Below are 115,343 nucleotides of genomic sequence, written 5' to 3'. Positions count from 1 at the left end.
GTAGTCCCAGTAAACCAGAGGAACATCCGGCAGAGCGGCGTCCAGAACGGGCTGGGGCAGCTGGTCGGGAACGTCGTAGTAGCCGCCGGTGGGCGAAGCGGCGCGCAGGTACATGTCGCTCCAGATCATCGGCGCGAAATTGTATTTTTGGGCAAGAGCCGCCACCCGGGAGAGGTGCCGGTTCATCAATTCCCAGGCGGGGACGATCCCGTTTTTGAAGCGGAAATTTCCCAGCCCCAAAGACCAGGCCTCGTCCATGCCGATGTGGATGCGCCGGGTGTGGAAACAGGCCCGCACAGCCTGGAACATCTGCTCGATGTAGGCATATACCTTTTCCTCCCCCACCATCAGGCAGTCTTCGGTGTCCCGCAGGTCGGGGTCATTCTGCGGCCAGTGCAGCGCCCGCTCCAGATGCGCCAGGGTCTGGATGCAGGGGATGAGCTCGATGCCCAGGTCCGCCGCATACCGGTCCAGTTCCCGCATCTGCTGCTGGGTGTAGCGGCCCCGCAGATAGCCAAAATAGGGCTGCTGAGGGATTTCGTAGGTGTCCTCGGTGTACAGCATGGCTACCGACATGCCCATCAGGGCCATTTTGCGCAGCATCAGCTTCACCGTGTCGGGGGTCAGCACGGCATTGCGGGAACAGTCCAGCATTGCACCCACCTCGGCAAAGGCCGGCTGCTGCTTCCAGGCGAGGGGCTGGCGGGACGGCTGTTTCAGATAGGACAAAGCGCGGAAAAACTCGGCGGGCACCCGGTATTCCACCTCCAGCGAGTTTTCTTCCAGCCGGAAGGCAAAGCGACCGGCCCGGCGCGCGGTGACCGCAATGCCGCCTTCGCCCACGGCAAAACCTTCGGATTCACACAGATGCCCCAGGCCCGCCAAGAGTTCCTCCGGCAGGCTGGAGGGGGAAAGAACAACCAGTTTCATTTGTAAAACTCCTTTAATTTGTCTTTGAGAACTCCCTGCAGCAGGCCGGCACAAATTTCGGCCACGGTCCAGCCGCTTTCAACGGCCCAGGGCCCCCAGCCCACATCGTTGGGCAGACCGCAGACCTCCATTTGCTCCGCGTCAAAGCCCCGTGCCCAGGCGCCGTCGATCCGGGGGTCCTGGCTGTGGATCTGGGCTGTGGACAAAAATGCGGCGTGCCGGCAGAACAAATCGTAAAAATAGGCATCTTCCGTGACAAAATAGGCCTGCATCAGCCCCAGGGGAACCCAGTTGTTGCTGTATAAAAGGTCACACACCGGGTCGCCGTTGCGGGCCAGCAGGGAACATTCGCCGTTTTCCTGCTTGCTGCATGCGGCGGAGTAGTCGTCGTCCCATTCCAGGTAGGCGCCGGAGGGGTGTCGCATCTTTTCCAAATCCCGGGTCACGGTGTAGAGCATCTGCCGGTATTCCTGTTTGCCGGTGGCATAGTAGAGCCAGGCAAAGGGGAGAAGAAGCCGGCAGAGCTCCTCGGTTTGGCTCTGTTCCCGGATGGTTTTGGGATAGGCCTGCAGCAGCGCCTGCATGCCGGTTTCGCCCACGGCCAGGCAGCGGGCGTCCTTTTCCAGCTTGCCGTACAGCAGTAGACAGGCCAGATAAAAGGCATTATAATGTGCGCAGGGGAAAGCTCCGTTCTGTCGGCTCAGCGCGGCAAAATCTTCCTCGGACATGTTCAGATTGTCGGTGCGGGCCGGCCGCAGGCCATCCGGCCCGGTGGTGTTCATCAAAAATTCCAGCGCCATCCGGCACTGGGGCAGATATTCCCGCCCCAGCCCGTACAGGGCTTTGAACAGGGTCACCAGCATGGCCCGGGCCATATCGTCCTGGTAGCACACCTCCCAGGCGATGTCGGTCCAGCGGAGCATGCCCTGAAAGCGGCCCGAGCGGATCTGCATTTTGTCGTAGACAAAAGCTTCCAGGTTTTGGGCCCGCTCCAGGCTGCGGGCGTCGCCGAATGCCAGAAAGTGCATCAGATAGGCCAGCGCCGCTTCGCCGCAGCAGTCAGTGCGGATGGAGGAGGCGGTTTTCTGGTGGCCGTCGGGGTAAATTTCGGTGCCCAGCCCTTCCAGCACGCCTCGTTTGCCCTCATCCACCAGAATGCCGGAACGGCTGAACCAGTCGATGCCGCTGGCGGCACAGTCGGCGGCGGAACGGGCAAAGCCGGTTTGGTACTGAGGCGGAAACTCCACCTCCTCCAGAACCGGCGCGCCGCACAGCCAGCCGATCAGCGAGCGCACCAGTCGGCTCCAGGCCGGCACCGGAGAGAATCGCGCCCGCAGAAAGTTGCACAGCCGGAAGGAGCAGACGGCGACGGCGGGGGTTTCCAGCCAGATGCCATATTGCTGGCAGTCGGTGCGCTCCTGTTGGCTGAGCGGCTGGCGGGCGTGTTCCGACAGCCCCTTTTTATACATTAAAATAGGTCTGGCCAGATTGTTGCGATAGTAGGGGGTGCAGCGCATATTGCATTGATCATCCAACAAAAGTCCATCTTCCAGGCTGGCGAATTCCGCGTCGGTGCACACCAGCCGGAGAAAGCGGGTGGAATCGGGAGATGCACAGTAGTTCTGGCAGAAACTCAGGGTGTATTCATACAGCACCCGTCTGCCGCTGTGCGAAAAATCCTCCACCACACTGCGGCATTCCGCCGGGAAAACCAGCGGTTCCTCCCGGGTGCCCCCCAGCACGCAGGCGCACTGGAAACCATCGAGGCAGTGGGGGGTGAGAGCGTTCGGGTGCAGGACTTCGACGGTAAGAGCCGGAGATTTCTGCAGCAGAGCGAGCAGGTCGCTGGGGCCGCAGGTGATGACGGCAACGGAAACAGACATAAATTTCCTCTTTCTGGTCCGGGGACCGTTTAGTGTTAGCTATATTATAAAAGCACTATTTTGCAAGTCAATAAAAATCAAAAAATGTGCAAAATGAAAAAAATGTACGCAAAAATATTGCGAAAAGGAGTGCGGAAAAGGCTGCTGCAAAAGTTGCGCCCACGCTAAAAGTATTGTTTATTGCATTTCCGAAAGGGCCGGCGTACACTGAGATTGTTCAATCAAGCACATGAAGCAGGAAAGGCTGGTGGCAAGACCGTGCGAACTCCAAACGCAAAGACGGCACCCAAGAGAATCAATTATAAATTAAAAAGTCAGATACAGCTGTACGCCATTATGTCGCCGGTGCTGATTTTGATTTTCATCTTCTGCTATGTACCCATGTATGGCCTGCTGATCTCCTTCCAGGACTGGACACCCGGCATGCCCTTTATGGATTTCACCGGGCAGACCAAGTGGGTGGGGCTGAAACATTTTTCAACATTTGTACATGACCCGTATTTCTGGCGGCTCATCAAAAACACCCTGGTGCTCAGCGCCATGAACCTGGGCATCGCGTTTTGGATCCCGATCATTTTTTCGCTGCTGATCAATGAAGTGCGGCTGGTCAAGTTCAAAAAGTTTGCCCAGACGGCAAGCTACATGCCTTACTTCATTTCCAGCGTGGTGGTGGCCGGCATGGCGCTTTCCTTTTTGAGCAGCGACGGCATCATCAACAAATTCATCATGATGATGGGCGGCGAACCCTTCCTTTTGAATATGAAGCCGCAGTATTTCCCCATCGTGTACACAGTGATCAACATTTGGCGGAACTTCGGCTGGGGCAGCATCCTCTACCTGTCTTCCATGGCTTCCATCGACCCCACTCTCTACGAGGCGGCCAGTCTGGACGGCGCCAACCGGTGGCATAAAATCTGGCATGTTACCCTGCCAGCCATCAAACCCACCATTGTGGTCATGCTGATCATGGGCGTGGGCGGTATGCTGGGCGCGGATTCGGATATGATCCTGCTGCTGTACAATCCCGCAACCTACGAATACGCCGACGTCATCGGCACCTATCTGTACCGCTATGGCCTGATGGGCGGCAACTTCAGCTACGGCACAGCGGTTGGATTTATGATCTCGCTGATCAACTTCGGCATGGTTTATCTGGCCAACATGGTCTCCCGCAAGGTTGCCGATTATTCGCTGTGGTGATCCGCTGCGGATGGAAAGGAGAAGAAATTATGACTCAGATATTGGCGCGCAAGAAACACGGCATTCCAAATGGATCGCGGCTGGTGGATGTGCTGATCGTGATCGCGGTGGCAGTCATCTGCCTGTTCACCCTGTATCCCATGTACTATGTTTTCATCATGTCCATCAGCAAGCCCCAGGATGTGCTGGCGATGAACGTATCCTTTTGGCCCACGGGATTTGAACTGCAGGCCTATAAAAAAATCTTTACCGATTCCGATATGTGGCGTGCCTACGGAAATTCCATCCTGTATACAGTGTCCACCACGGTGCTGGTGATCATCACGAGCGTGATGGGTGCCTATCCGCTGTCGGTTCCGGAACTGCGGGGCAGAAAATATGTGGTTGCCTTTGTGCTGCTGCCCATGTACTTTGGCGGCGGATTGATCCCCACCTTTCTGCTCATGAGCAAGCTCAATCTCTACAACAATATTTTCGCCATCATTGTGCCGGCGTCTTTCAATATCTGGTACATCATTCTCACCCGCACCTATTTCACGGGGCTGCCCCGGGATATACGGGAATCGGCGTTCATAGACGGCGCCAGCAATTTTACAGTTCTGCGCCGCATCTATCTGCCCCTGGCAAAGCCCATTTTGGCGGTGGTGTCCATCTACTCCATCGTGACCATGTGGAACAACTGGTTTGCGGCGCAGGTCTATCTGCCGGATAAAAACCTGCATCCGCTGCAGCTGTACCTCAAGAGGGTGCTGGTGGCCCAGACTGTAGATCTCACCAAGCTCAACTCGGCGGATATCGAAAATGCCATGAATCAAATGCTCTCCGCAACGCAGATGCAGTATGCGATGATCATTTTCACCACCCTGCCGATCATCTTTACCTATCCCTTCTTCCAGAAATATTTCATCAAAGGTGTTATGCTCGGTTCTCTGAAAGGCTAAATGAGAGAAGAGCAAAAAATAAAATCATGCACAAATAGGAGGAAAACAATGAAAAAAAGAAAAATGCTCTCCCTGTTTTTGGTGGGCTGCTTGGCTGCCGGTACTCTGGCCGGCTGCGGCGGAAAATCCAATTCTGGCGATTCCCAGAGCGGCAGCGACCAGGCTTCCAGTGATTTCAGCAAACTTAAGATCCTGGGCACCGAGGGCTGGGCTCCCTGCAACGACTGGAACGAGGTAGAGGAATACAGCGCCTATCAAATCCTGAAAAGCAAGCTGGACGATGCAAAGCTGGACATCGACTGGGAAGTGGTTGCCCCTGAGCAGTACTCGGTGATCCTGCAGACCCGGTTTGCCTCCGGCAAGGATCTGCCCGACATCGCCAAGGCCCATACCATGGACGACGCCGCCCTGATGGCTCTGGCGGAGCAGGGCCTGATCATCCCCATCAACGAGATCATCGACAAATATTCCCAGGGCCCTGCCAAGGAGGCTTTTGACAAAAAGTTCCCCACCATGCGTCCGCTCACCACTGCCGAGGACGGCAACATTTATTGGTTCTGCAATGTGTCGAGTAAGTACTACGGCGACAATACCGACCCCAACGGCAGCTTCTCCATGCTCTACCGCCGCGACTGGGCCGACAAGCTGGGGATTGCCGAACCCACCAATCTGGAAGAGTTTACCCAGATGCTGCGGGACTTCCGGGAAAAGGACGCCAATGGCAACGGCCAGCAGGATGAGATCATGTTCATCGATCCCTCCTCTTTCCGCACCAGCATCGCCCAGTGGTTTGATCTGCCCACCGATATGATCGCCCTGGATCCGGTGGAAAACAAGATGGTGAGCCCCTGGAACAGCCCCAATGTCAAGCCTTATTTTGAATACCTCAACAGCCTGGTGCAGGAAGGCATTCTGGACCCCTCTGTCGCCGGCAACTGGGAGCTGATGGCCCAGAAACGCGCCGAAAACAAGCTGGGATGCCTGTGGGACTACACCAATGCCATGTGGAACGAGCCCACCGTGGCGGAGATTGCCCCCGATGCGCTGTATGCGCCGCTGATGCCGCTGCCCGCCCTGGACGGCGTGGAGCCCGGCTCGATGTCTGAGCCCAGTTCCATGGTTTGGGAGCGCTATGTGGTCACCAAGGATTGCGAAGACCTGGAGGCCGTTGCCCGCCTGCTGGATATTGTGTATTCCGATGAGTACGCTGTGCTCACCGCCTTTGGCCAGGAAGGCGTCAACTTCACATACGAAGACGGCGTTATGACTCCCATTCCCGGTCTGACTGCGGATATGGCCCACGAGCAGCGCATCTCCGAAGGCGCCATGCTGTGGAACGGCGTTCTGCCCCGCGTGCAGGAAGTGGATATGCGCCAGCAGGTTGCCAATTGCGATGACTACAAGCGGCAGGTCACTTTGGACCTCATCGACTACGATCTGAAATATCCGGATCAGGTGAACAATTTCCTGGCTCTGCCCACCAAGGAAGAATCCGACAAGATCAATGCCCTGCTGCCCAATCTGCAAACCGCTTCCAAGGAGCTGGCCACCAAACTCACCCTGGGCCAGATCTCTGTGGACGACCTGGACAAGGAAGTGGAAAAGCTGGAAGAGCTGGGCCTGAGCGAACTGGTCGATATCTACCAGGCTCGCTATGAGCGCTACCTGGCCAATATGCCTTCCTGATGATAGAGCACGATAGATCAATGTAAATAGTCAAAGCCGTGCCGCAAAACGCGGCACGGCTATTGCACTTGAAGCTGGGCAGGTGTTTGCTGCGGAATGGATTGCAATTTGCCTATTTGTGATGTAATCTAGTAGCAAGCACGCTTGTTGGTAAAATATTGCGGCACAGAGGGAGAAAAACAGGATGCATCGTTTATACTGGCACTCAAAGGACTTTCAGCGCTATTTTTTTACATACATCGCTTTGTTTGTATGTGTTTTTCTTGTGGGGATTTCTATTTTTTCTGCCGCCATGCGGAAAGAACGTAAGGAAGCCAACGAAAAGTCCTTTTTAGCCGAGAGCCAGAAGGTGCGGGACGTCCTGGACGATATTTGGGAAGTGGGCAGCGAAGTGAGCAACGTGCTGCAAAATTCCATTTGGGTGCAGAAGTTCACTTCGGAGAGCAAGATTTTTGAAAATGAGTTCGGCCCGATGGAAAAACAGGATATTTCGGTCAATCTCACCGCTCTGTGCAGCCTCAACAGCGCTCTGCGGGATATCGCAGTGCTCTATCCGCAAAAAGATCTGGTGGTGACGTCCAGCGGGTGGTTTTCCGTTTCGGAGTACGAAAACTATTTGCAGCGAAAATTGCAGCTGCCTGCCAATCTCGTCACCGAGCATCTGCTGAATGTGCCGGGGTGCGAGGGCCCGCTCAAACCCAGCAATTTTGCTTTTCACAATGCGGACTATCTGGTCTATGTGCAGCAGCTGGATATTCTTACTCCGCCCCGGGCAATTGCCATAAGCTGCTATGACAAGGCAGCCATGCAAAAGCTGCTTCAGCAGGTATGCGGCGAACAGGTGACCCAGCTGCTCGTAAAGGACTGGAACGGCCAGCCCATCTGGCAGGTGGATTTTCAGCAGACCTCTGCACCGACCCAAACATGCAGCACCAGCAGCCAGAGCATGCTGGTAACCTATGACCTCACCTACGAGGATGCCCCCATTCCCTTTGCACAGAGCGCCTGGAACTATGTGCTGGTATTAGTGCTTGCCATGCTGGGCATTTTGGCCGCCTATGTGCTGGCCAGCATTCAGTACCGGCCTTTGGGGAACCTGATTCAAAAGATAAACAAAAAGGTCAAGGGCAAAAACGAACAGCAGGATATTGACACCCTGGCCACCTGCGTGGGCAGGCTGTACGACGACCACACCAATATGGAAAACACCATTGCGGCCTATCGGTATGCCCTGCGGGAGCAAACCAATGCGCAGCTGCTGCGCGGCTATTTCAACAGTGATCAGCAATCGGTTCCTTCCTCCTGCAATTACTGGTATGTTGTGGTGGTGTTCCGCCATCAGCCTGGCAATCCCGACAACGAAATCGAGGACACGCGGATTCACCTGGAATTTTTGCTCACCTTGAAAAAATCGCTGCAAACCATCAAATGCGGCCAGAGCCACTGCGAACTGGTGGAAAATATTGATGAGTGCACCGCTGTGATTGCAGAATTTCCCTCTCTGCCGGACGAGGACATCGCAATGGAACTGGCGCAGCCGCTGTACGATGCGCTGATCGAAGAGGATATAGAATGCAGCGTGTTTGTGGCCCGCGCCCGCAGGGGCCTGACGGGAATCAGCGCGGCGTACCAGGAAATCAAAGAGAGCATGCGGGAAAAGAAGGGAATTTGCGGCATCCAGTTTGCCAGCCCCAACATGGAGTATTACTACCCGCTGGATTGGGAAACGCAGCTGGTGCGTGCCATCCGGGAGGGCAGCGAAAAAAGAGCGCAGGCGATCCTGCAGCAGCTGTACGAGGAAAATCAGCGCCTTGGGCTGAGCTATACGCTCATCTGCCGGGTTGCCACCCTTTTGTACGAAACCATGCGGCGGATTATTTTGGAAGAAAAGCTGCCGGTGCAGATGTTTTTGAAAATGGAGGAACCGCGGCATGGCATGACGCTGGAGCAGGCGTTTGACCGCGCAAGAAACACCGTCAACACGCTCTGTGAGCAGATCATGCAGAAAAAGCAGCAGGCGGCCACCAACGTGAACCGCTCGCTGGTGAGCTATGTAAACGAGCATCTGCACGACCCCGATCTGTCGCTGAATTTGCTGAGCGACCATTTTGGCGTGTCCAATGCCAGCGTTTCCCGCATCTTCAAAAATACGGTGGGACAAAATTTCTACAACTATATCACAGAAAAGCGGATGGCAAAAGCCAAGGAACTGCTGGTGCTGAAGGGATACTGTCCCCGGGAAATTGCCACAGAAATAGGGTACGACAACGAGTATTCCTTCAAGCGTGCTTTCCAGCGCACCTACGGCATCACGCCCCGCGACTTTTTGGAAAAGGAAGGGAAAAATGCAAGGTGAATATTGCACATCCGGACAGAATACAGGCGGAATCCGGAATCTGGTATTGATTTATAATGGGTATTACGACCGGCAGCAGGGAGATTGGAGCGCACAAGAGCTGCTGCCCTATCTGCTGTATCAAAAACGAAATGCCGGTTTCGGCGAGCCCTTTTTCGATGGATTTCTCTTTTTGGGGCTTTTGTCCTGCACAGGCAACCAGCTGTTTGAGGCGGTGGACCCCGCCAAGGCGGCCACCTGGGAGGATTTTGAGTGGTATCTGAACAAAACGTTGCGGCCGCAGGGGGACCTGTGTGCGCTGCACGAGGCGGTGCTGCAGGCCAGAAAACTCAGCCGGCGGCCCCAGCTGCAGGCGCGGCTGGGGCTGACCATTCCCTTTCCCTCCCGGCAGACCTTTGGCGGACCGGAAAGCCAGAAAGCGGCCATTGACCGGTATATGGACCGCATGGCGGAGCTGTACCGCCCCTTTGAGCAGCTGGACACGCTGCGGTTGTGCGGCCTGTACTGGCTGCATGAGGATGCTTCCCAGACAGAACTGATTGACTATGCAGGCCGAAAAGCCAGAGAGCGCGGACTTGCCTTTTTGTGGATTCCCTACTACCGGGCTTTGGGGTTTGACCGCTGGCAGGCAATGGGATTTGATGCGGCCATCCTGCAGCCAAACCACTACTTTAATGGAACGCAGCCGGTGCAGATTCAAAATGCAGCGGAACTCGCCGCCCAAAACCACATGGGGCTGGAATTGGAGTTTGACGAGCGCGCTTTTGACGACGAAAATTTTTACCGGCGTTATCTGGATTATCTGAAAGGCGCACAGCGGTTTGGGTTCAGTGGATCCCAGGTGTTCAAGGGATATTACCAGGATGTGAAGGCCATATACAACGCGGCGAACAGGGGCGGCGCCCGCGGCCGTGAGCTCTATGAAAAAACTTTCGAGGTTGCAACAGGGCATAAAGGAGAGTAAAGCATGGCGGACGCAGCTGATTTTGACCGGCAGATGGCGGCGCAGAATGCCCGGGGGGAAGAAATCCTATGGCACGAAGTTCCCAACGAAAACATTCTGGTGGAAGGTTTGGGCTTTTTTGCAGAGGAAAGGCGATGGAACCGCCTCCCCCAATCTCTTTCCGGTATGCTGCAGGCCCAGCGGCCGGCGCTGATCGAATTGTCTTCTCACATGGCGGGTGCCTGCCTGCGCTTTCGGACTGACAGCCGGGCAGTGTGGGTAAAGGCGGCGGTAAACGCAGCTCCCTATATGGCGCATATGACTCCGGCGGCCCAGTGCGGGTGCGACTGCTATTTGAGGGCTTTGCCCGACATGGCCTGGCAGTTTGCAGGGCTGACAAAGTTTTCGCCGCAGGAGGACTCCTTTTGCTGCGAACTGGCGCGGGACCTTCCGCCGCACACCGAGGTGCTGGTGTATCTGCCGCTGTATATTGGCATTCGGTCGATTGCAATCGGCCTGGAAAAAGGGGCGCAGATGCAGCCGGCATTGCCCCGCAAACATCGCAGGACCATCGCCTTTTATGGCACTTCCATCACCCAGGGAGGTTGTGCCTCCCGGCCGGGTATGGCGTATCCGGCCATTTTGTCCCGGGAACTGGACCGGGAAGTGTACAATTTGGGGTTTTCGGGCAATGGCGTGGGAATGTCAGGTCTGGCTTCCTGCTTTTGCAGCCTGCCTCGGCTGGGGGCGCTGGTGGTGGACATCCAGCCCAACGCCGGCCCCCAGGGGCTGCTGGAAACCAACCTGCCAGCCTTTCTGGATGCGGTGCGCGGCTGTGCGCCGCAGCTGCCGGTTTTGGTGCTTTCGGCAAGCTGGCAGACAAAATGCGGCTGGAACAGCACCGAAGCGGAACAGTTTGCGCGGGAAGAGCGTTTTCAGCAGCAGGAGGTGGAACGCCGGAAATCCCGGGGAGATAGCTTTATCTGGTTTGCATCGGCACGGGATATGTTGGAAACGGTTGCAAAGGAAACCACCGTGGACGGCGTCCATTTGACCGATCTGGGCTTTTGGCTGCTGGCTCAAAAACTGCGGCCGCTGCTGTGCCGGATGCTGGAACAAGGACAGACAAACGAATAAAAATCATATAAGAAACACCCCGCAGGGGAAAAGCTGCCCAATGGCTTTTCTGCTGCGGGGTGCTTTTTGTAAAAAGCGGCCAAGCAAAATTTTTGCTGGCTCTGCCGGTGAAAAAAGTGTGGAAAGCAGGGCGGGCAAAGGCCCTGTTTTTCTCGTTTTACCGGCAAAAATATTGCTGCGCATTTGAAAATTTTGTTTATTGCAACGTTGAAATCCGGTTCCTATAATGGGAATCAAATGCATGTGTCCTGTCTGCGCTGCTCCTGGAAAGGAATGCGGCTGGACGATCGGAAAATTTCAAAAAGAAAAAGGAGATGCAACCATGAAAAGCAACAAGCGAATGCAGGCGCTGCTGAGTACGGCGATGTGCGCGGCGATTCTGTTTTCCAATGCCGCCGCCGTATTTGCGGCCGAAGTTCCTCCCTTGCCGCGGAAGGAAGGCGAAAACCCTCTGGCGGAACAGTCGCCGGTCAACTTGCTCCGGCAGCCAGGCGCGGCGTCCTCCTACCAATACGGCGAGGATGCTCTGTATAATATGTCCAATTTTGACCTTTTGGGCAGTGATGTCAGTTCTCTGGACCTCGATTGCCAAAAGCTCACCGACGGCGTCAAGAGCAGCGCCGGTTCCATTGATTTTGACAGCGTAGTCAATTTTTATTCCAATTCCGCTTTCAACAATGCGGAAAATGGGGCAAAGTTCTCCAATCAGAACACGGTGGATTTTGACCTTGGCCAGCCGAAAACCATTGTGGAAGTAAATGCATACAGCTCGGCCGGGCTCACCGGCCGCTACGCCGGTTCGCTGGGCCATATCGGCAAATACAGCGTCTATGTGTCGGCAGACAAAAACCAGTGGACCTGCGTTTTGGATGGGAAAAACTGCGGAGAAGACATTTCGGAGCAGACTGGCGCCTATGTGGCCCGGTATGCGGTTTCCGCGGACAAGGTGCCGGGGCACCCCGATGCCACCGGAATCTACGCGCAGTATGTGCGGATTGTGTTTGAAACAAATGCGCTGTGGGGCAATTATTCCTTCCTCACAACGGAAGAAGTGGAGATTCTGGGGCAGGATGGCAAGGCCCAGGGCGCCTTTGAGCCCGCCGGCGAACAAGAACCTCCCGCCGCTGAGAATCTGGCGCGGACCGCCTCCTACACCTACTCGCCTTCCACCGAAAAATATGTGTTGACGGCGGAGAATGACCCGGCATATTCGTCGGATGCCGACTGCAAAAAGATGAACGACGGCGTTCGGGGAGATGCCACCGGGGCGGATATGACCAATTGGACGGTCTTTGAACCCATTCCCTGGATGAATCCCGACAACGCTTCCAACTACAACAACGATCCCCTGTGCGCCATTTTTGACCTGGGCGCGCAGAAATCCATCACCGGGGTATCCACCGCTTCGCTGGTTACCCAGCAAATCAAGCAGAGTGCCAACCTTCAGATCTATGTTTCCAACGACAAGCTGGACTGGTTTGAGGTTTCCAAAAAGAACGGCTATGACCAGCAGGAGCCTGTGAACGGGGTGGTGGAACTGTCCTGGGATGCGGCTACGGACAAGGTGAAGGATCATGCCGATGCCACCGCGGTATATGCCCGGTATGTGAAGGTCGTCTTTTCTTCGGTTTCTCCCGATGCGCCCAGCCAGCAGGTGGCGTTGGACGAAATTGAAATCCTGGGCAGCAGCGACCGGATGGAGGGCGCCTATGAGCCCAAAGCCGAGGAGATAACCGGCGACACCGATCCTCATTATCCCGACAACCTGGCCTATCGGAAGTCTTATGAGGTGCTCAATGCCAGCGCGGCGGGGGACAGCTCCTACCCTGACCCCAAAAAGACCAAGCTGACCGACGGCGTGGAGGCCACTGCGGATTATCTGGATGCCCCCTGGACCGCCTATTCGGCAGGCGCCTACCGCGAGTTTGTCATTGATTTGGGCGAAATCTGCTCCGTTTCCGAAGTGGAGTTCAACAATCTCAGCAACGACGGCATTGCGGCCAAGATGCCCGGGTCGGTGGATGTTTCTTTTTCCAAGGATAATGCCAGCTGGTCCACTTTGAAAAATGCGTTTCTGATTCCCGAGCGTCCCACCGAGGTTGCCAAGGTGCTTTACAACTGGAAGGCGGCGGACGACCCCTATGTGCCCAAAGCGGACGGACAGGCCACCGCAAAGGTGGAGGCCCGGTATGTGAAACTGCACGTTCCCATGCAGAACTGGTGCTTTATCGACGAGATCCGTGTGCTGGGCGAAAAGGGCGTGACCGACGATGCTGTCAGCCTGCCCATCGACGGCGAAATCGTGAAAACCTATATGCAGAAAGGCCCTCATACCGCCGGCATCGGCAATCTGGTGCTGCTCTATAACGGCTATTATGAAGATGGCTCCGGCAACTGGACGGCGGAAAACTGCATGCCCTATCTGGTCCATGAAGATCTCAAAACCGGAGAACTCGACACAATGTTTGACGGCGTTTTGCTGCTTGCCCTTCGCACGGAAGGCGGCGAACACACCTTCCAGGGCCCCTCTTCTGCAGCCGAAGCTGCGACTGTGGACGATTTTATCTGGTATCTGGAAAAAACTCTGGGCAAAAACGGAGATGTTGCCCAGCTGAACCAGGCTGCCAAGATGGCCGGAGAAAAATTGGGCGATCCCGACTACAAGCTGAAGGTCGTTTTGAACATTCCCGGAACCAGCGAAAAGCAGGTGGATTTTGGCGCACTGCCCGGAACCACCAAGTCGCTGAGCTTCTCGCCCGACATCAACCCCGACGGCTATATGGACGACCAGGTCGCCGCTATCAACTGGTACAACCAGGAATTGCTGCGGATGTGGGATGAAGGCAGCTTTGAATATCTGGAGCTGGCCGGCATCTATCTGGTGGAAGAAGGCATCAGCAAAATGACGCCGGTTTTGCAGTCGGTTGCGGATTTTGCCCATGGCAATGATCTCAAATACTTCTGGATTCCCTATATGAATGCTCCCGGATACAGCCAGTGGAAGCGGTGGGGATTTGACGCAGTGGCCTATCAGCCCAACTATATGTTCTCGTCGGACTCCACCACCGAGCGCCTGCAGAATGCCGCGCAGGCTGCCATTGAATACGGTATGGGCATCGAGCTGGAACTGGCGGGGCTCAACGAAGCCGGTGTCATTTCTCCCGATCGTTTCAACCGGTATATGGATTATCTGGAAGCCGGTGTGGACTATGGCTTTGATGGCGACAAGGCATATAAAGCCTATTATCAGGATACTTGCGCTTTGCTTTATGCCGCAAACAGCAATACCCCCAAAGTGCGCTATATCTACGACGCCACCTATCAGTTCATCAAGGGAACCTATGAAAAGGGGTATCTCCAGTACCTCAGCGAGGAAACCATCACACTGAATGATGTTTCGGATATTGGCACTGCCCTGGAAGCGATTGCAAAGAAGCTGGAAGCAGCATCGGAACAGGAAGAAATCCAGTATTTGGAAGGCCAAAAGGCCAAGCTGGAAAAGCTGCGGGACTATATCATGGCGATTCGGGAGGATATTGCCCAGTTGGTGGCCAGCTTTGAAGGGGTGACAGCCGACAATATCACAGAAGAACAGAAGATAGAGCTGAAAGAGGTGGTTGCCCGGATTCAGAACTATCTCAGCGGCCAGAACCTCACTTCGGCCCAGCGCTCCACCCTCACTAAAAAGCTGCAGCAGCTGTATGCGCTGGATGAGTCTGCGTTCAAGCAGTATACCATCACCATTGCCAAGATGACCAATGGCAAGATTGAAGCAGATCAGCAAAAAGCAATCGAAGGAACTACGGTCACTCTCACCGTCACTCCCGATTCCAATTATAAGCTCAAGGAGGGCAGCCTGCTGGTCAACGGCAAGGCGATTTCCGGTACCAGCTTTGTGATGCCGGCGGAAAATGTGACGATTACAGCGGAATTTGTGTCCACGGTTGTTTCGCCTGTGCCCACGCCCACTCCCACCCCCACCCCGGCTCCCTCTGCGCCAAACACAGCGCCGGTTCCCAACCAGCCGGCCCCCACCCCGGCAAGCACTTCAAAGCCGTCCACCATAACGGCAATACCGCAAACGGGCGATACCTCCAATCCCACGCTGTACGTCGTGCTTCTGGTGGCATCTCTGCTCGGACTTGCAGTTGTATTTGTCTGCAAGAAAAGAAACGATAAGTAATCGGTTATAAAGACAATTACAGATTGTTTTTGGCCCGACAGCCACAAACGATGCAATTAAACAGTTTCTGTAAAAATTTAAGAGAAAAACTGCATCGAATCCACACGGGTTCCGTTGGTTCGCGTTTCAAGATGCAAGTGACTGCCCGTCACCCGTCCGGTGTGACCGACGTAGCCGATGACCTGCCCGGCCTGCACCTGCTGGCCGGTGGTGACGCAGATGGACGAACAGTGAGCGTACAGCGTTTCCAGCCCGCCGCCATGGTTGATTTGGATGTAGTAACCGTAGCTGCCGCCCCAGCTGTCAAGACCGTTGGCAACGGTGACGATACCGTCTGCGGCGGCGAGGATCGGCGTACCCTCAGCACAGGCAATGTCGGTGCCGGTGTGGGAGCTGACTTCGCCGGTGATGGGGTCCACGCGGTGACCGAACTGCGAGGTAATCGTACCCGCAACCGGCAGCGGCCATTGCAGGGTGCCTGTTGGGGCGCGTGTACCATCAGGAGACATGACTTCTCCCCCGCCCTGCTCAAAGCCGCCGAGCAATTCCGCCCATAGTTCCTCGTACTGCGGGTCCTGCAGGAGTTGCAGATAGGTGTTCTGTCGGGTGGTAAAGTGGTAGTCTGTCGCCATCTCGTCGGGTGTTTTGTGGGTCAGTTCGATTACAAGGACGGTTTCGGTGATTTCTGTAGTAGTCGGGTTGCCATCCTCATCGGTAGTGTCTATGGTAGTCGTCTCCGGGTGGGTGGAATAGTCCACTGCGTTCATTGCCCACATAGTTTCCCGCAGCTTGTCCACCTGTTCTTCCGTCAGTGCCGCAACGGGTGCGCCTTGTTCGCTGCCCGCCACATACGAAGAAAAGACCGCCAGGACATCCTGCCAACGGATGAAGTACACATCATCGTTGGCCGTAATGTCTTGGCGGTCGTGCTGTACGGTGTCGGTGATTTCTTCCAGTCGGTCACGGTATTCTGCCGTCAGTGTTTCTACCGCTTCTTGGACAGTGATTGTATCTGCGCTGGGGGCATTTGCGGCAAAAAAGATGCCGTAAGCCGAGCCGGACACAAACGCCACAAGGCTGATGACAATAATAATACTGAGTGCCACGCTAATCCCTGCAGCAATGGCCGCGACAAGACTGTGCAGACCGACAAGAAAATGCCGTATTGCCGAGCGCACCGCCACAGCCGTCTTGCGGGTGCTGCTGGTGGCTTTCTGGATAGCAAGCTGCACTTGACGTGTACGGGTCTGCATTTGTGCTTGGGTTGTTATGCTCCGCACAGTTTCATTTGCGGCGGTTCGCAGTTGGCGCTGGCCTTGGGTCACACCACGAATATCTCGTGGTGCGGTCTTGGCGGTGACGACTTTTTCTTTCGCCCGCTGGCGGGGCAAATCTGCCCCACGGCGCGGGTGCCGCGCTGCATCGGGCAGCGTGCCGCACTCGGCTTGTTTGGGGCTGACACCTCGCTCACTGGCGGTGTGGACGCGGGTGGTTTCGACCTGTTCAGCGGCGTGTCGTTCCCGGTATTTTTCTATCTGCTTGCGGGCAATCTTGCGCACCTGCTGCACGGTGAAATCTGTGTTTTGCTTGATGACCGAATATGATGTATCGGTTACCGCCGAGCTGGTATCTTGCGCAGTTGTATAATCACCGTCTCCCTGCGTAGAAGTGCTTTCCCGCAGCATGGTTCGGCTTTTCTCCTTGCCCTCCGTCCACGCCTTTTTCAGCGCAGCTTTCGGGATTTTCCCGGTTGCATTGCTTCTCGGCATATGCGCGGTTGGCTTTTCTTTAATATCTTTCATGGCATCACCCCACGTCATAAATTATTCAAATTGAATTTCAAAATCGTTCAAAAGGCTTTTAAATTCTGCACACAAGTCGCCGCTATAATAAGTCTCATAATCAAAACAAACGCGGGAAGCATCCCGCACTTACCACTGCGCCTTAGACCATGCCAGAGCAATCGCTCGGTCAAGGCCAGACAACAAATTAGGCTGCAAGGCCATTACATATAAAAACAATGCTGTATCTACCGATTTCGGGTGATACAGCATTTTCTTTGCAATTATGAAAAGATGTTGCTATAATAGAATCATCTCTCTGAAACGCGAGGTTTCTCCCATGAATTTATATATCAGTGCCGCCGAGTATGACTATCACACCCTGCTGAAAGTGGCCGAGATGGCAGGGCTTGCCGGAATCATCGGCTTTCATGAAACTGGGGACGGCTATCTGGTAACTTTCCCGGATGGGGAAAATACCGAAGCTCTCATCAACGATTATAAAGGTAGGCTGCGCGATTTGGAAAACAACATTTGGATGCACTGATGCAGTCATGCAAATCGGAATTGGGAGGTGTCTTTATGTATGAAGTAAGTGAAGCATTTCATAGGCAATACGCAGATATGTATGATAAGTTCGTGAGAATTCACTTCAAAGACAGCTCTGTCCGCACTGGATTATTTAGCGATGAATTTTATGATGACAGTTCCATTCTTGTCAGTTGCGAGGTTATTAAAATTACCGATATTGACCGAATGGAATTACTTGATAAATATATTCCAGCTTGTCGCACAGTAGAGGGCGCTTCGGCGGCCCTTTATTTTTATAAATCATTGTTTCACTCCCTTTGCTGTTCATCCGGCTTGGTCGTCATCAAACCATAGAGCTTAGTATTTTTCGGAAAACTGTTGGTGAAAGGCACGATATTACCCGCGCAGCGAATCAGCCCGCAGCCCACGGGAACATTGGTGACGTAGCCCAACTGGTTGTCCGAGATGTTCAACAGCTTCGCCAGTTCCGCGCGGTCGGTGGCGCTCTGGTTCAGCATCACGAGAAATTCCGAGTTGGCCAGCATCAGGCGGGCGGTGTCGGAGCGCAGCAGTTCGTCCACATTCTGCGTCAGCCCGGTCACAAGTCCGTTGTACTTGCGGATGCGCTTCCACAGCTTGTAGAAGAAATTGGCGCTGTACTCATAGCGGAACAAAATGTAAAACTCATCGCAGAAAATCCACGTTCTGCGGCCTTTCTTCCAGTTCTGGATGACGCGGTTATAAATCGCATCCAGCGTCACCAGCATACCCAGCGGCATAAGCTGCTCACCCAGTTCACGGATATCGTAGGCAATAATCCGTGCCTGCGTGTCCACATTGGTGTGCCGGGCAAAGGTGTTCAGCGTGCCGGTAATGAACAACTCGGACGAAAGCGCCAGCCCCTGCGCTTCGGGTTCCGGCTGCATTTGGAGCAGACGGTAAAAGTCCTGCAGCGTGGGCGGCGTACCTTTATAGCCGTTGCGGATGTAGGGCAGGTACACCTGTTCGGTGCAGCGGCCAAGGATGGATTTTTCTTTCGCCGTCACCATGCCATCACCGATCAGCTGCTCGAACAGCGACAGCACAAACTCCGACTTGCTGACGATGGGGTTGCGCTCATCACCGTAGGCGCGGTCCATATCCAGCGCGTTGATATGCGTGTCGGACGTAGCCGAAATGCGGATGACTTCACCGCCAAGGGCTTCGGTCAGATAGCCGAACTCCGACTCCGGGTCGAGAATGAGAATGTCATCCTCGGTGGAAAGCGCGATCTGCACGATTTCTTCCTTGGCGCTCATGCTCTTGCCGGAACCGGACACGCCCAAACGGAAACTGTTGCCGTTGAGCAGCAAGCGGCGATCCGCCACGATCATGTTCTTGCTGACGGCGTTCTGCCCATAGTACAGACCGTTCGGCTGCATGATTTCCTGTGCGCGGAACGGAATCAGCACGGCGGTGCTTTCGGTGGTAAGGGTTCGCAGGGCTTGGATTTTCCGCAGCCCATAGGGCAGCACCGTGTCCAGCCCGTCCTTCTGCTGCCAGCGCAGTGTGGAAAGCTGACACAGGTGCTTGCGGGCTGTCGAGTAGAGCGTTTCGGTGTCGCTGTCGAGCTGCTCTTTGCTGTCTGCCAGATGCACCAGTGTCACCAGCCCGAACATCATCCGCTGGTCGCGGGTCGTTAGATCGTCCAGCATCTCCTTGGTTTCCTTGCGCTGGAGTTCCATATCATAGGGAATCGTGGCTGTAAAATTGTTGTTGGCATTCTGGCGGCGCTGCCAGTTGGCTACGTTCGTTTCCACGCCCAGCAGCGTGCTTTGCAGCTGGCGGGCGGCCTCGTCCGTGGGTACAGGCAGGATGTCGATGGACAGCATCAAATCGCGGTCAAGGTCGCAGAGTTCCGACACAAAGCTGTCCTTGATGTAGCTCGCATAGTCCTGCAAATACAGCACCCGACCATAACGGGCATCCAGCTTGAAATGGTCGGCGGCAAACTCCATGCTGTCCGGGCAGAACCAATCTTTGAAATGCTGGCCGCGTTTGGCGTGTTCGTGGATGTTGAACTCTGCCGCAGCCTGTTCCCCGGCCTTGAAAAAGTCGCGGAAAATATGCAGGCGCTCATTCAGCGTCAGTTCGGTTGCCACCGAGGAAAGCTGTGCAAGGTGCGTCACCAAATCTGTACCCACACGGGAGAAGTAACTGCGGGCCTCATCCGCATTGCGCTTTACCACGCTGACGGTCAGGTAGCGTTCCCGCACGATGCTGTTGCTGGTGCCGGTGACTTGGGCGGTCAGCATTTTATTAAATTCGTGGCGGTATTCATCCAACCCGTCATCCCTGTCGGGCAACAAGACACTGCGCTCAAATTCTGCTTTGTTGATGCGGCGGTTATAAATCGTGATTTTGGCCGAGGCACCGGAATCGAGGGCATTCAGCAATTCGGAGTAATCGAGGAACATGGCCGTCTTGTCCTCTTTGCTCGCAATGGCATAGTTGATGTCGGTGAACGACCACGTTTTGGAATACTGGTTCCCGACCTGAAAAATCCCATCCGCATAAATGCGGTGGATGGGGATTGCATCCTGTACGCTGCGCGGAATACGGAACTTTTCGTGTTCCATCTTCTGCGCTTTCGACAGGGTCTTAATCAAGCAGTTTCCTCGCTGTCATGGGTGTTTTTCTTCATAGGCAAACCTTTCTTTCGCTTTATGCCCGCACGGATGGCGGGCTGCATGGCTTCGTAGTAGTAACTGTCGGACTTGAACACAAGGCGTTTCGGGCAGAGGATTTCAGACTTGAACCACGCCCACAGCACCTGTTCGGCGGTCATGCCGTGGTAAGTAAAGAATCCACAGGCGGCAAAGGGTGCGGCACCCAGAATGCACATCCAGCCGATTTCTTCTGTGCCGACATACGGCTGCAAGGCAAAGTAAATGCCCACCGCTACGCCGACCGCCAGCACCGAGCAGATGAACTGCCGGGTGTTCAAGCCGAAAAAGATGTTTTCGTGATAGTCGCGGACTTCTTTCGGTATTTTAATTTCCATAGATTGCCCCCTTATAACCCCATAATTTCTTTGACGATGCGGTCACAGCCCTTGATGGCACCGACCAGCACCAGCAGGTTGAACGCCAGTTCCCCAACATAGGTCCAGACAGCCGTGACAACGGATGCGCTGGTATCCACGGCGGGAGGGCTGGACGAAATGGCGGAGAAAATAATGCAGGACAGTGCAATCACCACACCCTGCAAACAAACACCCGCATAACTGCGAATGAAGTTTTTACCCACGCTGCCGGTCGGCTCCCCGGCAAAGGTGGACAGCGGAATCGGTGCAATGGCTGCATACATCCACAGGCTGAACATTCTGCCGTAGACGGTCAGAATCATGGTAAAAGACAGAACTGTTATCAGCAGCCCGCCGATCAATGTGACCGCCCACAGCGGAATGGAATCCCAAAAGCCCACGTTGTTGATGGCGTCGATCAACTCCTGTGGTAGCGTCACGCTGCTCATGCCGGAACTGCCCGATTGGGTAATAATCGTAGACACCATGCCCTGCACGATGGAGAACACCGCCAGCATCAATTCCAGCCCGTAGGTCACCGCGCCCTTTGCCAGTGCAAAACGGATGAACAGCTTGAGCGCGTGTTCCGGCTTTTTGACCTCGACAAAGCTGCCGCAGGTTTTCATAACGCCTACGGCAAAAAACAGCACCAGCAGCCCATAACCGATTGCCTGCAACGCGCCGTGGATGCCTGTCATAACGCCCCAGACCTGCCCGCCTTTAAATGTCTGCGGACTTTCGGTCAGCAGCGACCAGATTTCCGCCAGCTTGTCGTTCCATGTGGAGAGTGCGGCGTTTAAGTTGCTGACGATCCATGACTCACCCACAGGACATCACCGTCCTTCCTCTTGGTATGACCCTCACGCGGTAATGAGGTCGAGGATTTCTTTGGCGAAGGTAATCACCAGCCCACCCGCCAGCGTCAGAAAGCCTTGGCTGCGCTGGCTGGGGTCGTGGCTCTGCAGGGACAGACCGACCTGCACAATGCCCCACCCCAGCAGGATAAGGCCCACCGCGCGGATCAGCGAAAAGATGAATGTGGAGAGATTTTCGACCACTACCAGCGGGTCATCTGCAGCGAACGCGGGCAAAGCAAAAACAATGCCGCACACCATAACGGCGTACAGCATGAACAGGCTGCGAGAAATTTTTACGGATTTTTTGTTGTTATTCAGCTTCATTTGGGCCTCCTGATTCTTTGTATGGTTGGCTTTATTTCTGCCACCTCAGCGGGCAGAAAGTCGTCCATATCCAGCAGTTCGTAATTTTCGGGTGCACCGGGCAGATCGTCCCGCGCATTGTCGGCGGCGGTGTAGTCGTAAGGGGCTGCGCCGCCGTCCTCGGTATAGCGGATGTTCGGGTGCTTCAGCAGATTATATTTCAGGTCAATCACGGGGCGCTCCCCTCGGATGAACAAGATGCACTTGCTGTTGTCGAGCAGACGCACCTCGTCCGGGGTCATAAGGTCGCGCCCGGACTGCTGGTGGTTGATGCTGTAACTGCCGCTGCGCCCTTTGCTTTGGTTGTAACTGGTCGTGGAGATGGTTTCCTTGCCCAGCAGTTCCGAAACGTACTTGTGGGTTTCTTTCTCGGTACCGCCGAGATAGAGGAACTCGTCGCACAAACCGACCAGCGATTCCCAATCGTCCTTGTACATGGCTTTCAGCTGCGCCATGTTTTGCACGATGATGGAGCAGAAAATAGCGCGGGAACGCATAGTGGCCAGCGCCGACAGGAATGTATCTTTCGGCAAGGAAATGTTCGCGTACTCGTCCATCAGACAATGCACAGGCACCGGCAAGCGTCCTTTGTGTACGCGGTCTGCCTGTCGGTACAGTGTCTGGATGAGTTGGGTGTAGATCATGCCGACCAGATAATTCAGCGACTTATCCGAATCCGGAATGCAGCAGAACAGCGCAATTTTGCGCTCGCCCAATTCCTGCAAATGCAGTTCGTCCGTCATCGTCAGCTTGGCGATGGACGGCAGGTTAAACGCGGCAAGGCGCACACCTACACTTACCAAAATCGATTTCGCCGTTTTGCCCGCGGCTTGTTTGAAAATGCGATACTGCTTACATGCGATGCTGTCGGGTTCGCGCATTTCCAAGCGTTCGAACAGGATGTCCAGCGGGGATTGGTAGTTGTCATCGTCCTCGTGGACTTCAGCGGCAGCTATCATCTCCATGACCATCGAGAAGTTTTGTTCTTCGGGCAGGGCCTCGTGCAGCAGGTACAGCATAAGGGCTTGGAGCAGGGCAGTTTCGGACTTTTCCCAGAAGGGGTCGCTGCTTTTTGAATGTGATGGCGTGGTATTTTGAATCAGATTTTCAATCAAAGTCAGCACTTCACGGTCATCATGCACATACACAAACGGGTTGTAACAGAACGATGCAGCAGGGTTTATGAGGTCAAAAACGATGACCTCATAGCCCTTTTTCTTCAACAAATTCCCGGTCTTACGCAAAATTTCAGCCTTAGGATCTGTAATGACCATAGAGCAGGCACATTCCAGTACATTCGGTACGCCGTAGGTTCTGGTCTTGCCTGCACCGGAGCCGCCGACGATGAGGATATTAGTGTTGTGCTTGTGTTTGTAGCCGTCGATTCCAATGTAGAAATGCTGCGCCAGCAGCAGGTTCGGTCCTCGCTTGTCCATGTAGAACTTGTTTAACCGGAACACATCGCCCCAAGCCGCCGAGCCATGCTCCGCACCGGGGCGGGTATTCTTCTGATCGGTCACAGCTACAATAACCGCTACCGCGTAAATCACCGTGAACACCAGCAAAAAGCGCGGGCTGTTGCTGACCCACGCCAACGCAAACGGCTCTGCCAGTGCGCTGTTCAGCGCATCCAGCAGAGCCGTTATTTTCATTCCCGGCTGCCAGCGGCAAGCCACCGCCAGCGCCGCCCACCATACAACAGGCAGCGGCAGCAGCCAGACCCACCAAGGATTCTTTCTTCCCGGCGTGGTGGACTACCTTTCCTCACCGCGATGGTGCAGGCGCGTTCGCTGTTCCGCATCCCACGCCAGCCGCTTCTTCCAAAGTTTGGGCAGAGTGCTGGCAATGTCAGGACTTAGCTTTCCTTGCCGTGGTTGGGGCGTTTCCTCGCGGATACTTTCTCTCAGATAATCCAACTGCCACCTGCATGAAATGTGTTCCAGATAAAACTTATCGTAGCTGTCCAGCCCGCTGATGTCGATGTAGTGCTGCACTTCAAGGCCGAGCAGGTAGCGGTCAAAAGCCTGCTCCTGCTCACGGTTCGGATAAAGCAGCACACGCATGATTTCGGCGTCCAGCGCTCCGGGGGCTTGCAGTAGTGCGGGGTATTTTCGGCGCAGTTCCTTGGCAATGCCCTCCTGCGCAAAATAGGTAGGCAAGGCTCTCCCCACAAAGGCAAGGCTTGTCAGGTACCCGCAATCTTCCCATTCAGTGTCGCCGAACGGAATCTTGAACTCAGCAAGCGCATCAGGGTCTTTCAGCGCCTGCCGAAAGACATACTGTCCTTGCAGAATCAGCCAATTTTTGAAATAGTCGAATCGGTCATCCGAGGTACCGCCGTTGATGATACAGGCCGCGGCAATCAACTGCGGGCTGTTTGCTATCCTGCGGTATTCCTGCCACGCGCAGTCGAAGCCGACTAATTCATCCGGGGACAGCTTTAAAAGCTGCTTGTACAGGGATTCCCGCAGTGGTTCACCTTCCAACGCTGGTGCTATGGCTCTGGCGTTGTCGATGACCTCCCAAAACTTATCTTTCGTCATAGGAATGTTCTCTTGCCAGTTCTGCATCTTCTTCACCAGAGCAGCAGCGGGGTGTGCGCGTGCAGCAACCGGGTCAGTGCATCATCCACCGCATCAGTATAACCGCCCTCTGCCAAGCGCTGGGTGCGCAGTTGGTTGAGGGCTGCTTTTGCCAGCCGATACTCTGCCGCCGACAGTGTCAGTTTGCCGCCTGCGGGCAGATCGTTAACCCGCAGAATGAGCCGTCCGGTTACCTCGGTGCTGCCGCCGTTGGCACGCTGGCCGTAGTAGACATCGCCCAGCGCCCGGAGCAGTATGCTTTTGTTGGCACGGTCAAGTTTAACTTTACGTTCTGTCATTGTTTTTCACCATCCTTTGCTCACAGCATATCATAGAACTGCTGCAATAGCTATCCGTCATTTGAAAACAAACGGAAAACAATCAGCCGCGCTCCTGCTGGCGAGATTGCTTCTTGGCAGACGGCACGGCAACAGCGTATTCTGCGGCGAGCGGTTCGCGGGTCTGTACAGCCAGCGTGCGGCTCAGACTGCGCAGTAGCCCTCCACCAACGGTGTTCACATCCGACAGAAAGCCCCGCTGCTGTTCTTTGCCCAGATTGCCGTACAAGGCAACCACGCGGTCAAAATTGAAAGCGGCGGTGTCCAGCCCATAGCGGTGCGCCACCATGTAGGCGGTGCAATAGCTGTGCGCGGCGTAAGCTTGCCGGTTGTAGGTGTAGTCCTTATGGAAATCCGTCTGTGCGCGCTCCCGGACGATGGCGCACAGCGTCGTGCCTGCATCCATGCCGTTGCGGACATAAATCGTGCGGTTCTTGGGAACATACTGCGCTTGGATGCCGTCCGGCAGACTGTCCGAGATTTGGATCGGCACCGGGCTGCTCTCGATGGCCGCGGCGACCAGTTCATCCACTTGGTAGTTAGCGGGCGGCGGTACCGGTCTGCCGCGCGTCTGTGTAATGTCGAACACCTTGCCGATATTATACCCGGAAGCCTTTCGGCCGTTATTCTCGTACACCTGCCCCACAATGGCCGTGTAACCTTCCTCTCCTGTACGGATATGCCTTCCGGCATCCTTCCATTGCTGGAATGTGCGGGCGTCCGTGATGTCGGCGTTCTGGCCGGAGAGCAAAAGCTGGTTCGGCAGCGAGTTTCTGCTTTGCGACATGAAGTTGAGAAATTCCTTCAAGGCCGGGGCATCTGCCAGTACCTCACCCATGCGGGCATCCACCTGCATCCAAACCGCTTCGCGCTCTGCTTTCTTCATGGCGGCATAGTGCCTGGATCGGCTTTTCGGGCATCTTCAATGAACCACTCTCCCTTCGTGTCAAACAGGGCATTATAGCTGCGATTGGCATACTTGTCGATTTCGCAGTGACCCACACATTCAAAGCCCCCGGCTCGGGTCAGGCCCTCGCGGAAACCGCCGATGCCGGAGAACATATCTACGAACTTGATCAAGGGCACAACTCCCTATGGGGATGTTTGCCGGATCTGCGAAGGTGCTTAATAGGCGCCCCTCATCAAAAACAAAAGCAGCCCGTCATAGGCTGCACCAAACAAGATTTTTTTACCGTTCATAATGTATAAACCTCCTCGTATTATAAAGTAGTAGTTATTAGAGTCCCTCTCCAAGGACAAAATGCTACAATAGACAAGGTGCTGTGGATTGGTTTAAACCTCCTACCGCAAGACGGTTTCCGAAAGGCTCCAACCACGGCTCTTTGTTTTTAGTGTTAATCAGTTAGATACCGCCAGACGGTTTATATAGAACGAGGTTACATAGCAAAGAGGTGTGGCTCTAAGCAGCACTGTAAAATAAAACGTCGGAGGTAAAAAAATGATTTTTGTTGGTATCGATGTTGCAAAGGACAAGCATGATTGCTTTATCCTCAACTCGGAAGGAACGGTCTTGGCAGATGTATTTACCATTGCCAATAACCGCATCGGTTTTGAGACGCTTCTTTCAAGAATGCAGAGCTGTTCCCAAGGTGAAAACAAAATAAAAGTAGGGCTTGAAGCCACAGGACATTACAGCTACAATCTGCTGGGGTTTCTTTTAGACAGCGGCCTGGCAACCTATGTCATTAACCCTCTGCACACGAACCTCTACCGGAAAAGTCTCAGCCTGCGAAGAACCAAAACAGATCGGATAGACGCGCGTACCATTGCAATGATGCTCATGTCTGATGTGGACCTCAAGTCCTACTCAAATACAGCATACCACAATGAAGAGCTAAAGTCACTAACCAGATACAGATTTGATAAGGTAAAAGAGCGCGCCAAACTGAAAAGCTCCGTTGCGCGGTTAGTGAATATTCTGTTTCCGGAGCTCGAAAAGCTGGTCTCAAGCCTGCACATCGCTGTTGTATACGCACTGCTGAGCAACTATCCGGGTGCAAGCTATATCGCAAGCGCCAATACTGAAGAACTCGCTGAGACTCTTTGCACCGCCTCTAAAGGTCGTTATACCAAGTCTAAAACCGCGGAAATCCAAGTAGCCGCAGGGGTCTCCATTGGCTCGAAAATGCCTGCTAAGTCTATGGAGTTGAAACACACGATTGCTCTCATCCGCGAACTGGACAAAGAAATTTCTGAGGTAGAATCCGCAATTGACAAGATTACATCTCAGATGGATTCTCCCATCTTTACAATCCCCGGTATTGGCCGACATATGGGTGCAATGATTCTTGCTGAAGTTGGAGATTTTTCCAACTTTGCAAGCGCAGACAAGCTGCTGGCTTATGCTGGACTCTCTCCATCTACATATCAGTCAGGGCAACTGCAAAACTGTTATGCTCACATGGAAAAGCGTGGCTCCAGATATTTGCGATATGCTCTTTTCAATGCCGCCAAATATGTTTGCCTTTGGTGTCCTACATTCTCGGCCTATCTTGAAAAGAAGCGTTCTGAGGGAAAGCATTACAATGTTGCCATCTCTCATGCTGCTAAAAAGCTGGTAAGGCTTATTTTTGCTATGCAGCGTTCTGGGAAAGCCTTTTTAGCTGATTATTAAGCGTGCGATTTTATACGGAGCGAGTATCCGACAACGGATGCTCTTGTTTGCTATACCAATTTTCACCACCTTAAAATTTCTCTCGAAAATTTTGTTTTGGGGCTTGACTTTTAATAGTTAGTCTTTTTCCTTCTGCTTTTCTACCTATTATTAAAACATTGGAATCACCCCCTACAGTGAATTCAGGAAATCGAGCGCAGAGTCTGGTATAGCATTCACTGGCGGTGGGCTTGGAACAGCGCCGGTTATGTTGACTGCCTGCAACTCCTCCCGCACCACCTTGCGGATGCTTTTCTCCAGCCTATCCGTCTGTTCTGCCGCAAGGATACTCTGCACCAGAAACTCTTTGCGTTTGGCAGGCGGCACCTGCTGCAACAACGCCCACGCGCGGCGGTGTTGCGGTTCGTTAATGTTCGGGCGGAAAACATATTGCGATCGTTTCATACCTCGCTTTTGCGGCGCGACACGGTGGCCAACGCACGCTCGAATCCGACCGCGTTCACCTTGTCGTCCAGCAGGAAAATCGTCTTACAAAGGCCGTCTTTGGGACTTAGGTGGCGGCTCACCACCGATGCGCCGCCGCCCAGCAACACGGCGGGGATGGCGTGCAAATCGAATCCCGCTTCCATCGTGGCAGACAGAAGATGCTCTGTGTACTTGCGACCTTGTTTGTTCACAATGTCGCGCACCGTATCGCTGACCGTGCAGGGCTGACCCGCCAGCATATTTTCGATTTGGGCATCCGTGAGGGACAGCCCGGTTTCGCGCCGCACCTGCTCCCGGATGTCATCTACGCAGCGGATCATGCCGAGCTCCAAGCTGTGCGCAGTGTCAGCCGCAGGGATGGCGTTGTCGATGCGCATAAGGTCCACTGTCCAGCCGCCCAAATCTATGAGGAGCATTGATGGCTCGTCCTGCAACAGCCCGGTTTCGGTCATAAGGGCGGCGTAGCCTTGGGGGAAGATGGCAACTTCTTCGATAGTGATGCTGTACTCCACACCCTCGAACTTGTAGTTCACAGGCTGGTTGCTTCGCAGCAGATAATCTTTGAACTTGGGTTTGTCGCGCCCAAAGCTGGTCAGCGGCAGCCCCGCCGCAATGCGCACCGAGCATTCGGGCGGCAAGCCGCGCTGCCGGATTTCTTTTGCAATCGCTGCCAGCGTCAGCAGGTAGTAGTTGTCGTTTATGGTCTTGTCCCGCTGGATAGGCTGCCGCCCGGAGCCACAAACAAAAAAGCACCCGTCAAACTCTAAGAGTCCTTGGCGGGTGTAGGGTTCGTGTTCTCCGTAGCTGGTAAGTCCAGCCGGAAATGAACAATGCGCTGTTTTGATGGCGTAGTAACCGTGGTCGATGCCGATAATGATGCTCATGGGAAATACCTCCATTTTTTGTATTCTACAATCTATAATAAACGGTTGCCTTTTGGGGCTTCCGGAATTTTTGCATGAAAAAAGCGGTTCATTGGTATTGTACCAACAAACCGCCATTAAGGATTTGGAGAGCTTATTTTGACAGTCCTCTCCCCTTCTGATATAATTTACTCTTGATTGTCGCCTCCAAATTATGAGGGAGGTGAACGCTTGAGTTTTCAGGAAATAATTTTGCTGCTTACTTTTATTGGCAGCTGCATATATGCCACCGTTTCTCTTACACTAAAAGTTCTTGAATTTCTCTCAAAAAATAAAAAGAGCCGCTGACTTAGACAGAAGTCAGCGGCAAATGAAAGCACTCCACAAAGCGGCAATCATTATGAAAACAGCCTTACGTTTCCGTAAGGCTATTTTTGGTGCACCATCGGGGACTCGAACCCAGGACCCACTGATTAAGAGTCAGTTGCTCTACCAACTGAGCTAATGGTGCATATATGAGATTTACGCGATACATCGTGAAATCTCAATTTGGATAGTTCAGTCGAAGTTCATCATTCACAGCTTTAGTGTGAGTCAATTACGCTACCAACTGAGCTAATGGTGCTTATAAGAGAAGCCGGCATCTACCTATTTTCACAGGCCGTTTCCAGCCAACTATCTTCGGCACAAGTGAGCTTAACTTCTGTGTTCGGAATGGGAACAGGTGGAACCTCACCGTCATCGACACCGGCCAACGCGTGACCATTGTCATGCTTCTCTTTTTGTTGAGGATGTACCCTCAAAACTGAATATCGAACCGCTTTTGCAAATAGAGTATCTGATCAAGATGGGGTCAAGCCCTCGACCTATTAGTACACGCTAGCTGAATGAATCACTTCACTTACACTGTGTGCCTATCAACCTTGTAGTCTTCAAGGGGTCTTACCTGATTGACTCAGTGGGATATCTTATCTTAAGGCCGGCTTCACGCTTAGATGCTTTCAGCGTTTATCCGATCCGAACATAGCTGCCCAGCTGTGCCACTGGCGTGACAACTGGTGCACCAGAGGTTCGTCCATCCCGGTCCTCTCGTACTAGGGACAGCGCCTTTCAAATATCCTGCGCCCACGACAGATAGGGACCGAACTGTCTCACGACGTTCTGAACCCAGCTCGCGTACCGCTTTAATTGGCGAACAGCCAAACCCTTGGGACCGAATTCAGCCCCAGGATGCGATGAGCCGACATCGAGGTGCCAAACCTCCCCGTCGATGTGGACTCTTGGGGGAGATCAGCCTGTTATCCCCAGGGTAACTTTTATCCGTTGAGCGATGGCATTTCCACTCACATACCACCGGATCACTAACTCCGACTTTCGTCTCTGCTCGACCCGTCAGTCTCGCAGTCAGGCTCGTTTATGCGTTTGCACTCATTCATCTGGTTTCCGTCCAGATCGAACGAACCTTTGAACGCCTCCGCTACTTTTTAGGAGGCGACCGCCCCAGTCAAACTGCCCACCTGACAATGTCCCCCGCCTCGATTCAGAGGCGCAGGTTAGAATTCCAATGTCGCAAGGATGGTATCCCAACGTCCACTCCACGAACGCCAAAGCATCCGCTTCCCAGTGTCCCATCTATCCTGTGCATGCAACACCGAAACCCAATATCAGGCTACAGTAAAGCTCCATGGGGTCTTTCCGTCTTGTCGCGGGTAACCGGCATCTTCACCGGTACTACAATTTCGCCGGGCGGGCTGTTGAGACAGTGCCCAGATCATTACGCCTTTCATGCGGGTCAGAACTTACCTGACAAGGAATTTCGCTACCTTAGGACCGTTATAGTTACGGCCGCCGTTCACTGGGGCTTCAATTCAATGCTTGCACATCTCCTTTTAACCTTCCAGCACCGGGCAGGCGTCAGCTCGTATACGTCATCTTTCGATTTAGCACAAACCTGTGTTTTTGGTAAACAGTTGCCTGGGCCTATTCTCTGCGGCTCACTCTCGTGAGCACCCCTTATTCCGAAGTTACGGGGTCAACTTGCCGAGTTCCTTAACAACCCTTCTCCCGTTGGCCTTAGAATCTTCTTCCTACCTACCTGTGTCGGTTTGCGGTACGGGCACCTTAGATATACACACAGCTTTTCTCGCCTCTCATCCAGCCGGACTTCGGTACTAAATTTCCCTCGATCACTACCAGAACCAACACCTGGCTCCGACCTTCTGAAAGTGTCCCTGTGCTTAAATCTTTCGGTGGGGACGGAATCTCTACCGTCTGTGCATCGGCTACGCCTTGCGGCCTCACCTTAGCTCCCGCCTAACTTGGAGCGGACGAACCTTCCTCCAAAAACCTGAGGTTTCCGGCCATGTGGATTCTCACCACATTCGCGCTACTCATTCCGGCATTCTCACTTCTGTAAACTCCACAGCCGCTTACGCTACTGTTTCTCCGCTTACACAACGCTCCCCTACCCCGCATCTTACGATGCAGCCTAAGCTTCGGTTTGTATCTTAGCCCCGTTAAATTTTCCGCGCAGAGACGCTCGACCAGTGAGCTATTACGCACTCTTTAAATGAGTGGCTGCTTCTGAGCCAACATCCTGGTTGTCTGCGTATTTCCACATCGTTTTCCACTTAGATACAATTTGGGACCTTAGCTGTAGATCTGGGCTGTTTCCCTTTTGACAATGAGATTTATCTCACACTGTCTGACTCCCATACATCAATACTCCGGCATTCTTAGTTTGATAGGCTTCGCTACCCTCTCGGGCGCTAGGCCATTCAGTGCTTTACCTCCGGGTATCTAATATGAGGCTAGCCCTAAAGCTATTTCGGGGAGAACCAGCTATCTCCGAGTTCGATTGGAATTTCTCCGCTACCCACAATTCATCCGCCGCCTTTTCAACGGAGGTCGGTTCGGCCCTCCATGAAATTTTACTTTCACTTCAGCCTGATCATGGGTAGGTCACCCGGTTTCGGGCCCATTGCATGTTACTGAACGCCCTGTTCAGACTCGCTCTCGCTACGCCTCCAGTCCTTAAGACCTTAAGCTCGCAACATACAATCGCTCGCCGGACCGTTCTACAAAAAGTACCATATCACACGTTGATGTGCTCTATGTGCTTGTAGGCACAAGGTTTCAGGTTCTATTTCACTCCCCTCCCGGGGTCCTTTTCACCTTTCCTTCACAGTACTATACGCTATCGGTCACTGGGTAGTATTTAGGGTTGGAGGGTGGTCCCCCCATCTTCCGACCAGGTTTCACGTGTCTGGCCGTACTCTGGAACTCGCGCAGCTCTCGCCGTTTTCATCTACGTGACTCTCACCCTCTTTGGTTGGCCTTCCCATGCCATTCGATTAACAGCTAAAGTCCTAAATGCGGTCCATACCCCGGAAGGATTTCTCCTTCCGGTTTGCCCTCTTCCGCGTTCGCTCGCCACTACTAACGGAATCTCGTTTGATGTCTCTTCCTCGCCCTACTTAGATGTTTCAGTTCAGGCGGTTCCCTTCCTGTACCTATGGATTCAGTACAGGATAACAGAGTATGAACTCTGTTGAGTTTCCTCATTCAGAAATCTCCGGATCAAAGGATGTTTGCTCCTCCCCGAAGCTTATCGCAGCTTACCACGTCTTTCATCGGCTCCCAGTGCCAAGGCATTCTCCTTGCGCCCTTTGTAGCTTGACCGTTGTTTATCTCTCGATAAACATATCTTATTTCAGATTCTCCATTTGCCAACGAGATTTTACCATTTACTGTCGAACTTGCGTTCTTCAGTTCCGCTTGGTGAAATTATAGATTTTAATTTAAAATCAGGAATTTTACATAGCTAATAAAATCTCATTTCGCAGTTCTATATTCAGTTTTCAAGGTACATCAGCTACTTGCGTAGCTCCATAAGGGATTTGTGGGTTGCCCTCACAGGCAACCTGTGGTGGGCTGAAATGGACTCGAACCATCGACCTCTCGGTTATCAGCCGAGTGCTCTAACCAGCTGAGCTATCAGCCCAAATGGTGGAGATAAAGGGATTCGAACCCTTGACCCCCTGCTTGCAAAGCAGGTGCTCTCCCAACTGAGCTATACCCCCGCGCTATTTGCGTTTCGGGTTTCGCTGTCCCTTATGCTTTGAGGGTTTTGTTTACGGGATGAACCCGCAGGACCCTCAAAATTGAACAATACTAAAACTTGCTTTCCTGTCCAATGTCATTTAGACCAGCTAAATCACATTGTCTGACTCCCTAGAAAGGAGGTGATCCAGCCGCACCTTCCGATACGGCTACCTTGTTACGACTTCACCCCAATCACCAGTTTTACCTTCGGCGGCGTCCTCCTTGCGGTTAGACTACCGACTTCGGGTCCCCCCGGCTCTCATGGTGTGACGGGCGGTGTGTACAAGGCCCGGGAACGTATTCACCGCGGCATGCTGATCCGCGATTACTAGCAATTCCGACTTCATGCAGGCGAGTTGCAGCCTGCAATCTGAACTGAGACGTTGTTTTTGAGTTTTGCTCCACCTCGCGGTCTTGCTTCTCTTTGTTAAACGCCATTGTAGTACGTGTGTAGCCCAGGTCATAAAGGGCATGATGATTTGACGTCATCCCCACCTTCCTCCGTTTTGTCAACGGCAGTCTCGCCAGAGTCCTCTTGCGTAGTAACTGGCAATAAGGGTTGCGCTCGTTGCGGGACTTAACCCAACATCTCACGACACGAGCTGACGACAACCATGCACCACCTGTCTCGATGTCCCGAAGGACTTCATGCATCTCTGCACTATGCATCGGATGTCAAGACCTGGTAAGGTTCTTCGCGTTGCTTCGAATTAAACCACATACTCCACTGCTTGTGCGGGCCCCCGTCAATTCCTTTGAGTTTCAACCTTGCGGTCGTACTCCCCAGGTGGATTACTTATTGTGTTAACTGCGGCACTGAAGGGGTCAATCCTCCAACACCTAGTAATCATCGTTTACGGCATGGACTACCAGGGTATCTAATCCTGTTTGCTACCCATGCTTTCGAGCCTCAGCGTCAGTTGGTGCCCAGTAGGTCGCCTTCGCCACTGGTGTTCCTCCCGATATCTACGCATTCCACCGCTACACCGGGAATTCCACCTACCTCTGCACTACTCAAGGCCAGCAGTTTTGAAAGCAATTTATGGGTTGAGCCCATAGTTTTCACTTCCAACTTGCCGGTCCGCCTGCGCTCCCTTTACACCCAGTAATTCCGGACAACGCTTGCACCCTACGTTTTACCGCGGCTGCTGGCACGTAGTTAGCCGGTGCTTTCTTGTTAGGTACCGTCATTATCGTCCCTAACGACAGGAGTTTACAATCCGAAAACCTTCTTCCTCCACGCGGCGTCGCTGCATCAGGGTTTCCCCCATTGTGCAATATCCCCCACTGCTGCCTCCCGTAGGAGTCTGGGCCGTGTCTCAGTCCCAATGTGGCCGTTCAACCTCTCAGTCCGGCTACCAATCGTCGCCTTGGTGGGCCGTTACCTCACCAACTAGCTAATTGGACGCGAGTCCATCCTGAAGCGAATAAATCCTTTTCCCGCAGATCCATGCGGATCCGTGGGCTTATGCGGTATTAGCAGTCGTTTCCAACTGTTGTCCCCCACTCCAGGGCAGGTTACTCACGCGTTACTCACCCGTTCGCCACTAAGCTTAAAAAGCAAGCTCTTTAAGCTCCGTTCGACTTGCATGTGTTAGGCGCGCCGCCAGCGTTCGTCCTGAGCCAGGATCAAACTCTTTATAAATGGTATTTAATCACTTACAAAGTGTTAAATCGCTGTAATCACTCAGACACAATCGCTTGCGTCCTGTATGAATTACTTGTAAATTTGGAATTGATTAACGTGGGTTTCCAAACCCACGATCAAGGTTCCACAAGTTTCAGTTTTGTTCAATTTTCAAGGTCCTGCTGTGCTGTCGCGTCTCCGTGACAGCTTGTATATTATATATCAGAATCACTTGATTGTCAAGGGGTTTTCTGAAAGTTTTTTTGAAGATGTTTTCTTCAAAAAACATATACAGGCTGTTATGAAGCGCTTTTCGCGGCGTGTCCGCCGCGAGACAGCTTGATTATTATAGCAATGTGTATGACTATTGTCAAGGGTTGTTTTTGATTTTTTCGACAAATTTTGAGGGGGATTTTTGGGCAAGGTGCATGTTGGGGATTTGCTGTGCGATTGATACAAGCTGTAGTATCGGATAGGTTGCGGGCCGGGCATGCCCGGCCCCTACAGGGTGGTGGAGGGTGAGGTTGGTGGTATAGGCAAGGTGGGCGGGAGGGATGAATCCCTCCCCTACGGTTTTAGGTTGAACAGAATGTAATGGCTGGGTTGCGGGCCGGGCATGCCCGGCCCCTACGGGGTGGTGGAGAGTAAGGTTGGCGATGTAGATGAGGTGGACGGGGATATTTTCAACATCGGCGGTGAGCTGTTGTGGAAAGCTCTTGCAATTTGTTCCTTATTATAATAGTATAAAGACAACACACTTGAAATGAGGGCTATCCATGATCCTGGCATTCAATATCGGCAACTCCAACATTACCTTTGGCGGGTACACGCCGGACGGCAAGCTGGTCTTTTCCTCGCGGCTGTTTGCAGACACCGCGCTGAGCAGTGATGAGCTGCTTTATAAAATCGTAAACATGCTTGCGCTCTACGGCACCGAGCCGCACCAGATCACTGCGGTCATCTTTTCCAGCGTGGTGCCGGCGCTGACGCCGCGGCTGCGGGAGGCTCTGCGCAAGATGTGCGAGTGCCAGATCATGGAGGTCGGCCCCGGGCTGAAAAGCGGCGTGCGTATCCGGATGGACAACCCGGCCCAACTGGGCGGCGAGCTTCTCTGCGCCATCGTGGGCGCACTGCAGCACTGTGCGCCGCCCTGCGTGGTGGTCAACTTCGACACAGCAACCACCCTGCTGGCTGTGGATGCCTCGGGCGCTCTGGTCGGCGGCTCGATCCTGCCGGGGCCGCAATGCTCGCTGTCGGCGCTGGTGCGCAACACAGCGCAGCTGCCGCAGGTCGAACTGGAGGCCCGCCCGCGCCGCCTGCTGGGGGCCAATACGGCGGATTGCCTGCACAGCGGTATTGTGTTCGGCACGGCCGCAATGCTTGACGGCATGGTAACCCAGATCCGCGCGGCGCTGAACGCCCCCGATGCCCCCGTAGTTGCGACCGGCACACTGCCGGACAGCGTACGGCTGACCTGCGCAACGGACATCACCTACCGTGAGACGCTGATCCTTGAGGGGCTGTATGTAATATGGAAGAAGAACGCGCGGAAATGATTGTAAAATAAGTGCTAAGGGCAAGTCTCTCCCCTACGGTTTTAAGATGAAAAGCCGGGCATGCCCGGCCCCTGCGAAGCAAGACAATATTTTAGCAAAGCCTCTTTCACGAGAGGCTTTATTTTTTTGCCCTGCTATGTTATAATGTATTATGTATTTTTGTGTACAAAATTATAGAGAAAGGTATCAATTTATCACCCATGCAACATCTTAAAAAAATAGACTGGAAGAAATTTATCCTGCAGGGGGTACTCCCCTGCCTGTTGGCTGTCGCGGTGGGCTTTATCTCCCGCTATCAGCTTGAATTGTCCGACGGCGTGACCGAAAGCTTTTTGCAGCTGCAGTGGCCGCTCTACGCGCCGCTGAACGCCCTGACCGCCTTCTGCCTGACACTGATCCTCTTTGCACTGTGCGGCAGATGGAGCCTCTCCACGGGGCTGTCCGGCGCGATGTTCACGATCATCGCGCTTATCAACTACTACACCCGCGACCTGCACGGCTCGGCGCTGATGCCCCAGGACATTTTGAATCTGGGCACCGCCGCCGAGGTCATGGGCAGCTACACCCTCAAGATCACGCAGGATGTCGTAAAAATCGCCCTGCTCTATCTGCCGATCCTCGGCATCGCCTTTGTGCAGCACCTGCTGGCAAAGGGCGCGCCCAAACGCGCAGGCTGGCCCGCACGCATCGTGCGCATAGCGGGCAGTGCGCTGGGTGTTTTTCTGGTCATGTTCTTCGGCTACTTCGGGCCGGTGAGCATCAAGCCCAAGACGACCTACGGCTGGGCATGGCAGAACACCTACTACACCTACGGCTATCTGGCCGGCACGATCGAGGCCACCAGCCTGATGGCCGACCCCATCATTGAGCCGGAAAACTACAACGATGCGGCCGCCGTAAACTTTGCCCGCAAGGCCGATGACTATACAGCCCCCGCCAGCCCCGAGAGCGCCGAGGACTACCCCGACATTGTGCTGATTTTGTCCGAGAGCTTCTACGACTTTGACCTTGTGACCGACCTGCAGGCCGACACCGACATTATGCCGGTGACCAAAAACCTGACCAACGCAGTCTACGGCCACACCATCAGCCCGCATGTGGGCGGCGGCACCAACTCCACCGAGTATGAGATGCTGACCTCCAACTCGCTGATCCTGATGCCGAGCATCACGCCCTTCAACTGGCTGAACCTGTACAACGCCAACAGCGTTGTCAGCTACCTGAAGGGGCTGGGCTACACCACGATGGCCGCCCACCCCTACACCAACTCCAACTACCGGCGCGATTCCGCATGGCTGGCGCTGGGCTTTGACGAGACCCATTTTGAGAGCGACTTCCCCACCAAGGAGACCTACGGCGACCGCCCCTACCAGACCGACTCCGCCACCTACCGGGATTGGGAGAAGATGTACGAGGCCATGCCCGAGGACAAGCCCCGGTTCAGCTTCTTAGTCTCCATCCAGAGCCACGGCGACTACGATATGAACGATGCTTCGCTGGATATTGTCCACGCGGGCACCGACTACGGCGAGTATGACGAGCTGATGGACGAGTACCTGAGCTGCATTAAGATGACCGACGCCGCCGTGCAGGAACTGTGCGACTATTTCACCGAGCAGTACGAAAAGACCGGCCGCAAGGTCATTGTGGCCATGGCCGGCGACCACGCGCCCAGCTTTGTCAAGCATGTGGCTGACGCGAGCTTTGCTGCCACCGACAACGATTTGCAGCTTTTGCAGCGCAGCACGCCGTTCTTCATCTGGGCCAACTACCCGCTGGAGCACACGGCCGCTGCCACCAGCACGGCCGACCCGCTGAACCGGATGGACATGGTCATGCTGGCCCCCACCCTGCTGCAGCAGGCCGGTCTGCCGCTGAGCGACTATTACAAGTATCTGCTGGAAATGAAGCACAACACCCCCGTTGTGACCGCCGCCAACGATTACATGAAGGTGGACGGCACGACCGCCGAGTACGGCGCTGACCCTGCGCTGGACGAGTGGGCCAAGGGGTATCTGAGTCTGGAATACAACAACATCGGTGCCCACGCCAAGCGGGACCAGAGCATTTTTGACCCCGCCGAGTAAGAGGAGGAATCCCGTATGACTGGTCTGAAACGAACCCTGCGCAGCCGCCGCGGCTTTACGCTGGTGGAGCTGGTCGTCGTGCTGGTGATTGCAGGCATAACAGCGAGCTTTGCCGTGCCTGCGCTGACCGGGTACATCGACAACGCCAAGGAGAAGCAGGCCGTCAGCGAGACGCAGGCGTGTGTGGAGACAGTGACCCGCATTGCCGCGCAGAAGTACGCCGAATGGCAGAAAAACACGACCTATCAGCTTGCAGGTGGTAATGAATTAACCAGCAGTGCTGAATTTCAGCCGTTAGTCGGTTGCACCGGCACCACAAGCAACACCCCGCCCGCCGTGACCGGCGGCGATGTTGCACTGACCGAGGGCAGCGGGCAGTATCTGCTGCATGTCACAAATTGGGCTTTCGGTGGCTTCCCCGCAACGGGCAGCACTGCCGATATCTCTGCTGCGGCCTCCGTGACAGGCACGATAAATACTCTGACATGCAGCAGCAGCGGGCAGGTTGTGTATTTGGTGTACACCAGCAAGGATGGCATCACCGTTGTTTATACCAACAACGGCCGTTCCTCCACCGTAAGCACAAAGGCCGATGCCGTTGTTGTGCCGACACCGGGGCCGGACAGCAGCGGCGGCGGTGGTGAAACCGGCGGCGGTGGTACGACTGGCGGCGGAGAAACCGGTGGCGGTGGTACGACCGGCGGCGGGGAAACCGGCAGCACTGCTACCGCAGGCGAAAAACAATTCATTATCCATATGCAGGATGTCAGCACTGGGAACTCTTTGCCTTTTGCAAACAAAAGATATCACATTAAAAGCGGCGAGAACGGCGAGAACGACTTTTATGTGGAATCTGATAGCAACGGCGATATTCTGTTGGATATTTCTCCTCATGAGTCTTGGCTCAAACGTTCCGAAACTGTTATCGGGGATACGCCGACATTTATCACCGAAGATGAGGTTCCTCCCGGCTATCAAAGCATTCCCAGTGATACAAAAATCAATATCAATGTTTGCCTTAAAGGGAACGACTATTATCTCAATAACATACAGGATGACGGAAATTACAATTCAGGTGTTGTCGATATGCCCAACAGGCGGCTTACCATTATGCGCTTTCCCGTTGCCAAATTGAAGCTGCGCGTCACTGACTCTAATAATAATGCACTGTCCGGTGCTATTTTTGAGATCAAGAATGGCTCAAATACTGTTGCTACACTCACTTGTGATGATAAAGGAGAATGTTCCATTCCTGTCAAACTGCATGAGGGAGATAATATCGGAGATTCTGTTTACCTGACTGCCGAAAGCCAACCTAACCATACTTATGTTATAAAGGAAACCTATCCTCCTGCCGGATATCAGGGAGACATCACCTGTTCTTTTCATTTATATTATAAGGCATATCCCTCCGAGCCATCTCCCCATTGGCAAACTTGGTTCTATATTGATAGTAGTTATAACGGTGATCATAAAGAATGGGGTAGCTATGAGCGGGAAAAAACAGTTGGTGAAAACGATTCTTTTCATGTCATAAACACCAAGCGCCAACTGTGTACTGTCTATATCCGTAAAATTGATGACGCCGGAAATCCTGTATCCGGCGCCAATCTAAAGCTGACAGCTGACAACAATAGAGATGCTATTGTAAACACCAATGTCATGGAAAGCTTTGTACAATCCAAGCAGTTCTCTACCGCTGCTGCCGTATTCGAGGTGCGGCAGGGTCAGAGCTATACGCTTGAAGAAACAAACGCTCCTGCCGGATACACCAAGGCTGATAAACTGCCCTTTTTCGTTGAACCTGGCTGTACCAAAAAGGAAGTCACCATGATTGACCATAACTCAAGTGAGGATAAATCTGATATAAAGCTCGACAAGGTCACTTTTAATCAGGCAAATAACTGGGCACACAAACTCACTACGGATAAGAGTATCAGTTTTAATGGCGGTGAAATTATTTGCTGGAAGGGTATCGCTTACTACAATTATGAAAAGGAAAATCCACTTACCTATAATATTGAAAATAACAAGCGTGATGAATATAGTAAAGCTGATTCTACCGAACTGAATAATGCTCCCAATCCCATGGACTTCTTAAACAAGCATCTCAAAGATAAAAAGTCCGATAAAAAAGCAGCTGACTATATTGTTTCCCTTACGGGTAAGGCTTATTTTTATAATGAGCAAAATGTAACACTCAAAAAAGGTGACATTGTTATTCCTGAAGATTATGGGAACGGGGTTCCTGAAGATAATAAGAACAAAAAAGTATATGTCTATATCGGTGACACGGATTTATCCCTTACCGATAAAACTCTCAGCGATAAAAAAGAAAACTTTACTACGCTAGAGCATAAACCACAGGATAAAGACAACAAAACATATAATTTCACCCTTAATAAATAAGAAAGCCCCCACCCAGCCGCAGAACATCTGCACTTGGGTGGGGGTGATTTTATTTGCGAAGTCTTTTCCCTCAAAAGGAGGTAGCCGCGTGGTTGTGCCCCCCTGACCGCGGCAAACAGGGCGGGGCGAGGCGAGCATCGGTCCCTACTATCGCACCGTAGGGGCGGGGTTCTACTCCGCCCGTGGAACTTAGCGCTGCCGCCAAGCTGCACGGGCGGAGCAGAGCCCCGCCCCTACGCTCTATTATGCTTTCTTCTTTTTCAAAAACTTGCCGATCAGCGTGTCCAGCATGCTCAGGACCTCGCGGATATTCATGACGCAGATCACGGCCGTGATGCCCACAACCGGCAGCGCCCAGTGGGTCAGCTTCATCATGCACCAGATCTCCGCCAGCACCAGCGCCAGATTCAAAATCAGCCACGCCGGGTGGAAGTCGATCTCCAGCAGGCCGCGGGTCGAGTAAGCGCGCAGCAAAAACACCAGCATCAGGCTCAGGAAGCTGGCCAGCGTGACGCCCCACGGGCCCCACAGCCGGATAAAGCAGTAATTCAAAATCAGGTTCAGCACCGCACCGGCCAGCATCGTGACCAGCGACCCTGTGCTGCGCTTATAGACCACATAGATGCTGTTCAAAAACTGGTTCATGCAGGTCAGCATTGAGCAGAGCGTCAGGAACGGCACAAAGGTCCATGCGTCAAAATACTCGGCCTTGAACACCCGCATCAGCAGCTGGCACAGCATAATGATGCCCGCCACGCAGCAGAACAGCACGCTTGCATACACGCGGAAGATCTTGGAGAAAAACGCCTCGCGGTCAGTCTCCTCGGTCACGGCCGAAAGCTGCCACGCCTCATAGAAGATGCTGCCCAAAATCGTGATGATCTGCGGCAGAAAATACCCCGCCGAGAGCAGCCCGACCCAGTGGTTGCCGGTGCGGCCGCCGTAGTCCTCGCACAGGGCCTGCACAAAGAACATATCGCTGGCGTTGATGATCCAAAAGCTGATGGACGCCGGGATCATCGGCAGGCAGTAGCGCAGCATATCCCGCCAAAGCCCGCGGTCAAACCGCTTGGGCTTGCAATACCGCCAACAGCCGCCCGCAAAAAAGACGAACACCATCGAGGTCAGGTCCGCCAGCGCGTTGGCCAGCAAAAAGCCGGTCGCGCCCATCCGCAAAACGCTCAGGAACAGCAGGTAGTACAGTAGCAGGCTGAGCGTTGTCAGCACGCCGTCTATCGCCACCAGCCGGTTCAGCATACGGGAGCGGATGAACTGGGTACAGAGCGTGCGCAGGCAGCTTGCCAGCACGCAGAGGTAGAGGAAAGGCAGATACTCGGCCGCGTTGGGGATCAGGCTGACCAGCGGCATGGCGAGCAGCAGCACCAGAAAGCCCAGCCCAATGGTGGCCGCACCGTTGACAAAGACGCTGGCCTTGTCGTTTTCCTTATCAAGGCCGAACCGGATGATCGCGTAGGCAACGCCCAGACTGACCACCGGTATAAGCAGGTTTGTGGCCTGCTGCAGCAGGCTTGACACACCCATAACATCGGGTGAATCGAGCGCGTAGCTAAGATACGGCCGGATAAAGAAGCTGAGCAGTTTGGAGCTGAAGTTTGAGATGGCAAACAGCAGCGTATTGCTGACCAGCGTTGTGTACTTTTTTTGTGGAGATGGCAAGGTGTGTACCTCCCTTATTTGTAGAGTATGAAGCCTTCCCCTCCGGGGGAAGGTGGCCGAGCGAACGCGAAGGTCGGATGAGGGCAAACCTTCCGCCAGCACCCCGTTCACGGGCAATCGCGGCAAACTCCCCCCTCATCCGTCTGCGGGCGGGGCCGCAGACACCTTCCCCCCAGGGGGAAGGCTTTTTCAGCCGTCACCGCATTTTCAACAGCTTTTCCCGCTGCCTGTAATCCGGCAGGACTTTTTCCACCGCCGCCCAAAAGGCGGGGCTGTGGTTCGGGTGGGCAAAGTGGCAGAATTCATGCACCACGACATATTCCTGTGCAGCCGGCGGCATCACGCAGAGCCGCTGTGCAAACGCCAGCGTGCCGGTGCGCAGGCTGCAGGAGCCCCAGCGGGTGTGCATGTCGCGCACGGCGATTTTGGGCATCTGCCCGCCCGGACATACCGCTGCAAACTGCGGATAGTATGCCCGGCACAACGCCTGCATATGGGCCAGCGCCTCGGCTTTCGGCGGCAAATCCGGCTGTTCGGCCTCCTGCGCGCGCCGTGCGGCGGCGCGCTGCTGGGCGGCGCGCACCCAGTCGGCGCGGGCCGCCACAAAAGCGTCCACATAGGCGGCCGGCACCCGCGCCGATGCACTGGCCGCAACCGAGCCGTCCGCCCGGACGCGCAGATTGATGTTGCGCACCCGCCGCCGCGTCAGCGTGTAGGTGATGCCGCCCGCCGCGCGCTGCTGCACCTGCTGTGTAGCCAAGCCCCCGCCCCCTTACCAGAAATATATATGCCATATTGTACACGCATTTGCGGGAAAGTGCAACACCCCTGACTATGCGCTTTACCGCCAAAGGGTGCCTTATTTTTGTAAAACGCAATTGCCGTAAGCATAGGTTTATGCTATGATAATTATAAAACATTGTGCTATGAGGTGACCGCTATGACTGCCGCGCAACAGCAACAGGCCGCAAAAAAATTTGCCGCCTACTGGAAGGATAAGGGCTATGAAAAAGGCGAAAGTCAATCCTTTTGGCTTTCTCTCTTGCGTGATGTCTACGGCGTGCAACAGCCGGAGCAGTTCATCACTTTTGAGGAACAGGTTCACCTCGACCACGCCAGCTTTATTGACGGCGCGATACCGTCCACCAAAGTGCTGATTGAGCAAAAAGGTCTTGGCAAAGACCTGAACAAGCCCATCAAGCAATCAGACGGCACTATGCTGACGCCGTTCCAACAGGCAAAGCGTTACATCACAGAATTACCGCTTTCCCAGCATCCGCGTTGGGTCGTGACCTGCAACTTTGCGCAGTTCTATGTCTACGATATGGAGCGCCCCGGTGGCGAGCCGGAAATCATCGCGCTGGCAAACCTTGAAAAAGAATACTATCGTCTGCAATTTCTGGTGGACACCGGCAGCGAACACCTTAAGCGTGAGATGGAGGTTTCCATTGCCGCCGGTGAAATTGTAGGGCTTTTGTATGACGCGCTTTACAAGCAGTATGCCAACCCGCAGGCCGAGCAATCGCTGAAAAGTCTGAACAAGCTGTGTGTGCGGCTGGTATTCTGCCTGTACGCCGAGGACGCAGGGATTTTTGGGCGGCACGGTATGTTCCACGACTATCTGGCCGCGTTCGACACGCGCGGTATGCGCAAGGCATTGGTGGAGCTGTTCCGCGTGCTGGACACCAAGCTGCAAGACCGTGACCCCTATCTGCAGGACGATAACCCGGAGCTGGCCGCGTTCCCCTATGTCAACGGCGGCTTGTTCAGTGATGAAAATATAGAGATACCGCCCTTTACCGATGAAATCCGCAATTTGCTGCTGAACAAAGCCAGCGAGGATTTCAACTGGGCGGAAATCAGCCCCACGATTTTCGGCGCTGTGTTTGAAAGCACCCTGAACCCCGAAACGCGCCGCAGCGGCGGTATGCACTATACCAGCATCGAGAATATCCACAAGGTCATTGACCCGCTGTTTCTGGACGCACTGAAGGCGGAGCTAAACGAAATTTGTGAAAACCCCATAGAGCGCACAAAGAACGCCAAACTGCGGGCTTTTCAGCGCAAGCTGGCCGGGTTGAAATTTTTAGACCCCGCGTGCGGCAGCGGCAACTTTTTGACCGAAACATATCTAAGTCTGCGGCGGCTGGAAAACAAAATTCTGCTGGAACTTTCCCACGGACAGGTGACGATGTACACCGCCAGTGAAAGCCCGATACAGGTTTCCATCAGCCAGTTTTACGGCATTGAAATCAACGATTTTGCAGTGACGGTTGCCAAAACCGCACTCTGGATTGCCGAAAGCCAGATGATGAAGGAAACCGAGAAAATCCTGCTTGTGCCGCTGGACTTTCTGCCGCTGAAAACCAACGCTTATATTGTAGAAGGCAACGCCCTGCGCACTGATTGGGAAAGTGTTGTACCCAAAGGCGAGCTGAATTATATAATGGGCAACCCGCCGTTTGTTGGGCATCAGTGGAGAAGCAAGACGCAGGCAGATGATATGAAGGCAGTGTTTTATGACCTGCCTAAGCATGGAAAACTGGATTATGTAACGGCTTGGTATCAAAAAGCGGCCGACATCATGCAAAACTCTGCTATCACAACAGCATTTGTATCTACAAATTCTATTGTTCAGGGCGAATCAGTGGGCATATTGTGGGCGCATTTGTTTAATAAAAAAGGCATCGAAATACAGTTTGCGTATTGCTCTTTTGTATGGGCGAGTGAAGCAAAAAGTAAGGCTGCCGTACATTGTGTGATTATAGGCTTTAGTACGCAGCACCAACAGGCGTTAAAAAAATTGTTTGACAATGCTATCTATCGTGAAGTGCCACACATCAACGGATACTTATTGGATGCGCCAGATGTATTTATTCAATCCAGAGGAAAACAACTGACGGACGGATTGCCTGAAATGAGTAAGGGAAGCCAGCCCACAGATGGGGGACATTTGTTATTGACTGGCGATGAGAGAATGGCCTTGCTCTCAAAACATCCGGAGTGTGCAGACTATATAAAGCGGTTTGTTGGTTCAAGAGATTTGATTAACAATGAATATAGATATTGTCTTTGGTTGAAAGGGGTTTCGCCAAAAGAGTACTGCAACATACCTGAAATTATGCAACGGTTGAAGTGCGTAGCCGAGTGCAGACGAAATAGTCCTACGGCTTCGGTCAGACAAGATGCAGACATTCCGATGCTGTTTACACAGATTCGGCAACCGAGCGGCGACTATTTAGCAGTTCCGGAGGTGTCCTCAGAAAACAGAAGATACATACCGATTGGATTTTTGACTGCTGATATAATAGGAAGCAATAAACTGTATATTATTCCATCTGCAACACTTTATATGTTTGGTGTTATGATGTCGAATGTGCATATGGCTTGGATGCGGGTTGTATGTGGAAGATTGGAAATGAGATATAGTTATTCACCTGCTGTATACAACAACTTTCCATGGCCTACACCAACCGAACAGCAAAAGGCCAAAATTGAGCAGACTGCACAAGCCATTCTGGACGCACGCGCCCTTTACCCGGATTGCAGTCTGGCTGACCTGTACGATGAACTGACCATGCCGCCGGAGCTGCGCAAAGCCCACCAGGACAACGACCGCGCTGTGATGGACGCTTACGGCTTTACCAAAGGCACCGCCGCCCGCACCAGCGAGAGCGCCTGTGTGGCCGAACTGATGAAACTGTATCAGAAGATGGTTTCCGGTCAACAATAAAATTGACCAATTACCATCAAAAAACTCCGGGGGCGTTTGCTCCCGGAGTTTGCTTTTATTGGGGCTGCATCGGCTTGCTGCGATCCATACACAGGATGCGGCTTTCACGCAGCACTTCTTTCTGCAAAGTGTGGTGCGATTGCGGTACACAGCAAGGGGTAAAAGAAAAAGTCCTTAATTTTTTAACGAATCTTCATTAAAAAATCAAGGACTACATTTGGTGACCCTCACGTCCATCTCCCGCGCCCTAAAAACAGTCCGCAGGACTGTTTTTGCCCCGCGGGACGCTGACGCGGGGTTGCGACTTGCGGTTACCGCATCAGGCTGCGCCCCTTGGGCGGGGCTTGCCTTCTGCGACCGCTGCGCCTGCTCCGGCTTCCTGTTTCCGCCGCAGGCGGCGGTCGCCTCCGCAGCAGGCTGTTCGATTCCCGCACGGGTCACCATTTACGCCCGACACCTGTTGAAAAGTAAATATAAAGAAAAAAGCACTACCTCAAATGAAGTAGTGCTTTTTGGTGACCCGTACGGGAATCGAACCCATGTTACAGCCGTGAAAGGGCCGTGTCTTAACCGCTTGACCAACGGGCCTTATAATACAAGATTTCGCTAAAACAGCAAGCAACTTATCGGCTACTATTGCAACCGACCCCCAAGTATTTTAGCGAAATCTTGTATCATGTGGTAGCGGTAACTGGATTTGAACCGGTGACACTTCGGGTATGAACCGAATGCTCTAGCCAACTGAGCTATACCGCCACATTTGTCTGTGCGCTCTCGAGAACGCTATATTATTATAGCCGACAGTGTCCCCTATGTCAAGTAGTTTTCCCCGAAAAATTTCAAAAAATACAAAAAAATCCCGCATTGCGGGTGCAATGCGGGGAAAAGGCTCTAAAGGCTTCCCACGAGGGGCTGCGCCCGCAGGCGCGTGTCGGAGCGCAACCGCCGAAGGCGGCTCTTAGCGCGGAGACTGAAGCTGTCGCCAAAGGCGGCTGATGAGGGGCGGCGCTGTCTCTATAACCCGTCAAAGGGATACTGCAAGAACTTTGCCCCTCATCCGGCCTCGGGCGGGGCCTCGGCCACCTTCCCCCTTTGGGGAAAGGCATTCTGCCAAATTACTTCTTGTTGGGCACCAGCACAGCCTTGCCGCCCATGTAGGGGCGCAGGACCTCGGGGATGGTGACGCTGCCGTCGGCCTGCAGGTGGTTCTCGAGGAAGGCGATCAGCATACGCGGCGGGGCCACGCAGGTGTTGTTGAGGGTGTGGGCCAGCTGGGTCTTGCCGTTCTCATCCTTAAAGCGGATGCGCAGGCGGCGGGCCTGAGCATCGCCGAGGTTGGAGCAGGAGCAAACCTCGAAGTACTTCTGCTGGCGGGGGCTCCATGCCTCAATATCGCAGCTCTTGACCTTCAGATCGGCCAGATCGCCGGAGCAGCACTCCAGCTGGCGGACGGGGATCTCCATGGAGCGGAACAGCTCGACAGAGTTTTTCCACAGCTTATCGTACCAATCCATGCTGTCCTCAGGCTTGCAGACGACGATCATCTCCTGCTTCTCGAACTGGTGGATGCGGTAGATGCCGCGCTCCTCGATGCCGTGGGCGCCCTTCTCCTTACGGAAGCAGGGGCTGTAGCTGGTCAGGGTCAGGGGCAGCTTGGCGCCGTCCAGCGTCTGGTCGATAAAGCGGCCGATCATGGTATGCTCGCTGGTGCCGATCAGGTAGAGATCCTCACCCTCGATTTTGTACATCATAGCGTCCATTTCAGGGAAGGACATAACACCCTTGACCACATCGCCGTGCATCATGAACGGCGGGATGACATAGGTAAAGCCCTTGTCGATCATGAAATCGCGGGCATAGGCCAGCACAGCCTCATGCAGGCGGGCAATGTCGCCCAGCAGGTAGTAGAAGCCGTTGCCGGAGACGCGGCCGGCGGCGTCGAGGTCGATGCCGTCGAAGCTCTCCATAATGTCAACATGGTACGGGATGGGATAGTCAGGCACAACCGGCTCGCCGAAGCGCTGGACCTCGACATTGTGGCTGTCATCAGGGCCGATGGGCACGCTGGGGTCGATCATCTGGGGGATCGTGTACATGATCTCCTGAATCTTGGCCTGCAGCTCGGTCTCCTTGGCTTCCAGCTCCTTCAGGCGGTCGGCCTGCGCGGTGACCTGCTTCTTGATTTCCTCGGCCTCGGCGGCCTTGCTGGGGTCCTTCTTGGCCTGACCCATCAGGGCGCCGATCTGCTTGGACAGCTTATTGCGGTTTGCGCGCAGGTCGCTGGCCTCGCCGATGGCGGCACGGTACTCGGCGTCAAGCTGGATGACCTCGTCTACGAGGGGCAGCTTGGCGTCCTGAAACTTCTTCTTGATGTTTTCCTTGACGGCGTCCGGGTTTTCACGGACAAAGCGAATGTCTAACATAATGGTACTCCTCTATTAAAATTTCAATAATAGATAATCCTAAAGGCTTCCCCCTCGGGGGGAAGCTGCCGCCCGCAGGCGGCTGATGAGGGCGAGGTTCATCTTCATTGCCCGTCAGCGGGTCATTGTTGGAAACTCGCCCCTCATCCGGCCCGCGGCCACCTTCCCCCAAGGGGGAAGGCTTTGGAGCGGTTGCTGTTCTGTAGGGGTCGATGCTTGCATCCGCCCCTACAAATTGCCGGGTTTTCACCCTTCCGGGTCATACATTCCCAGCAGGCTCACAAACTTTTGCAGCATATCATCGCTGTAAAAGTCGATCTTCAGCGAGCCCTTGCCGTCCTTGTAATCGACATGGACCTCGCTGCCGGTGACCTCCTTTAGCGCGGCCTCCACCTCGATGGCGCGCTTGGGGCGGGTGAAGTTATCCTTGACCTTGGGCGGCTTGGCGGGCTTGGCCAGCTTTTTGCAGAGCGCCTCGGTCTGGCGGACATTCAGGTTCTGCGCAATGACCTCGGCGGCGGCTTGCCGCATCAGCTCCTCGCCGGGCAGCCCCAGCAGGACCTTGGCGTGGCCGAAGCTTAGCTTGCCCTCGCTGACCAGACGGCGCACATCCTCGGGCAGGGCCAGCAGGCGCAGGCTGTTCGCCACGGCACTGCGGCTTTTGCCCAGCTTTTTGGCGGCGCTCTCCTGCGTCAGGCCGTATTTATCGATAAGCTGACGGCAGCCCTCGGCGACCTCGATGGGGTCCAGATCCTCGCGCTGCAGGTTCTCGATCAGGGCCAGCGCGGCGGCCTGTTCATCAGTGACATCCTTGATGATGACCGGCACCTCGACAAGGCCGGCCAGACGGGCGGCACGCCAGCGGCGCTCGCCCGCAATGATGATGTACCCGGGGCCGACCTTTTTGGGGCGGACGGCGATGGGCTGCAGCAGGCCGTTTTCCACAATACTGTCGGCAAGCTGATTCAGGGCATCGTCGTCAAACCGTTTGCGGGGCTGCTCCGGGTCAGGCTCGATCTCGCGCAGCAGCAGGGTGGAACCGGACGCTTCGCTTCCGGTATCGTCGGACAGATCGGCAAACAAGCTGTCGAGCCCCTTGCCCAATCCGCCCATCTTCTTCTTGGCCATCGGCGTCCCTCCTTATCGCTCATTGTTTGCTAAAAATTCCCGCGCCAGCTCCATATAAGCCTCGCAGCCCTTGCCGTTCGGCTCATAGAAGTTGATCGGCATGCCGAAGCTGGGTGCCTCGCTCAGCCGCACGGTGCGGGGAATGACAGCCCGGTACACCTTGTCGCCAAAGTACTTTTTCACCTGCGCCACGACCTGCATCGTCAGGTTCAGCCGCCCGGAATACATCGTGAACAGCACGCCCTCGATGTCGAGGTGGCGGTTGTACTTCTGGCGCACGGTTTTAAGGGTGCCCATCAGTTCGCTCAGGCCCTCCAGCGCGAAAAATTCACACTGCATCGGGATCACAACGGTGTCCGCTGCACAGAGCGCATTGACGGTCAGCAGGTCGAGCGACGGTGCGCAGTCGATGAAGATGTAGTCATACAGCGGCACGACCGGCGCCAGCACCGTGCGCAGGCGCATCTCACGCCGGGGCACCGAGACCAGCTCAATGGGTGCGCCCGCCAGCTGCGTGTTGGAGGGCAGCACATCTGCGTTGTACTCGCTCTTGATGATGGCCTCGCGGACATCATCATCGTCGATCAGGCAGGTGTAGGTGTCGGCCTCGACCTTGTTTTTTGCGATGCCGTAGGCGGATGTCGTGTTTCCCTGCGGGTCCAGATCCACGATCAGGACCTTTTTGCCCAGCGCCGCCACACAGGCGCTCAGGTTGACGGCGGTCGTGGTCTTGCCAACGCCGCCCTTCTGGTTTGCTATTGCGATGACTTTTGCCACGCCGTACCTCCCCTGTTTTCTTGCAATTTTCAGCGGCAGAGGCCGCTTATATCTATTATAGCACAAAGATCAGGGTTAAAAAAGGGGTTAAACAGAAAAAAGCCCCGGTAAATGTTCCACGTGGAACATTTACCGGGGTAAAGGCTTCTCCCTTGGGAGAAGCTGTCTGCGAAGCAGACTGATGAGGGGCGGCCTTGGCTCTACTGCCCTCTTTACCGGGCGACACCCTTACGCGCCCCTCATCCGGCCTTTGGCCACCTTCCCCCTAAGGGGGAAGGCTTTTCTTTCTCACAGCTTCACCGCAAACTCGCTGTCCTCCTTCTTGGGGTCGTTGTCCTGCTTGCCTGCCGTCCCGTCACTGCTCACGGGGATGCGCACTATGTACTCAAGGCATCCGTCATGCTTGTCACAGTGCGTGGTGGCAGCTATCCCCTTTTGGGTCATCAGATCGACTGCGTGCTGCAGCGTGTTCACGAAAAATCGCACATCCCGCACCATCGGGATCGTGCGGCGGCAGGGGCTGGGGCTGCCCGGGGCCGCCAGCATCTGGTCCACCAGCCTGTCGGCCTGCCGCACGCTCATCTTGTCGCGGGCCATCTTCTCCAGCGCCGGGGTGCGGCGGCTCTCCGGCAGGCGCAGCGCGGCGCGGGCATGGCGCTCGCTCAAGTGGTTGGCCGTGCAAAGCTGTTGCTGCTCGGCTGTCAGGGTCAAAAGGCGCAGCTTGTTGGCCAGCGCGGGCTGGCTCAGACCCAGACGGCGGGCAGCCTCGGCCTGGGTGCAGCCCCACAGCCGGATGACCTCCTTGATGCCGCGCGCCGTGTCAAACGGATCCAACTGGCTGCGCTGCAGATTTTCGAGAAGTCCCAGCGCGGCGGATTCGCTGTCGTCATAGTCGGCAAGGATAGCGGGGACCTTTTCCAGCTTGGCCAGCCGGCAGGCACGCAGCCGGCGCTCCCCTGCCACAAGCTGATATTTGCGGATGCCGACCCGCCGCACGCTGATGGGCTGCAGCAGCCCGTTCTGCAAGATGCTGACCGCCAGCGCAGCGATTTCCGGCTCATCAAAGGCGGTGCGCGCCTGATAGGGTGACGGCTCAATGCAATCCACAGGCAGCATCAGGATGCGCCCCTGCTTTTGGATATCATTCTTCGGCAATTTCGTTTCCTCCCCTTGGGTTTACTGCGTGCCTGCCGCAAAGGCGGCCCACAAAAATAGCTATGCTTTTTCTACAAAAAGCATAGCATATTTTATACGCCCGGAAAAGAAAAATCGTTCGCCCGGTTATTCTGTTTTTCGCGCTGTTACAGCGGTTTTTTTGCGATTTTTCCGCCGTTTCGGGGGTAAACGGTCGGAGTCTGCGATATTTTTCTGCAGAATACCAGCCCGCGTGCGCTGCCGTCCGGCAGGGTGAACTGGCGCGTTTCCTCGTACTGACCGCCCAGCTTTTTCAGCGCATTGGCGGCGGCCTTCGCCTCGGCGTCTGCCTCTGGGCCCTTCATGGCGATGAAGCTGCCGCCGACCTTTACAAGCGGCAGGCAGTACTCGCTCAGGACCGGCAGCGCCGCCACCGCGCGGGCGGATGCGACATCAAACTGCTCGCGCCAGATTTTGCGGGCAGCCTCCTCGGCGCGCTCCTTGGCAAATTCAACGCCGGTCAGCCCCAGCTCGGCACAGGCGTATTTCAAAAAGTCCACCCGCTTGCCGGTCGGCTCCATCAGGGTCAGCTGCAAATCGGGCTTGTAGATCTTGGCCACGATGCCGGGAAAGCCCGCGCCGGTGCCGACATCCACCAGTTTGCCCTGCACCTCAGGCTGGGCTGCAAACAGCAGACTGTCCGCAAAGTGGCGGTCCTCGATGCCCTCAGGGCTGGTGATGGCGGTAAGGTTGACCTTTTCGTTATAGCTGACGAGCAGCTCGGCGTATTTGTCCAGCAGGTCCAGCTGGGTACCGGTCAATTCAATGTTCCATGTGGAACATTTGGTTGCTAATCTTGCTTTATCTATCATCTGCTTTTTTCCTTATCACTGCTTTGTAGGGGCCGGGCATGCCCGGCCCTCAACCTTGTCGTTTCTACCCTTTTGGGGCAATACATTTTACGCCGCGGGCCGGGCATGCCCGGCCCCTACAGGGTGGTTCACTTATTTTGCTTCAACAGCACAATACTCAGCTGCGCCAAGTCGCTCGGCGATACACCGGGTATCCGCCCGGCCTGGGCCAATGTCCTTGGCCTGATCTTCGCCAGCTTTTCACGGGATTCCAGCGTCATCGTCTCGATCGGCGCATAGTCGAAATCCTCCGGGATAACCACACTCTCATGGCGCTGGATGTCGCGGATGATGCGCTCCTCCCGCGCGATGTACCCGGCGTAGCGGATCTCCGTCTCTATGCGCTGCGCCATGGCGGGGGTCACGCCCTCGCCGCGGCCGATGACCTTTGAGACCAAATCATAATTGATGTAGGGGCGGCGCATCAACTCCATCGCCGTGCCGCCGATCTCGCCCAGCTCGGCGCCCTCGGGGGCAGCGGCGCGCAGGTCGGCCAGCTTAATGCTGGTTGTCTCCAGCCGCTTCAGCTCGGCCTGCTTGACCTCGCGGTCACGGCAGAACACCGCCCACCGCGCATCATCAACCAGCCCGTATTCCCGGCCGATGGGGGTCAGCCGTTCATCGGCGTTGTCCTGCCGCAGGCTCAGGCGGTACTCGCTGCGGCTCGTCATCATGCGGTAGGGGTCCAGCACACCCTTCGTCACAAGGTCATCGACCAGTGTGCCGAGGTAGCTTGTATGCCGCGCCAGCACCAGCTCTTCTTTGCCAAGCGCATGGCGGGCGGCGTTCAAACCGGCCAGCAGGCCCTGCGCAGCGGCCTCCTCGTAGCCGGAGGTGCCGTTGAACTGCCCGGCACCGTAGATGCCGCCCACGACCTTGCTTTCCAGCGTGGGCTTCAGCGTGGTGGGGTCCACGCAGTCGTACTCGATGGCGTAGGCCGGGCGCATGATTTCAAGATGCTCAAAGCCGCGTATCGTGCGGTACATCTCGTTCTGCACAGCCTCCGGCAGGCTGGACGAAAGCCCCTGCAGGTACATTTCCTCGGTGTCCTCGCCGCAGGGCTCGACAAAGACGGGGTGGCGCTCCTTTTCTTTAAAGCGGACGACCTTATCCTCGATGGACGGGCAGTAGCGCGGGCCGACGCCCTGAATATCCCCGCCGTAGAGCGGCGAGCGGTACAGGTTGTCGAGAATGACCTTGTGGGTCTCGGGGTTGGTATAGGCAATATAGCAGTTGACCTTGTTGTGCATCGGCACGCGGGTCATAAAGCTGAACGGCTGCAGCTCGCTGTCCGGGTCGCCGGGCTGGCACTCAAGCTTGTCAAAGTCGATGCTGCGGCGGTGGACGCGGGCCGGTGTGCCGGTCTTGAACCGGCGCAGCGTAAATCCGTGCGTGATCAGGTCGCAGGTCAGCGCCGTAGCGGCATGGGTGCCGTCGGGGCCGCTGTCATAGTGGGCATCGCCCACAAAAATGCGGCCGCCCAAATTGGTGCCGGTCGCAACCACGACCGCCCTGCAGGCATAGTAGGCATGCAGGTTCGTGAACACGCCGCAGACCTTGCCGTCCTGCACGTCCACGCCGACGATCTCGCCCTGATGGATAGCAAGGTTGGGGGTCTTTTCCAGTGCGTGCTTCATCCAGATATGGTAGCGTTTGCGGTCGGTCTGCACCCGCAGGCTGTGTACGGCCGGGCCTTTGCCGCGGTTGAGCATCCGGCTCTGCAGGTAGGTCGCATCGGCGGCAAGGCCCATCAGGCCGCCCAGTGCATCGACCTCGCGCACAAGATGCCCCTTGGCCGTGCCGCCGATGGACGGGTTGCAGGGCATATTGCCGATGAAATCCAGCGACAGCGTGAACACCGCCGTCCTGGCCCCCAGCCGTGCCGCCGCGTGGGCAGCCTCTATTCCCGCATGCCCCGCGCCGATCACGATGACATCGTAGGTTCCGAGTTTATCCATATACTTTCCTTCTTACCCTATCTTTTGCAGAATATCCTCGCAGACTCCTGCGAAATTTGTATCCAGTTCATTGTTGCCATAGCGCAGCACGCGGCAGCCAATGCTTTGCAGATACGCCGTGCGATGTGCGTCATACTCGGCAGCCTGCGGTTCGGTATGCTGTGCGCCATCCAGCTCTATTACCAGTTTACACGATGGAATATAAAAATCAACTATAAAATTGCCAATCATTTTTTGACGGTGGACCGTTTGCGGGAGATTTTTTAGAAAGTCATACCAAAGATGCCGTTCCTGCCGGGTCATTTCTTTGCGGAGGGTTCGGGCATTTTTGCGTAACGGATTTATGGTTTTGATGCCTTTCATAGTTTGCCTCCACTTTCTAAAGGCTTCTCCCCCCGGGAGAAGCTGCCGCCCGCAGGCGGCTGATGAGGGGCGGCTTGACTCTATTGCCACTTTACCGAGTTGCCGCCGGAGACTCGCCCCTCATCCGGCCTGCGGCCACCTTCCCCCGCAGGGGGAAGGCTCTCCCCAAAAGGCTTCTCCCTTCGGGAGAAGCTGCCGCCCGCAGGCGGCTGATGAGGGGCATCTTGACTCTATTGCCACTTTACCGAGTTGCCGCCGGAAACTCGCCCCTCATCCGGCCTGCGGCCACCTTCCCCCGCAGGGGGAAGGCTCCTTGTTATTTACTTACTTGCCCACGCAGAAGGTTTCAAACACTTCATCGATTGTCGCGGCTGTCGCATCCTCGCCGGTTAAATCATACAGGGCTTGTAAGGCGTCCGTCAGGCAGACGGCGGCGGCGTCCAGCCCAAAGCCGTCCTGCCTTGCGCGGATGGCTTCGGCCAGCGCATCACGCGCGCGGGTCGCGGCTGAAAGCTGGCGCGCGCTGCAAAGCTGCGCTGCACCCGGGTCCAGCTGTGCCGTACCCAGCAGGTCGGCCACGGCATTGGTCAGCGCCTGCAGGCCGACGGCTTCCTTCGCGCACATCGGCACGATCTTTTTAAAATACGGCTCCAATGTTCCATGTGGAACATCCTGCTCCCCTGCCAGATCCTGCTTGTTCAGCACGGCGATTGCGGGGCGGCCCTGACACCTGCGGGCCAGTTCCAGATCATCATCAGACAGCGGCTGCGCGGCATCGAACACCGCCAGCACAAGGCCCGCCTCGTCCAGCTTTTTCCAGCTGCGGCGGATGCCCTCGGCCTCGATGGCATCCCCGTCCGCGCCGACCTCGCGCACACCGGCGGTGTCAAACAGATTCAGCCGCACGCTGCCCAGCTGGACGGCCTGCTCGACAATATCGCGGGTCGTACCCGCCACCGGCGTGACGATGGCGCGGTCAAAGCCGGCCAGCAGGTTCAAAAGCGTGCTTTTGCCGACATTGGGGCGGCCCAGCAGCACGCAGTCCACACCATGGCGCAGCACCGCACCGGCACTGTAGCCGTTGATCAGTGCGTCCAGCTCGGTTTTCTGCGCGGTCAGGGTGCGCACAAACGCCTCATCGGACAGTTCCGGCACATCCTCCTCCGGGTAATCGACCCATGCGGTCAGGTGGGCGTTCAGCGTTTGCAGCGCGGTCTGTATCTTGCCGATGCGCTTTGCCAACCGCCCGTCCAGTGCCGATTTTGCCAGCGCGGCTCCCTGTCGGCCGTTCGCCGCAATAACCTCCATTACGGCCTCGGCCTGCGTCAGCGACATCCGGCCGTTTTCCAGTGCGCGGCGGGTAAACTCCCCCGGCCCGGCCGGTAGACAGCCTGCCGTGATCAGTGCCTCCTGCAGGCCGTCTGCCATCGCCGTGCCGCCGTGTACCGACAGCTCGATGACATCCTCGCCGGTGTAGGAGTGCGGCGCCCGGAAAAACAGCGCCACACACTCGTCCATCTCGACCCCGTGCAGCAGGTAGTGGCCCAGCATGGCTGTGTAGCCTTTGGCATCGGCAACGCTTTTGCCCTGCCGCACCGGCGCAAATATTTTACTGACGATGGCGTAGGCGTCCGGGCCGGAAACGCGGACCGTGGCAATGCCGCCCTCGCCCGGTGGGGTTGCCAGCGCGCAGATGGTTGTATGCAGTTCCATGTGGGTGCTCCTTTTTTTATGGGAATACTTTAGAATACCATGAAACAGGGATATTTTCCAGTAGGTGCAGAAAATTCATGGGCGTGATGCCTTCCCTGCAAGCCCACCCGGAAGCGCAAGCTTTCGCAAGGCGGCGGGCCGGGCATGCCCGGCCCCTACCTGTTCACCAAAAAGGAGAGGCCAACGCGCGGCCTCTCCCCTGTTGCTTATTTATTCTTCGTCATTATTCTCGGGGGCTGCGTCCTCGGCGGCCTCGGCGGCCAGCTCCTCGGCTTCGATGGCAGCCAGCTCCTCGGGTGTCGGGTCACTCTCGCCGGTGTTCTCGATCTTTGCGGTCTCGGCATCGTTGTCGCGGTCCACGCGGGCCACAACGGCCACGCGGTCATCGTCCAGCATACGCATAACGCGGACGCCGCTGCCGTAGCGGCTCTGGATATTGATGTCCGACGCATGGATGCGGATCAGGATGCCGTTCTGGCTGATCAGAATCAGGTCGTCGGTGTCATCCACGATCTTGATGCCCGCCACATTGCCGTTGGAATAGTTGCGGATGCCCAACCCGCCGCGCTTCGTGATGCGGTAGTCATCGATGCGGCTGCGGCGGCCCTTGCCCTCCTCGCTGATGGTCAGCACGGTGGCACCCGGGCGGCAGACGCCGGCGCCGACGACATAGTCGCCCTCGCGCAGCTTAATGACGCGGACGCCGTGGCCGGTACGGCCCATCGAGCGGGCGCCGTCCTCGGTAAAGTGGATGGCTGCGCCGTCATGGGTGGCCACGATGATTTCATCATCGCCCTTGGTCAGGTGGCTCCACACAAGGCTGTCGCCCTCGTTGAGCGCGATGGCGATCAGGCCGGCCTTGCGGATGTTGCAGAACTGGGACAGCGGCGTACGCTTGATGAGGCCCTGCTTGGTGATCATCGTTGCGTAGGTGTTGTCCTCATCGACATCAGCCTTCTGCTGCAGCATCAGGGTAACGCTCTCCCCCTCCTGCAGCTGCAGCAGGTTCACGATATGGCTGCCCTTGGCGGTACGGCTGCCCTCCGGCACCTGATAGCCCTTCAGGCGGTAGACACGGCCCTGATTCGTCAGGAAGAGCATGTAGTCATGCGTCGAGCCGACATACATTTCCTCGGTAAAGTCCTCGTCCTTCTGGGTCATGCCCTGCACGCCGCGGCCGCCGCGGTTCTGTGCCTGATAGGTGTCCAGCGTTGTGCGCTTGATGTACCCCTCGTGGGTCAGCGTAAAGACGCAGGTCTCCTCGGGGATCAGATCCTCGATGTCCACCTCGCCGGACACAGCCTCGATGGAGGTGCGGCGCTCATCGCCGTACTTGTCGGCCAGCGTGGTCAGGTCGGTCTTGACGATGCGCTTGACATGCTCGTCATTGGCCAGAATATCCTCAAAGTCCGCAATGGCCGCGCGCAGCTCGCCCAACTCCTGCTCGATCTTGAGGATTTCCAGACCGGCCAAGCGGCCGAGCTGCAGCTTGACGATGGCATCTGCCTGCAGCTCGTCAAAGCCGAAGTTATCCATCACGGCCTGACGCGCCTCGGCAAAGCCGCCCTTGCAGGCGCGGATCGTGGCGATGATCTCGTCCACGATGTCAACGGCCTTGTGCAGGCCCTCCAGAATATGCTCGCGCTCCTTCGCCTTTTTCAGCTCAAAGGCAGTCCGGCGGCGGATGACCTGCATCTGGAACTCGATGTAGCGCTCCATCATGGTTTTGAGGCTCATGATCTTGGGCACACCGTCATCAAGCGCCAGCATGATCACGCCGACCGTGTCCTGCAGCTGGGTGTAGCGGTAAAGCTGGTTCAGCACGACCTGCGGGTTGGCGTCCTTCTTGATTTCAATGACGATCTTCATGCCGGTGCGGCTCGAGGATTCGTCATTCATATCGCTGATGCCCTCGATCCGCTTGTTCTTGACGAGGTCGGCGATCGACTCGATCAGGCGGGTCTTGTTGACCATATAAGGGATTTCGGAGATCAGGATCTCATAGCGGCCGTTCTTTTTCTCGACGATCTCGGCGCGGCCGCGCAGCGTGATCTTGCCGCGGCCGGTGGCGTAGGCAGCGCGGATGCCGCTGCGCCCCATGATGATTCCGCCGGTCGGGAAGTCCGGGCCCTTGACATGCTCCATCAGACCGGCCAGGTCGATGTCGGGGTCCTCCATCAGGGCGATCATTCCGCTGACGATCTCGCGCAGGTTGTGCGGCGGGATGTTGGTCGCCATGCCGACCGCGATGCCCTGACTGCCGTTGACCAGCAGGTTCGGGAAGCGGCTGGGCAGAACATGAGGCTCCTTTTTGGTCTCGTCAAAGTTGGGGTCCCAGTCGATGGTGTCCTTTTCAATATCGGTCAGCATCTCGCAGGCCATCTTGGACATGCGGGCCTCGGTGTAACGGTAGGCAGCCGGGGGATCGCCGTCCACAGAGCCGAAGTTACCCTGACCGTCAACGAGCGGATAGCGCAGGCTGAAATCCTGTGCCAGACGCACCATGGCATCGTAGACCGAAGCGTCACCGTGCGGGTGGTAAGAGCCCAGCACCGCACCGACCGTATCGGCGGATTTGCGGTAGGGATGCTGCGGGTCGTTGCCGCGCTCATGCATCGTATACAAAATGCGGCGATGCACGGGCTTGAGGCCGTCACGCACATCGGGCAGAGCGCGCGCCACGATAACGGACATCGAGTAGTCAAGGAACGCCGTCTCGATCTCCTGCTTTACATCGCGCACAATGACCTTGGTACCGGACCCCGGCACCATGATGATATTTTCTTCCATTGTATCACCTTAACTCAATCTTACTTGAACTTACTAATTTTACTGCACCGTAGGGGCCTGGCATGCCCGGCCCTCAACTTTGCGTTATTGCCCACAAACGGATCGTTGCTTGTACGCTGCGGGCCGGGCATGCCAGGCCCCTACGCTATGCGTGTGGGTTATATTCATCCAAATCCCATTTCAACGGATTTTCCTGAATATATCTTTTAATTTCACAATACGCGTTTTCATCACGAATAATATGATCATAAAATGAACGCTGCCACAATGTCACACCCGGATGTTCCACATGGAACATTTTGGACACATACGACTTGTAGCTTCCCACTACGGCGGACAAATTACATTGTTTCTGCGGAAAAACCAATATCATATGAACATGATTTGGCATTACCACATATTCATCCACACCCACACCGGGAAAATGTCTGGAAATATCCTTTATTCCTTGTGCGGCCATTTGTCCGACGACATTTGGTTTTCCTGCCGCGCCAAACACACATTGTTTATGATGCGCACATACGGTCACAAAATAATAATTTTTTCTTCTATAATCATAATTTTGCAAACGGGGATTTTTGCGCGGGCATAAAATCGTATAATCCATGATTCATACACCATAAACGGGGCGGTGGTTTTTATGCGGCGGGCCGGGCATGCCCGGCCCCTACACGGGCGGCGTATGATGTATCACACATCCAGATTCGCGTACTTTGCGTTTTTCTCGATGAACTGGCGTCTCGGTTCGACCTGCTCGCCCATCAGGATGCTGAACGCTTCGTCGGCGCGCTCGGCGTCCTCGATCTTGATCTGGACAATGACACGGTTGTCGGGGTTCATGGTGGTCTCCCACAGCTGGTCGGGGTTCATCTCGCCCAAGCCTTTGTAGCGGTTGACCTTTGCGCCGGGCATCTCGGCGCTCAGCAGCTTCATTTCCTCATCGTTGTAGGCATACTTGACATTCTGGCCCTTCTGCAGCTTAAACAGCGGCGGCTGGGCAACATAGACATAGCCATGATCGATCAGCGGCCGCATATAGCGGAAGAAGAAGGTCAGCATCAGCGTGCAGATATGCGAGCCGTCAACATCGGCATCGGCCATGATGAAGATCTTGTGGTAGCGCACCTTGGAAATATCGAACTCATCGCCGATGCCGGTGCCCAGCGCGGTCACAACAGGCATCAGCTTATCGTTGCCGTAGATGCGGTCGGCGCGTGCTTTTTCGACATTCAGCATCTTGCCCCACAAAGGCAGAATGGCCTGAATGTTGGAGTCTCGGCCCATTTTGGCCGAGCCGCCTGCAGAATCACCCTCCACGATGAACAGTTCGGTCTTGGAGGGGTCTTTTTCGTGGCAGTCGGCCAGCTTGCCGGGCATACGGTTGGATTCCAGCGCGCTCTTGCGGCGGACCAGCTCGCGGGCCTTTTTGGCGGCAGCGCGGGCGCGGGCCGCCTGCGTAGCCTTTTCAAGGATAGCCTTCGCCACAGCGGGGTTTTCCTCAAAAAATTCGGTCAGGGCCTTGTAGACCACATTGTTGACCAGACCCTTGATGAAGGTATTGCCAAGCTTTGCCTTGGTCTGGCCCTCGAACTGGGCCTCCTGCAGCTTGACGCTGACCACGGCAATAATGCCCTCGCGCGCATCGGAGCCGGAGAGGTTCTCGTCCTTATCCTTCAAAATGCCCTTGGCGCGGCCGTACTCGTTCAGCACACGGGTCAGGGCCAGCTTAAAGCCATCCTCGTGGGTGCCGCCCTCGGGGGTATGGACATTGTTTGCAAAGCTGAGCAGCAGCTCATTGTAGCTGTTGTCGTAATACTGCAGCGCAACCTCGGCCACAGCGCCCTGTCCCTCGCCCTTCATATACATGACCTGCGGGTGCAGGGGCGTCAGGTCGCGGCGCTCGCACAGATAGCTGACAAAGGAGCGGATGCCGCCCTCGTAGCACATCGTCTCGGTGCGGACTTCGCCGTTCTGCTCCTCCTGCGGGCGGTCGGCATCGGCGCGCTCGTCCGTCAGGGTGATGCGGACACCGGCGTTCAGGAACGCCTCCTCCCGCAGACGCTTGAGCAGCGTCTCATAGTGGTAGAGCGTTGTCTCCTGGAACATCTCCGGGTCGGGCTTGAAGGTGACTGTCGTTCCGGTAGAAGCCGCCGCGCCGATCTTTTTCAAATCGCCGTCCGGCTTGCCGCGCTTGAAGCTCTGCTCATACTCTACCCCATCGCGGCGGACACGAACGACCAGCCATTCCGACAGGGCGTTGACGACCGATGCACCGACGCCGTGCAGACCGCCGGCCACCTTGTAGCCGGAATCCTCGCCGCCGAACTTGCCGCCGGCGTGCAGCACGGTGTAGACAACGGTGACAGCCGGGATGCCCAGCTTGGGCTGGATGTCCACGGGGATGCCGCGGCCGTTGTCCGATACCTCAATGATATTGCCGGGCTTGATGGTCACCTCGATATGGGTGCAGTAGCCGGCCAGTGCCTCGTCAATGGCGTTGTCCACGATCTCATAGACGAGGTGATGCAGACCGGAAGGCCCGGTGGAGCCGATATACATGCCGGGGCGTTTGCGCACAGCCTCCAGACCCTCGAGGACCTGAATCTGCGCACCGCCGTAGGCATGGTCGGTAGCCGTTTCGCGGTTGGTTTCGGTGATGATTTCTTCTGCCATGAAATGATAGCCTCCTGTTGTGGGTGGGTATCTCTTATTTTGCAATGTAGGGGCCGGGCATGCCCGGCCCTCCGCCTTGCGTTATTGCCCTTTTATCGGGCGGTACTTTTTATGTTGCGGGCCGGGCATGCCCGGCCCCTACGGTCGTAGTTCTTTAAAATTCCAGCCTCTCCGCCCGCTTTTTCAATGCGGCGGGCGATAATTGGCTGATGTAGACCGTTTCATCTGGGAAATCGGTGACCATAAAGCTTTTGGGCAGGGTGCCGGGGGCGCACAGGTCCACAACGGCACCCTCGGCCTCGGCATGGCGGAAATATTCCTCGGTCCGCCGCGATGCCCCGGCTGTATCCAGATCAAACACCCCGATCACATCGCGTGTGTTCAGTACAAAATCCTGCCCGGCGTGAAAGTACATTTCCTGCACCTCTCTGTAGGGGCCGGGCACGCCCGGCCCTCCACTCTGCGTCATTGCCCGTCAGCGAGCAGCCGCCCTACTGCTGCGGGCCGGACATGTCCGGCCCCTACGGCTCTGCTACGGTTCCGCCCTTGACCATCACAATTTTCCCGTTGGTGCGTGCAAATGCCGCAGTGTCGCAGGTGGTCACGATCGTTTGATGCTCCCCCATGCGGGTCAAAAGATAGGTCTGGCGCTCATCGTCCAGCTCGCTCAATACATCGTCCAGCAAAAGCACCGGATGCTCGCCGAAAAGCTCACCGACCACGGTGGCCTCGGCCAGCTTGAGGGCCAGCACGCAGCTGCGCTGCTGCCCCTGACTGCCAAACACCCGGGCGGGCTGGCCGTCCAGCAGGATTTCCAAGTCCTCCCGGTGCGGTCCTGTCAGGCAGAACCCGGCGCGCAGCTCTGCGGTGCGCATGGCGTGCATCTTTGCGGCCAGCGCCTCGGCGGTGGGGGCATCGGTACACATCTGGTAGCGCACCTCCAGCACCTCGGCGCCGTGGGATATATCGCGGTAATTCTGCGCCGCGATTGGGGCAGCCTGTTCCAGAAACTTGCAGCGGTGCTGCATGATCAGCGCGCCGTACTCCGCCAGCTGCTCCTCGTAGGTTTCCAGCAGTATTGCACCGTTTGGCGTAATATCGTAGCTTTTCAGCAGCGCATTCTTCTGGGCCGTCAGCCGCATGTAGCGCCGCAGCGCCACAAGGTAGGGCCGGTATACCTGACACAGCGCCGAATCCAGAAACCGGCGGCGTCCCTCGGGGCCGCCCTTGACCAGCCCCAGCAGGTCCGGCTCAAACACAACGGCCTGAAAGTTCCCCGCCAGCGCAGCAGCGCGGCCCATGTCCGCGCCGTTCAGCCTGCCGGTGCGGCCGGGCCGCTGGCTCGTCTTGCTGCCCACCGTCAGGCGGATCTCTTTTTCGATGTCCTGTGTCTCAAACGCGCCCTCTATGACCGAAAAGTCACAGCCGCGGCGGATCAGCTCGGCATCCTTGGAGCCACGGAAGCTTTTGCCGCCGGTCAGCAGCCAGATTGCCTCCAGCAGGTTCGTCTTGCCCTGCCCGTTGGGGCCGCACAGCACGGTCAGGTGCGGGTCGGGGTCCAGCACGGCATGGGCAATGTTGCGGTGGTCAGTCAGTGCAAGGTGGGTCAGGCGCATTACGCACCCGCCGCGACCTGCACGGTCTGGCCCTCCAGCTCGACCGTATCACCGGCGCGGCACTTTTTGCCGCGCATCGTGCAGACCTCGCCGTTGACCTTGACGGCCCCGCCCTGGATCAGCTCCTTGGCCTCGCCGCCCGTCTCACACAGCCCCGCGAACTTCAAAAGAGCGTCAAGCTTAATAAAGTCGGTGTTAATACGAATTTTTTCCATAATACATCCCTCTATCGTAACCCCGGCCGTAGGGGTCGGACATGTCCGACCCTCAGCCTTGCTGCAGCAGCCCTTTAGCCGGGCGGCTGATTTTATCTGCAGGGCCGGGCATGCCCGGCCCCTACAGCACAGCATTGCTTCAGCCCTCGTTCTTAAACCGTACCGGCAAAACCAGATAGATAAAGTCCTTGCCGTCCTCGGGCAGCAGCTTGACCGGGCTCAGGGGGCCGTTGATCTCCAGCACCATCCGCTCACACTTGGAATAGCGCAGCGCATCAAGCAGATACCGGTTGTTGAAGCCGATTTCGACCGGGTCGCCGGTCATCTCCACGGGGGAGAACTCGTCCACGACCTTGCCCAGCGGGGTCTGGCAGCGCACAGTCACCCGCTCCTCACCGAAATTGATGCGCAGCGGGTTCTTCAAACGCTCGGTAATAATGAGGGAGGCGCGCTCGATCGTGTCGATGAAGGTCTTGCAATCCACGACAACGCGCGTTTTTTTGTCCTTCGGGATGACGCTCTCATAATTGAGGAAGTCCCCCTCGATCAAACGGCTCATGATCGTGTAGCCGTTGGAGGTGAACACAACATAGCGGCGGTTTGCGTCGATCTTGACATCATCGTCCGCGCCGCCCATGATTTTGAGCAGCTCCTGCAGCGTCTTGGCCGGGATGATAATGCGGATGTCGCGGGTACACTCGACTGCACGCTGGATGATAGCCAGCCGGTAGCCGTCCAGCGCCACGATGGTCAGGCTACCCGGCTCAATGACGAACAGCTCGCCGGTGTGGGCGGGCTTTTTGTCGTCTTGGCTGACCGCGTAGATCGTTTTTTCGATCATCTCGCGCAGCATACCGCATTTCACGGTCATTGTGTTGTCAGCGCCGGTCACCGGCAGGCTGGGATAATCGCTGGCGTTCAGCGCGGGAATCTCAAACTCAGCCACGCCGCCGCTGATCCTGGCCTGCCCCTCATCGGTCAGCTCGATGCAGATGTCACCGGCCGGCATACGGCTGACCATCGAACCGAGCAGCTTTGCATCAAGTACCGTTTCACCCGGTACAAGCACGTTGCATTCAATGGTGGTCGTGATGCCCATTTCCATATCATAGCCGGTCAGCGTCAGGGTAAAGCCCTCGGCTTTCAGGTAGATGCCCTCCAGCACAGGGATGGCGGCGCGGTTGGTGATCGCGCGGGAAACGCCGTCGATGGCATTGGCCAGCAGGGTCTTTTCACATTCAAATTTCATACTCTGTTCTCCCGTCCGCTTGTTCAAAGCGGGGCAAAAAGCGTCTGTTTTTTCTTTATGTTTTCTCTGTTTCGGGTTTTCCACCATCGGGGCTGCTATTTTCCGGGGTAAGCTGCTCTTTCAAAGCGTCCCTGTTCGCAGAAACTATTAACTATGGTAGTAGTCGTAGTAGGGGCTGTTAGTTCTGTGGAAAACTCCGCCGCGCCCGATAGCGATGCGGTAAATCGTCCGCGCAGACTTTTGAACAGTCTGTGGAGATTCTTGTTGAAAACCCGGAAACCGCCGTTTTTCAACACACGCTGTGGAATACCGCCTGTTGAAAACTAAAAACTTTGTGGATAAAAAGGCTTTTCTTTCTTTGAAAAGAAAGAAACAAAGAAACTTTCAAATAATAACCCGTAATGCACGCTATATAGTGCATTATTGTCTCCCGTCCCCGGGAAAAGGCATTAAAAGTTCTTTGCCTACTTTCTTTCAAGAAAGTAGGCTAGGTGCGGACATTCTTCATGATGTCGCTGCACATCTCCTTGAGGTGCTGGTCGCGGTTGATGTTTTCCTCCATCGTTTTGATGGAATAGACAACGGTGGAATGATCGCGCTGGAACTCCTGACCGATGGCCTCCATGCTCATGCCGGTCACCTCGCGGATAATGTACATCGTCATCTGCCGCGCGGCGCTCACATTCGCATTGCGCTTTTTGCCGCGAATGTCCGCCGGCATTACATTGTAGGTGCGGGCGACCTCATTCAGGATCTTTTCGATCGTGACGGGGATCGGCTGGCTGTCGTTCAGCGTATCCTTGATCGCGGTGGTCGTCACACCGATGCAGGGCTCGATGCCCTCCAGCATATAGTAGGCGTTCAGCTTTTTGACGGCGCCCTCCAGCTGGCGGATGTTCTGCTTCAGATGGTTGGCGATGTACTCGGCCACATCGTTGGGCAGGTCAAGATTCAGCAGCTCGGCCTTGCGCTTGACGATGGCCACGCGGGTCTCAAAATCCGGCGGCTGGATGTCAGCGGTCAGGCCCCACTCAAACCGGGTGCGCAGACGCTCCTCCAGCGATTTGATCTCCTTGGCGGGGCGGTCGGAGGCAATTACGATCTGGCGGCCGTCGTTGTGCAGCGTGTTGAAGGTGTGGAAAAACTCCTCCTGCGTGCTCTCCTTGCCGGCCAGAAACTGAATATCATCAATCAGCAGCACATCGGCCTTGCGGTACCGCTGGCGGAACTGCTCCATCGTGGCGGTTTTGATCGCGGTGATCGTCTCGTTGGTGAATTTTTCACAATCCACATAGACAATGTTGAAATCCGGATGGTTTTTCTGGATCTCGATCTTGATGGCGTTCAAAAGGTGGGTCTTGCCTAAGCCCGACGGCCCGTAGATGAACAGCGGGTTGTACGCGCCGGAGGGGTTGGCCGCAACAGCCTGCGCGGCCGCAAACGCAAACTGGTTGGACGGGCCCTTGATGAAGTTTTCAAAGGTGAATTCATACCGGCCGCTGGGCAGGGATTTTTCGTCCATCTGGTTTTCGCTGTCGCCAGGCTTCACGCCGTCCTCCGGCGGGGCGACCACATAGCGGATCTCTACATCAAAGCCCAGAATGGCCTTGAACGCATCCTGCAAAAGTGCCGTGTAGCGGTCCGAAACAATGCCCATCACGAAGTCACTGCGCAGCTCCAGCGTGACGGTCTTGGAATTTTCAAAGCTGACAGCCTTGATGTCCTTGATGTAAAATGCGTAGGTAGCGTCGGAGGTCTTTTCTTTGCAGTAGGCCTTGACCGCTTCCATTACCTCATTGATGGAATCCATGAAACTCGATACTCCCCACTTCCTGTTATAAATCAACGCCTTTTACAAGGGCGCAAAAACACTGCATACAGTATACCACAAAATCATGTTTTAAACAACACCTATATTATAATAAAGTAGGAATTTTTTTACGGCGTGGAAATGTTGAAAATTTTCCCGCAGAAAGGGCATTCTTGAAAGTTTTCCACAAGAACTGCGTTTTTCAACAGTGAATAGTACAAAATGTAGTGGATAACTGTTTGTAGCAAAAGATTGTTTGACGCGCAGACGAAAAATTCTGCAAAAAACCTCTTGACAAAAGGGGTGCTTATCGCGTATAATCTAACTCTGCAAGGCTGCCCCAGTGTATGGGCGAAGCCCTGAGCAAACAGCCCATACCGGGATTTCAACAGGAGGAATGAAAAATGAAGCGTACTTTCCAGCCCAAGAAGCGTCAGCGCAGCCGCGTCCACGGTTTCCTGAACCGCATGGCTACCAAGAACGGCCGCAAGGTCATCGCCCGCCGCCGTGCAAAGGGCCGCAAGAGCCTGACTGTCTGATTTGTTTCAGAGATTATGTGAACAAAAGGGTTGCTGATTGTAAAATCAGCAGCCCTTTTTTCAAATAATGGCTTTACAGAAAACGGGATTCATTATAATATAGGAGAATAGGAAAAAATAAAATGCCTTCCCCCTTGGGGGAAGGTGTCCGCGGCCCCGACCGTGGACGGATGAGGGAGAAGTGAACCGCAGCTGTTCGGTACAGGGCCGGCAGGGGCAGGCGCGCCCCTCATCAGCCGCCTGCGGGCGGCAGCTTCCCCCCTGAGGGGGAAGCCTTTAGGAAGGAGACCTATGCGTTACCGCACTTTAAATAAAAACTGGCAGTTCAACCGGGTATATGGCCGGGGCAAAAGCTATGTACACCCGCATTGCGTGCTGTATGTGGCCAAAAACCGGCTGGGCTATACCCGCATCGGGCTGACCGCCACCAAAAAGGTCGGGCATGCGGTGCAGCGCAACCGCGCCCGCCGTATCATGCGCGCCGCCCTGTCGGAGCATCTGGCCCAGAATATCGGCGGGTATGACATTATTCTGGTGGCGCGCGGCCAGACCCCCCGCCTGAAAAGCACCCAGATGAGCAAAACGCTCGGCCGGCTGTTTGCCAAGGCCGGCCTGCCCGACCTGACCGCCCCGGCTGAGAACGCCGCACAGCAATGATCGCCCGGGCGCTGATCGCGCTGCTGCGGGGGTATAAGCGGTATATCAGCCCGCACCTCGGGCATCACTGCCGCTTTGTGCCCACCTGCAGCGAGTACGCCATGCAGGCCCTTGCCACGCACGGCCTGCTCAAGGGCCTGCTGCTGACGGTCTGGCGGCTTCTCCGCTGCCAGCCGTTTGCCCGGTTCGGCTATGACCCGGTCCCCCCGAAAGGAAGGTGGGTCAGCCCGGAACGCAGGCTGACGCGCAGCCGCTGAAAGGCTTCTCCCTTGGGGGAGAAGCTGTCCGCAAAGCGGACTGATGAGGGGAGAACCTCCCATCGCCGCCCCGCAAAAGGGTGGCCGGGCAAGCCCGCCCCTCATCCGGCCTTCGGCCACCTTCTCCCAAGGGAGAAGGCTTTTCAACATTGCTTCTCATGTCTTTGCACTGCGCAGCAGAGACCTACATAAAAATAATGGTCCCGGGCGCAGACGGGGCAGAAGGAAAGGCTATGAACTTTATGTACTTCCTGGCCATATTGATTGGCCCGCTGGTGAAGATCCTGTACAGCTTCATCGGCAACTACGCGGTAACGATGGTCGTTGCCACCCTACTCCTCAAGCTGCTGCTCTTCCCCCTGAGCATCCATCAGCAGAAATCCTCGGCAAAGATGGCTGTTTTTCAGCCGCTGATGAATGAGATCCAGCAGAAATACAAAAACGACCCCCAGAAGCAGCAGGAGGAGCTGATGAAGCTCCAGCAGGAGCATGGCTTCAACCCCATGGGCGGCTGCCTGCCCATGCTGCTGACGATGCTGGTGCTGTTCGGTTTCCTCGGCGTTGTGTACTACCCCGTGCATTACATCTTTGGTGTGGACAACGCCGCCGTCAAAGCCGCCTGTGAGGCGATCGGCATTGCCACCGCCAACACCTCCACGATGCAGACCGCGCTGATTCAGGCCATCCACAACGGCGCTGTGATCGACCCGTCCATCATCCCCGCCAACATTGTGGCAGAGATCCAGAACTTCAACACCAGCTTCTTCGGCATGGATATGTGTGATGTCCCCGGCTTCCGCTTTGTGCCGATCGCCATCTTCCCGGCCATCGCAGCGGTCACGATGTTCATCAGCTACTTCGTCACCCAGAAGCTCTCCGGCATGGACGCCCAGATGCAGGGCAGCATGAAGGTCATGATGCTCGTCATGAACCTGATGTTCGTTACCTTCTGCTTCAACGCCCCGGTCGGCTTCTCGCTGTACTACGGCGTGTCCAACCTGCTGCAGATCGGCCAGTCCTATGTCACCTACAAGATCTACAGCCCCGAAAAGTTCAAGGCCCAGTATGAGGCCGAGCTGGCCGCCAAGCGCGCCGAGAAGAAGAAAAAGCGCACCGTCACGGTTGAGCAGAACGGCGAAAAGATCCAGAAGGAGGTCACCCTCGGCGAGGCCAACAAGCTGCGTCTGGAGCTGGCCCGCCAGCGCGAGGCCGAGCTTTACAAGGACGAGCGCACCACCCCGCTGAACAAAGACTAAGAAAAGACGCCGCGCAACCGTAGGGGCGAGCATTGCTCGCCCGCGCCGTTGGCGGCTGTGAGGGAGTGTATCCCCTGCCGCCGTAGGGGCGCATTCTATATGCGCCCGCCCCGCTCCCCTTTGTGATGAATGTAACGATAAGAAATAAGAAGGAGGTTCCCTTTTATGCGCAGTATGGAAATGAGCGCCAAGACCGTAGAGGCCGCCGTAGAGGCCGCCTGCGAGGCGCTGGGAGTTGACCGCGATGATATCCATGTCAGCTACGAGGTACTGGAATTCCCTGCCCGCAAGCTGTTTAAGACCATCCCTGCCAAGGTCCTTGTAAAGGTCGAGGAGCCGGAGGCTGCCCCCGTGGAGGAGGTAAAGCCCGCCGAAGCCGCTGAGCCCGCCGAGGTCGTTGAGATCTCTGACGAGACCGCCCCTGCTCTGGAGCAGGAGGTCGTGGACGAGATGGTTGCCGAGGCTGACGATGAGACCGAGATCCCCCTCGACATCGAGGCGGACCCCCGCCTGCAGGCTGCGGTTGACTACCTGAGCCCCATCTTTAACCTGATGGGTGTTGAAAACTTCACCTTCAGCGCCGTCAAGAAGGGCGCTGCCACGATCCTGAAGGTCTCCGGCGAGCATATGGGCGCGCTCATCGGCCGCCGCGGCGAGACGATGGAGTCGCTGTCCTACCTCGCCAGCCTCGTTGTGAACCGCATGGAAGGCCCCTATGTCAAACTGGGGCTGGATGTCGGCGGCTACCGCAACAAGCGCGAGGACGACCTCTCTGCCCTTGCCAGACGCATTGCAGACCGCGTTATCCGCACCGGCTGCTTCTATGAGATGGAGCCGATGAACCCCTACGAGCGCCACATCATCCACACCGCCATCGCCGGTATGGAGGGTGTGCGCAGCGAGAGCAAGGGCGAAGGCCCGGCCCGCCATGTGGTGCTGTACTCCACCGACCCCAACGCCTGCAACCTGCCTGACCGCGACAATGCCCGCAACCTGCGCGGCCCCCGCCATGACGGCCCGCGTGGCCCCCGCCGCGACAACCGCGGCCCGCGCGGCCCCAGAGTCCCGCGTGAGGGCGGCCGTGGGCCCCGCTACGGCGCACCCCGCCGCGACCGCAATGACCGCGGCCCGCGCTACGGCGGCCCCCGCTCCAGCGTGCCCGGCCGTGAGTTTGCCGACCGCCCGCGTGACCCCGATGCAAAGCCGATGGCACCCAAAACCACCGAGCGCATCCACGACGGTGATGATTTCGCCTTTGGCAAGATCGAGTTTTAAACAGAATTGTTGAAAAAGCAGCCCGACTGTAAAGCCGGGCTGCTTTTTTTGGTGGGGGGAAAGCGGCCAGCCAAAGCCCCTCAGGCCAGCTTCGCGGCCAGCTCCCCACTTCGTGGGGCGCCTTTTTGCGCGGGCTTTGCCTGCGTGAAAGCCTCCCCATTTTGGGGAGGTGGCCGAGCCTGCGAGGCCGGAGGGGCTTTACCCGCTCCCCACTGTGAGGCACTTTCCCCACTTTCCACACCGTTTTCCACAAGCGTGTTGAAAACTCTTATTTTTCCACAGACTACAACCGGCTATACAGGGGGGTACAAAAGCCCGGCTGCAAACAATATCTAGGCGTAAATGCAGGGTCACTCCACTACTAATACACATTTTCCACCGGAAAACCGGTTTTCCACCATTTCCCGGGGTTTTCCCTGTGGAAAACTAGTGAAAACTGTTGAAAACTATAAAACAACGATTGTACGCATAAAACGGCTTTCAACAGTGGTGGAAAACTCCCCGCGCCATGGGTTTTGCTGTGGAAAATGTTGAAAACTGCCTTTGGTTGTGGAAATACGCGGTTGAAAAGTCCGAAATGTTGTTAAAAACACAGGTGTAAGCGGAACAAAAACAATTCCGCACAAAAAACAGCGGTCCACCCCTGCCGGGCGGGCCGCTGTTTTTATAGACCGTTTTTTTAATCGTGCCGGATCGCTTCGAGGGCGCTGATTTTGACTGCCTTGTTTGCGGGCAGGATACCGGCCACAAGGCCGACCAGCGTGGCGAACACAAGCGCCGCCAGCATCAGCCACGGCGGAATGATCGAAATTGCGGCGCTGCCGTCGCCGCCCATGTAGTAGCCGCCGCCCATCATGCCGGACAGGTCAAACCCCTGCCCCAGCACCGACAGATGGTTCAGCACAAAGCTGGCAATCAGGCTGATGATCAGCCCGATCAGCCCGCCGATGAAGCCGATGGTCGAGCTTTCGAGCAGGAACATCGTGCGGATGTTGCCCAGCTCGCAGCCCAGCACCTTCATGACGCCGATCTCACGGGTGCGCTCATAGATGGCCATTGTCATGGTGTTGATGATGTTGATGGCCGCCACCAGCAGCGAGACCGCCGCAATGCCGCCAAAGATCATCTGGCTCTTCATGACCTGCTTCTGCATCTCCTCGCGCTGCTGGTTCATCGAGTAGGTGTTGGTGAACCCCAGCTCATGGATGGCGTTTTCCACATCCGTCACATAGGAGAGGTCATCGACCTTGACATAGACCTGCTCGTAGCTTTTCTCCTCAAGCTTGGTTTTGGTCAGGTCGCAGTAGACCTTTTGCAGCATCTGCATATCCTGTATGCGCAGCACAACACCGGACTGGGTCCAGTAGCCCTTGGCGCCGTCAGGCGTCAGCACGCCCACGATCTCCAGCTGCCAGCTGCGGCTTTTTTCGGTCGAGCCTTCGCCGGTCTTGATGGTCAGGGTCATCTTGTCCTTGTCGATGTCCACAAAAGGCGGCAGCTCCTTGCCGGAGGCATCGGTCTGGCCCTCGTAACGGTAGCGCTTGGGGCTGTTGTAGCTCTTGCGGGAGTCCTCAAAGTTGTATCCCGTGGACGCGCCCACCAGCACCTGCAGCTTGGTGGCCTTCTCGCTGGCGGGGGTGTTGGTCGGCCAGCTGCCGCTCTGCAGGGTAAAGCCCATCGGCTCCAGCGCGGTGGGGTCGATGCCGATCAGATTGGAAATGTCCATCGTGTAGCGGTCGTTGCGGCCCGCCGTGATGGTGCCCTCCAGATTGTACCCCTGTGCGTAGGGCGTTGCCGCCGCCACATGGGGAATCTGCTTGATGTTGGCGATTGCGGCATCGTCCAGATACAGCGGCTTGCCGTCGCTGCCCTGCATCATACCGTAGCCGTAGATCTGCACCTGGGTCAGGTCGCCCCAGCTCTGCAGCATTTCCTCATTCGTTTTGGTCTGGGCAATGCCCAGCGAGATCATCAGCACGACCATGCAGGTGCCGATGACAACACCCACCAGCGTAAGTGCCGTGCGGCCCTTGCGGCGCAGCAGGTTGCGCGCCGACAGGCTGATTTCATCAGAGATCTTCATCGCTGTCCTCTGCTTCCAGTGCGGCCAGTGCCTTGGCCTTCTTGCGCTTGCGGACCACAACCACGATAATTACCACAACGACTACCGCGCCGCAGACGCCGATCAGCACCCACGCCCAGACCGGCATACCGGTCTGCTCGGGCTGCATATCGTCCATCGAGGGGTCATAGAAGTCGTCCATGCTCATCTCCTCGGCGCTGACGGAAAAGTCCTTGGAGACGGTCTGCGGGTTGCCGGAGGCATCCTCATAGCTCAGCGTGATGATGCCGCTGACCGCGCCCGCAGCATCGGGGGTGATGTCAAAATCCACGCTGCCCTCGGTGCCGGCGTTCAGGTTGCCGAGGTACTGGTAGCTGCCCGCGCCCAGATTGGTGCCGGTCAGGCGTGCCTCAAGGTTGCTGACGGGGTTTTTGCCCTTGTTGACATAGGTGAGGGAGACGCTGCCGGTATCGCCGACATAGATCGTATCGCTGGACAGCTCCAGCTGGCCGACCTCAAACCGGTTGGGCTGGCTGACGGGGACCGAGATCGTCGTTGTGCCGCTGACCTCCTTGCCGGTGATCGAGCCTGTGCCGGTCATGTTGACGGTGATGTTGGCCACCGTGCCGGTAAACCCGGCCGAGGGCATGACCTCAAAGGTGACATCGCGGGTCTGCTTGGCGGCGATGGTGCCGACATAGTTGGAAAGGCTGCCGCTGTTGAGCAGGATATTCTCCGGCAGGGTCAGCGAGACGATGACATCGTTTAAATTCTCATTGCCGTCCGTGGCGTAAAGGCCGAGCGAGAGGGTGAACGGCGTGCCGGCAATGACGCTGTCCCCATAGCTGGAGGTGCGGACGAGCAGATTCGGCGAGGTGGTCTGGTCCTTGTCCACGCACTGGCCGATCGTCACGCTGAACTGCTGCAGCGGCTTCGAGGTATCCAGATAAGAAAGGTTGATCGGCACGGTATTGCCGCCGCCGTTGTAGATGACATCGCGGAACAAAAGGACGTAGCTGTAGTAGTTGTACTGCGCGTTCTGGGCAATCTCTTCTGCGGTGGCAGAGCCGTTGCGGACATTCTGCAGGCGGGTGGCGTTGGGGTCGTCGTTGCTGTCGAACAGCTGGCCAATCTCGCCGGTGCCGGTGTAGGTGAACACGGCGGAGTTGATGCGCGCGGAGATCTCCTCCGGCTTGACGCAGTACCGGGCCGAGGCGTGGTCAACGACCTTCAGCACAAGGTTGATCCTGTCGCCGACCTCAACGGTCGTGACCTCTCCGCCTGCTGCGTTGGTGACGGTGTAGGCCGACACATAGACGCCGTCCGAGTTGCTCGTGTCGATGGAGGCAGTCGGGGTGGGCGTCGGTTCGGGCGTCGGGTCGGTCACGGCGGCATCGTCCGCCAGCACCGGTGCGCAGAGCGCCGTCGCAAGTAGCAGGGCGGTAAGTAAGGTGAATAGTCGTTTCAAGTGTGGTACCTCCAAATTTTTTAACATAGGCGTCCCCCAAAAGGCTTCCCCTGAGGGGGAAGCTGTCACCGAAGGTGACTGATGAGGGGCAAGCCTGCCGTTATTCCTCTTTTGCGGGGCTGCTGCGGGAACACTGCCCCTCATCCGCCCTGCGGGCACCTTCCCCCTTGGGGGAAGGCTTTTTTGCGGACTGTTCCTTCGCCGCCTCTCCGCCAATATCCAGATTCCCTTCCAGATCGGCAAACAGGGCATCGCGGTTTTTCTTCTTTGTCTCCTCGTCCTGCACGACATTGGAGCAGACCTTGCCGTCCAATATCGTCACGATGCGGTCGGCACATTCGGCCAGCTCCGGCTCATGCGTGACCATGACGAAGGTGACATGGTTGTTTTTGGACAGCTCCAGCATCCGGTACAGCACCTGCTTGCTGGTGCGGGAGTCGAGGTTGCCGGTCGGCTCGTCGGCAAAAATGACCTTGGGGCTGCTGACGAATGCGCGGGCAATGCCGACACGCTGCTGCTGGCCGCCGCTCATCTCGGTCGGCAGGTGGTTGGCGCGGCCCAAAAGGCCCATGGCCTTCAGTTCCCTGCGGGCGCGGGCCAGCCGTGTTTTTTTGTCCACGCCCTTGAACATAAGCGGCAGGGCCACATTTTCGGCCGCCGTCATGGTGGGCAGCAGATTGTAGCTTTGGAAGATGAACCCCAGATGCTGCTGGCGGAACGCGGCCAGCTCGTTCTCGGTCATGGCGCTGATCTCATGCCTGCCGATGAACACCTTGCCCGAGGTCGGCTTTTCCAGCCCGGCCAGCTGGTTCAGCAGGGTGGATTTGCCGCTGCCGGACTGACCGACGATACAGCAGAATTCCCCTTTTTCTATGGACAGATCGACATTGTTCAGCGCGATGACACGCTCCTTGCCGACGGCGTAGACCTTGCGCAGCTTTTCTGTATGGATAATGGGCGCCAATACCATACCCCCTTTTTGATCGTTATATCCTACATTATACCATATGGCGAAGAAAGAAAAAAGATGGGGAAATTGTAAAATTCATGGCGAAAAGCGGAGGGATTCCTGCCCGGCCCGCAAGGGTATGGCAGGTACCCCTTTCCCTTGAACCGCAGGGCGGGGTGCCCTCACCCCGCCGCGGCGGCCAGAGGACTGGCCGCCCTACTTCCCTTTTTTCTCTCTTTCCTATATAATAAACGCAAAAAGGGGGCAAATGTTACTATGGATTACACGATTCACCCCATTGCGTATATACGCAGTGATTTTACGGATAAATTCGGCATCCCGCGGCAGAGCGGCCTTGTGCCGGAGCTGACCGCCCGCATCGTTTTTGCGCCGGAATACCGCGACCCCAACGCCCTTGTGGGCATCGAGGGGTATGACCGGCTCTGGCTCATCTGGCAGTTCTCGACCGTGGCGGCGGAGTACGCCGCCGGCAAAAGCTGGCGGCCCACTGTCCGCCCGCCGCGTCTGGGCGGCAACGAGCGGCGCGGCGTCTTTGCCACCCGCAGCCCTTACCGGCCGAATGCGCTGGGGCTGTCCTGTGTGGAGCTGGCCGGTGTGGAAAACGGGGATCTGATCGTCCGCGGCGCAGACCTTTTGGACGGTACGCCGATCTTTGACATCAAGCCCTACCTGCCCTATGTGGATGCCTACCCCGATGCGCGCGGCGGGTTCACGGATACGACCAGAGCGTACGCCCTGCAGGTGATATGCCCCGATGCGTTATTGTGCAAAGTGCCCGAAGAAAAGCGCCCCGCCTTGTTGGGTGTGCTGAAAAACGACCCGCGCCCCGCCTACCAGCACGACCCCGCGCGGGTGTATGCGCTGGATTTCGGCAGCAATAAAGTGAAATTTACGGTGGACGGGGAGAATTTGACGGTTATTGACATCTTATAGGCAGCGCGGCAAAGCCCCTCAGGCCTTGCTTCGCGCGGCCAGCTCCCCACCTTGTGGGGAGCCTTTTTTCGGACGGCAAAGCCGTCCGCAGAAAGCCTCCTCGCGCAGCGGGGAGGTGGCCGAGTTTACGAGGCCGGAGGGGCTTTGCAGACTAGCCCTGCCGCAAGGCTTATCTTAAAAAATTCCACCATCCGGAACGCTATCCTATAAACCGTACTGCAAAACACACAAAAATCGGCCCGGTTCGTCATTGTGGTCAAAATGCACACAACGAGTTTAAAAATCTGTGCAACTTTCTGAACAAAACCCCTTTACGAAACGGGGTGTTTTTTGGTACAATAAAGCTATGCAAAAGCGTTTATCTGGAACTGTGCCCGGAGCAAAATTGGGGCGCGTGCCAGGCAGCGCGGGATTTGTGCGGCCCTGACAACCGCACAGCTCTATAATGCAAAACTCTAATAAAAACGGAGGAAAGAAAATGCCCAGAGCTAAACAGTCTATGGACGGCAATACCGCTGCGGCGCATGTAGCTTATGCATTCACCGATGTGGCTGCCATCTACCCCATCACCCCCTCCAGCCCCATGGCCGACACCGTTGACCAGTGGAGCGCTGCAGGCCTGAAGAACATCTTCGGCAACCAGGTCAAGGTTGTTGAGATGGAGTCCGAGGCCGGTGCCGCAGGCGCCGTGCACGGTTCTCTCGGTACCGGTGCCATCACCACCACCTTTACCGCTTCTCAGGGTCTTCTTCTGATGATCCCCAACATGTACAAGATCGCAGCTGAGCAGCTGCCCTGCGTCTTTGACGTTTCCGCCCGTACTGTTGCTACCCAGTCCCTGAACATCTTCGGTGACCACAGCGACGTTATGGCCGTCCGTCAGACCGGTTTTGCCATGCTGGCTGAGAGCAACCCGCAGGAGGTCATGGACCTGTCCCCTGTTGCTCACCTGTCTGCTATCGAGGGCCGCGTTCCGTTCGTGAACTTCTTCGACGGCTTCCGTACCTCCCACGAGATCCAGAAGATCGAGAAGTGGGACTACGAGGACCTGAAGGAAATGTGCAACATGGAGGCTGTCGAGGAGTTCCGTGCCAAGGCACTGAACCCCGAGCACCCCAAGATGCGCGGTTCTCACGAGAACGGCGACGTCTTCTTCCAGCATCGTGAGGCCTGCAACCCCGCTTACGAGGCTCTGCCTGCCGTTGTTGAGAAGTACATGGCCAAGATCAACGAGAAGCTGGGCACCAACTACGACCTGTTCAACTACTACGGCGCTGAGGACGCTGACCGCGTCATCATCGCCATGGGCTCCATCTGCGACGTCGCAGAGGAGGTCGTTGACTACCTGACCGCCAAGGGCGAGAAGGTCGGTCTGGTTCTGGTCCGCCTGTATCGTCCTTGGGTTTCCTCCGCTCTGCTGAAGGTCCTGCCCAAGACGGTCAAGAAGATCGCTGTTCTGGACCGCACCAAGGAGCCCGGCTCTCTGGGCGAGCCCCTGTATCTGGATGTCGCCACCACCCTGCGTGAGGCCGGCATGAACGATGTCGTCCTGACCGGCGGCCGCTACGGCCTCGGCTCCAAGGACACCCCGCCGTCCAGCGTCTTTGCGATCTACACCGAGCTGGAGAAGGATGCCCCGAAGCCCCGCTTCACCATCGGCATCACCGACGATGTGACCAACCTCAGCCTGCCTGAGGTTAAGCCCGCTCCCATCACCTCCGCCCCCGGCACCAAGGAGTGCAAGTTCTGGGGTCTGGGCGGTGACGGTACTGTCGGCGCCAACAAGAACTCCACCAAGATCATCGGCGACCATACTGACAAGTACATTCAGGCTTACTTCCAGTATGACTCCAAGAAGACCGGCGGTGTCACCATCAGCCACCTGCGTTTCGGCGACAAGCCCATCCGCAGCCCCTACTACATCAATCAGGCTGACTTCGTGGCCTGCCACAACCCCGCCTACATCCACATGGGCATGAAGATGGTGCAGGACGTTAAGCCCGGCGGCGTCTTTATGATCAACTGCCAGTGGACCGATGCCGAGCTGGACGAGCACCTGAACGCTGCCGACAAGAAGTACATTGCCGACAACAACATTCAGCTCTACACCATCAACGCTATCGATAAGGCTATCGAGATCGGCATGGGCAAGCGCACCAACACGATCCTGCAGTCCGCTTTCTTCAAGCTGGCTGATGTCATGCCCATCGACGATGCTGTCGAGTACATGAAGGCCGCCGCCAAGAAGAGCTACGGCAAGAAGGGCGACGCCGTTGTCCAGATGAACTGGAAGGCTATCGACGCTGGTCTGGACGCTGTCCACAAGGTCGAGGTGCCTGAGAGCTGGCACAACCCCGCTGCTGATCCCGCCCCGAAGGCCCTGAAGGGACCCGAGGCTCTGGTCAAGCAGATCCGCGATGTTATGGAGCCCATCGCTCGTATGGACGGCGACAGCCTGCCTGTCTCCGCCTTCGAGGGCAACGTCAACGGCGAGTGGGAGCAGGGTGCTTCCGCTTACGAGAAGCGCGGCACCGCTGTTATGGTTCCCGAGTGGAACGCCGAGAAGTGCATTCAGTGCAACAACTGTGCATTTGTCTGCTCTCACGCCACCATTCGTCCCTTCTGCCTGACCGCTGCCGAGGCCGAGGCTGCACCTGCCTCCACCAAGCTGGCTGACACCAAGCCCAAGGCAAGCGAGTACAAGTTCACCATGGCCGTGTCTCCTCTGGACTGCATGGGCTGCGGCGAGTGCGTCACCGTCTGCCCGACTGCCGCTATCGAGATGAAGCCGCAGGAGAGCCAGTCCGAGCAGCAGGCTGCTTTCGACTACTGTGTCGAGAACATCCGCAAGAAGGACAATGTCCCCGGCGTTGTTTCCGAGGTTTCCGTCAAGGGCTCCCAGTTCAACCAGCCGCTGCTTGAGTTCTCCGGCTCCTGCGCTGGCTGCGCCGAGACTTCCTATGCCCGCCTGATCACCCAGCTGTTCGGCGAGAAGATGTTCATCTCCAACGCTACCGGCTGCTCCTCCATCTGGGGCGGCACCGCTTCCATCAGCCCCTACACCACCAACAAGGAGTCCGGTCACGGCCCCGCCTGGATCAACTCTCTGTTCGAGGATAACGCTGAGCACGGTCTGGGCATGCAGATCGGTTATGAGACCGTCCGCGCCAACCTGATCACCAAGGTTGAGGCCTTGAAGGGCAAGAATGCTGAGCTGGATGCTGTCATCGACAAGTTCTTGGAGACCAAGAACAACACCAAGGCCAACGACGAGCCCGCAAAGGCCCTGATCGCTGCCCTCGAGGCCTGTGGCTGCGATGAGGCCAAGGAGATCCTGAAGGATAAGCAGTACCTGGCCAAGAAGAGCTTCTGGATCTTCGGCGGCGACGGCTGGGCTTATGACATCGGTTACGGCGGTCTGGATCATGTTCTGGCTTCCGGCCACGATGTCAATGTCATGGTCTTCGACACCGAGATGTACTCCAACACCGGCGGACAGGCTTCCAAGGCCTCCAACATCGGTGAGGTCTGCCAGTTCGCTGCTGCCGGTAAGGAGATCAGCAAGAAGTCTCTGGCTGAGATCTGCATGACCTACGGCTACATCTATGTTGCTCAGATCGCTCTGGGCGCCAACATGGCTCAGGCTGTCAAGGTCATCGCCGAGGCTGAGGCTTATCCCGGCCCGTCTCTGATCATCGGCTACGCTCCCTGCGAGCTGCACGGTGTCAAGGGCGGCATGACCAACTGCCAGAACGAGATGAAGAAGGCTGTTGCTGCCGGTTACTGGAACCTGTTCAGCTTCAACCCCGCTGCCAAGGCAGAGGGCAAGAACCCCTTCACCCTGACCTCCAAGGCCGGCGATATGTCCAAGTATCAGGACTTCCTGGCCAACGAGACTCGTTACAGCCGTCTGGCCCGCGCCTTCCCGGATCGCGCCAAGGCTCTGTTCGAGAAGAACCAGGCTGCCGCCGATGCCCGTTACGAGCATCTGACCAAGCTGGTCGACCTGTACAAGTAATTTGTAAGGTAGCATAAAAATTGCGCCCCACGCTGCAAAGCGTGGGGCGCTTTTTTGTGGGGCGGGGCGCGGGGTGAGGCGGCTGCTGATGGACAGCGCTGCAAAGCCCCTCAGGCCTCGCAGGCTCGGCCAGCTCCCCACTGCGTGGGGCGCCTTTTGCGCGGGCTTTGCCCGCGAGAAAGCCTCCTCACGCAGTGGGGAGGTGACGAGCGAAGCGAAGTCGGAGGGGCTTTTGGCGCCTCGCGCCCGCCGTCCCCCTTACCTCACACCGGCCGCAGCACCAGCTCCAGCCCGTCCTTTCCCCAGCCGAAATCGGCGGCGGCGTAGCCGCGCTCCAGCACGCGGGGCAGGGCGGGGTCAGTCAGGGTGCAGCGGCGCAGCGGGTCGCGCCATTTGGCCAGCCCGCGCGCTGAGAAGATCAGCATCTGTGCGGCGCCTGCCATCGGACGCATGCCGCGCAGTGTCAGCCCGGCCGAGAGATACAGTGCGCAGAGGTCATCACACACATCCGGGCGTTCAATATCCAGCGGCAGCACGGCCCAGACATGATAGCTGGCGTAGCGCTCGGTCGCCCAGCGCAGCGCTAACCGAAGAAAATGGCGCAACTGCGTGTAATCCTCGCTAAGCACGGGCGGCGTCAGCACCGCGCCCTGCCCGTCTGCCCCGTAACCGGCGGCGCGCAGGCTGGTCGGCAGCGGGTCCTCGGCATAGAGCGGCAGCAGCGCGGCGGCGGCCTGCAGCTCGTTTTGGCCGGCGTAGTCACCAACGATCTGCCCCTCCTCCAGCGCGGGGTGCAGGCAGGGCAGCAGCGGCAGTCCGCCCGGGCCGGTCAGGGTGCGCAGCGCGGCGGCGTTGTCGGCCGTCAGCACGCGGGCATCAAAGGTGTGGGTGCGTTCCAGTGTTTGCAGCATAAGTAAAGATCCCTCCGTAAAAAGTCATTACAGGACTTATTGTAAGGAGGGACGGGCATAAAAAATGTCGCATCCCGGGGTGAGATGCGACATTTTTTAAGTATGCTTTGTCTGGCGTTTTTCTTCGATCAGATCCTCAAAGCTGCGCTGTTTTGTGAAAAAACGCCGATAGGGATTGTCGGGCAGCGGCGGCGAGTTCGACTTGGGCGGCTTGGGCGGCTCGATTTTCCGCCGCAGATGCCCCTTCAGCGGCGGCAGCGGGCGGCTCATTCGGCGGCGGTGGAAACGGCACCGGCGGTCAGGGCGTCCCACAGCGCGGCGCAGTGGGCGTAGTTCTCGGCCTGCTTTTCATCCCAGACGCCGCGGCGGCCCACATACAGATGCTCCAGCACGCTCTGGTTCGTGCCGGTCGCATCGTCCATCAGGGTATAGCCGTCATAGCTGCCAAGCTCCAGCCCGGTCAGCACGGGGCAGTCCGTCCAGCGGTAAACCATCTTGCGCCAATCGGGGTCGGCAGTCTCGGGGTCATCGTCCACTGTGCCGTCCAGATATTGCAGCACACCGGTGCTTTTCTCAAAGCCCTCGGGGTCCTCCAGCAGGAAGATGTAGGTCTTGCCGCCGCTGGCCAGTTCAGCGCTCAGCCGGGTGACGCCGGCCATCTGGTAGTAGGCATCGGTGCTTTCGTTCTCGGCGTCAAAATCGACATTGTAGGTCGCAACCTGCACCACGACCTTGCCGTCGCCGTTCTCGTCCTGGCAGAAGGGAGTCAGCGCGTTCTGCAGGGCGTTGACGGTATCGACCGGCAGCTCGTGGGTGCCTACATAGGCAATCTGCACATCGGGCCGGGTCTGAAAGACCGTGTCCTTGATGATCCAACCGCCGAAGAAAACGGCGGCAACACCGATCACAACAGCAACCCAATGGTAGTGCCACCAGTTGGCGGCCTTTTCAGCCTTTGTATATTCGCGCGGGGGCTCCGGCGTCTGGTTGTAGGTTTCGGTGCTGTCCTTCGTGACCCATGCCATAGTGTGGATACACTCCTTTTATAATATCTTTCCTATTATACCACAAATCGACCGGGAAAATTGTAAACTTATTTTGACCACGCCTTGCAAGAGGAAGGGAAAGAGGGTATGATAAAGAGGAAAAAAAGGCTTCCCCCCTTGGGGGAAGCTGTCTGCGAAGCAGACTGATGAGGGGCGGTCCGCCCATTGCTGCCCGTTACCGGGCTGCCCGGCACACCTGCCCCTCATCCGGCGCTGCGGCGCCACCTTCCCCCAGAGAGGGGAAGGCAAAGAAATTATCAACAGGGAGAACCACCATGTCCAACCAACCTGAAACAAACGAAACACCGGCCACCGGCTATACGCCTGCGCCGCGCAAGGTCGGGCTGCCCCGCTTTTTTGAGCTGCTCGGCCGCGACCTCTGGCCGCTGTATAAGTCCAGCATACTCTGCGTGGCGGGCTTTCTGCCCGGCACTGCGCTGGCCATTCTCGGCATGATGGGCGGCTCCGCCCTGCTGACCGTGGTGGGCGGCGTGCTGGGCGGCCTTTTGGGCGGGCCGTTTTTGTCCGGCATGATCGACACGGTGCTGCGCGCACTGCGGGACGAGCCGGGCTACTGGTGGCACACCTACAAGCGCGCATGGAAGCAGAACTGGAAGCAGAGCCTGCTGCCCGGTGCGCTGCTGGGCCTGTTTGTAGGCAGCTGGAGCTGGATGCTCCGCGCACAGGCGCTGGCCGGCAACACCAGCACCGCGCTGTGGGTGGCCTCGCTGGCAGGGATCTTTGTCTGCACCGGCTTTTTCAGCTGGCTGCTGGCGCAGGTGCCGCTGGTGGATCTGCCGCTGCCCCAGCTTGCCAAAAACGCCGGGCTGATGTTCTTCGGCTTCTTCCCGCGCACCTTGGCGGCCGCACTGGTGCTGGCCGTCTACTGGGGGCTGACGCTGCTCTACCTGCCCGCGACCATTCTGGTGATCGTGGTGTTCGGCTTCTGGCTGCCGGTCACGGTGGCCGGTATGATCCTCTACCCCGGCCTTGATAAGGTATTCAAGCTTGAGGAAACGCTCGCGGCCCGCCGCGATGCCGAGATCGAGGAACGGATGGAGCAGAACCGCCCCAACTTCGACCATTAACAGGGGGGACCCGGTATGGATAAAAATACCGTACTGCTGCGGGATACCGAGGCGTTCATGCGCGGCGAGCTGGACAATGTGACCGTTGCGCAGAACAGCATTGTGCTGGATCTGGTGCAGGGCAGCTATGTGCCCTACGGCTGCTACACCAGCGCCCCGCTGCCAATGCCGCTGTTTGACGCGCTGCGCGTCAGCTGGAACGCAGCCAGCCCCGACGGCACGGCGGTCGAGGCACAGTGCCGCGTGCTGGTGGACGGCAACTGGACGCAGTGGGTCGGCTTTGGCAAGTGGAGCCCCTGCCTGCACCGGGAGGGCGTGCCCTATCAGGAGCGCGGCCCCGTGCAGCGCTGGCATGACCATCTGCAGCTGGACAGCAAATGCGCCACGATGGTGCAGCTGCGCATCTACCTGTACACCCGGGACGAGAAGGCCAGCCCCCTCGTTACCCTGCTGGGCGCAAGCACCCATGTGGTGGATGTGATCCCCGCGCGCGGGCGGCCTGTCAATGCGCGGATGCATATGATGCCCTACGCGGTGGCGCACCGCGCCCCGGCGCTGCGCCCGTGGATGGATCTGGCCATTGCGCTGGCAAGCCTGACCAACCGCTGGGGCGCAGACCTGCTGCCCGAGGAGTTCGCTCAGGTGCTGCGGGACTGGCGCACACCCGATGACCACGACCCGCGCAGCCTGAGCTTTGCTGCTGCGGCTGCCGCACGGTGGGGCTTCCCCGCGTGGGTAGCCTACGGGGATCTGGCGCTGCTGCGCGCCGAGGCCCGCGCCGGCTACGGTGCGGTGGTGCGCCTGCAGGCGGCCCCGGCGCAGACCGCCGCCGGTATGCCGGAGACCCGCTATGTGGCGGTGCGCGGTTTTGCCGCCATAGACGGAAACCCGCAGGTGCTGCTCTGTGACCCATGGGCCGGCGAGAACGACTTTGACTGCGAGACGGCGGTGCCGCTGGATGAATTTATGGTGGCGTGGGACAATGTGGCACTGCTGATGCGCCAGCGCACCGACAATACGCCCCCGCTCGGCCGTACCCGGTGCAGCGCATGGCTGCGTCCGGTGGGCACCGATGCCCCCGGTCTTTACCGGCTTTACATCAACGGCGAGGAGCATCCCCTGCCGGAGGATTTCTGTGCGCAGGGCGGGGTGCTGGCCTACAGCCTGCCCGATGCCTGCCCCCACGCGACCACCGCCCACCGCCGCTTTGTCTACACCGAGCCGACCGATGGTGGCATCATGCTGGAGCATGGCGACACCGCCCGCAAATACACGGTCTACGCCATCGAGACCGACGGCAGGATGATCGTCGGCGATGTGACGGTGTGACAGAAACGGACGAGGCGGCATCAAAAAACGCTTGTGGGGGCGAGCATTGCTCGCCCGCGCCCGTTTGTCTGTGAAAAAAAGCCTTCCCGGAAAATGCGCTGCTGCGCCAAGTCGGCGGGCGGCCAATGGCCGCCCCTGCACATCCAAAGGGGGGCAAAAATGTGATTTTTCAATACGCAGAGAGGAGCTTCGGCTCCTCTTTTTTTGTGGTGTATGTACAGTTTCTCTTTTACAGGTGTCTTGACACATGACATGAACGGTGCTATACTGGGCAACGCGATCATCCAATACAGAGGGACAGGAAGTCAGGGAAACTATGATGAGATTTGATGAATACTACGATGTTGTCATTGTCGGCACCGGCGCAGCGGGTTTATACTGCGCGTTGAACTTTCCAAAGCGTTATAAAGTGCTGCTGCTGACCAAGCAGAAGGCGGACGAGTGCGATTCCTTTCTGGCGCAGGGCGGCATCTGTATGCAGCACGGCGAGGCGGACTACCGTTCCTTTTTTGAGGATACGATGCGGGCCGGCCACTATGAGAACGATGCCGCCACGGTGGACCTGATGATCCGGTCCTCCAACTCGATCATCCGCGATCTGGTGCGCCGCGGCGTGCGGTTTTCCCGGGACGAAAACGGTGACCTGCGCTTTACCCGCGAGGGCGCGCACTCCCGCGCGCGAATCCTCTTTCATGAGGATGTCACCGGGCGTGAGATCACCCAGACCCTTCTTGCGGAGGCCCTGCGGTGCGAAAACATCGAGCTGCGCGAGAATACCGTGATGCTCGACTTCTTTGCCGATGCGGCAGCCTGCGGCGGCGTTGTTGCAATGGGCCCGGACGGCGCAGTGCGGGCCATCGGCGCGGGGGCGGTCGTGCTGGCCTGCGGCGGCATCGGCGGGCTGTATAAAAACTCGACCAACTACCCCCACATCACCGGCGATGCCATTGCCATGGCGCTGCGCCATGGCGTGGCCTGCCGCCATCTTGATTATATCCAGATCCACCCCACAACGCTGTTCAGCCGCAAAAAGGGCCGCCGGTTCCTCATCTCGGAGTCGGTGCGCGGCGAGGGCGCGCTGCTGCTGGACAAAAACGGAAACCGCTTTACGAATGAGCTGCAGCCCCGCGATGTCGTCAGCGCGGCCATCCGCGCCCAGATGGAGAAGGACGGCACCGAGCATGTGTGGGAGGATATGCGCCCCATCGGCGAGGCGGTCATCCGCGAGCATTTCCCCAACATTCTTGAGCGGTGTGAGGAGGAGGGCTACGACCCCCTGCATGAGCCGATCCCCGTTGTGCCGGCCCAGCACTATTTTATGGGCGGCATTCAGGCGGACTTAAGCAGCCGCACGGCCCTGCCGCGGCTGTATGCCTGCGGCGAGACCTGCTGCAACGGCGTCCACGGCCGCAACCGGCTGGCCAGCAATTCCCTGCTGGAATCTCTGGTCTTTGCACAGCGCGCCGCAGATGATATACTGTTTGGGGAGCCGCCCGCCTTTACGGGCGATGCGCCCGACCTTGCCCCCTACCGGGAGACCGAGCCGCTGTTTGCGGCCTACCGAACCGAAGTTTTGAATGCGATCGAGAGGAGCAAAAATCATGAATGAGATCATGCGTCTTTTAAATGTGGACCCGCTGCTGCTGCAGGCCCTGCGGGAGGATATGCCCGGCGAGGATGTGTCCACCAACGCCGTTATGCCCTGCGCCTGCCCCGGCACCGTTGACCTGATCGCCAAGCAGGACGGTATTGTTGCCGGTCTGGATGTCTTTGCACGCGTCTTTACCCTGCTGGACCCCGCCACCGAGGTCGAGTTCTTCTGCAAGGACGGCGATGCGGTCAAAAACGGCGAGGAGCTCGGCGTTGTCAACGGCGATATCCGCGTCCTGCTCTCCGGCGAGCGCGTGGCGCTGAACTATCTGCAGCGGATGAGCGGCATTGCCACCTACACCCATGAGGTCGCATCCCTGCTGGAGGGCACCGGCATCACCCTGCTGGACACCCGCAAGACCAGCCCGAACAACCGCGTGTTTGAGAAGTACGCCGTCCGCGTGGGCGGCGGCTGCAACCACCGCACCGGCCTGTCTGACGGCGTGCTGCTCAAGGATAACCACATCGGCGCGGCGGGCGGCGTGGCCAAGGCGGTTGCCATGGCCAGAGCCTACGCGCCCTTTGTGCGCAAGATCGAGATCGAGGTCGAGAACCTTGACCAGACCCGCGAGGCAGTCGAGGCCGGTGCCGACATCATCATGCTGGACAATATGAGCGATGCCGATATGCGCGCCGCCGTGCAGCTGATCGCAGGCCGCGCCCAGACCGAGTGCAGCGGCAATGTCACGAAGGAAAACATCGCCCGCCTCAAGGACATCGGCGTGGACTTTGTCTCAAGCGGTGCGCTGACCCACTCGGCCCCGATCCTTGACCTCTCGATGAAGCATCTGCGCCCGCTGGACAAGGAGGAAGCCTGATGACCACCGCCGAGCGCCGGGAGGCCATTCTGGCCCAGCTGGGCCGCAAGCCCATTGCAGCCCGGACATTGGCTGCCAAGTACGGCGTCAGCCGTCAGGTCATCGTGCAGGATCTGGCGGTGCTGCGGGCCGCGCACCCGAATGTGATCTCGACCGCGCGCGGCTATGTGCGCCAGCAGGCGGAGAGCGCCTGCACCCGCGAGTTCAAGGTGCGCCACACCCCCGCCCAGACCGGGCTGGAGCTGAACCTGATCGTTGACTGCGGCGGCCGGGTGTGCAGCACCAGCATCAGCCACCGCGTCTACGGGCGCATCACGGTCGAGCTGGACATACGCTCCCGTCAGGATGTGCTGGAATTTCTGCAGGCGTTTGAGGACAGCGCCTCGACCGTGCTGTCCACCGCTACGGACGGCTACCACTACCATCTGGTGGAGGCAGCCACCCCCGAGCGGCTTGATCTGATCGAAAAGGAGCTGCAGGAGCACGGCTTTCTGGCACCGCTGCAGCCGTGGGAAAAATAACAGGCCGTATATAAAGATAGAGGTTGAACAGTATGACAACGCATGAGCTGCAGCAGGAGATCCTGCGCCTGAAGAAAGAGAAGAATGTCTGTATCCTGGCCCACGCCTACCAGAGCCAGGCCGTGCTGGAGGTTGCCGACTACACCGGCGATTCCTACGGGCTGAGCGTGCAGGCCGCCAAGACCGATGCGGCGGGCGTCATCATGTGCGGCGTGCGGTTTATGGCCGAGACCTGCAAGATCCTCAGCCCGGAAAAGACCGTCTGGCTGGCAAACCCGATGGCCGGCTGCCCGATGGCCGAGCAGCTGGACCTGCCCGCGCTGCGGGCGCTGAAGGCGCAGTACCCCGGCTACGCCACAGTGGCCTACATCAACACGACCTCGGCGCTGAAAACCGAGTGCGATGTCTGCGTGACCTCCTCCAGCGCCGTCAACATCTGCCGTGCGCTCGATGCCGATAAGATCCTGTTCATTCCGGACCCGAACCTTGGCAGCTATGTGGCTGCGCAGCTGCCCGAAAAGCAGTTTGCGTTCTACCACGGCGGCTGCCCGCGGCATATGGTCGTTTCGGCGGCCGATGTAGCCCGGGCGCGCGCCGCCCACCCGGACGCGGAGCTGCTCGTCCACCCCGAGTGCCGCGCCGAGGTCGTGGCGCAGGCCGACTATGTCGGCTCAACGACCGGCATCATGGCGTATGCGAAAAAATCCGCCGCGCGGGAGTTCATCATCGGCACCGAGAACAGCATCGTGGAGCATCTCTCCTTCGACTGCCCGGACAAGAGCTTCTACCCGTTGGCCGTGCAGCTGACCTGCATGAACATGAAGCTGACCACCCTGCCCGACATCTACCGCTGCCTGCTGGGCACCGGCGGCGAGCAGATCACCCTGCCGGACGACATCATGGCCGGTGCGGGCCGCTGCATCCGCCGCATGGTTGAGCTGGGCGGCTGATACGGCCCACGCTGCGGGCGGGCTTTCAGCAGATTGTTTGGGGCGCTTTCCGCTTTTGCGGGGGCGCCCCTTTTTATTTTTCTTGCAAAATCGCTTTTCAGCGGGTACAATAGTATCCGAGGTGAACTACGATGAAGCTGCTCATTGCATCGGACATCCACGGCGCGGCGGACTGCTGCCGCAGCCTGCTGGACGCATGGGACCGCGAGGGTGCGGACAGGCTGCTTTTGCTGGGCGATATTCTGTACCACGGCCCGCGCAACGACCTGCCGCCGGCGTATGCCCCCAAGCAGGTGCTGGCCCTGCTCAATGCGCGCAGGGACCGTATTTTCTGCGTGCGCGGCAACTGTGATACCGAGGTGGACCAGATGGTGCTGGAATTCCCCATTCTGGCCGACTATGCCGTGCTCACAGCGGGGCAGCGGCTCATCTACGCCACCCACGGCCACCGGTACAACACGGCCCACCTGCCGCCGCTGCAGCCGGGGGATATTCTGCTGCACGGCCACACCCATATCCCCGCGTGGGAGCAGTTCGGCCGTGACAACCTGTACCTCAACCCCGGCTCGGTCTCGATCCCCAAGGAAAACAGCCCCCGCAGCTATATGACGCTGCAGGACGGCGTGCTTGTGTGGAAGGATTTGGACGGGGCAGCGTATCATACCCTGCATTTGTAATAGACGGAATGCTGCACGGGCGGCCTATATGCCGCCCGTGCAGCGGTTTCGCAGCCACAACCTGACAAATAGGAGAAACCCATGAAAATCCCTGCAAAAGGCTTTACCCACGGCGGAAAATTCCATGCCGATGATGTTTTTTCGACTGCGCTGCTGCAGATCCTGCGCCCCGACATCCAGATCACGCGCGGCTTTACCGTGCCCGATGACTTCGATGGCATCGTCTACGATGTCGGCGGCGGTATGTTCGACCACCATTCCGAGCCGCGGGAGACCCGCCCCAACGGCGTGCCCTACGCGGCGTTCGGCCTGCTGTGGCGGGTGCTGGGCGCCCAGCTTGTGGGCGAGCATCAGGCACGCCTGCTGGACGAGAACTTTATCCAGCCCCTTGACCTGAACGACAACACCGGCGAGCAGAACTCGCTGGCCGATGCCATCGGCAGCTTTAACCCGCTGTGGGACTCAAAGGATGACCCCGATGCCTGCTTCTGGCGCGCTGTGCCGGTGGCAAGGCAGATCCTTGAAAACGAGATCGCCGCCGCCAACGCCGTCAACCGTGCCGATGACACGGTCCGTCAGGCCTACGCCAATATGCGGGACGGCATTGTTGTGCTGCCCGCCTATATGCCGTGGAAAAACGGCCTCTACAAGACCGATGCGATCTTTGTGGTCTACCCCAGCCAGCGCGGCGGCTACAGCGCCCAGTGCGTCAATGACCACCGCACCAAGCGCAGCAAGCAGCCCTTCCCGGTCGCGTGGGCCGGCAAGCCGGAGGAGCAGCTGCGCAAGATCAGCGGCCTCGGCCTGCGCTTCTGCCACCCCAGCCGGTTCCTGATTACCGCCGACGATAAGGCCGCCGCCATCGAGGCCTGCCGCCGCACCCTGCGGGCCGCCGGCCGCCCGGTCAGCGAATGACCGGCACGGCAATGTACGGCCCCGCTCCCAGCACCGCCGCCGACCGCGCGCCGACCCCCGCCCCGGCGTGGGTCTACCTGCTGCGCTGCGCGGACGGCAGCCTGTACGGCGGCTGGACGAATGATCTTGCCCGCCGCCTAAAGGCGCACCGCAGCGGCAAGGGCGGCGCACGGTACACAAAAAGCCATGGCCGTGCGTCTGTTCAGCTTGCCTACGCTGAAAAATGCGCCGACAAAAGCGCGGCCTTACAGCGCGAAGCAGCGATCAAAAAGCTGCCGAAGGTTGAAAAGGAGGCGCTGGCCGCAAAGTGGAGCGCCGACAACAAAATTACCCTGCGGATGGCAACGCCCGACGATGCCGCCGCCGTCTGTACGCTGTACAACTGGTATGTCCGCCACGGCGTGCAGACCTTTCAGTACACGCCGTCCACGGTCGAGGACTACCGCGCCAACATCGAGGAGGTGCTGCAGCACGCGCCCTTTCTGCTGGCGGAAAGCGCCGACGGCCGCCTGCGCGGCTTTGCCTGCGCCCACCTGTGGCACACGCGGGAGGCCTATGCATGGGATGTTGAAACGACCGTCTACTGTGCGCCCGACTGCATCGGTCAGGGTGTGGGCGGCCGGCTCTACCGCGCCCTGCTGGCGCTGCTGAAAAAGCAGGGCTACTACACCGCCTTTGCGCTGGTCACGGGCAGCAACCGGCAGAGCAACGACTTTCACCGCGCGCTGGGCTTTCAAAAGATGGCCACCGAGCGGCGCACCGGGTATAAGTTTGGCCAGTGGCTGGACCTTGACTACTGGCGTCTGCCCCTGCAGGATGCTGAGGGCGAACCCCAGCCGGTGAGAAAGCAGCTGACCGCAGAGGAAATTGCGGAAGTGACAGGGTAACGCCAGCTGGGCAAAGCCCCTCCGGTCATCGCTTCGCTCGACCACCTCCCCGCTATGCGAGGAGGCTTTCACGCGGGCAAAGCCCGCGCTAACAGGCTCCCCACAAGGTGGGGAGCTGGCCGAGCCTGCGAGGCCTGAGGGGCTTTGCAGCCTTCCCGCAAGCGCCCGCCCCCTGCAGCAAACCGCACCTGCCTTTTTTGACAAAAGGCAGGTGCGGCTCTTTTTTTATATTATATAGCTGTCAGATTGCGCCGTTCTCGCGCAGCCAGGCCTCCAGCTCGGCGGCGGGGCGGTAGCCGACCGAGCGGCTGACCTCCTGCCCGTTTTTGAAGAGCAGCAGCGCCGGGATGGCGTCGATCTTGCGGGCCATTGCCAGCTGCAGGTTTTCATCGGTGTTGACCTTGCCCACCTTCACGGTGGGGTGGGCGGCGGCCAGCTCCTCCAGCACGGGGCCCATCATCTTGCAGGGGCCGCACCAGTCTGCCCAAAAATCGACCACGACCGGCAGGGCGCTCTGCAGCACCTCGGCATCAAAATTCTGTTCGGTCAGCTTGATAGACATAGTCATTCTCCTTTTGTCCGGTGCAGGGGCGGGCAATGCGCCCCTGCGGTTATTGTACGGCATCCTGCAGCGTTTCCAGCAGCTTCGTCAGCTTTTCCTCGGCCTGCGGGCCGCCGAAGTTGATCATATTGCGCAGGGTCAGCGCGTCAAACATCTGGGCCATGGCCTCGGGCGGCATCAGGCCGTCCCCGCCGCCGTTGGTCATCGCTGCGGTCTCTGCGCGCAGGGCATGCTGCACCACGGGCGCGGTGCGCGGGTCCGCCAGCAGGATACCCAGCGGTGTGGTCTCGTCCACCTGCAGCGGCGGCAGGCGGGTGCCCGCGTAGTGCAGCGGCAGCGTGACGCGGATGTCCCGGCTGGAATGGCCGATCCGGATCTCATACCGGCCGGGCGCAGCGTACCAGTCATGCAGCGCGGCATCGTAATGGCTCAGGTCGCGGGGTGTCAGGGTAAAGGTGACGACCTGCTCCTCGCCGGGCTGCAGCGCGATCTTTTGGAAGCCGCGCAGCACCTGCGGCACCCGCCCGCCGGCAACCGGCGCGCCGGTCGTATCGGCTACATAGAGCTGCACGACCTCGGCACCCTGCATGGCGCCGCTGTTTTTCACGGTGACCTGCACCGTCACAAGGCCCTGATCCGCCAGCGTGTCGGCGCTCAGCACGGCATTGCGGTAGACATAGCCCGTGTAGCTCAGCCCGTGGCCGAAGGGCCAGCGCACCGGCATACGGCGGGCATCGTACCAGCGGTAGCCCACATAGACACCCTCGCGGTAGTCGGCCGTCACGCCGTCACCCGGGAAATCCAGATAGCAGGGCGTGTCCTCCAGCCGCAGGGGCCAGGTCTCGGGCAGGCGGCCGCAGGGGTCGGCATCGCCCCACAGCAGGGCGTCCTCGGCCTCGCCGACACCCTCGCCCGCAAGGTACATGCAGAGAACGGACGATACATCGTCCGCCCACGGACATTCCACCGGCGCACCGGTGTGCAGCACGACCACGGTGTTCTTCTGCACGGCGGCCACCCGGGCAATCAGGTTGTTCTGGCAGTCGGGCAGGCGCATGTGGCGGCGGTCGCCGCCCTCGCTCTCAAAGCTGTCGGGCAGGCCCGCAAAGATGACCGCCACATCGGCAGCCTCGGCGGCGGTGACGGCCCGCAGGAACTCGGCCTCGTCCCGCTGGTCGCGGTCGGCGGGGAAGCCCTCGACATACTGGACCATCCGGTCATGCAGCAGCGCGGCGTCCAGCGCGCTGACGGCGGTCGTGTTCACATGGCTTGAGCCGCCGCCCTGATAGCGCGGCTGGTCAGCATAGGCGCCGATGTAGACGACCTTCTGCCCGCGGTGCAGCGGCAGCGCGCCAAGGTTGCGCAGCAGCACGCCGCTCTGGGCGGCCAGCTCGGCGGCCAGCCGGTGGTGCGCGGCGCGGTCAAACGCGGCGGGCCGCTGCGCCAGATCCGCCGCCAGCAGGACGATGTTCAGGATGCGGGTCACGGCGCGGTCCAGCACGGCCTCGTCCAGTGCGCCGCTGCGCACGGCGTCGATGAGCCTGCGGTCGTTGACCCCCTGCGAGCCGGGCATCTCCAGCTCAAGGCCGGCGGCAATGCCCTTAACACGGTCGTTCACCGCGCCCCAGTCGGACATGACAAAGCCGTCAAAGCCCCACGCCCCGCGCAGAATGTCGGTCAGCAGCGGCTTGTTCTCGCTCGCATAGGTGCCGTTGAGCCGGTTGTAGCTGCACATCACGGTCCATGGGCGGGCCTTTTTCACGGCGGCCTCAAAGGCGGGCAGATAGATCTCCTGCAGGGTGCGCTCGTCCACGCGGCTGTTTACCGACAGGCGGCGGGTCTCCTGATCGTTGGCGGCAAAGTGCTTGATGCTTGTGCCTACGCCCTCGCTCTGCACACCGTTGATGAACCCTGCGGCCAGCTCACCGGCAAGGTAGGGGTCCTCGGAGTAGTATTCAAAATTGCGGCCGCACAGGGGGCTGCGCTTGATGTTGACGGCAGGCCCCAGCAGGATCTGCACGCCGTTTGCGCGGGCCTCCCGCCCGAGGGCGGCACCCATGCGGCGGGTCAGCGCCGGGTCAAAGGATGCGGCTGCCGCACACCCTGCCGGGAAGCAGACCGCCTCGATGCTGTCGTTGGGGTCGGTGCTGCCCTCCCGCTGGGTGCGCAGGCCGTGGGGGCCGTCGCTGACCTTGATGGCCGGGATGCCCAGCCGCGCGACCGCCTTGGTATGCCAGAAATCCGCGCCGGAGCAAAGCCCGGCCTTCTCCTCCAGCGTCAGTGCAGCGACAAGCTCTTGCACAGTAGGGTTCATGTTGGTTCTCCTTTGAAAAATAGCATGTGCTGTTTTCCACATTATAACACGCATGGTGTGGAAAATAAAAGAAAAAAGTGTAAAATTATAGCTGTGGGGACACAACCGGGACACAATCCTGCGGTATACTACCCCCAAAGGAGAGAAAAAGCGATGAATCACATACTGATCGCAGAGGATGAGCATCTGATCGCGCGGCTCGTTGAAATGACGCTGACCCGCGCCGGCTACCGCTGCACCGTGGCCGAGGACGGCCGCACAGCGGCGGATCTGATCGAAAAGACGGATTTTGATATGGCGATACTTGACATTATGCTGCCCGGGCTGGACGGCTATGACCTGCTGGCCAGCCTGAAGCCGCAGGGCGTGCCGGTCATCTTCCTGACGGCCAAGAGCGCTGTGAAGGACAGGGTGCTGGGCCTGCGGCTGGGGGCGGACGATTATATCACCAAGCCCTTTGCCGCCGAGGAGTTGGTGGCACGGATGGAGACCGTGCTGCGCCGCACCGGGCGCGGCGGGCGGGAGCTGCGCGCCTTTGACATACGGCTGGACACCCAGGACCGCACCGCATGGCGTGGTGATGCGCCGCTGGATCTGCGGCGGCGGGAGTTTGACCTGCTGGAGCTGCTGATGCGCAACCGGGGCGCGGCGCTCTACCGCGATGTGATCTTTTCGCGGGTATGGGGCGGGGAGCCGGACAGCGAATGTCTGCGCACCGTGGATACCCACATTGCCCGGCTGCGCAAAAAGCTTGGCTGGACGACCGAGCAGCTCGAGACGATCTACCGAGTCGGCTACCGCCTTAAAAAAGAATAGGGCGGTGCGGGGAAAAAACACATTCTTGGCCGATTGCATGTGTAGGGGCGACCATTGGTCGCCCGCCAACCTGACGCGGCAGCGCGTTTTCCGGGAAGGTTTTTTCACAGGTAAACGGGCACGGGCGAGCAATGCTCGCCCCTACATTCTCTGCGATGGGAGGCTGTGGGTTTTCGACACCCTTAGGCCCTACTATTTATAAAGGAGAGCAATCATGCGTTACGCACAAAAAATGGTCTGCCTGCTGGTGCTGGTGCTGGCGGCGTCCTTCGGCATCGGCGGGTGCGTGCTGCTGTACAGTGATTTCGCCGTGCAGCGCAGCCGCGCCGCCGCCTCCGACGCCGCCGCCCACGCGCAGGCCTGTACCCTGCTGCAGACGGAGATCATCGACCTGCAGCGCCGCGGTGTCTCCATCGGGGACGCCGCCCTCACTGCCCGGGTCGAGGCGCAGCAGCGCCCGGCCGCACTCTGGCGGGGGGACACCCTTGTCTGCGCCACCCTGCCGGGGCTGGCGGACTTCCCGCTGGAGAATGCCGCCGCCGTCACCGTCCGTACCGAGGGCGCAGTCTACACCATCTACGCCAGTGACCTGCAGGGCGGGCTGCGGCTCGTCACTGCCTACGACCGCACCGAGCTGTACCGCGGCCGCCGCGCTGCGCTGACCCGGTTCCTTGCGCTTGAGGTCGTGGTGCTGGGGGCGGCAGCGCTCGTCACGGCGCTGCTGGCCGCGCGGCTGACCCGCCCGCTGGCTGTGCTGACCGAGGCCGGGGCGCAGATCGCCGCCGGTGACTATGCCCGCCGCACCGCGCTGCACACCGGGGACGAGATCGAGACGCCTGAGCCGCAGCTTTGACGCAATGGCGGACGCCGTGCAGGAGAAGATCGCCGATCTGCAGGCCGATGTTCAACGGCGGGAGGATTTTGTCGGGGCGTTCACCCATGAGCTGAAGACCCCGATGACAAGCATCATCGGCTATGCGGATATTCTGGCCACGATGCAGACCGACCCCGCAGAGCAGCGCGAGGCCGCGGCAGCCATCGCCCATGAGGGGCGGCGGCTTGAGGCGCTGAGCCATAAACTGCTGGCGCTGCTTGGCCTGAGCGAGGAGGCGCTGACCCTGACGGCGGTCCCGCTGGACAGCCTGTGGCCCCGGCTGCGGGCGGCCTGCCCGGCAGCGGTGCTGCAGACCCCGCCGCCCCCTGCGCCCATCGTGGCCGGGGATGCCGAGCTGCTGCTGGATCTGCTCTGCAATCTGGTGCAGAACGCCGTGCGGGCCGCCGCGCCCGGCAGCCCCGTTGCGCTGTACTGCAGCCAAAGCGGGGATGCCGTCACCCTGACGGTGGCCGATACCGGCTGCGGCATCCCCCCGGAGGAGCTGCCCCGCATCACAGAGCCGTTTTATATGGTGGATAAATCCCGCGCGCGCCGTCAGGGCGGCAGCGGGCTGGGGTTGGCGCTCTGCCAGCGCATCGCAGCGGCCCACGGCAGTGCGCTGCAGATCGAAAGCGAGCTGGGCAAGGGCACACGGGTCAGCGTGACGCTGCCCGTCTGGAGGGAGGTGCAGTCATGAAGCTGTGGGAGCATCCGCGCCTGACGGGGGCGCTCTGCGCGGCGGCTGTGCTGGCCTGTGCCGCAATGCCCGCCGCCTTTCTGGCAGTGACGGACGCCGCGTATATCGGGCGCGTTGTGCCGGTGGCCGACCCCTACACAGCGCCCACGCCGGCGGCGGACGACTACTATATCCTGCGCCAGCTGGCCGCCCGCCGTCAGGACAGCGCCATGCTGCCGCGGGCTGAGGAGCCGACCGCGCCCGGCACCCCCAAAATGTACATAGGGGCGTCCGCAAGCCTGCAGTCGATGAGCTACGCCGATGCCGCCACCGCCGATGCGGCAGAGCAGGCGCTGCAGCGTCTGGCCGACTGCGGTGTGCTGCCCGGGGACTGGGCCGCGCAGCAGGACACCGCCGCCGAGGAGGACAGCTACACGGATTATGACGGCCGCTGGTATGACCTGAACGCAGCCTTCTGCGCGACCGACAGCCTCGGCTTTGTGACGGTGCGGTGGTATACCCTGCAGGGGGATATGCTGCTGACGCGCAGCAGTGTCACGATGGACAGCCGCACCGGCGCAGTGGTGGAGGTCTGGCTCTCGCTGCCGGCCGGGGACGCCGAGGCGCTGCCCCTGCCTGATGAGAACGCCCTGCGCGCCTTTGCAGCCCAGGCCGGGCTGGAAAGCCTCGGCGATTGGGCCGTACCCGCCGACAGTGCCTACCGCTGCGCCCTCTGCAGTGAAAACGGTCGGGCGCTCATCACGGCCTCCACCCACCCCTACACCTACGGCAGCTACACCGGCGCAGCAGGCGACCGGTGGTATTACAGCCTGAGCCTGCAGAAAATGTAAAGGGCGGCAGTGTCTCCAAACACCCCTCCGCCCACGCCATGCGGTGCGGCTGTCACGCGGGCGAAGCCCGCGCAAAAGCCGCCCCACGCAGTGGGGAGGTGGCCGAGCCTGTGAGGCCGGAGGGGCTTTGCCCGCTTCCCTTTACCATTTAGCTGAAAAATCAAAAAGGAGGCCCACATGAAAAACTGCATCTCCATCATCCTGACCGCTGCAATGACCCTGACTCTCGCGGCCTGCACCGCTGCCCCCGACCCGGCACCCCTCGCCACTCCCACGCCGGAGCCGACGGCAGCGCCCGCAGCCCCCGCAGCGCCCGCAGCCCCCACGCCTGCCCCCGCCGCTGATTTCTATACCCTGAAAAGCTACGACGGCTCCTACGATGACGGCACCGCCTACTATGAGTTCACGCAGCGGCTCGGCTACGCGCTGCTGCTGAAAACCGACTACGCCGCGGCGGTTCAGTCCGTCTGCTGCGCCGTCCCCGGCTGTGCCCACGATACCGACGCCTGCCCGGCTTATTTCCCGGGGCGGGCCGGCCGCTACGAGGTGGTCGCGGCGGGGGACACCGTGTATGTCTGGCACATCTCATTTTTTTATGACGACCAGAGCTGGGATGACTACTGGGCGGAAAAACTGGCAAGCGGCGTCAGGGATAGGGAACCCTTTGATACCCTGACCGATGCGGAATTTGAAGCCGAGTACCGCGGCATCTGGACCGAGCAGAGCACGCCGCCCTGCCTTTACGCCGTTGACCCCGCCGCAGGCAAGACCCGCACCGACCTGCCGCTGACCTACCGTGACTACACGGTGGATGTCTGCGATGGCAGCACGCTCTACGGTGAGCGGGTGACAACACCGTACAGAACGCAGGTGTCTCCCGGAAGAATCGGGCCAACGCCCGCCTGCCGCATCGACCTTGCCACCGGGCAGGCGGAGACCTTTGTGCTGGAGCCCACCGAGCATTACCTTGCGGGCTTTGACGGCGCACTGCTGACCTGCCGCTATGTGACCGATGCGCCGCTGCCCACCGATGCGGAGCAGTATGCCGCCGCCATCCAGAGCGCCACGGTGGAGATCGACCGCCTTGACCCCCGCACGAGTGCGCGCACCAACCTGACCGAGCGCCCCTACAGCAATGCCGACTATGAGAATAACGGCTGCTTTATTGGTGTGTACAACGGCAAGGCCTACTTTGAGGAGCGCGAGATCATACCGGGAAGCGGCTTCCGCCGCACGGTCCTGACAACGGTGGACGCCGCAGGCCGCGCCGAAACCGTCTGGGACCCGTGGCCGCAGGCGGAATGGGTGCTGGGCGATGACGGCGGCCGGTATATCTGGTTGTACAGAGATAACTACAACACAAGCGACGCCGCCCGCGCCCTGCTGGACACCGAAACCGGGCAGATCACACCGGTGACGCAGGCACTGCAGACCGGCAGCGGTGCCGTCAGCCTGCGCGGCAAAGCGCACGATGGCCGTTGGCTGGTCGTCATCGGCGCAGACAGCGTCGGAAGGACCACGGACTACGGCCTGATCGACGCCGATCAGTTCGCCGCCGGAAGCACGGACTGGCAGCCGGTGACAATGTGGCAGGGGTAAAACGGCAGCCTGCCGCCGCAGAACCGGCTGCGAAAGCACAAATTTGTCCTTGTATCAAATACAGTGGCGCGCCCGCTGCAAACAAGATTTTGAAAAGTAAACAAAAAACTCTTGAAAAATTTCTTTTGTGGTGGTAACATGAAGGCGGTGTTTGAATTTATATAAAGGAGTGTTCTACTTATGGCAATTCAGAATGCTTACCTGCAGGGTGTATATGAGGGCCTTGCAAAGCGCAACCCCGAGCAGAAGGAGTTTTTGCAGGCGGTCGAGGAAGTCCTCGAGAGCCTCGAGCCTGTTGTTGAGGCTCACCCCGAATATGAGAAGGCCGGTCTGATCGAGCGCCTTGTCGAGCCCGAGCGCATCATCATGTTCCGTGTGCCTTGGGTGGACGATGCCGGTAAGGTGCAGGTCAACCGCGGCTACCGCGTCCAGTTCAACTCCGCCATCGGCCCCTACAAAGGCGGTCTGCGTTTCCACCCCTCTGTCAACCTGTCTATCCTGAAGTTCCTCGGCTTTGAGCAGTGCTTCAAGAACAGCCTGACCGGCCTGCCCATGGGTGGCGGCAAGGGCGGCGCTGACTTTGACCCCCACGGCAAGTCTGACGCCGAGGTCATGCGCTTCTGCCAGAGCTTTATGACCGAGCTGTACCGCCACATCGGCCCCGACACCGACGTGCCCGCCGGTGATATTGGCGTTGGCGGCCGTGAGGTCGGCTATCTGTTCGGCCAGTACAAGCGCTTGCAGAATGAGTACACCGGCGTCCTGACCGGCAAGGGCATCCCCTTCGGCGGCTCCCTCGCCCGTACCGAGGCCACCGGCTACGGCCTGTGCTACTTTGCCAAGGAAATGCTGGCTGACGCCGGCAAGAGCTTCGAGGGCCAGCGCGTGGTCATCTCCGGCTCCGGCAATGTGGCCACCTACGCCAACCAGAAGGCCACCCAGCTGGGCGGCAAGGTCATCGCCATGTCCGACTCCAACGGCTACATCGTGGACGAGAACGGTATTGACTATAAGGTCATCAAGGAGATCAAAGAGGTCAAGCGCGCCCGCATCAAGACCTATCTGGAGTATGTCCCCACCGCCAAGTATGTCGAGGGCAGTCAGGGCATCTGGACCGTCCCCTGCGACATCGCCCTGCCCTGTGCCACCCAGAACGAGCTGCGTCTGGACGGTGCCGAGGCGCTGGTCGCCAACGGCTGCTACTGCGTAGCCGAGGGTGCCAACATGCCTTCCACCCCCGAGGCCATCGCCTACCTGCAGAGCCACGGCGTTCTGTTTGCCCCCGCCAAGGCATCCAACGCCGGCGGTGTTGCCACCTCCGGCTTGGAGATGAGCCAGAACAGCCTGCGCCTGTCCTGGACCTTCGAGGAGGTCGATGAGCGTCTGCACAACATCATGGTCAACATCTACAAGACTGCCGCCACCACCGCCGAGAAGTACGGCATGAAGGGCAACCTTGTGGCCGGTGCCAACATCGCCGGCTTTGAGAAGATCGCCTCCGCCATGATGAGTCAGGGCATTGTCTGATACAAACGCAGACAGCCCCGGTAATGGACGGTAAACTTTTTTAGAAAAACCTATTGACACACGCGCCGTGCTGTGGTATTATAATCAAGCACCGTGAAACAAGCGCGTGTGTCATATATCGCGGAGTAGAGCAGATGGTAGCTCGTCGGGCTCATAACCCGGAGGTCGCAGGTTCAAGTCCTGTCTCCGCAACCATCAGGCTGTGACAAAAATGTTGTCACAGCCTTTTTTCTTTGTTGTAACGCCAAAAAATGGCGATTTCGACGTCCTGTTTTCAAGGTCGTATTTTACAAGATTGTCCAACCGTTTCACGGCGGTTGGGTTTTTTTGTTTCTGTTTTTCCACAGCGGTGTGCCCGCATTGTGGAGAAAATGAGAGCGTTTTAAGAAAATTCTCAATAAAATTCGTCTGTTTTCAAAAAGTTTTCAATCCCGGCTGTCGGCTTTCCACACTGATAGCTGGGATTTTTGCGTTTTTTGAATATACAAGTGAAAGTTTACATTTTGTTAATAATTTGAAGCAGATTGATGGCTGCGAAAAGCCCCCCTTCTCCCCTGTTTGGAGTGAATTTCCCGGCAGTTTTCAGTTTGTTTTCAGGTTTTCCATTTTATACCTATTATAATAAGGAGTCCTGCAAATAGAAGTCAATAGGTTTCCATAAAAAATCGCAAAAAAATACTCGGCAGATAGCCGAGTAAAAATGCGTACAGCAAACAGGACTCCCTCAAAAAATGGAGGCAGCCAAATGACATAATGAACATTACAAATTAGCCTTCTTCGGTTTGAACTGCACTTTCAGCAGCGTTCAGACACTCCTTGACACGGGCATAGTAAATACGCAGGAACTTGTTCGCAGCAGCGGTAGTGCAAACGAAGAAAGGCTTTCCCTCGTTACGCTTTTTGGCGTAGAACTGGTAAACCGCCTCGTTTTCGGGTTTGCGTTTGACGTAAGTAGAAACCACTTGAAAGAGTGCTTTTCTCAATTGAGGTGATCCACGCTTGGAAGTTGCCACACTGGAAAGCTGCATCTTGCCGGAGCCAACAACGCCGTGGTCTACGCCTGCAAAGGCCACAATAGAACTGCGGTGTGGGAAACGGCGAATATCACCTAATTCAGCCATGAGATGCGGCCCAGTGGACTTCCCAACGCCATACATGGCCATAACGGCCTCGTACTCCGGCAGCTGCTTGCAGAGATTCAGCATCTCGGCTTCCAGCTTGGACTGATTTTCGCGCAGTGCAATAAGCTGGTCGGCGGCAACCGTAACCAGTAACTTGGCATTGTTGTCACGCGGCAGCGTGGTGTAAAGTCCGCAGCTGGCTGCGTAGAGAGCATCTGTCGCATCAGCACTAAAATGGTAGCCCTTTCTCTTGCACCATTTCTTGTATCGCTCTCCAAAAGCATCCGGTGACATACGGTTAATGCAGTCGCAATGCCAAAAGGTTCTGTAAAAATCTACCCACTTCAAATGTCCGTCTGCCTTTTCGGGGCTTGAGAACAGCTCGTTTACACCCGGAAAGGTCTTGTCAGACAAAGAAATAAGGTTGTTTGTGAGCATGACAATGTTCTTGCTATACAAGTCGCATTGACGTTCGCACAGCTTGAGTTGTTGTCTAATTGCTTCCGTAGGAGTATATTCCCGCAATGTAGACCAGTTGTCAAGCCCATATTTAGCAATTTTAAGAGCATCCTTCGGATCGGATTTTACCTTGCGCAGAGAGCCTGCTCCGCTTTGCTTAATAAGCAATGGGTTTAGGATGCTCACAAAGATTCCCTCACTGTGAAGCAGCGCTGCTACCGGCTCATGGTATCTGCCGGTTGCTTCCATTACAACGCGGGTATCTGGCTCCATGCAAAGAACATCCAACGCAAGGCGCGACAGTTCAATATCTGAATGCCTTACCTCATATGGCGCTGCAACAAGCTCCCCACCGGGCTTCATGGCAGCTACCATACTCTTACCCTTAGAAACATCGATTCCAACTACGGTCATTCGTTTTCCTCCCAATTTGAATTTGCAATGGCTTCCGCCTTTTACTTATTGCTTGTTCAATCTCCTGGGTAACACGAACGCACCGCTTTGCGGTGGAACTACCTGCGTAAATCGAATGCTGCGAATAAGAACGGCGGCTGACTGACTCCTTGACGGACGTGTGAGTCCAGGGATTATCGTGTCAGGCCACTACATTCTTATTCTACAGCTTAGGCAACAAGCTGGATAGCAACACGACTGGATGCCGTGAGGCTACCCACAAATATATTGTAGGAGGATTTCCATTATGAGCATCATTATCGGCATCGACCACGGTTACTACGCCATCAAAACAGCGCATTGTTCATTTCCGGCTGGACTTACCAGCTACGGAGAACACGAACCCTACACCCGCCAAGGACTCTTAGAGTTTGGCGGGTGCTTTTTTGTTTGTGGCTCCGGGCGGCAGCCTATCCAGCGGGACAAGACCGTAAACGACAACTACTACCTGCTGACGCTGGCAGCGATTGCAAAGGAAATCCGGCAGCGCGGTTTGCCGTCCGAATGTTCTGTGCGCATTGCGGCGGGTCTGCCGCTGACCAGTTTCGGGCGCGACAAACCCAAGTTCAGAGATTATCTGCTGCGGAGCAACCAGCCCGTGAACTACAAGTTTGAGGGTGTGGAGTACAGCATTACGATTGAGGAAGTTGCTGTCTTCCCGCAGGGCTACGCCGCCCTTATGACCGAAGTGGGGCTTTTGCAGGACGAACCGTCCATGCTCCTCATGGATCTCGGCGGCTGGACGGTGGACCTTATGCGCATCGACAACGCCATCCCTGCGGCCGATACGGCACACAGCCTTGAACTCGGCATGATTCGCTGTGTGGATGACATTCGGGAGCAGGTGCGGCGCGAAACCGGGCTGTCCCTCACGGATGCCCAAATCGAAAATATGCTGGCAGGTCAACCCTGCACGGTCAGCGATACGGTGCGTGACATTGTGAACAAACAAGGTCGCAAGTACACAGAGCATCTTCTGTCTGCCACGATGGAAGCGGGATTCGATTTGCACGCCATCCCCGCCGTGTTGCTGGGCGGTGGCGCATCGGTGGTGAGCCGCCACCTCAGCCCCAAAGATGCGCTTTGCAAGACGATTTTCCTACTGGACGACAAGGTGAACGCTGTCGGATTCGAGCGCGCGTTGACCGCCGTGTCGCGCCGTAAAAACGAGGCATGAAACGACCGCAATATGTTTTCCGCCCGAACCTTAACGAACCGCAACACCGCCGCGCGTGGGCGTTGCTGCAGCAGGTGCCGCCTGCCAAACGCAAAGAGTTTCTGGTGCAGAGTATCCTTGCGGCAGAACAGACGGATAGGCTGGAGAAAAGCATCCGCAAGGTGGTGCGGGAGGAGTTGCAGGCAGTCAACATAACCAACGCTGTTCCAAGCCCACTGTCAGAGAATGCTATACCAGACTCTGCGCTCGATTTCCTGAATTCACTGTAGGGGGTGATTCCAATGTTTTAATAATAGGTAGAAAAGCAGAAGGAAAAAGGAGGTTTATACATTATGAACGGTAAAAAAATCTTGTTTGGTGCAGCCTATGACGGGCTGCTTTTGTTTTTGATGAGGGGCGCCTATTAAGTACCTTCGCAGATCCGGCAAACATCCCCATCGGGAGTTGTGCCCTTGATCAAGTTCGTAGATATGTTCTCCGGGATCGGCGGTTTCCGCGAAGGACTGACTCGTGCCGGAGGATTTGAATGCGTAGGACACTGCGAAATCGACAAATACGCCAACCGCAGTTACAACGCCCTGTTTGACACGAAGGGAGAGTGGTTCATTGAAGATGCCCGAAAAGCCGACCCCAGCACCATGCCGGACTTCCAGCTTCTCTGCGGCGGATTTCCTTGCCAAAGTTTCAGCGTGGCCGGGGCAAGAAGGGGCTTTAGTGACCCCAGAGGAACTTTGTTCTTTGAAATTGCCCGACTGGTTGAGGCCCGACACCCTGCGTATCTCATCTTGGAAAATGTACCCGGTCTGCTTAACCATTCACGGGGCGAGACCTACGCGACAATCCTCAACACGCTGGACCGACTGGGGTATGGTGTGGAATGGCAATGTCTTAACAGCAAAGATTTTGGCGTCCCGCAGTCAAGAAACCGCGTGTACATTATCGGATATCTTGATGAGCGATGTAGAGGAAAAGTATTTCCTTTCACCGAAACAGCAGGAAGTTCTCTTATTCAAACCCACGGTGGCCACCAAGGGGAGCGCGTCTACTCCCCCGAAGGATTAAGCTGTACGCTGGCTGCCAATCCGGGTGGCTTCGGTGGCAAAACCGGGCTGTATGAGGTGGGAGTGCCGATCAAGTGCGCCACAAAAACCGGCTACCAGATGGCACAGGTCGGTGACAGCATCGACCTGAGCTACGCCACAGTCAACAGTCGGCGCGGACGGGTTGGTAAAGAGATTGCGCATACACTTACAACGGGCTGCCAGCAAGGCACTGTTGAAGTTCGCCCGGTCAAAAATCCCATCAAGTCCGACCTCGCCCGCAACACCGAACGCACCGGTAAGCCCGGCGCACCCATGCATACACTTACCACAAAAGACCGTCACGGTGTTCTGTACGAGGGGCGCATCCGCCGTCTGACACCGCGTGAATGTCTGCGGCTGCAGGGTTGGGCAGATGACCGCATCGACACGGTGCTTGCTATCCAGAGCGATAACCAAGCCTACAAACAGGCAGGCAACGGCGTGACGGTCCATGTGGTGGAGGCCATCGGGCGGCGCATTGCCAAGATGGACGCAGAACTGCGGGGTGAGGCGTTTGCCCCTTGATTTCCGTGACCAGTATTTTGGCTGTGAAATTGAACTGACCGGGATAAACCGCGCCACGGCAGCCCAAACGCTGGCCGACTTATTTGGCACCCGCGCCGAGCATTCCGGTGGTGGCTACGATGCCTACAGGGTCAAAGATTTGGACGGTAAAGAGTGGAAAATCGTCCGGGACGGCAGCATCCATCCCGAATGCCGCAGGCGGTCTGTCCTTATTGGGGAGACCTACAAGGTCGAACTGAACTCCCCCAAACTTGAATACGGCGAGATGGAAAAGCTGCAGGAGGTTGTCCGCGCCCTGCGCCGCGCAGGGGGCATCGTAAACGACAGCTGTGGAATGCACGTCCATGTGGATGCAAGCAAGCACACGCCGCAAAGCCTCAAAAATGTGCTGTCCATCATGTATTCCAAAGAGGACATTTTGTTTGCAGCACTCAAAGTCAACCCTGCCCGCATCGATAGTTACTGTCAGGCGGTAGATGAGCCGATTCTGGAAGAAATCCGCAAGCTGCCCAGCGGTGCAAGTATGGATCAACTGAAAGATCGCTGGTATCGCGGGCGGGACGGCAGCGACTATCACTACCACCAGAGCCGGTATCATGCCTTGAACCTGCATTCTGTGTTCTACCATGGCACAGTCGAGTGGCGGCTGTTCAATTCAACGCTGCACGCGGGGGAAGCCAAAGCCAACATCATTCTGGCTATGGCGATCTCGGCGCAGGGCATCAACCAGAAGTACACGCAGTTCCGGAAAACGCCCATCGGGGATAACCCGGCGTTCACCTTCCGCACCTTTCTGCTGCGGCTGGGACTCATCGGTCCGGAGTACAAAAATGTTCGGATGCATCTGCTGAAAAATCTGCCCGGTGATAAGGCGTGGCGCCATGATAAGTCGCTATATCCCAGCAACCAATCAAGGCCCCGCACAGACGAGGCCAGATAGGAGAAGAAATGTCGAGAAAAGAATACTTTGCCTATGGTTCAAATCTGAATTTTGAGCAGATGGCCTACCGCTGCCCGGAGGCAACCGCCGTGGGTATCGCCAAGCTGGACGGCTATGAGCTGGCGTTCCGGCGCGGCTTTCTGACGATTTTGCCCAAAGAGGGCGCAAGCGTCGAAGGGCTGATCTGGTCTATCACCGACCACGACGAATCTCAGCTTGACTGTTATGAAGGCTACCCGACATTCTATGACAAGGAGACCCTGACGGTCACGGATGCCGACGGCACACCGCACAAAATCATGGTTTACACGATGAATGCGCCGTACCGCGACCAGTTGCTCCCGGTCAGCAGCCGCTACAATGCGGTTGTTTTGCAGGGATGTCTGGATGCCGGTATCTCTCCGCAGCAGCTCTATGATGCTGACGAAAAATACCGCAAAGCCTACAAGGCCAGAGCCGCGCCCTGTCCAAAGAAACACGCTCCCGAACGGTAACCCCGCCCGCTGCACCCTGCAGCGGGCTTTTTCTTTTGGATACAAGGAGAACCAGTATGAAACACAAACACAGAATAAAGATAAAGCAGGGCTTGTCGCTGTTGCTGGCGGTAGGGCTTGCGCTCACAAATCTGGGCGCAGCGCTGCCCGCTTTTGCAGAGGATGCCCCCGCCACGCCGGAGAATGCCGAAGCGGTCACCCCCGAAACTGCCGGAGCGGACACCACGGCACCAAACCTTGTGCAGATTACCGAGAATCTTTACGACAATCTGCCGGACGCGCCTACCGGCAGTTATCTTGGCAGCATGGGTCTGCCCGTGGCAACCGGCGAGACAAAAATCGGTATCTCCGCGTGGGCTTCTGACCTGTATGACGGCGTAGATGCCCATATGGATGCCGATGCGCTGAACGCAGATGAGAACACGGTCACAATCGGCAAAACTCCCGGTACAGACTATGCCATTGTTCCACTGCTGGCGCAGGTCGAATACCCGGCAGACGGTGCGGTATCCGAAATCATACTGCCGGACGGTGTAGAGCTTTTAAGTTACCGCTCCACCGATTATGAGCCTATCCCGGCAGACGAGCAGGAGCAGGCTGAAATCCTGCACCAGACATACTCGGAGCAATCGGCGGCAGCCACCGGCCTGTATGTAAAAGCCTCTGCCGATTTTACGGCGCAGCTGGTTTATACGGATTCGGACGGCAGTTCGCAGTCAAAATCTATCCATGTACAGATCAGCGAGGATGCTGCACCCACACAGATGTATGCCGACACCGGTGATGACGGCATTGCTGCCTATGCTGCAGGGCCGACCCCGCCGTATGCCACCGGCAAAATCACCAGCATAGCCAAAGAGGGCGGCACATGGCTCATTTGGTTCAACGGTCAGGAAGCCTACTGCTGCAGCCACGGTCTGAACGGCCAGCCCAAGGGCTGCCCCACCTACAGCTTCTCTCATGTGTCCCGCCTTGAACCCGGCCAGTATACCCCCGGCAACCACTATGCAAATCAGGTCAACATCTGGGGCGGTCTTGGCCAGCTGAGTCTGGATATGCTGGATGACCGTCCTGTTGTGGCAAGCCTTGAAGATGATCCTGAAGGCTGTGAAGAACAGCCGGACATCCTTGGCAGTCTTTACGATAAAACCCAGCAGTGGATCATGGAAAACTATCCCGACAGCTACGCGGCGCAGACCTATATTGCTGCTGCAGAAGAACTGGTAAACGGTACAGATGCGCAGTCCGGGGAAAACGGCTACTACACCTACATCTATAACCCGCCCGCAGGGTATGCGTGGCAGGTTGTGGCGCTGGTTGGTGAGGAAATCGCAGGCGGTACTGAGATCCCGGATGTGCCGAGTGTTCCGGAACCGAAGTATTATTCCGCTGCGTGGACAGCTCCTACGCAAAGCGCCAGCGGAAGCTTTGATCTGACATTCACAGTCAACACCGACAAGTACCAGCTGAACACGCAGGAGAAGGTGGACGGGGCGGTCATTACCGTCACGCCCAGCCAGACCGGCGGCAGCGTGGACGGCGGCAGCTGGCAGATGACCCCTGCCGCAGCGCAGACCATTACCACAAGCGGTCACACACAGGATGACAGTTTTCACCTCAACGGCGGCGATGGTTCTGCCACATGGACGGTTCACTACGAGGTGTCCAAGACCAGCACCAGCACGCTTTCCGGGCAGGAAGGACCGTTCACCAGCCAAGCCGAAGCGGATGCTGCTGCAGGAGCTGCCAAGAATGCAGCCATCGGGCAGCTGCAGAACGAAGCGCAGGGCATGGTGGATGCTGCCATCGCCGCGGCACGGGCGCAGCTTGCGAACATCACCTTTGCATACGATGAAATCACCATCCCGCACGGTTTTGATTCCACGCCCGGCGCGTTGGGCAGTCACCAGACTATTACGGTTCCTGCCAACAGCTCGAACGACTACCCGATGAAAAACGATGAGTGGTCGGTAAAGGTCAGCATCGACAAAATCGACAGCGAAACCAAGCAGCGCATCAAGGGCGATGCCGAGTTTAAGATTTTTGAGTGGGATACCGTCCGGCAGTGCTACATCCCCAATGGTGGGTATAACCAATACAAGGTTGAACGCCAGAGTGGCGGCACTTATAAGGTCATCAACCACAGCAATTATGCCAATGGTTCTGACAATATCTATTACACCCAGCGCAATGAGGGCAAGTTCGTCATCGTGGAGAGCCGCGCACCCAGTGGGTACTATGGTGACTGGTCGGATGTAAAAGCTCCCGGCACAGCCGGTTCCGTGCTGGGCAAGCGGGCGTATGCCTTTGAAATCACGAAAGCGTTGGACGGTCAGACGATTTGGCTGGGCAACGTCGATTATAACGCCGACATTACTGCGGCCAACAGCGGCGGCACGCTCATCGACACCGGCGAGGGTGTGGTCACCATCACCTTTGGCAGCCGCAATGCAGATAAGACCTACGCCACAGACCCCACGGGCATTGCCAACAACGAAAATTCCTACACCATGCATGCCAATGCCGATAAGATGCAGAATGACCGTGTCCTTGGTAATATCACGCTCTCCAAAGTAGACTTGGACGCCGCGCGGTATCTGGCTGCGGGCAGCAACGGAGATACTACGCTGGAAGGTGCTGTGTACGATCTGTACGCCGCTGAGAATATCACGCAGCCGGACGGCGTGACCGGTATTGTGAACTACAGCAAAATCACCGATGCCAACGGACAACCTATCTGGCACACCACTGTCCTCACCAACGGCGGCTGGGATACCGATTACCTGCCCATTTTGCAGAAAGACCGGCTGGTAGCCTCTGCGAAAATCACTGACGGCAAGCTGGCGTTTGTCAACCTGTATATGGGCAGATATTACCTTGTGGAACGTGCCACCGGGCTGGTATTGCCCATTGACGGAAACGGAAAGCTGTATATTACCGGAAAGTATCCGCAGCTAAACAAGAAGCTGGAACGCACCGGCAAATACAGCAGCCTTGCCACCAAGGGCGGCGAATACACCGACTACATCTACAAAAACCAGTATTCTGCTGTGGCTGAGAGCCGCAAGCTGGACGGCAGCAAGGCGTGGGATGGGTACTATCTGTCCTATGCCAAGGGCTACCTCTGCGATGAGGTCAATCATTACAAAACCCTGCCCTATGCGGATGAATCGACCTACCACATCCACGCCGAGCAGGAAAGCCAAGACGAAGTCCTCAAATCCGGCTTTAGTTTGCAGAAGTTGGTTTCGACCACAGGCCAGCCCTCCCCGGCACTGAAGCTGGAGGGTGCGGGCTTCACCGTTTACCGCATCTCTAAACTGAGCAAGGCGGCGCAGTTCAAGCAGAACCCGGATGGCAGCTACCATGCACAAAGCATTTTGGACGCCTACCGCAAGGACAACTACGATAACGCCACACTAAAATACGATTTCACCGCCGAAGGGCAAGCCATCGCCAATATGTTCGAGGGCAACACCGACACGGTCAATGCCTATAATTCAACCTTGACCGCAGACGGCGACTACGCCAACGGCAAGGGTAACGGCTGGATGCCCATGGATCAGCCCGCTGAATATAGGCTGGGAGAAATGTTCACGAACGATGAGGGCGTCTTTCGCGTCGAAGGCTTGCCCTATGGGCAATATCTGGTGGTAGAAACCACCATCCCCAAGGATGTGTTCCAGTGTGATCCGTTCATCGTGACAGTGGACGCCAACAGCCCGCAAAGCCGATTTACAGTTCCTGCGGGCAGCGTCACCACCCCCAGCAACAATTATATGACTTTTAACGTGCTGGACGAGGAACTGGAAGGCTATTTGCAGCTCATCAAGACCGATACAGAAACCGGCAAGGCGGTCAAAATCGCAAACACCTTTTTTGCCTTGTACAAATTGGATGACAAGGGTAATAAGACCCGCATTTCCATGATCGACCCCGCCAGCGGCAGCGCCACCAAGAAAACGGATGTGTTCTACACCGATGCAGACGGCCTTATGAAAACACCCGAAAAACTGCCGCTGGGCAGATACCTGATTGAGGAACTGCAAGGTCCGGAAGGATACTATAACGATCCTGCCTACTCGGTGGAGTTTGAAATTAAGTCTGACCGTGTCTGGCAGGTCGTGGGCAACGCCACCAACGACATGGATGAGTACATCGTCACGGAGAAATACTGCAATCACGAAACGCTCGGTCAGCTTACCATCCGAAAACAGGGCAATGTCTTGACCGACTACCAAGATGGACAGTTCATCTACACGCAGGACAACCTCGCAGGCGCGGTGTACGAAATTCACGCTGCAGCTGACATTGCCACACCAGACCGCCAAGGCACCTACTGGTACAAATCCGGCGATTTGGTGGCAACTGTTACCACCGGCGCGGAAGGGCAGGTGGATGAAGTAACATTCAGCCCCACCCGCACACAGGCAACCTATGATTTCTTGAAAATTACCCATGATGGCACCAAAGGCGAAGTGACTGTGACCCTGCCGCTGGGCAAGTACACCATTACCGAGGTTCAAGCGCCGTATGGTTTTGTGCTGACCCAGCAGAGCTACACTGTGGAATTCGGCTGGGATAGCCAAAAAAACGACATTGTGCTGGCCAAAACTATTGTCAGCCACGAGCAGGACGGCGACAAGAAATGTTCGTACAGCATTGTGAATGTCAAGGATGCCTCGGATGCCCACAAGAATGGGCAGACACTTGTGTTTGAAAATGCGCGGGTGCTGCCCACGCCCGAAAAGCCCGGCGATAAAGTCGGCAAAGTCGGTGTAGGCATTTACAAGCAGGACCGAGAGGCGCTGACCTATCTGCCCGGTGCGGTGTATGAACTCTACACCGTGGATGACATTTATTCCGCGGACGGTACAAAACTTTTGGACGCCGGTGCAAAGCTGGCAGATAGCAGCCCCACCAACGAAAGCGGCTTTACTTGGTTTGATGTGGACGTGCCGATCCGCGGAGAATATTACATTGACCCTGCAGGCCCGCGAAGCACCAGCCGCGAGAACAGCGGCAGATACCGCATTGTGGAAATCACCGCCCCTGCGGGCTATCTGCTGGACAGCACCCCTATGGAAGTTTCCTTCACCTATGAAAGTCAGCAAATCGCGTGGCAAGTCGTGGATGGTACAAACACCAACCTGCGCACCGGTGTGGATATTTCAAAGCAGGACATCACCAACGGCAAGGAACTGCCCGGCGCACAGCTTGAAATCCGTGATGCAGACGGCAATCTGGTAGAGGGCTGGACCTCCGGCAAAGTGCCGCACACCGTGCGTGGGTTGGAACTGGAAAAGGAATACATCCTGACGGAGAAACGCGCCCCGGACGGCTACGCCGAAGCCGAAAGCATCGTGTTCAAGCTGGTGCAGGAAGGTACAGAGCAGGTCAATGAGGTGTATGTGAAATCTGACGATGCTTGGGTAAAACTCGATGATACCACTGTTGTCATGCAGGACGCGCCGGTGCTGGATATCGACAAGACCGACATTGCGGGAAATCTGCTGCCTGGTGCTACGCTGACTATCCGTAATGCAAATGATGAAATCATTGACACTTGGGTGACAGATTACAAGACGCATCGTGTTCCCGTTTCAAATGATTTCCTCAAGCTGTCAGGCGAAGCCAAAGAGTACATCTACACCCTGACCGAAGATGCAGCCCCGGCCGGCTTTGAAATTGCAAACTCGGTGCAGTTCAAGTTGGAAACCGTTGATGACGGGATTTCTCTTTTCGTCCGCGAAAATGCGGCTGCCGAATGGACACGCGCCGACAAACGCCTGATTCAGATGATAGACGAAGCTACGCCCCGCGAGGACACGCCCACACCGACCCCGGCACCCACACCGCAGCCGACGCCCGCTGCAACCCCGGCGCCCACTCCTGTTCCCACGCCGGTTATTACGCCGCGCAAGGTGCAGACCCTCCCGCAGACCGGAGATGGTTTCCCGCTGCTGGCTATTGTGGTCGTGTCCCTTGCATCTGCGACAGGAATCGTGCTGCTGACCGTTAAGCAGAAAAATGCGCCGAAAGAAACTTCTGATGAGGAGGATGCCGATGAAAGTTCTGATCGTTGAACCCGGAAAGTACCCCCGCGAAGCCGACATTGAGCACACCCTTGAAGCCGAGCAGGCAGTTGTCGGCGGCACCATCGAGGCAGTGTACCCTTGGAAAGATAACGCCTGCATCGTCTGCAACGATAACGGCATTGCAGAAAACCTGCCGCTGAATCGTATGCTGGGCGACTATGACATCATTCATGGCACGTTTTTCGTCTGCGGGCTGACCAGCAACGATTTTACTGACCTTACCCCGCAGCAGATGAAGCGCTACGAGGAACTGTACCACGATCCGCAGCTATTTTTCCTGTTGGGCAAGACCCTGTGTGTTGAACACACCACCCCAGAAGAATACGCCCGCGTTATGGCTCCGCCACCCAAAACAAAAGAATCCCCGGAGCGCTGATATGAATACTACTATCCTAGCCCGCAGCCCGCCTGCGGGCTTTTTCCTTTGTCCGAAATCATCCAACAAGCAAGGAGAAGAACTAATGAACGACATTTTTGAAAACACCGAAACCATGAAAGAAAACGAGCATCCCCGTTTTTACACCGCAGAATCCGTTATGCGCGGGCATCCCGACAAGCTGTGCGACCTCATTGCCGACAGCGTGCTGGACGCCTGTCTGCAGCATGATCCCGCCAGCCGCGTGGCCTGTGAGGTCATGGCAACCCACGGTCACATTATCGTGGCGGGCGAAATCACGACCAGCGCTAAGCCGGATGTGTTCAACATCGTCCGCGACACCCTGCGGGATGTCGGCTATGACCCGAAGGCGTACCAAATCGACTGCTACATCCACGACCAGAGTCCCGACATTGCGGGCGCGGTGGAACCCGAACTGGCTGAGGGAGAGGACGAGGACACCCTCGGTGCGGGCGATCAGGGGGTTATGGTTGGCTACGCCTGCAACGAAACACCCGAATATCTGCCGATGCCGGTGGTTGCGGCGCAGCGCCTTGTAACGCTGTTGGAAATCTCCCGCATGACCGGCGTTATCCCCGACATCGGCCCGGACGGCAAGGTGCAGGTCACGATGGAATACAACGGCGACACGCCTGTGCGCATCACCACAGTGGTCGTTTCTGTCCAGCACAAGGAGGACACCGACATCAATAAGCTGGCGGATTTGCTGGACGAATATGTGTTCCCGCTGGCCTTTGACGGTATGCCCGCCGATGACGCGGAAATCGTCCTGAACCCCAGCGGTAAGTTTGTGCAGGGCGGTCCGGATGCCGATACCGGCTTGACCGGGCGCAAGCTCATGGTGGACAGCTACGGCACCTTTGCACCCCACGGCGGCGGTGCGTTCAGCGGCAAGGATGCCACCAAGGTAGACCGCAGCGGCGCATATATGGCGCGGTACATTGCCAAAAACATCGTGGCAGCGGGCTTTGCCCAGCGATGTCAGGTCACGCTGGCGTATACCATCGGGGAAAAAGAGCCTGTCATGGTGGATGTGAATACGTTTGGCACAGGTGGCTCCTGCGAGGATGATTGCCTGTCGGCCGCTGTGCGCAAGGCGTATGACCTGACCCCTGCGGGCATCATCAAGCAGTTGAACCTGCTGAACCCAATCTACAAATATACAGCCGCAGGAGGTCACTTTGGCCGCAAGGATTTCCCGTGGGAAAAGGTCGATAACATGAGCGACTTTATCTCTTACATTCAGTAATGCCCGGCGTAACACAAGAGCAGATTGCCGCCGCCAGGCGGATGTCGGCGATTGAATTCTTACAAAAATATCGCCCCAACTCGCTCGTGAAAAGCAGCGCCCGCGGCGAGTACCAGTTGGCCGAGCATGACAGCTTCAAAATCAACGCCGAATCGAGCCTCTGGCACTGGAAAAGCCGGGACATCGGCGGCAAATCCGCACTGAACTACCTGATATATGTGGAAGGCGTGCCGTTTGTCGAGGCCGTTCGGCTTCTATGCGAGGAAAGCCCCGGCTATGTTCCGACCCCGCATGAACAGGTGGAGCGAAAGCGCCCGCCGTTCAGGCTGCCGCCCATAGCAGAAAACTGCGACAGAATCACGCGGTATCTGCTGGGGAGAGGTATCTCTAATGCAGTAATTCAATATTGTATTGAGAGAAAAATTCTGTACGAAAGTGCAGAATACCACAACTGTGTCTTTCTGGGAAAAAACGCGCAGGGTGTGCCGAAATATGCGGCGCTGCGCGGTATCTATGACTACGGAAAGCCGTTCAAGCGGGAGGCGCCCGGCAGCAATAAGGCATACGGATTTTGTATCTCGCCGCGCAAAGACAGCAGTACGGTGGCTGTGTTCGAGGCGGCCATTGACGCGATGGCGGAGATGACGCTCTGCGGCAGCATGGCCAACAAATGGCGGCTGTCGCTTGGCGGTATTTCGGCCTCCGAAAAGGAGCCGCCAGCACTGCAGGAATTTTTACAGCAGCACCCGGAAATCAGGACAATAGAGCTGCGGCTCGATAACGACAGTCCGGGCCGTATGGCAAGCGCCCACATTCAGAAAATCTACGCTGACCACTATCAAATGCTGGATTTACCGCCCTACCTTGAGGGCGGGGATTACGCAGATGTAGCAAAAAACAACTTGATGGCAAGGTCGGCGGCCCACCGGGCCGCAGCCTGCCGATAGGAACATGAAATGAAAATACACATTCGTTCGCCCACCTTGGGCCATAGGAGGAAAAGAAAATGGCTGTGTTCCGTGTACAAAAGACGCAAAATTATACCATTATGTCCAACCATCATCTGCGCAACAAGGCTCTTTCGCTCAAGGCGAAGGGGCTTTTATCTTTGATGCTGTCCCTGCCCGAAGATTGGGATTATACCACGCGCGGGCTGGCATCCATCTGCAAAGAGGGCGTGGACAGTGTGT

Annotated in this window: 87 protein-coding genes, 6 tRNA genes, 3 rRNA genes and 1 pseudogene (2 of these 97 cut by a window edge); 48 read left to right on the top strand and 49 right to left on the bottom strand. The window is 57.3% G+C overall.

What is annotated here, in order from left to right:
• Both OGM67_12030 and OGM67_12025 read right to left on the bottom strand, forming a co-directional pair.
• Positions 1 to 930, bottom strand: the 5' portion of a protein-coding gene (locus OGM67_12030; protein ID UYJ34291.1) for a beta-N-acetylhexosaminidase. Its footprint begins 939 nt before the window's first position; the window shows 930 of its 1,869 coding nt (coding positions 1–930); its start codon is at positions 928 to 930; its stop codon lies off the left edge, out of view.
• On the bottom strand, positions 927 to 2,813 hold the full coding sequence (locus tag OGM67_12025) for a hypothetical protein (protein ID UYJ34290.1): 1,887 nt from the start codon (positions 2,811 to 2,813) through the stop codon (positions 927 to 929). Before OGM67_12025 ends, OGM67_12030 begins: the two co-directional genes overlap by 4 nt.
• A 258-nt stretch (positions 2,814 to 3,071) precedes the next feature.
• Between OGM67_12025 and OGM67_12020 the strand changes: the two genes are divergently transcribed.
• The 8 genes from OGM67_12020 (at position 3,072) to OGM67_11985 (ending at position 15,259) form a co-directional block, all read left to right on the top strand.
• The gene (locus OGM67_12020; GenBank protein UYJ34289.1) at positions 3,072 to 4,013 is read left to right on the top strand and encodes an ABC transporter permease subunit; all 942 of its coding nucleotides are present in this window, start codon (positions 3,072 to 3,074) and stop codon (positions 4,011 to 4,013) included.
• A gap of 29 nt (positions 4,014 to 4,042) precedes the next feature.
• Entirely contained in the window at positions 4,043 to 4,954 is a 912-nt protein-coding gene (locus OGM67_12015; protein ID UYJ34288.1) for a carbohydrate ABC transporter permease, read from the top strand.
• Between the two features lie 48 nt (positions 4,955 to 5,002).
• Complete coding sequence (locus OGM67_12010; protein UYJ34287.1) at positions 5,003 to 6,640, top strand: extracellular solute-binding protein; 1,638 nt, start codon at positions 5,003 to 5,005, stop codon at positions 6,638 to 6,640.
• A 292-nt stretch (positions 6,641 to 6,932) separates the two neighbouring features.
• Positions 6,933 to 8,996, top strand: a complete 2,064-nt coding sequence (locus OGM67_12005; protein ID UYJ34286.1) for an AraC family transcriptional regulator — start codon at positions 6,933 to 6,935, stop codon at positions 8,994 to 8,996.
• Positions 8,986 to 9,960, top strand: a complete 975-nt coding sequence (locus OGM67_12000) for a DUF4855 domain-containing protein (GenBank protein ID UYJ34285.1) — start codon at positions 8,986 to 8,988, stop codon at positions 9,958 to 9,960. The genes OGM67_12005 and OGM67_12000 overlap by 11 nt, the downstream gene beginning before the upstream one ends.
• Positions 9,961 to 9,963: 3 nt before the next feature.
• Entirely contained in the window at positions 9,964 to 11,076 is a 1,113-nt protein-coding gene (locus OGM67_11995; protein ID UYJ34284.1) for an SGNH/GDSL hydrolase family protein, read from the top strand.
• A gap of 40 nt (positions 11,077 to 11,116) precedes the next feature.
• A complete protein-coding gene (locus OGM67_11990; protein ID UYJ34283.1) occupies positions 11,117 to 11,263 on the top strand; it encodes a hypothetical protein in 147 nt (48 codons plus the stop codon).
• 135 nt (positions 11,264 to 11,398) lie between these two features.
• The gene (locus OGM67_11985; protein UYJ34282.1) at positions 11,399 to 15,259 is read left to right on the top strand and encodes a DUF4855 domain-containing protein; all 3,861 of its coding nucleotides are present in this window, start codon (positions 11,399 to 11,401) and stop codon (positions 15,257 to 15,259) included.
• A 77-nt stretch (positions 15,260 to 15,336) separates the two neighbouring features.
• Here the strand turns inward: OGM67_11985 and OGM67_11980 are convergent, their stop codons facing one another.
• Complete coding sequence (locus OGM67_11980; GenBank protein ID UYJ34281.1) at positions 15,337 to 17,061, bottom strand: M23 family metallopeptidase; 1,725 nt, start codon at positions 17,059 to 17,061, stop codon at positions 15,337 to 15,339.
• Positions 17,062 to 17,380: 319 nt separating this feature from the next.
• Between OGM67_11980 and OGM67_11975 the strand changes: the two genes are divergently transcribed.
• Positions 17,381 to 17,587: a hypothetical protein gene (locus OGM67_11975; GenBank protein UYJ34280.1), complete on the top strand. Its 207-nt coding sequence runs from the start codon at positions 17,381 to 17,383 to the stop codon at positions 17,585 to 17,587.
• A gap of 35 nt (positions 17,588 to 17,622) precedes the next feature.
• Positions 17,623 to 17,925, top strand: coding sequence for a hypothetical protein (locus OGM67_11970; GenBank protein ID UYJ34279.1), 303 nt, complete (start codon positions 17,623 to 17,625; stop codon positions 17,923 to 17,925).
• On the opposite strand, the gene OGM67_11965 is transcribed toward OGM67_11970, so the two are convergent.
• From OGM67_11965 to OGM67_11925, 9 genes and pseudogenes are all read right to left on the bottom strand, one after another.
• Entirely contained in the window at positions 17,880 to 20,189 is a 2,310-nt protein-coding gene (locus tag OGM67_11965; protein UYJ34278.1) for a TraE family protein, read from the bottom strand. The two genes, OGM67_11970 and OGM67_11965, sit on opposite strands and share 46 nt — an antisense overlap.
• 26 nt (positions 20,190 to 20,215) lie before the next feature.
• Positions 20,216 to 20,614 (bottom strand): PrgI family protein, encoded by a 399-nt coding sequence (locus OGM67_11960; protein ID UYJ34277.1) that lies wholly within the window; start codon positions 20,612 to 20,614, stop codon positions 20,216 to 20,218.
• 11 nt (positions 20,615 to 20,625) lie between these two features.
• The gene (locus OGM67_11955) at positions 20,626 to 21,462 is read right to left on the bottom strand and encodes a hypothetical protein (protein UYJ34276.1); all 837 of its coding nucleotides are present in this window, start codon (positions 21,460 to 21,462) and stop codon (positions 20,626 to 20,628) included.
• Between the two features lie 33 nt (positions 21,463 to 21,495).
• Entirely contained in the window at positions 21,496 to 21,765 is a 270-nt protein-coding gene (locus OGM67_11950; GenBank protein ID UYJ36231.1) for a glutamyl-tRNA amidotransferase, read from the bottom strand.
• A 47-nt stretch (positions 21,766 to 21,812) separates the two neighbouring features.
• Complete coding sequence (locus tag OGM67_11945; GenBank protein ID UYJ34275.1) at positions 21,813 to 23,507, bottom strand: type IV secretory system conjugative DNA transfer family protein; 1,695 nt, start codon at positions 23,505 to 23,507, stop codon at positions 21,813 to 21,815.
• Between the two features lie 102 nt (positions 23,508 to 23,609).
• Entirely contained in the window at positions 23,610 to 24,398 is a 789-nt protein-coding gene (locus tag OGM67_11940; protein ID UYJ34274.1) for a DUF4240 domain-containing protein, read from the bottom strand.
• A gap of 32 nt (positions 24,399 to 24,430) precedes the next feature.
• Entirely contained in the window at positions 24,431 to 24,736 is a 306-nt protein-coding gene (locus tag OGM67_11935) for a hypothetical protein (protein ID UYJ34273.1), read from the bottom strand.
• A gap of 82 nt (positions 24,737 to 24,818) precedes the next feature.
• The gene (locus OGM67_11930; protein UYJ34272.1) at positions 24,819 to 25,661 is read right to left on the bottom strand and encodes a hypothetical protein; all 843 of its coding nucleotides are present in this window, start codon (positions 25,659 to 25,661) and stop codon (positions 24,819 to 24,821) included.
• Between the two features lie 2 nt (positions 25,662 to 25,663).
• Positions 25,664 to 25,861, bottom strand: a pseudogene (locus OGM67_11925) (DNA cytosine methyltransferase).
• A gap of 373 nt (positions 25,862 to 26,234) precedes the next feature.
• On the opposite strand from OGM67_11925, the gene OGM67_11920 reads away from it, so the two are divergent.
• Complete coding sequence (locus OGM67_11920) at positions 26,235 to 27,410, top strand: IS110 family transposase (GenBank protein ID UYJ34271.1); 1,176 nt, start codon at positions 26,235 to 26,237, stop codon at positions 27,408 to 27,410.
• Positions 27,411 to 27,581: 171 nt separating this feature from the next.
• Here OGM67_11920 and OGM67_11915 read toward each other — a convergent pair whose 3' ends face one another.
• The 8 genes from OGM67_11915 to OGM67_11880 form a co-directional block, all read right to left on the bottom strand.
• Entirely contained in the window at positions 27,582 to 27,854 is a 273-nt protein-coding gene (locus OGM67_11915) for a plasmid segregation centromere-binding protein ParR (GenBank protein ID UYJ34270.1), read from the bottom strand.
• The gene (locus OGM67_11910) at positions 27,851 to 28,774 is read right to left on the bottom strand and encodes a ParM/StbA family protein (GenBank protein UYJ36230.1); all 924 of its coding nucleotides are present in this window, start codon (positions 28,772 to 28,774) and stop codon (positions 27,851 to 27,853) included. Before OGM67_11910 ends, OGM67_11915 begins: the two co-directional genes overlap by 4 nt.
• Before the next feature lie 420 nt (positions 28,775 to 29,194).
• Positions 29,195 to 29,270 (bottom strand) — tRNA-Lys (locus tag OGM67_11905).
• 124 nt (positions 29,271 to 29,394) lie between these two features.
• Positions 29,395 to 29,511, bottom strand: a 5S ribosomal RNA gene (gene rrf / locus OGM67_11900).
• A 97-nt stretch (positions 29,512 to 29,608) separates the two neighbouring features.
• Positions 29,609 to 32,440, bottom strand: a 23S ribosomal RNA gene (locus OGM67_11895).
• 245 nt (positions 32,441 to 32,685) lie between these two features.
• Positions 32,686 to 32,762: transfer RNA gene (locus OGM67_11890), tRNA-Ile, on the bottom strand.
• A gap of 3 nt (positions 32,763 to 32,765) precedes the next feature.
• Positions 32,766 to 32,841: transfer RNA gene (locus tag OGM67_11885), tRNA-Ala, on the bottom strand.
• 155 nt (positions 32,842 to 32,996) lie between these two features.
• Positions 32,997 to 34,508: ribosomal RNA gene (locus OGM67_11880) — 16S ribosomal RNA — on the bottom strand.
• Together the 16S, 23S and 5S rRNA genes with 3 tRNA genes alongside form the textbook arrangement of a ribosomal RNA operon.
• 758 nt (positions 34,509 to 35,266) lie before the next feature.
• Between OGM67_11880 and OGM67_11875 the strand changes: the two genes are divergently transcribed.
• The 3 genes from OGM67_11875 to OGM67_11865 all read left to right on the top strand — a co-directional run bounded on the left by OGM67_11875 (position 35,267) and on the right by OGM67_11865 (position 40,542).
• Complete coding sequence (locus tag OGM67_11875; GenBank protein ID UYJ34269.1) at positions 35,267 to 36,046, top strand: type III pantothenate kinase; 780 nt, start codon at positions 35,267 to 35,269, stop codon at positions 36,044 to 36,046.
• 200 nt (positions 36,047 to 36,246) lie between these two features.
• A complete protein-coding gene (locus OGM67_11870) occupies positions 36,247 to 38,133 on the top strand; it encodes an LTA synthase family protein (protein UYJ34268.1) in 1,887 nt (628 codons plus the stop codon).
• 15 nt (positions 38,134 to 38,148) lie between these two features.
• A complete protein-coding gene (locus OGM67_11865; protein UYJ34267.1) occupies positions 38,149 to 40,542 on the top strand; it encodes a prealbumin-like fold domain-containing protein in 2,394 nt (797 codons plus the stop codon).
• 243 nt (positions 40,543 to 40,785) lie between these two features.
• Here OGM67_11865 and OGM67_11860 read toward each other — a convergent pair whose 3' ends face one another.
• Both OGM67_11860 and OGM67_11855 read right to left on the bottom strand, forming a co-directional pair.
• Positions 40,786 to 42,219, bottom strand: a complete 1,434-nt coding sequence (locus OGM67_11860) for a polysaccharide biosynthesis C-terminal domain-containing protein (GenBank protein ID UYJ34266.1) — start codon at positions 42,217 to 42,219, stop codon at positions 40,786 to 40,788.
• A gap of 196 nt (positions 42,220 to 42,415) precedes the next feature.
• A complete protein-coding gene (locus tag OGM67_11855) occupies positions 42,416 to 42,979 on the bottom strand; it encodes a M48 family metallopeptidase (protein ID UYJ34265.1) in 564 nt (187 codons plus the stop codon).
• 180 nt (positions 42,980 to 43,159) lie between these two features.
• Between OGM67_11855 and OGM67_11850 the strand changes: the two genes are divergently transcribed.
• Positions 43,160 to 45,952 (top strand): N-6 DNA methylase, encoded by a 2,793-nt coding sequence (locus OGM67_11850; protein UYJ34264.1) that lies wholly within the window; start codon positions 43,160 to 43,162, stop codon positions 45,950 to 45,952.
• Between the two features lie 513 nt (positions 45,953 to 46,465).
• Here the strand turns inward: OGM67_11850 and OGM67_11845 are convergent.
• From OGM67_11845 to dnaA, 18 genes are all read right to left on the bottom strand, one after another.
• A tRNA-Glu gene (locus OGM67_11845) sits at positions 46,466 to 46,540 on the bottom strand.
• A gap of 91 nt (positions 46,541 to 46,631) precedes the next feature.
• A tRNA-Met gene (locus OGM67_11840) sits at positions 46,632 to 46,708 on the bottom strand.
• Positions 46,709 to 47,067: 359 nt separating this feature from the next.
• On the bottom strand, positions 47,068 to 48,375 hold the full coding sequence (serS, locus tag OGM67_11835; protein UYJ34263.1) for a serine--tRNA ligase: 1,308 nt from the start codon (positions 48,373 to 48,375) through the stop codon (positions 47,068 to 47,070).
• 246 nt (positions 48,376 to 48,621) lie between these two features.
• Complete coding sequence (locus OGM67_11830) at positions 48,622 to 49,503, bottom strand: ParB/RepB/Spo0J family partition protein (protein UYJ34262.1); 882 nt, start codon at positions 49,501 to 49,503, stop codon at positions 48,622 to 48,624.
• A 12-nt stretch (positions 49,504 to 49,515) separates the two neighbouring features.
• Positions 49,516 to 50,280 carry an AAA family ATPase gene (locus OGM67_11825; protein ID UYJ34261.1) on the bottom strand — a complete coding sequence of 255 codons (765 nt, stop codon included), beginning with the start codon at positions 50,278 to 50,280 and terminating at the stop codon, positions 49,516 to 49,518.
• Between the two features lie 288 nt (positions 50,281 to 50,568).
• Complete coding sequence (locus OGM67_11820) at positions 50,569 to 51,435, bottom strand: ParB/RepB/Spo0J family partition protein (GenBank protein ID UYJ34260.1); 867 nt, start codon at positions 51,433 to 51,435, stop codon at positions 50,569 to 50,571.
• Positions 51,436 to 51,581: 146 nt separating this feature from the next.
• Positions 51,582 to 52,286 carry a 16S rRNA (guanine(527)-N(7))-methyltransferase RsmG gene (rsmG, locus tag OGM67_11815; GenBank protein ID UYJ34259.1) on the bottom strand — a complete coding sequence of 235 codons (705 nt, stop codon included), beginning with the start codon at positions 52,284 to 52,286 and terminating at the stop codon, positions 51,582 to 51,584.
• A gap of 128 nt (positions 52,287 to 52,414) precedes the next feature.
• Positions 52,415 to 54,283: a tRNA uridine-5-carboxymethylaminomethyl(34) synthesis enzyme MnmG gene (gene mnmG, locus OGM67_11810; GenBank protein ID UYJ34258.1), complete on the bottom strand. Its 1,869-nt coding sequence runs from the start codon at positions 54,281 to 54,283 to the stop codon at positions 52,415 to 52,417.
• 12 nt (positions 54,284 to 54,295) lie between these two features.
• Positions 54,296 to 54,646: an endonuclease domain-containing protein gene (locus tag OGM67_11805; protein UYJ34257.1), complete on the bottom strand. Its 351-nt coding sequence runs from the start codon at positions 54,644 to 54,646 to the stop codon at positions 54,296 to 54,298.
• 324 nt (positions 54,647 to 54,970) lie between these two features.
• Positions 54,971 to 56,359, bottom strand: coding sequence for a tRNA uridine-5-carboxymethylaminomethyl(34) synthesis GTPase MnmE (gene mnmE / locus OGM67_11800; GenBank protein UYJ34256.1), 1,389 nt, complete (start codon positions 56,357 to 56,359; stop codon positions 54,971 to 54,973).
• 210 nt (positions 56,360 to 56,569) lie between these two features.
• A complete protein-coding gene (gene gyrA, locus OGM67_11795) occupies positions 56,570 to 59,149 on the bottom strand; it encodes a DNA gyrase subunit A (GenBank protein UYJ34255.1) in 2,580 nt (859 codons plus the stop codon).
• Positions 59,150 to 59,294: 145 nt separating this feature from the next.
• Complete coding sequence (locus OGM67_11790; protein ID UYJ34254.1) at positions 59,295 to 59,756, bottom strand: transposase; 462 nt, start codon at positions 59,754 to 59,756, stop codon at positions 59,295 to 59,297.
• Positions 59,757 to 59,839: 83 nt separating this feature from the next.
• Entirely contained in the window at positions 59,840 to 61,822 is a 1,983-nt protein-coding gene (gene gyrB, locus OGM67_11785; GenBank protein ID UYJ34253.1) for a DNA topoisomerase (ATP-hydrolyzing) subunit B, read from the bottom strand.
• 154 nt (positions 61,823 to 61,976) lie between these two features.
• Entirely contained in the window at positions 61,977 to 62,291 is a 315-nt protein-coding gene (locus tag OGM67_11780; GenBank protein UYJ34252.1) for a DUF370 domain-containing protein, read from the bottom strand.
• Positions 62,292 to 62,343: 52 nt separating this feature from the next.
• Positions 62,344 to 63,438: a DNA replication/repair protein RecF gene (recF, locus tag OGM67_11775; GenBank protein UYJ34251.1), complete on the bottom strand. Its 1,095-nt coding sequence runs from the start codon at positions 63,436 to 63,438 to the stop codon at positions 62,344 to 62,346.
• A complete protein-coding gene (locus OGM67_11770) occupies positions 63,438 to 63,653 on the bottom strand; it encodes an RNA-binding S4 domain-containing protein (GenBank protein UYJ34250.1) in 216 nt (71 codons plus the stop codon). The genes recF and OGM67_11770 overlap by 1 nt, the downstream gene beginning before the upstream one ends.
• A 139-nt stretch (positions 63,654 to 63,792) precedes the next feature.
• Positions 63,793 to 64,902, bottom strand: coding sequence for a DNA polymerase III subunit beta (dnaN, locus tag OGM67_11765; protein UYJ34249.1), 1,110 nt, complete (start codon positions 64,900 to 64,902; stop codon positions 63,793 to 63,795).
• A gap of 487 nt (positions 64,903 to 65,389) precedes the next feature.
• Entirely contained in the window at positions 65,390 to 66,712 is a 1,323-nt protein-coding gene (dnaA, locus tag OGM67_11760; protein UYJ34248.1) for a chromosomal replication initiator protein DnaA, read from the bottom strand.
• Between the two features lie 404 nt (positions 66,713 to 67,116).
• Between dnaA and rpmH the strand changes: the two genes are divergently transcribed.
• From rpmH to OGM67_11735, 5 genes are all read left to right on the top strand, one after another.
• A complete protein-coding gene (rpmH, locus tag OGM67_11755) occupies positions 67,117 to 67,251 on the top strand; it encodes a 50S ribosomal protein L34 (protein UYJ34247.1) in 135 nt (44 codons plus the stop codon).
• Positions 67,252 to 67,542: 291 nt separating this feature from the next.
• Entirely contained in the window at positions 67,543 to 67,908 is a 366-nt protein-coding gene (gene rnpA, locus OGM67_11750) for a ribonuclease P protein component (GenBank protein ID UYJ34246.1), read from the top strand.
• Positions 67,905 to 68,165: a membrane protein insertion efficiency factor YidD gene (yidD, locus tag OGM67_11745; GenBank protein UYJ34245.1), complete on the top strand. Its 261-nt coding sequence runs from the start codon at positions 67,905 to 67,907 to the stop codon at positions 68,163 to 68,165. Before rnpA ends, yidD begins: the two co-directional genes overlap by 4 nt.
• A 233-nt stretch (positions 68,166 to 68,398) precedes the next feature.
• Positions 68,399 to 69,421 carry a YidC/Oxa1 family membrane protein insertase gene (locus OGM67_11740; GenBank protein UYJ34244.1) on the top strand — a complete coding sequence of 341 codons (1,023 nt, stop codon included), beginning with the start codon at positions 68,399 to 68,401 and terminating at the stop codon, positions 69,419 to 69,421.
• Between the two features lie 165 nt (positions 69,422 to 69,586).
• Complete coding sequence (locus tag OGM67_11735; protein ID UYJ34243.1) at positions 69,587 to 70,696, top strand: Jag N-terminal domain-containing protein; 1,110 nt, start codon at positions 69,587 to 69,589, stop codon at positions 70,694 to 70,696.
• Between the two features lie 679 nt (positions 70,697 to 71,375).
• Here the strand turns inward: OGM67_11735 and OGM67_11730 are convergent.
• From OGM67_11730 to OGM67_11720, 3 genes are all read right to left on the bottom strand, one after another.
• Positions 71,376 to 72,779 (bottom strand): ABC transporter permease, encoded by a 1,404-nt coding sequence (locus OGM67_11730; protein ID UYJ34242.1) that lies wholly within the window; start codon positions 72,777 to 72,779, stop codon positions 71,376 to 71,378.
• Complete coding sequence (locus OGM67_11725) at positions 72,766 to 74,226, bottom strand: hypothetical protein (GenBank protein ID UYJ34241.1); 1,461 nt, start codon at positions 74,224 to 74,226, stop codon at positions 72,766 to 72,768. The genes OGM67_11730 and OGM67_11725 overlap by 14 nt, the downstream gene beginning before the upstream one ends.
• A 100-nt stretch (positions 74,227 to 74,326) precedes the next feature.
• Positions 74,327 to 75,190: an ABC transporter ATP-binding protein gene (locus OGM67_11720; protein UYJ34240.1), complete on the bottom strand. Its 864-nt coding sequence runs from the start codon at positions 75,188 to 75,190 to the stop codon at positions 74,327 to 74,329.
• A 261-nt stretch (positions 75,191 to 75,451) separates the two neighbouring features.
• Here OGM67_11720 and tsaA point away from each other — a divergent pair, with 261 nt between their 5' ends.
• Positions 75,452 to 76,129 carry a tRNA (N6-threonylcarbamoyladenosine(37)-N6)-methyltransferase TrmO gene (gene tsaA, locus OGM67_11715; GenBank protein UYJ34239.1) on the top strand — a complete coding sequence of 226 codons (678 nt, stop codon included), beginning with the start codon at positions 75,452 to 75,454 and terminating at the stop codon, positions 76,127 to 76,129.
• A 478-nt stretch (positions 76,130 to 76,607) separates the two neighbouring features.
• Complete coding sequence (nifJ, locus tag OGM67_11710; GenBank protein ID UYJ34238.1) at positions 76,608 to 80,147, top strand: pyruvate:ferredoxin (flavodoxin) oxidoreductase; 3,540 nt, start codon at positions 76,608 to 76,610, stop codon at positions 80,145 to 80,147.
• Positions 80,148 to 80,410: 263 nt separating this feature from the next.
• Here the strand turns inward: nifJ and OGM67_11705 are convergent, their stop codons facing one another.
• The 3 genes from OGM67_11705 to OGM67_11695 form a co-directional block, all read right to left on the bottom strand.
• Positions 80,411 to 81,058 (bottom strand): hypothetical protein, encoded by a 648-nt coding sequence (locus OGM67_11705; protein ID UYJ34237.1) that lies wholly within the window; start codon positions 81,056 to 81,058, stop codon positions 80,411 to 80,413.
• Positions 81,059 to 81,154: 96 nt separating this feature from the next.
• Positions 81,155 to 81,328, bottom strand: coding sequence for a hypothetical protein (locus OGM67_11700; GenBank protein UYJ34236.1), 174 nt, complete (start codon positions 81,326 to 81,328; stop codon positions 81,155 to 81,157).
• Positions 81,325 to 82,083 (bottom strand): hypothetical protein, encoded by a 759-nt coding sequence (locus OGM67_11695; GenBank protein ID UYJ34235.1) that lies wholly within the window; start codon positions 82,081 to 82,083, stop codon positions 81,325 to 81,327. Before OGM67_11695 ends, OGM67_11700 begins: the two co-directional genes overlap by 4 nt.
• Positions 82,084 to 82,379: 296 nt before the next feature.
• On the opposite strand from OGM67_11695, the gene OGM67_11690 reads away from it, so the two are divergent.
• From OGM67_11690 to OGM67_11650, 9 genes are all read left to right on the top strand, one after another.
• The gene (locus OGM67_11690) at positions 82,380 to 83,192 is read left to right on the top strand and encodes a DUF624 domain-containing protein (GenBank protein ID UYJ34234.1); all 813 of its coding nucleotides are present in this window, start codon (positions 82,380 to 82,382) and stop codon (positions 83,190 to 83,192) included.
• Between the two features lie 15 nt (positions 83,193 to 83,207).
• Positions 83,208 to 84,521 (top strand): hypothetical protein, encoded by a 1,314-nt coding sequence (locus OGM67_11685; protein UYJ34233.1) that lies wholly within the window; start codon positions 83,208 to 83,210, stop codon positions 84,519 to 84,521.
• Positions 84,522 to 84,840: 319 nt separating this feature from the next.
• Positions 84,841 to 86,130 carry an L-aspartate oxidase gene (locus tag OGM67_11680; GenBank protein UYJ36229.1) on the top strand — a complete coding sequence of 430 codons (1,290 nt, stop codon included), beginning with the start codon at positions 84,841 to 84,843 and terminating at the stop codon, positions 86,128 to 86,130.
• The gene (nadC, locus tag OGM67_11675) at positions 86,123 to 86,989 is read left to right on the top strand and encodes a carboxylating nicotinate-nucleotide diphosphorylase (protein ID UYJ34232.1); all 867 of its coding nucleotides are present in this window, start codon (positions 86,123 to 86,125) and stop codon (positions 86,987 to 86,989) included. Before OGM67_11680 ends, nadC begins: the two co-directional genes overlap by 8 nt.
• Positions 86,989 to 87,510: a transcription repressor NadR gene (locus tag OGM67_11670; GenBank protein ID UYJ34231.1), complete on the top strand. Its 522-nt coding sequence runs from the start codon at positions 86,989 to 86,991 to the stop codon at positions 87,508 to 87,510. The genes nadC and OGM67_11670 overlap by 1 nt, the downstream gene beginning before the upstream one ends.
• Positions 87,511 to 87,542: 32 nt before the next feature.
• Positions 87,543 to 88,460, top strand: coding sequence for a quinolinate synthase NadA (gene nadA / locus OGM67_11665; protein UYJ34230.1), 918 nt, complete (start codon positions 87,543 to 87,545; stop codon positions 88,458 to 88,460).
• 131 nt (positions 88,461 to 88,591) lie between these two features.
• Positions 88,592 to 89,137: a phosphodiesterase gene (gene yfcE / locus OGM67_11660; GenBank protein ID UYJ34229.1), complete on the top strand. Its 546-nt coding sequence runs from the start codon at positions 88,592 to 88,594 to the stop codon at positions 89,135 to 89,137.
• An 81-nt stretch (positions 89,138 to 89,218) separates the two neighbouring features.
• Positions 89,219 to 90,052 (top strand): MYG1 family protein, encoded by an 834-nt coding sequence (locus tag OGM67_11655; GenBank protein ID UYJ34228.1) that lies wholly within the window; start codon positions 89,219 to 89,221, stop codon positions 90,050 to 90,052.
• The gene (locus OGM67_11650; GenBank protein UYJ34227.1) at positions 90,049 to 90,939 is read left to right on the top strand and encodes a GNAT family N-acetyltransferase; all 891 of its coding nucleotides are present in this window, start codon (positions 90,049 to 90,051) and stop codon (positions 90,937 to 90,939) included. The genes OGM67_11655 and OGM67_11650 overlap by 4 nt, the downstream gene beginning before the upstream one ends.
• Positions 90,940 to 91,180: 241 nt before the next feature.
• On the opposite strand, the gene trxA is transcribed toward OGM67_11650, so the two are convergent.
• Positions 91,181 to 91,501: a thioredoxin gene (trxA, locus tag OGM67_11645; GenBank protein ID UYJ34226.1), complete on the bottom strand. Its 321-nt coding sequence runs from the start codon at positions 91,499 to 91,501 to the stop codon at positions 91,181 to 91,183.
• A 49-nt stretch (positions 91,502 to 91,550) separates the two neighbouring features.
• Positions 91,551 to 93,815, bottom strand: a complete 2,265-nt coding sequence (locus OGM67_11640; protein UYJ34225.1) for a glycoside hydrolase family 3 C-terminal domain-containing protein — start codon at positions 93,813 to 93,815, stop codon at positions 91,551 to 91,553.
• 153 nt (positions 93,816 to 93,968) lie between these two features.
• Between OGM67_11640 and OGM67_11635 the strand changes: the two genes are divergently transcribed.
• From OGM67_11635 to OGM67_11605, 7 genes are all read left to right on the top strand, one after another.
• Positions 93,969 to 94,631 (top strand): response regulator transcription factor, encoded by a 663-nt coding sequence (locus tag OGM67_11635; protein ID UYJ34224.1) that lies wholly within the window; start codon positions 93,969 to 93,971, stop codon positions 94,629 to 94,631.
• A gap of 214 nt (positions 94,632 to 94,845) precedes the next feature.
• Positions 94,846 to 95,484 (top strand): hypothetical protein, encoded by a 639-nt coding sequence (locus tag OGM67_11630; GenBank protein UYJ34223.1) that lies wholly within the window; start codon positions 94,846 to 94,848, stop codon positions 95,482 to 95,484.
• A complete protein-coding gene (locus OGM67_11625) occupies positions 95,423 to 96,202 on the top strand; it encodes a HAMP domain-containing histidine kinase (protein ID UYJ34222.1) in 780 nt (259 codons plus the stop codon). Before OGM67_11630 ends, OGM67_11625 begins: the two co-directional genes overlap by 62 nt.
• Positions 96,199 to 97,032: a hypothetical protein gene (locus OGM67_11620; GenBank protein UYJ34221.1), complete on the top strand. Its 834-nt coding sequence runs from the start codon at positions 96,199 to 96,201 to the stop codon at positions 97,030 to 97,032. The genes OGM67_11625 and OGM67_11620 overlap by 4 nt, the downstream gene beginning before the upstream one ends.
• 177 nt (positions 97,033 to 97,209) lie before the next feature.
• Positions 97,210 to 98,631 (top strand): hypothetical protein, encoded by a 1,422-nt coding sequence (locus tag OGM67_11615; protein ID UYJ34220.1) that lies wholly within the window; start codon positions 97,210 to 97,212, stop codon positions 98,629 to 98,631.
• 180 nt (positions 98,632 to 98,811) lie between these two features.
• Entirely contained in the window at positions 98,812 to 100,158 is a 1,347-nt protein-coding gene (gdhA, locus tag OGM67_11610; GenBank protein UYJ34219.1) for an NADP-specific glutamate dehydrogenase, read from the top strand.
• 119 nt (positions 100,159 to 100,277) lie between these two features.
• Positions 100,278 to 100,353: transfer RNA gene (locus OGM67_11605), tRNA-Met, on the top strand.
• 572 nt (positions 100,354 to 100,925) lie between these two features.
• Here OGM67_11605 and OGM67_11600 read toward each other — a convergent pair.
• The gene (locus OGM67_11600) at positions 100,926 to 102,152 is read right to left on the bottom strand and encodes an IS110 family transposase (GenBank protein UYJ34218.1); all 1,227 of its coding nucleotides are present in this window, start codon (positions 102,150 to 102,152) and stop codon (positions 100,926 to 100,928) included.
• Positions 102,153 to 102,444: 292 nt separating this feature from the next.
• Here OGM67_11600 and OGM67_11595 point away from each other — a divergent pair, with 292 nt between their 5' ends.
• The 10 genes from OGM67_11595 to OGM67_11550 all read left to right on the top strand — a co-directional run.
• A complete protein-coding gene (locus OGM67_11595; GenBank protein ID UYJ36228.1) occupies positions 102,445 to 103,368 on the top strand; it encodes a ParM/StbA family protein in 924 nt (307 codons plus the stop codon).
• On the top strand, positions 103,365 to 103,637 hold the full coding sequence (locus OGM67_11590; GenBank protein ID UYJ34217.1) for a plasmid segregation centromere-binding protein ParR: 273 nt from the start codon (positions 103,365 to 103,367) through the stop codon (positions 103,635 to 103,637). Before OGM67_11595 ends, OGM67_11590 begins: the two co-directional genes overlap by 4 nt.
• A 201-nt stretch (positions 103,638 to 103,838) precedes the next feature.
• Positions 103,839 to 104,975 (top strand): DNA (cytosine-5-)-methyltransferase, encoded by a 1,137-nt coding sequence (dcm, locus tag OGM67_11585; protein ID UYJ36227.1) that lies wholly within the window; start codon positions 103,839 to 103,841, stop codon positions 104,973 to 104,975.
• On the top strand, positions 104,965 to 105,915 hold the full coding sequence (locus tag OGM67_11580; GenBank protein UYJ34216.1) for an amidoligase family protein: 951 nt from the start codon (positions 104,965 to 104,967) through the stop codon (positions 105,913 to 105,915). Before dcm ends, OGM67_11580 begins: the two co-directional genes overlap by 11 nt.
• Positions 105,916 to 105,923: 8 nt before the next feature.
• Positions 105,924 to 106,409, top strand: a complete 486-nt coding sequence (locus OGM67_11575; protein ID UYJ34215.1) for a gamma-glutamylcyclotransferase — start codon at positions 105,924 to 105,926, stop codon at positions 106,407 to 106,409.
• A 56-nt stretch (positions 106,410 to 106,465) separates the two neighbouring features.
• Positions 106,466 to 112,495 (top strand): SpaA isopeptide-forming pilin-related protein, encoded by a 6,030-nt coding sequence (locus OGM67_11570; GenBank protein ID UYJ34214.1) that lies wholly within the window; start codon positions 106,466 to 106,468, stop codon positions 112,493 to 112,495.
• Positions 112,476 to 112,883, top strand: coding sequence for a DUF3846 domain-containing protein (locus OGM67_11565; GenBank protein UYJ34213.1), 408 nt, complete (start codon positions 112,476 to 112,478; stop codon positions 112,881 to 112,883). The genes OGM67_11570 and OGM67_11565 overlap by 20 nt, the downstream gene beginning before the upstream one ends.
• An 85-nt stretch (positions 112,884 to 112,968) precedes the next feature.
• The gene (gene metK / locus OGM67_11560) at positions 112,969 to 114,153 is read left to right on the top strand and encodes a methionine adenosyltransferase (protein UYJ34212.1); all 1,185 of its coding nucleotides are present in this window, start codon (positions 112,969 to 112,971) and stop codon (positions 114,151 to 114,153) included.
• On the top strand, positions 114,153 to 115,100 hold the full coding sequence (locus OGM67_11555) for a DUF3991 and toprim domain-containing protein (protein UYJ34211.1): 948 nt from the start codon (positions 114,153 to 114,155) through the stop codon (positions 115,098 to 115,100). The genes metK and OGM67_11555 overlap by 1 nt, the downstream gene beginning before the upstream one ends.
• A 59-nt stretch (positions 115,101 to 115,159) precedes the next feature.
• Positions 115,160 to 115,343, top strand: partial view of a helix-turn-helix domain-containing protein gene (locus tag OGM67_11550; GenBank protein UYJ34210.1) — the start only. Its footprint extends 635 nt past the window's final position; only the first 184 of its 819 coding nucleotides appear in the window; its start codon is at positions 115,160 to 115,162; its stop codon lies beyond the right edge, outside the window.

Source organism: Oscillospiraceae bacterium (assembly GCA_025757985.1).
Taxonomy (GTDB): domain Bacteria; phylum Bacillota; class Clostridia; order Oscillospirales; family Ruminococcaceae; genus Gemmiger.
This window is presented reverse-complemented; position numbering and strand designations above follow the sequence as displayed.

Bases quoted from the DNA above. Each gene is read 5' to 3' on its own strand.
- OGM67_12025 (UYJ34290.1), bottom strand. From the start codon at position 2,813: ATGTCTGTTTCCGTTGCCGTCATCACCTGCGGCCCCAGCGACCTGCTC.
- OGM67_12015 (UYJ34288.1), top strand. From the start codon at position 4,043: ATGACTCAGATATTGGCGCGCAAGAAACACGGCATTCCAAATGGATCG.
- OGM67_12010 (UYJ34287.1), top strand. From the start codon at position 5,003: ATGAAAAAAAGAAAAATGCTCTCCCTGTTTTTGGTGGGCTGCTTGGCT.
- OGM67_12005 (UYJ34286.1), top strand. From the start codon at position 6,933: ATGCGGAAAGAACGTAAGGAAGCCAACGAAAAGTCCTTTTTAGCCGAG.
- OGM67_12000 (UYJ34285.1), top strand. From the start codon at position 8,986: ATGCAAGGTGAATATTGCACATCCGGACAGAATACAGGCGGAATCCGG.
- OGM67_11995 (UYJ34284.1), top strand. From the start codon at position 9,964: ATGGCGGACGCAGCTGATTTTGACCGGCAGATGGCGGCGCAGAATGCC.
- OGM67_11990 (UYJ34283.1), top strand. From the start codon at position 11,117: ATGGCTTTTCTGCTGCGGGGTGCTTTTTGTAAAAAGCGGCCAAGCAAA.
- OGM67_11985 (UYJ34282.1), top strand. From the start codon at position 11,399: ATGAAAAGCAACAAGCGAATGCAGGCGCTGCTGAGTACGGCGATGTGC.
- OGM67_11980 (UYJ34281.1), bottom strand. From the start codon at position 17,061: ATGAAAGATATTAAAGAAAAGCCAACCGCGCATATGCCGAGAAGCAAT.
- OGM67_11975 (UYJ34280.1), top strand. From the start codon at position 17,381: ATGAATTTATATATCAGTGCCGCCGAGTATGACTATCACACCCTGCTG.
- OGM67_11970 (UYJ34279.1), top strand. From the start codon at position 17,623: ATGTATGAAGTAAGTGAAGCATTTCATAGGCAATACGCAGATATGTAT.
- OGM67_11965 (UYJ34278.1), bottom strand. From the start codon at position 20,189: ATGGAACACGAAAAGTTCCGTATTCCGCGCAGCGTACAGGATGCAATC.
- OGM67_11960 (UYJ34277.1), bottom strand. From the start codon at position 20,614: ATGGAAATTAAAATACCGAAAGAAGTCCGCGACTATCACGAAAACATC.
- OGM67_11950 (UYJ36231.1), bottom strand. From the start codon at position 21,765: ATGCTGTACGCCGTTATGGTGTGCGGCATTGTTTTTGCTTTGCCCGCG.
- OGM67_11945 (UYJ34275.1), bottom strand. From the start codon at position 23,507: ATGAAAATAACGGCTCTGCTGGATGCGCTGAACAGCGCACTGGCAGAG.
- OGM67_11940 (UYJ34274.1), bottom strand. From the start codon at position 24,398: ATGACGAAAGATAAGTTTTGGGAGGTCATCGACAACGCCAGAGCCATA.
- OGM67_11935 (UYJ34273.1), bottom strand. From the start codon at position 24,736: ATGACAGAACGTAAAGTTAAACTTGACCGTGCCAACAAAAGCATACTG.
- OGM67_11930 (UYJ34272.1), bottom strand. From the start codon at position 25,661: ATGAAGAAAGCAGAGCGCGAAGCGGTTTGGATGCAGGTGGATGCCCGC.
- OGM67_11920 (UYJ34271.1), top strand. From the start codon at position 26,235: ATGATTTTTGTTGGTATCGATGTTGCAAAGGACAAGCATGATTGCTTT.
- OGM67_11915 (UYJ34270.1), bottom strand. From the start codon at position 27,854: ATGAAACGATCGCAATATGTTTTCCGCCCGAACATTAACGAACCGCAA.
- OGM67_11875 (UYJ34269.1), top strand. From the start codon at position 35,267: ATGATCCTGGCATTCAATATCGGCAACTCCAACATTACCTTTGGCGGG.
- OGM67_11870 (UYJ34268.1), top strand. From the start codon at position 36,247: ATGCAACATCTTAAAAAAATAGACTGGAAGAAATTTATCCTGCAGGGG.
- OGM67_11865 (UYJ34267.1), top strand. From the start codon at position 38,149: ATGACTGGTCTGAAACGAACCCTGCGCAGCCGCCGCGGCTTTACGCTG.
- OGM67_11850 (UYJ34264.1), top strand. From the start codon at position 43,160: ATGACTGCCGCGCAACAGCAACAGGCCGCAAAAAAATTTGCCGCCTAC.
- serS (UYJ34263.1), bottom strand. From the start codon at position 48,375: ATGTTAGACATTCGCTTTGTCCGTGAAAACCCGGACGCCGTCAAGGAA.
- OGM67_11830 (UYJ34262.1), bottom strand. From the start codon at position 49,503: ATGGCCAAGAAGAAGATGGGCGGATTGGGCAAGGGGCTCGACAGCTTG.
- rsmG (UYJ34259.1), bottom strand. From the start codon at position 52,286: ATGATAGATAAAGCAAGATTAGCAACCAAATGTTCCACATGGAACATT.
- mnmG (UYJ34258.1), bottom strand. From the start codon at position 54,283: ATGGATAAACTCGGAACCTACGATGTCATCGTGATCGGCGCGGGGCAT.
- OGM67_11805 (UYJ34257.1), bottom strand. From the start codon at position 54,646: ATGAAAGGCATCAAAACCATAAATCCGTTACGCAAAAATGCCCGAACC.
- mnmE (UYJ34256.1), bottom strand. From the start codon at position 56,359: ATGGAACTGCATACAACCATCTGCGCGCTGGCAACCCCACCGGGCGAG.
- gyrA (UYJ34255.1), bottom strand. From the start codon at position 59,149: ATGGAAGAAAATATCATCATGGTGCCGGGGTCCGGTACCAAGGTCATT.
- OGM67_11790 (UYJ34254.1), bottom strand. From the start codon at position 59,756: ATGGATTATACGATTTTATGCCCGCGCAAAAATCCCCGTTTGCAAAAT.
- gyrB (UYJ34253.1), bottom strand. From the start codon at position 61,822: ATGGCAGAAGAAATCATCACCGAAACCAACCGCGAAACGGCTACCGAC.
- OGM67_11780 (UYJ34252.1), bottom strand. From the start codon at position 62,291: ATGACGCAGAGTGGAGGGCCGGGCGTGCCCGGCCCCTACAGAGAGGTG.
- recF (UYJ34251.1), bottom strand. From the start codon at position 63,438: ATGCGCCTGACCCACCTTGCACTGACTGACCACCGCAACATTGCCCAT.
- OGM67_11770 (UYJ34250.1), bottom strand. From the start codon at position 63,653: ATGGAAAAAATTCGTATTAACACCGACTTTATTAAGCTTGACGCTCTT.
- dnaN (UYJ34249.1), bottom strand. From the start codon at position 64,902: ATGAAATTTGAATGTGAAAAGACCCTGCTGGCCAATGCCATCGACGGC.
- dnaA (UYJ34248.1), bottom strand. From the start codon at position 66,712: ATGGATTCCATCAATGAGGTAATGGAAGCGGTCAAGGCCTACTGCAAA.
- rpmH (UYJ34247.1), top strand. From the start codon at position 67,117: ATGAAGCGTACTTTCCAGCCCAAGAAGCGTCAGCGCAGCCGCGTCCAC.
- rnpA (UYJ34246.1), top strand. From the start codon at position 67,543: ATGCGTTACCGCACTTTAAATAAAAACTGGCAGTTCAACCGGGTATAT.
- yidD (UYJ34245.1), top strand. From the start codon at position 67,905: ATGATCGCCCGGGCGCTGATCGCGCTGCTGCGGGGGTATAAGCGGTAT.
- OGM67_11740 (UYJ34244.1), top strand. From the start codon at position 68,399: ATGAACTTTATGTACTTCCTGGCCATATTGATTGGCCCGCTGGTGAAG.
- OGM67_11735 (UYJ34243.1), top strand. From the start codon at position 69,587: ATGCGCAGTATGGAAATGAGCGCCAAGACCGTAGAGGCCGCCGTAGAG.
- OGM67_11730 (UYJ34242.1), bottom strand. From the start codon at position 72,779: ATGAAGATCTCTGATGAAATCAGCCTGTCGGCGCGCAACCTGCTGCGC.
- tsaA (UYJ34239.1), top strand. From the start codon at position 75,452: ATGGATTACACGATTCACCCCATTGCGTATATACGCAGTGATTTTACG.
- nifJ (UYJ34238.1), top strand. From the start codon at position 76,608: ATGCCCAGAGCTAAACAGTCTATGGACGGCAATACCGCTGCGGCGCAT.
- OGM67_11705 (UYJ34237.1), bottom strand. From the start codon at position 81,058: ATGCTGCAAACACTGGAACGCACCCACACCTTTGATGCCCGCGTGCTG.
- OGM67_11700 (UYJ34236.1), bottom strand. From the start codon at position 81,328: ATGAGCCGCCCGCTGCCGCCGCTGAAGGGGCATCTGCGGCGGAAAATC.
- OGM67_11695 (UYJ34235.1), bottom strand. From the start codon at position 82,083: ATGGCATGGGTCACGAAGGACAGCACCGAAACCTACAACCAGACGCCG.
- OGM67_11690 (UYJ34234.1), top strand. From the start codon at position 82,380: ATGTCCAACCAACCTGAAACAAACGAAACACCGGCCACCGGCTATACG.
- OGM67_11685 (UYJ34233.1), top strand. From the start codon at position 83,208: ATGGATAAAAATACCGTACTGCTGCGGGATACCGAGGCGTTCATGCGC.
- OGM67_11680 (UYJ36229.1), top strand. From the start codon at position 84,841: ATGAGATTTGATGAATACTACGATGTTGTCATTGTCGGCACCGGCGCA.
- nadC (UYJ34232.1), top strand. From the start codon at position 86,123: ATGAATGAGATCATGCGTCTTTTAAATGTGGACCCGCTGCTGCTGCAG.
- OGM67_11670 (UYJ34231.1), top strand. From the start codon at position 86,989: ATGACCACCGCCGAGCGCCGGGAGGCCATTCTGGCCCAGCTGGGCCGC.
- nadA (UYJ34230.1), top strand. From the start codon at position 87,543: ATGACAACGCATGAGCTGCAGCAGGAGATCCTGCGCCTGAAGAAAGAG.
- yfcE (UYJ34229.1), top strand. From the start codon at position 88,592: ATGAAGCTGCTCATTGCATCGGACATCCACGGCGCGGCGGACTGCTGC.
- OGM67_11655 (UYJ34228.1), top strand. From the start codon at position 89,219: ATGAAAATCCCTGCAAAAGGCTTTACCCACGGCGGAAAATTCCATGCC.
- OGM67_11650 (UYJ34227.1), top strand. From the start codon at position 90,049: ATGACCGGCACGGCAATGTACGGCCCCGCTCCCAGCACCGCCGCCGAC.
- trxA (UYJ34226.1), bottom strand. From the start codon at position 91,501: ATGTCTATCAAGCTGACCGAACAGAATTTTGATGCCGAGGTGCTGCAG.
- OGM67_11640 (UYJ34225.1), bottom strand. From the start codon at position 93,815: ATGAACCCTACTGTGCAAGAGCTTGTCGCTGCACTGACGCTGGAGGAG.
- OGM67_11635 (UYJ34224.1), top strand. From the start codon at position 93,969: ATGAATCACATACTGATCGCAGAGGATGAGCATCTGATCGCGCGGCTC.
- OGM67_11630 (UYJ34223.1), top strand. From the start codon at position 94,846: ATGCGTTACGCACAAAAAATGGTCTGCCTGCTGGTGCTGGTGCTGGCG.
- OGM67_11625 (UYJ34222.1), top strand. From the start codon at position 95,423: ATGCCCGCCGCACCGCGCTGCACACCGGGGACGAGATCGAGACGCCTG.
- OGM67_11620 (UYJ34221.1), top strand. From the start codon at position 96,199: ATGAAGCTGTGGGAGCATCCGCGCCTGACGGGGGCGCTCTGCGCGGCG.
- OGM67_11615 (UYJ34220.1), top strand. From the start codon at position 97,210: ATGAAAAACTGCATCTCCATCATCCTGACCGCTGCAATGACCCTGACT.
- gdhA (UYJ34219.1), top strand. From the start codon at position 98,812: ATGGCAATTCAGAATGCTTACCTGCAGGGTGTATATGAGGGCCTTGCA.
- OGM67_11600 (UYJ34218.1), bottom strand. From the start codon at position 102,152: ATGACCGTAGTTGGAATCGATGTTTCTAAGGGTAAGAGTATGGTAGCT.
- OGM67_11590 (UYJ34217.1), top strand. From the start codon at position 103,365: ATGAAACGACCGCAATATGTTTTCCGCCCGAACCTTAACGAACCGCAA.
- dcm (UYJ36227.1), top strand. From the start codon at position 103,839: ATGTTCTCCGGGATCGGCGGTTTCCGCGAAGGACTGACTCGTGCCGGA.
- OGM67_11575 (UYJ34215.1), top strand. From the start codon at position 105,924: ATGTCGAGAAAAGAATACTTTGCCTATGGTTCAAATCTGAATTTTGAG.
- OGM67_11570 (UYJ34214.1), top strand. From the start codon at position 106,466: ATGAAACACAAACACAGAATAAAGATAAAGCAGGGCTTGTCGCTGTTG.
- OGM67_11565 (UYJ34213.1), top strand. From the start codon at position 112,476: ATGAAAGTTCTGATCGTTGAACCCGGAAAGTACCCCCGCGAAGCCGAC.
- metK (UYJ34212.1), top strand. From the start codon at position 112,969: ATGAACGACATTTTTGAAAACACCGAAACCATGAAAGAAAACGAGCAT.
- OGM67_11555 (UYJ34211.1), top strand. From the start codon at position 114,153: ATGCCCGGCGTAACACAAGAGCAGATTGCCGCCGCCAGGCGGATGTCG.